Annotated in this window: 89 protein-coding genes and 1 tRNA gene (1 of these 90 running past the window's edge); 53 read left to right on the forward strand and 37 right to left on the reverse strand. The window is 64.4% G+C overall.

Annotation, left to right across the window (positions count from 1 at the left end; genetic code table 11):
• The 3 genes from B6V73_RS07515 to B6V73_RS07525 form a co-directional block, all read left to right on the forward strand.
• Positions 1-372, forward strand: the 3' portion of a protein-coding gene (locus B6V73_RS07515) for a YebC/PmpR family DNA-binding transcriptional regulator (RefSeq protein WP_075775549.1). 369 nt of this gene lie to the left of the window's left edge; only the last 372 of its 741 coding nucleotides appear in the window; the start codon falls outside the window, past its left edge; it ends in the stop codon at positions 370-372.
• A gap of 193 nt (positions 373-565) precedes the next feature.
• Positions 566-997: a peptidylprolyl isomerase gene (locus tag B6V73_RS07520; protein ID WP_075775548.1), complete on the forward strand. Its 432-nt coding sequence runs from the start codon at positions 566-568 to the stop codon at positions 995-997.
• 249 nt (positions 998-1,246) lie between these two features.
• On the forward strand, positions 1,247-2,020 hold the full coding sequence (locus tag B6V73_RS07525) for a transglutaminase family protein (protein WP_075775547.1): 774 nt from the start codon (positions 1,247-1,249) through the stop codon (positions 2,018-2,020).
• Between the two features lie 10 nt (positions 2,021-2,030).
• On the opposite strand, the gene B6V73_RS07530 is transcribed toward B6V73_RS07525, so the two are convergent.
• Both B6V73_RS07530 and B6V73_RS07535 read right to left on the reverse strand, forming a co-directional pair.
• Entirely contained in the window at positions 2,031-2,366 is a 336-nt protein-coding gene (locus tag B6V73_RS07530; RefSeq protein ID WP_088724917.1) for a cupin domain-containing protein, read from the reverse strand.
• Between the two features lie 135 nt (positions 2,367-2,501).
• Positions 2,502-3,356, reverse strand: a complete 855-nt coding sequence (locus B6V73_RS07535) for a LysR family transcriptional regulator ArgP (protein ID WP_088724918.1) — start codon at positions 3,354-3,356, stop codon at positions 2,502-2,504.
• Positions 3,357-3,451: 95 nt separating this feature from the next.
• On the opposite strand from B6V73_RS07535, the gene B6V73_RS07540 reads away from it, so the two are divergent.
• The gene (locus B6V73_RS07540; protein ID WP_088724919.1) at positions 3,452-4,063 is read left to right on the forward strand and encodes a LysE/ArgO family amino acid transporter; all 612 of its coding nucleotides are present in this window, start codon (positions 3,452-3,454) and stop codon (positions 4,061-4,063) included.
• Between the two features lie 53 nt (positions 4,064-4,116).
• On the forward strand, positions 4,117-5,022 hold the full coding sequence (locus tag B6V73_RS07545) for a DMT family transporter (protein WP_075775544.1): 906 nt from the start codon (positions 4,117-4,119) through the stop codon (positions 5,020-5,022).
• A 117-nt stretch (positions 5,023-5,139) separates the two neighbouring features.
• Here the strand turns inward: B6V73_RS07545 and choV are convergent, their stop codons facing one another.
• Genes choV through B6V73_RS07565 form a run of 4 tightly spaced genes read right to left on the reverse strand, consistent with a single transcriptional unit; the run spans position 5,140 to position 8,665 of the window.
• The gene (gene choV / locus B6V73_RS07550; RefSeq protein WP_075775543.1) at positions 5,140-6,192 is read right to left on the reverse strand and encodes a choline ABC transporter ATP-binding protein; all 1,053 of its coding nucleotides are present in this window, start codon (positions 6,190-6,192) and stop codon (positions 5,140-5,142) included.
• A complete protein-coding gene (gene choW / locus B6V73_RS07555) occupies positions 6,189-7,025 on the reverse strand; it encodes a choline ABC transporter permease subunit (protein WP_075775542.1) in 837 nt (278 codons plus the stop codon). The genes choV and choW overlap by 4 nt, the downstream gene beginning before the upstream one ends.
• An 18-nt stretch (positions 7,026-7,043) precedes the next feature.
• Positions 7,044-7,685 (reverse strand): hypothetical protein, encoded by a 642-nt coding sequence (locus tag B6V73_RS07560; protein WP_088724920.1) that lies wholly within the window; start codon positions 7,683-7,685, stop codon positions 7,044-7,046.
• Between the two features lie 35 nt (positions 7,686-7,720).
• Positions 7,721-8,665: a choline ABC transporter substrate-binding protein gene (locus B6V73_RS07565; protein ID WP_075775540.1), complete on the reverse strand. Its 945-nt coding sequence runs from the start codon at positions 8,663-8,665 to the stop codon at positions 7,721-7,723.
• Between the two features lie 117 nt (positions 8,666-8,782).
• Between B6V73_RS07565 and betI the strand changes: the two genes are divergently transcribed.
• From betI to betA, 3 genes are all read left to right on the forward strand, one after another.
• Positions 8,783-9,364, forward strand: coding sequence for a transcriptional regulator BetI (gene betI / locus B6V73_RS07570; protein ID WP_075775539.1), 582 nt, complete (start codon positions 8,783-8,785; stop codon positions 9,362-9,364).
• Positions 9,361-10,812, forward strand: a complete 1,452-nt coding sequence (betB, locus tag B6V73_RS07575; protein WP_088724921.1) for a betaine-aldehyde dehydrogenase — start codon at positions 9,361-9,363, stop codon at positions 10,810-10,812. The genes betI and betB overlap by 4 nt, the downstream gene beginning before the upstream one ends.
• A 103-nt stretch (positions 10,813-10,915) precedes the next feature.
• Entirely contained in the window at positions 10,916-12,571 is a 1,656-nt protein-coding gene (gene betA, locus B6V73_RS07580) for a choline dehydrogenase (protein ID WP_088723589.1), read from the forward strand.
• 1 nt (position 12,572) lies between these two features.
• Here betA and B6V73_RS07585 read toward each other — a convergent pair whose 3' ends face one another.
• Entirely contained in the window at positions 12,573-12,956 is a 384-nt protein-coding gene (locus tag B6V73_RS07585) for a DoxX family protein (RefSeq protein ID WP_088720260.1), read from the reverse strand.
• 80 nt (positions 12,957-13,036) lie between these two features.
• Here B6V73_RS07585 and B6V73_RS07590 point away from each other — a divergent pair, with 80 nt between their 5' ends.
• Together B6V73_RS07590 and B6V73_RS07595 are read left to right on the forward strand one after the other, a co-directional pair.
• The gene (locus B6V73_RS07590; RefSeq protein WP_088720261.1) at positions 13,037-13,675 is read left to right on the forward strand and encodes a thermonuclease family protein; all 639 of its coding nucleotides are present in this window, start codon (positions 13,037-13,039) and stop codon (positions 13,673-13,675) included.
• A gap of 71 nt (positions 13,676-13,746) precedes the next feature.
• Complete coding sequence (locus B6V73_RS07595; protein ID WP_088724922.1) at positions 13,747-13,992, forward strand: YdcH family protein; 246 nt, start codon at positions 13,747-13,749, stop codon at positions 13,990-13,992.
• A gap of 61 nt (positions 13,993-14,053) precedes the next feature.
• Here B6V73_RS07595 and B6V73_RS07600 read toward each other — a convergent pair whose 3' ends face one another.
• Positions 14,054-15,448 (reverse strand): helix-turn-helix transcriptional regulator, encoded by a 1,395-nt coding sequence (locus B6V73_RS07600; RefSeq protein ID WP_075775533.1) that lies wholly within the window; start codon positions 15,446-15,448, stop codon positions 14,054-14,056.
• Positions 15,449-15,684: 236 nt separating this feature from the next.
• Here B6V73_RS07600 and B6V73_RS07605 point away from each other — a divergent pair, with 236 nt between their 5' ends.
• From B6V73_RS07605 to B6V73_RS07630, 6 genes are all read left to right on the forward strand, one after another.
• Positions 15,685-17,217: an acyl-CoA carboxylase subunit beta gene (locus tag B6V73_RS07605; RefSeq protein ID WP_075775532.1), complete on the forward strand. Its 1,533-nt coding sequence runs from the start codon at positions 15,685-15,687 to the stop codon at positions 17,215-17,217.
• A gap of 8 nt (positions 17,218-17,225) precedes the next feature.
• Positions 17,226-17,747, forward strand: a complete 522-nt coding sequence (locus B6V73_RS07610; RefSeq protein WP_240496981.1) for a DUF6497 family protein — start codon at positions 17,226-17,228, stop codon at positions 17,745-17,747.
• A 484-nt stretch (positions 17,748-18,231) separates the two neighbouring features.
• Positions 18,232-18,597, forward strand: a complete 366-nt coding sequence (locus B6V73_RS20430; RefSeq protein WP_143597883.1) for a hypothetical protein — start codon at positions 18,232-18,234, stop codon at positions 18,595-18,597.
• Positions 18,598-18,660: 63 nt separating this feature from the next.
• On the forward strand, positions 18,661-19,053 hold the full coding sequence (locus B6V73_RS07620; protein WP_075775531.1) for a hypothetical protein: 393 nt from the start codon (positions 18,661-18,663) through the stop codon (positions 19,051-19,053).
• 349 nt (positions 19,054-19,402) lie between these two features.
• Complete coding sequence (locus B6V73_RS07625; RefSeq protein ID WP_075775530.1) at positions 19,403-19,609, forward strand: hypothetical protein; 207 nt, start codon at positions 19,403-19,405, stop codon at positions 19,607-19,609.
• 152 nt (positions 19,610-19,761) lie between these two features.
• Positions 19,762-21,765 (forward strand): acetyl/propionyl/methylcrotonyl-CoA carboxylase subunit alpha, encoded by a 2,004-nt coding sequence (locus B6V73_RS07630; RefSeq protein WP_088720265.1) that lies wholly within the window; start codon positions 19,762-19,764, stop codon positions 21,763-21,765.
• Positions 21,766-21,863: 98 nt separating this feature from the next.
• Here the strand turns inward: B6V73_RS07630 and B6V73_RS07635 are convergent, their stop codons facing one another.
• Positions 21,864-22,340, reverse strand: coding sequence for a DUF4174 domain-containing protein (locus tag B6V73_RS07635; RefSeq protein WP_075775528.1), 477 nt, complete (start codon positions 22,338-22,340; stop codon positions 21,864-21,866).
• Between the two features lie 378 nt (positions 22,341-22,718).
• Between B6V73_RS07635 and scpA the strand changes: the two genes are divergently transcribed.
• From scpA to B6V73_RS07655, 4 genes are all read left to right on the forward strand, one after another.
• Positions 22,719-24,848 (forward strand): methylmalonyl-CoA mutase, encoded by a 2,130-nt coding sequence (gene scpA, locus B6V73_RS07640; protein ID WP_075775527.1) that lies wholly within the window; start codon positions 22,719-22,721, stop codon positions 24,846-24,848.
• A gap of 208 nt (positions 24,849-25,056) precedes the next feature.
• A complete protein-coding gene (locus tag B6V73_RS07645) occupies positions 25,057-25,743 on the forward strand; it encodes a TerB family tellurite resistance protein (RefSeq protein ID WP_075775730.1) in 687 nt (228 codons plus the stop codon).
• Positions 25,743-26,750 carry an endonuclease/exonuclease/phosphatase family protein gene (locus B6V73_RS07650; RefSeq protein ID WP_088724924.1) on the forward strand — a complete coding sequence of 336 codons (1,008 nt, stop codon included), beginning with the start codon at positions 25,743-25,745 and terminating at the stop codon, positions 26,748-26,750. Before B6V73_RS07645 ends, B6V73_RS07650 begins: the two co-directional genes overlap by 1 nt.
• A 45-nt stretch (positions 26,751-26,795) precedes the next feature.
• A complete protein-coding gene (locus B6V73_RS07655; protein WP_206185570.1) occupies positions 26,796-27,224 on the forward strand; it encodes an AAA+ family ATPase in 429 nt (142 codons plus the stop codon).
• On the opposite strand, the gene B6V73_RS07660 is transcribed toward B6V73_RS07655, so the two are convergent.
• The 4 genes from B6V73_RS07660 to B6V73_RS07675 are packed head-to-tail and all read right to left on the reverse strand — an operon-like array spanning position 27,221 to position 32,846.
• Positions 27,221-28,771, reverse strand: coding sequence for a Ppx/GppA family phosphatase (locus B6V73_RS07660; protein WP_075775524.1), 1,551 nt, complete (start codon positions 28,769-28,771; stop codon positions 27,221-27,223). The genes B6V73_RS07655 and B6V73_RS07660 overlap by 4 nt on opposite strands.
• 39 nt (positions 28,772-28,810) lie before the next feature.
• Positions 28,811-30,976, reverse strand: a complete 2,166-nt coding sequence (locus B6V73_RS07665; RefSeq protein WP_075775523.1) for an RNA degradosome polyphosphate kinase — start codon at positions 30,974-30,976, stop codon at positions 28,811-28,813.
• Positions 30,977-31,026: 50 nt separating this feature from the next.
• Positions 31,027-31,701, reverse strand: a complete 675-nt coding sequence (locus B6V73_RS07670; protein WP_088724925.1) for a DnaA/Hda family protein — start codon at positions 31,699-31,701, stop codon at positions 31,027-31,029.
• A 2-nt stretch (positions 31,702-31,703) separates the two neighbouring features.
• Entirely contained in the window at positions 31,704-32,846 is a 1,143-nt protein-coding gene (locus B6V73_RS07675) for an AI-2E family transporter (RefSeq protein ID WP_077701263.1), read from the reverse strand.
• A gap of 313 nt (positions 32,847-33,159) precedes the next feature.
• Here B6V73_RS07675 and B6V73_RS20435 point away from each other — a divergent pair, with 313 nt between their 5' ends.
• From B6V73_RS20435 to B6V73_RS07700, 6 genes are all read left to right on the forward strand, one after another.
• Positions 33,160-33,636, forward strand: coding sequence for a hypothetical protein (locus B6V73_RS20435; RefSeq protein ID WP_143597884.1), 477 nt, complete (start codon positions 33,160-33,162; stop codon positions 33,634-33,636).
• Positions 33,637-33,708: 72 nt separating this feature from the next.
• Positions 33,709-35,046: a proline--tRNA ligase gene (proS, locus tag B6V73_RS07680; RefSeq protein WP_075775521.1), complete on the forward strand. Its 1,338-nt coding sequence runs from the start codon at positions 33,709-33,711 to the stop codon at positions 35,044-35,046.
• A complete protein-coding gene (locus B6V73_RS07685; protein ID WP_088724926.1) occupies positions 35,033-35,557 on the forward strand; it encodes a hypothetical protein in 525 nt (174 codons plus the stop codon). Before proS ends, B6V73_RS07685 begins: the two co-directional genes overlap by 14 nt.
• A 145-nt stretch (positions 35,558-35,702) precedes the next feature.
• Positions 35,703-36,995, forward strand: coding sequence for a lipoprotein-releasing ABC transporter permease subunit (locus B6V73_RS07690; protein WP_088720312.1), 1,293 nt, complete (start codon positions 35,703-35,705; stop codon positions 36,993-36,995).
• On the forward strand, positions 36,988-37,671 hold the full coding sequence (locus B6V73_RS07695) for an ABC transporter ATP-binding protein (RefSeq protein ID WP_088724927.1): 684 nt from the start codon (positions 36,988-36,990) through the stop codon (positions 37,669-37,671). Before B6V73_RS07690 ends, B6V73_RS07695 begins: the two co-directional genes overlap by 8 nt.
• On the forward strand, positions 37,668-37,991 hold the full coding sequence (locus B6V73_RS07700; RefSeq protein WP_088724928.1) for an ArsC/Spx/MgsR family protein: 324 nt from the start codon (positions 37,668-37,670) through the stop codon (positions 37,989-37,991). The genes B6V73_RS07695 and B6V73_RS07700 overlap by 4 nt, the downstream gene beginning before the upstream one ends.
• 92 nt (positions 37,992-38,083) lie before the next feature.
• Here B6V73_RS07700 and B6V73_RS07705 read toward each other — a convergent pair whose 3' ends face one another.
• The 5 genes from B6V73_RS07705 to phaC form a co-directional block, all read right to left on the reverse strand.
• Entirely contained in the window at positions 38,084-38,290 is a 207-nt protein-coding gene (locus B6V73_RS07705; RefSeq protein ID WP_075775516.1) for a cold-shock protein, read from the reverse strand.
• Positions 38,291-38,518: 228 nt separating this feature from the next.
• The gene (thrS, locus tag B6V73_RS07710) at positions 38,519-40,468 is read right to left on the reverse strand and encodes a threonine--tRNA ligase (protein WP_088724929.1); all 1,950 of its coding nucleotides are present in this window, start codon (positions 40,466-40,468) and stop codon (positions 38,519-38,521) included.
• Between the two features lie 291 nt (positions 40,469-40,759).
• Positions 40,760-41,308: a polyhydroxyalkanoate synthesis repressor PhaR gene (phaR, locus tag B6V73_RS07715; protein ID WP_088720270.1), complete on the reverse strand. Its 549-nt coding sequence runs from the start codon at positions 41,306-41,308 to the stop codon at positions 40,760-40,762.
• 150 nt (positions 41,309-41,458) lie between these two features.
• Complete coding sequence (locus B6V73_RS07720; RefSeq protein WP_075775513.1) at positions 41,459-41,908, reverse strand: phasin, PhaP; 450 nt, start codon at positions 41,906-41,908, stop codon at positions 41,459-41,461.
• Positions 41,909-42,051: 143 nt separating this feature from the next.
• Positions 42,052-43,845, reverse strand: coding sequence for a class I poly(R)-hydroxyalkanoic acid synthase (phaC, locus tag B6V73_RS07725; protein ID WP_075775512.1), 1,794 nt, complete (start codon positions 43,843-43,845; stop codon positions 42,052-42,054).
• A gap of 110 nt (positions 43,846-43,955) precedes the next feature.
• On the opposite strand from phaC, the gene phaZ reads away from it, so the two are divergent.
• Positions 43,956-45,266, forward strand: coding sequence for a polyhydroxyalkanoate depolymerase (gene phaZ, locus B6V73_RS07730; RefSeq protein ID WP_075775511.1), 1,311 nt, complete (start codon positions 43,956-43,958; stop codon positions 45,264-45,266).
• A gap of 129 nt (positions 45,267-45,395) precedes the next feature.
• Positions 45,396-46,172 carry an NERD domain-containing protein gene (locus B6V73_RS07735; protein ID WP_088724930.1) on the forward strand — a complete coding sequence of 259 codons (777 nt, stop codon included), beginning with the start codon at positions 45,396-45,398 and terminating at the stop codon, positions 46,170-46,172.
• On the opposite strand, the gene B6V73_RS07740 is transcribed toward B6V73_RS07735, so the two are convergent.
• From B6V73_RS07740 to pepN, 6 genes are all read right to left on the reverse strand, one after another.
• On the reverse strand, positions 46,164-46,874 hold the full coding sequence (locus B6V73_RS07740) for an alpha/beta hydrolase (RefSeq protein WP_075775509.1): 711 nt from the start codon (positions 46,872-46,874) through the stop codon (positions 46,164-46,166). The genes B6V73_RS07735 and B6V73_RS07740 overlap by 9 nt on opposite strands.
• A gap of 97 nt (positions 46,875-46,971) precedes the next feature.
• Positions 46,972-47,715, reverse strand: coding sequence for an alpha/beta hydrolase (locus B6V73_RS07745; RefSeq protein WP_088724931.1), 744 nt, complete (start codon positions 47,713-47,715; stop codon positions 46,972-46,974).
• A gap of 72 nt (positions 47,716-47,787) precedes the next feature.
• On the reverse strand, positions 47,788-48,759 hold the full coding sequence (locus B6V73_RS07750; RefSeq protein WP_088724932.1) for a DUF808 domain-containing protein: 972 nt from the start codon (positions 48,757-48,759) through the stop codon (positions 47,788-47,790).
• 143 nt (positions 48,760-48,902) lie between these two features.
• Entirely contained in the window at positions 48,903-50,420 is a 1,518-nt protein-coding gene (gatB, locus tag B6V73_RS07755; RefSeq protein WP_075775506.1) for an Asp-tRNA(Asn)/Glu-tRNA(Gln) amidotransferase subunit GatB, read from the reverse strand.
• Positions 50,421-50,506: 86 nt separating this feature from the next.
• The gene (locus B6V73_RS07760; protein ID WP_075775505.1) at positions 50,507-50,920 is read right to left on the reverse strand and encodes a hypothetical protein; all 414 of its coding nucleotides are present in this window, start codon (positions 50,918-50,920) and stop codon (positions 50,507-50,509) included.
• 141 nt (positions 50,921-51,061) lie between these two features.
• Entirely contained in the window at positions 51,062-53,632 is a 2,571-nt protein-coding gene (gene pepN, locus B6V73_RS07765; protein ID WP_088724933.1) for an aminopeptidase N, read from the reverse strand.
• Positions 53,633-53,950: 318 nt separating this feature from the next.
• Here pepN and B6V73_RS07770 point away from each other — a divergent pair, with 318 nt between their 5' ends.
• The 9 genes from B6V73_RS07770 (at position 53,951) to B6V73_RS07810 (ending at position 62,769) form a co-directional block, all read left to right on the forward strand.
• Positions 53,951-54,289 (forward strand): hypothetical protein, encoded by a 339-nt coding sequence (locus tag B6V73_RS07770; RefSeq protein ID WP_088724934.1) that lies wholly within the window; start codon positions 53,951-53,953, stop codon positions 54,287-54,289.
• Between the two features lie 208 nt (positions 54,290-54,497).
• Positions 54,498-56,663, forward strand: a complete 2,166-nt coding sequence (locus tag B6V73_RS07775) for a malate synthase G (protein ID WP_088724935.1) — start codon at positions 54,498-54,500, stop codon at positions 56,661-56,663.
• Positions 56,660-57,082 (forward strand): heme-binding protein, encoded by a 423-nt coding sequence (locus B6V73_RS07780; RefSeq protein WP_075775501.1) that lies wholly within the window; start codon positions 56,660-56,662, stop codon positions 57,080-57,082. The genes B6V73_RS07775 and B6V73_RS07780 overlap by 4 nt, the downstream gene beginning before the upstream one ends.
• A 134-nt stretch (positions 57,083-57,216) precedes the next feature.
• Positions 57,217-58,962 (forward strand): arginine--tRNA ligase, encoded by a 1,746-nt coding sequence (gene argS, locus B6V73_RS07785; RefSeq protein WP_088724936.1) that lies wholly within the window; start codon positions 57,217-57,219, stop codon positions 58,960-58,962.
• A 74-nt stretch (positions 58,963-59,036) separates the two neighbouring features.
• Positions 59,037-60,101, forward strand: coding sequence for an SPOR domain-containing protein (locus tag B6V73_RS07790; RefSeq protein ID WP_088724937.1), 1,065 nt, complete (start codon positions 59,037-59,039; stop codon positions 60,099-60,101).
• Positions 60,101-61,102 (forward strand): glycoside hydrolase family 3 N-terminal domain-containing protein, encoded by a 1,002-nt coding sequence (locus B6V73_RS07795; RefSeq protein ID WP_088724938.1) that lies wholly within the window; start codon positions 60,101-60,103, stop codon positions 61,100-61,102. Before B6V73_RS07790 ends, B6V73_RS07795 begins: the two co-directional genes overlap by 1 nt.
• Positions 61,095-61,877, forward strand: a complete 783-nt coding sequence (locus B6V73_RS07800; RefSeq protein WP_075775497.1) for a ScpA family protein — start codon at positions 61,095-61,097, stop codon at positions 61,875-61,877. Before B6V73_RS07795 ends, B6V73_RS07800 begins: the two co-directional genes overlap by 8 nt.
• A complete protein-coding gene (gene scpB / locus B6V73_RS07805; protein WP_075775496.1) occupies positions 61,874-62,539 on the forward strand; it encodes an SMC-Scp complex subunit ScpB in 666 nt (221 codons plus the stop codon). Before B6V73_RS07800 ends, scpB begins: the two co-directional genes overlap by 4 nt.
• Positions 62,540-62,553: 14 nt before the next feature.
• Positions 62,554-62,769, forward strand: a complete 216-nt coding sequence (locus B6V73_RS07810) for a hypothetical protein (RefSeq protein ID WP_075775495.1) — start codon at positions 62,554-62,556, stop codon at positions 62,767-62,769.
• A 68-nt stretch (positions 62,770-62,837) separates the two neighbouring features.
• Here the strand turns inward: B6V73_RS07810 and B6V73_RS07815 are convergent, their stop codons facing one another.
• The gene (locus tag B6V73_RS07815) at positions 62,838-63,839 is read right to left on the reverse strand and encodes an aldo/keto reductase (RefSeq protein WP_088724939.1); all 1,002 of its coding nucleotides are present in this window, start codon (positions 63,837-63,839) and stop codon (positions 62,838-62,840) included.
• Positions 63,840-63,900: 61 nt separating this feature from the next.
• Positions 63,901-64,743: a MoxR family ATPase gene (locus tag B6V73_RS07820; protein WP_088720281.1), complete on the reverse strand. Its 843-nt coding sequence runs from the start codon at positions 64,741-64,743 to the stop codon at positions 63,901-63,903.
• Between the two features lie 238 nt (positions 64,744-64,981).
• Here B6V73_RS07820 and dksA point away from each other — a divergent pair, with 238 nt between their 5' ends.
• Together dksA and B6V73_RS07830 are read left to right on the forward strand one after the other, a co-directional pair.
• Complete coding sequence (dksA, locus tag B6V73_RS07825; protein WP_075775492.1) at positions 64,982-65,404, forward strand: RNA polymerase-binding protein DksA; 423 nt, start codon at positions 64,982-64,984, stop codon at positions 65,402-65,404.
• Positions 65,405-65,527: 123 nt separating this feature from the next.
• On the forward strand, positions 65,528-66,700 hold the full coding sequence (locus B6V73_RS07830; RefSeq protein WP_088724940.1) for an FAD-dependent monooxygenase: 1,173 nt from the start codon (positions 65,528-65,530) through the stop codon (positions 66,698-66,700).
• A gap of 146 nt (positions 66,701-66,846) precedes the next feature.
• On the opposite strand, the gene B6V73_RS07835 is transcribed toward B6V73_RS07830, so the two are convergent.
• The 8 genes from B6V73_RS07835 to B6V73_RS07870 all read right to left on the reverse strand — a co-directional run bounded on the left by B6V73_RS07835 (position 66,847) and on the right by B6V73_RS07870 (position 72,790).
• Positions 66,847-67,929, reverse strand: a complete 1,083-nt coding sequence (locus tag B6V73_RS07835; protein ID WP_075775490.1) for a 2'-deoxycytidine 5'-triphosphate deaminase — start codon at positions 67,927-67,929, stop codon at positions 66,847-66,849.
• A 61-nt stretch (positions 67,930-67,990) separates the two neighbouring features.
• Positions 67,991-68,068 (reverse strand) — tRNA-Pro (locus B6V73_RS07840).
• Positions 68,069-68,155: 87 nt separating this feature from the next.
• A complete protein-coding gene (locus tag B6V73_RS07845) occupies positions 68,156-69,133 on the reverse strand; it encodes a MerR family transcriptional regulator (RefSeq protein ID WP_088724941.1) in 978 nt (325 codons plus the stop codon).
• A gap of 27 nt (positions 69,134-69,160) precedes the next feature.
• A complete protein-coding gene (gene ihfA / locus B6V73_RS07850) occupies positions 69,161-69,460 on the reverse strand; it encodes an integration host factor subunit alpha (RefSeq protein WP_075775489.1) in 300 nt (99 codons plus the stop codon).
• Between the two features lie 145 nt (positions 69,461-69,605).
• Positions 69,606-70,580 carry a beta-ketoacyl-ACP synthase III gene (locus B6V73_RS07855; protein ID WP_075775488.1) on the reverse strand — a complete coding sequence of 325 codons (975 nt, stop codon included), beginning with the start codon at positions 70,578-70,580 and terminating at the stop codon, positions 69,606-69,608.
• Positions 70,577-71,698, reverse strand: coding sequence for a phosphate acyltransferase PlsX (plsX, locus tag B6V73_RS07860; RefSeq protein ID WP_075775729.1), 1,122 nt, complete (start codon positions 71,696-71,698; stop codon positions 70,577-70,579). The genes B6V73_RS07855 and plsX overlap by 4 nt, the downstream gene beginning before the upstream one ends.
• 78 nt (positions 71,699-71,776) lie before the next feature.
• Positions 71,777-71,983: a 50S ribosomal protein L32 gene (rpmF, locus tag B6V73_RS07865; RefSeq protein WP_075775487.1), complete on the reverse strand. Its 207-nt coding sequence runs from the start codon at positions 71,981-71,983 to the stop codon at positions 71,777-71,779.
• A gap of 216 nt (positions 71,984-72,199) precedes the next feature.
• Complete coding sequence (locus B6V73_RS07870; RefSeq protein ID WP_075775486.1) at positions 72,200-72,790, reverse strand: DUF177 domain-containing protein; 591 nt, start codon at positions 72,788-72,790, stop codon at positions 72,200-72,202.
• Between the two features lie 170 nt (positions 72,791-72,960).
• On the opposite strand from B6V73_RS07870, the gene bamE reads away from it, so the two are divergent.
• The 9 genes from bamE to proB all read left to right on the forward strand — a co-directional run bounded on the left by bamE (position 72,961) and on the right by proB (position 81,635).
• Entirely contained in the window at positions 72,961-73,413 is a 453-nt protein-coding gene (bamE, locus tag B6V73_RS07875) for an outer membrane protein assembly factor BamE (protein WP_075775485.1), read from the forward strand.
• 49 nt (positions 73,414-73,462) lie between these two features.
• Entirely contained in the window at positions 73,463-74,179 is a 717-nt protein-coding gene (locus B6V73_RS07880; RefSeq protein WP_088724942.1) for a GNAT family N-acyltransferase, read from the forward strand.
• A 141-nt stretch (positions 74,180-74,320) separates the two neighbouring features.
• Entirely contained in the window at positions 74,321-76,150 is a 1,830-nt protein-coding gene (locus tag B6V73_RS07885; protein ID WP_088724943.1) for an ATP-binding cassette domain-containing protein, read from the forward strand.
• Positions 76,151-76,304: 154 nt separating this feature from the next.
• A complete protein-coding gene (locus tag B6V73_RS07890) occupies positions 76,305-77,423 on the forward strand; it encodes a CaiB/BaiF CoA-transferase family protein (protein WP_088724944.1) in 1,119 nt (372 codons plus the stop codon).
• A 192-nt stretch (positions 77,424-77,615) separates the two neighbouring features.
• On the forward strand, positions 77,616-78,248 hold the full coding sequence (locus B6V73_RS07895) for a 50S ribosomal protein L21 (RefSeq protein WP_075775481.1): 633 nt from the start codon (positions 77,616-77,618) through the stop codon (positions 78,246-78,248).
• A gap of 12 nt (positions 78,249-78,260) precedes the next feature.
• A complete protein-coding gene (gene rpmA, locus B6V73_RS07900; RefSeq protein ID WP_075775480.1) occupies positions 78,261-78,530 on the forward strand; it encodes a 50S ribosomal protein L27 in 270 nt (89 codons plus the stop codon).
• Between the two features lie 209 nt (positions 78,531-78,739).
• Complete coding sequence (locus B6V73_RS07905) at positions 78,740-79,276, forward strand: GNAT family N-acetyltransferase (protein ID WP_075775479.1); 537 nt, start codon at positions 78,740-78,742, stop codon at positions 79,274-79,276.
• Positions 79,277-79,500: 224 nt separating this feature from the next.
• Positions 79,501-80,529, forward strand: a complete 1,029-nt coding sequence (obgE, locus tag B6V73_RS07910; RefSeq protein ID WP_088720287.1) for a GTPase ObgE — start codon at positions 79,501-79,503, stop codon at positions 80,527-80,529.
• Positions 80,517-81,635, forward strand: coding sequence for a glutamate 5-kinase (gene proB / locus B6V73_RS07915; protein WP_075775477.1), 1,119 nt, complete (start codon positions 80,517-80,519; stop codon positions 81,633-81,635). The genes obgE and proB overlap by 13 nt, the downstream gene beginning before the upstream one ends.
• A 6-nt stretch (positions 81,636-81,641) precedes the next feature.
• Here the strand turns inward: proB and B6V73_RS07920 are convergent, their stop codons facing one another.
• Complete coding sequence (locus tag B6V73_RS07920; protein WP_075775476.1) at positions 81,642-82,430, reverse strand: enoyl-CoA hydratase; 789 nt, start codon at positions 82,428-82,430, stop codon at positions 81,642-81,644.
• Positions 82,431-82,493: 63 nt separating this feature from the next.
• Here B6V73_RS07920 and B6V73_RS07925 point away from each other — a divergent pair, with 63 nt between their 5' ends.
• From B6V73_RS07925 to rpsI, 3 genes are all read left to right on the forward strand, one after another.
• Positions 82,494-82,922 carry a PaaI family thioesterase gene (locus B6V73_RS07925; RefSeq protein ID WP_075775475.1) on the forward strand — a complete coding sequence of 143 codons (429 nt, stop codon included), beginning with the start codon at positions 82,494-82,496 and terminating at the stop codon, positions 82,920-82,922.
• 240 nt (positions 82,923-83,162) lie between these two features.
• Complete coding sequence (gene rplM, locus B6V73_RS07930) at positions 83,163-83,624, forward strand: 50S ribosomal protein L13 (RefSeq protein ID WP_075775474.1); 462 nt, start codon at positions 83,163-83,165, stop codon at positions 83,622-83,624.
• A 2-nt stretch (positions 83,625-83,626) separates the two neighbouring features.
• The gene (gene rpsI / locus B6V73_RS07935; protein ID WP_075775473.1) at positions 83,627-84,127 is read left to right on the forward strand and encodes a 30S ribosomal protein S9; all 501 of its coding nucleotides are present in this window, start codon (positions 83,627-83,629) and stop codon (positions 84,125-84,127) included.
• A gap of 155 nt (positions 84,128-84,282) precedes the next feature.
• On the opposite strand, the gene bfr is transcribed toward rpsI, so the two are convergent.
• Positions 84,283-84,768, reverse strand: coding sequence for a bacterioferritin (bfr, locus tag B6V73_RS07940; RefSeq protein ID WP_075775472.1), 486 nt, complete (start codon positions 84,766-84,768; stop codon positions 84,283-84,285).
• Complete coding sequence (locus tag B6V73_RS07945; RefSeq protein ID WP_088724945.1) at positions 84,752-85,009, reverse strand: (2Fe-2S)-binding protein; 258 nt, start codon at positions 85,007-85,009, stop codon at positions 84,752-84,754. The genes bfr and B6V73_RS07945 overlap by 17 nt, the downstream gene beginning before the upstream one ends.
• 178 nt (positions 85,010-85,187) lie before the next feature.
• Here B6V73_RS07945 and B6V73_RS07950 point away from each other — a divergent pair, with 178 nt between their 5' ends.
• Together B6V73_RS07950 and pssA are read left to right on the forward strand one after the other, a co-directional pair.
• Positions 85,188-85,886 carry a phosphatidylserine decarboxylase gene (locus B6V73_RS07950; RefSeq protein WP_088724946.1) on the forward strand — a complete coding sequence of 233 codons (699 nt, stop codon included), beginning with the start codon at positions 85,188-85,190 and terminating at the stop codon, positions 85,884-85,886.
• Between the two features lie 21 nt (positions 85,887-85,907).
• On the forward strand, positions 85,908-86,654 hold the full coding sequence (gene pssA / locus B6V73_RS07955) for a CDP-diacylglycerol--serine O-phosphatidyltransferase (RefSeq protein WP_075775469.1): 747 nt from the start codon (positions 85,908-85,910) through the stop codon (positions 86,652-86,654).
• The last annotated feature ends 552 nt before the right edge of the window (positions 86,655-87,206 follow it).

The following is an 87,206-nucleotide window of genomic DNA, read 5'->3' on the forward strand; positions in this document are numbered from 1 at the left end:
GGCACCACCGGTTCGGTGTCCTTCATGTTCGACCGTATGGGCGAGATCATCTATCCCGCGTCCGTGGGCGATGCCGAGACCGTGCTGATGGCCGCGATCGAGGCGGGCGCCGAAGACGTCGAGAGCGACGAGGAAGGCCACTGGATCTACTGCGCGATGGAAGACCTCTCGGATGTCTCCGACGCGCTGGAGAAGGAACTGGGCGAGGCCGAGGAGGCCAAGTTGATCTGGAAGCCCCAGAACCGCACCGAGGTCGATCTGGAGACCGCCCAGAAGCTGATGAAGCTGATCGACACGCTCGAAGACGATGACGACGTGCAATCCGTCACCGCCAATTTCGACGTGCCCGAAGATGTTGCAGCGCAGCTGTAACGCGTTTCGCCGGAAAAATAGGAAAAAGCGCCCTCCGGGGCGCTTTTTGCATGAAAAACGCGTGAAATTGCGCCTTTTCCCGTGCCCCGGTTTACATTCCGGGCCATAACCCCCACGTTGTCGCGTGACGCTCCGAGCACCCGCGAACCCCCGCGGCCTCGGCAAATTCATCTGCCCGCGAAAGGATATCACCATGACCCAGGCAAAGGCTGGCGACACCCTGCATCTGCATTACACCGGCAAGCTCGATGACGGCTCCGTCTTCGACAGCTCGCAAGGCCGCGAGCCGCTCTCCTTCACGCTCGGCTCGGGGCAGATCATTCCCGGCCTCGACAAGGGCGTGACCGGCATGGAAGAGGGCGAAAAGCGCACCGTGCGTGTCGAGCCCGAAGAAGCCTATGGCGAGCACCACCCCGAGCGCATGCAGGCCGTCGACCGCGCGAACATTCCCGACGACATCCCGACCGAGCCGGGCACTCAGCTTCAGGTTCAGACCCAGGACGGCCAGACCGTGAACGTGACCGTCGCCGAGGCGAACGAGAAGGAACTCGTCCTCGACGCGAACCACCCGCTCGCCGGCAAGGCGCTGACCTTCGACGTGGAACTCGTCAAGATCGACGCGTAAGTCGGCACGCACCTGGCGTGACTTCAACGGCGGCTGTGCCTTCCCGGCGCGGCCGCCGTTAATTTTATCCGGAGCAGGGCGGACGGTCGCTCCGGCCACGATATGTCCCTTGCGACAGGCAATTCGCTGCGGGCGCATCCTGCGCCGGAACCAAACACTCTCCGCCCCCCTTTTCCCATCGACGTGTCTCTGTTACGCGGCGCGCTCCATCCCAGTGACACCACCTGAAACCCGAGAGAAGGAGCCGCCATGCGCATTTCCGTCGACGTGCAGATGCAATACCAGTTCCCGCAGCCCAATACGGTCGCGCTGGTGCTCGAAGCGGCGCATGCTCCGGGGCAGGAGATCGTCAGCGCGTCGATGAATCTCGGCGATGCGACCGTCGACCGGATCGCGGGCGATTGCGGCGTGGGCGAGCGGATCTGGGCCCGGGTCGGCACACAGATGACGCTGCATTATCAGGCGCTGATCGACATCACGCGCCCGGCGATCGACCTCAGCCAGATGCGAGCCGCGCAGCTGCACGAACTGCCCGCCGAGGCCGCCCCCTATATCCGCCCCTCGCGCTACGTGCAGTCCGACAAGTTCGTCTCCTTCGTGGGCAAGCGCTTCGGCGATCTGCAGGGCGGCGCGAAAGTGGCCGCGATCCGCGACTGGATCGAGAAGAACCTCTCCTACGTGCCCGGCGCGTCGGACAGCGACACCAATGTGCTCGAGACTTTCGCGGGCCGGGCAGGGGTTTGCCGCGACTACGCGCATCTGTTCTGCGCGATGGTGCGTGCGGCGCAGATCCCGGCGCGGATGGCTTCGTCCTACGGGCCGGACGTGAGGCCGCAGGATTTCCACGCCGTGGCCGAGGTCTGGCTCGATGGCGCGTGGCATATGGTCGATGCGACCGGCATGTGCGGGGCCGAGAACATGGCGCTGGTCGCGGTGGGGCGCGACGCCTATGACGTGGCTTTCATGGAATCGCAGGCGCCCGCCACGCTGATCAACCAGAGCGTCTCCGTAATCCGGGTCTGAGCGCGTTCCTTCAGCGCTTCAACGGATAGCGATCGGCCTCTTCGAAGACGTCGATCACTTTCGTTCCGGCCTTGAGCCGCGCGGAATGTTCCGCGCCCGAAGGGATGCTGTAGGTCTCGCCGGGGCGATAGACCCGGGTCTCGCCTGCGATGGTCAGCTCCGCCTCGCCTTCGATCACGGTGCCCCACTGGCCCTTGTGGGAATGGGCCGGAAGGTCGAAATCGGTGAGGAAGTGCAGAAACACCACCAGCCCCGCCTCCGAGCGGACCGCGTGGCTGCGCACCTGATCTTCGGGAAACGGCAGATCGAGGGCGGGGAAGGCCTGAATGAAATCGGGTAGCTCCATGGGTGTCTCTCCTCCTGACGGGCCTGCGGGACATGCGTCACTATGCGCGCCGCGCAGCCTGCGGGCAATGCGCGCTCAGCCCGGGGAGCCGCTCAGACCGGAACAAGCCGTGCGCGACGCCCTGTTCCCGACCTCTTACAACAACACCACCTTCGCCGCCTTCCGCAACGCTTTGGTCAGCGGCGCGAGCGGGGCTTTCAGCCGCCTCGCGCTTTGCCAGTAGAGCGGCACGTCGATCGGCGCCGGGCCCAGCCGTTCCAGCGCGCCGCTTTCCAGATGCGCCTGCACCAGCGCCTCGGGGTTCAGCCCCCAGCCCATGCCGCGCAGACAGGCCTCTACGAAGCCTTCGGTCGAGCCGATACGATGCGCCCGCAACCCCATCGGCATGCCCGCGATCATCGAGGCCCAGCGATCCTGCAAGCGATCCTTCGCGTTGAACTGCAGGGCGGGGGCCGCGCGCAAGCTGTGCCGGTCGATCCGGTTCGGAAAATACCGCGCGACGAAGTCCGGACTCGCCGTCGCGATATAGCGCAGCCGCCCGAGGCTCACGCTGTCGCAGCCCGCGATCGGCCCCGCGTCGGCGGTGATCGCCCCCACGACCTCGCCCCGGCGCAACAGTCCCGCCGAATGGTCCTGATCGTCGATCACCAGATCGAAACGCACGCCCTCCACCTCGGCCAGCGCGGGCAGCACCCATGTCGCGAGACTGTCGGCATTGACGGCGATACGCAGAACCGGCGGGGTCCCGGAGGGCGCCAGCTCGGTTTCGAGAAGCGCCACCTCGCGCAGATGGGCGATCAGCCGCGCCCCATCCTCGGTCGCGCGGCAGGGCGTGGCGCGGATCACCAGAACGGCGCCCATGCGTTCCTCCAACTGGCGGACGCGTTGCGAGACGGCCGATTGCGACACCCCGAGCCGTGCGCTCGCGGCCTCGAAGCTTCCGGTCTCGATCACGGTGGCGAGCGCATCCAGCGCGGCATAGTCGAACATAAGTTTTACTTATACAGAGTTAGTTTAATTAAGTTGAACTTATACGCGCGCCCCGGCACTGAGAAGCGTCTCCGAGCAGACTGGGGGTGAGGCGGATGGAATTGGCGGCATTCTGGGCAGGGCTGAAACTGGGGCTCGGGCTGATCGTGGCGATCGGCGCGCAGAACGCGTTCGTGCTGCGTCAGGGGCTGCGGCGCGAGCATGTCTTCGCGGTGGCGCTGTTCTGCGCGCTTTCCGATGCGGTGCTGATCGCCATTGGCGTGTCGGGCTTCGCCGCCGCGTCCACCGCACTGCCATGGCTGGCCGAGGCGCTGCGCTGGGGCGGTGTCGCCTTTCTTAGCTGGTATGCGATCCGTTCCGCTTTGGCGGCGATCCGGGGCGGCGAGCATCTCGACCCGAGCGCGGGCAGCGCGCCGTCCTTGCGCGCAGTCCTCGTGACGGTGGCCGCTTTCACATGGGCGAACCCCCATGTCTGGCTCGATACGGTGGTGCTTCTGGGCGCGGTCTCGGCGCAGTTCGCAGGCGCGCGGATCGGCTTCGCCACCGGCGCGATCGTGGCCTCCTTCGTGTTCTTCTTCGCGCTGGCCTATGGCGCGCGGCTGCTGGCGCCGCTTTTCGCCAAGGAGAGCGCCTGGCGCGTGCTTGATGCGCTGATCGCGGTGCTGATGGGGTCGATCGCCTGGAAGCTCGCCGCGGGCGGATTATAACCGACACAAAACCGCCCCTTGCGCGCGGTGCCGATCCAGCGTCCAAGAGAGCCATGACCGCGCAAGACAAACCTAACAAACCGCTGATCGGCATCCTGTGGATGCTCGCCACCACCGCCTGTTTCGTCATGGTGAATATCATCGTCCACTGGCTGGGCGATCAGGTGCCCGCCGCGCAATCGGCCTTCGTGCGCTTCACCTGGGGGCTGATCTTCTTCGCCCCCGCACTGGCCCGCATCCTGCGCCAGAACTTCCCGCCGCAGGTCTGGGCGCTGTTCGGTGTGCGCGGGGCGTTGCATGCGGTGGCGGTGGGGCTGTGGTTCTTCGCGATGAGCAATATCCCGATCGCCGATGTCACCGCGATCAACTACCTCAACCCGATCGTGGTGACGGTGGGCGGTGCGCTCCTGTTGGGCGAGGGGCTGGCGTGGCGGCGCGTGACGGCAGTGATCGTTGCGCTGATCGGGGCGCTGATCATCCTGCGCCCGGGGATGCGCGCGATCGAGCCCGGCCATATCGCCCAGCTTGGCGCGGCGCTGTTCTTTGGCGGCGCCTATCTCGCGGCGAAGCGGCTGACCGATTACGTGCCCGCGGGCACGGTGGTGGCGATGATGACGCTGGTAGTGACCGTCGCGCTCGCTCCGGTGGCGATCTGGAAATGGGAGCCGATCACGCTGTCCGAGACGCTCTGGCTGGGCGCGGTGGCGGTGTTCGCCACCGGCGGGCATTACTGCATGACGCGGGCTTTCGCCGCGGCGCCCGTGACGGTGACGCAGCCGGTGATCTTCCTGCAACTGGTCTGGGCGGCGATTGCGGGCTGGACGATTTTCGGCGAGCGTCCGGACCCTTACGTGATCCTGGGCGGTGCGATCATCATCGGCGCGGTGAGCTACATGACCATCCGCGAGGCGCAGCTCAAACGCCGGGTGACGCCGCCTCCGCCGGCCACCAAGATCTGACAGCGCCGCACTTTTCTGCAAATGTCGGATGCCTCCGGCGGGGATATTTGAGCCAAGCCGAAGGGGCGCGCGCGCCTTGGTTTCGGCTTGGTCAAAATATCCTCCGCGAAGCGTCCCTCAGCTCGCCTCGGCGCTGCGCTGGGGGTCGATGAGCCGCGTGATGACGCCTTCGCGGGTCACGACGCGGCCATCGGTGAGCGGGACGGCGGGCTCGTGGCGCAGCCGCTCCATCACGTCGCGCACGGGGGCGTCGGCGGGCATCGGTTCACCCGTGGCATCGCCGGTCGGCGTGCCGACGGGATCGGCGATATCCTCGGCGGTCAGCACGCCGAGCGGGTTCATATGGGCCACGAAATCGGCCACATAGCCGTTCGCCGGTTTGGCGATGATGTCGCGTGCCGTGCCGCATTGCACGATCCGCCCGCCTTCCATCAGCGCGATCCGGTTGCCGATCTTGAACGCCTCGTCGAGGTCGTGGCTGACGAAGATGATCGTGCGCTTGAGCTTGGTCTGCAGCTCGAGCAACTCGTCCTGCAGCTTGGTGCGGATCAGCGGGTCGAGCGCCGAGAAGGGCTCGTCCATCAGCAGGATCGGCGCGTCGGTGGCGAACGCCCGGGCGAGGCCCACGCGCTGCTGCATGCCGCCCGAAAGCTCTGCCACCTGACGGTCGGCCCAGTCCGACAGACCCACCAGTTCCAACTGGGTGTCGACCTTCTTGCGGCGTTCCGCCTTGCTCATGCCGGCGAGTTCGAGGCCGAGGCCTACATTCTCGCGCACGGTCCGCCAGGGCAGCAGGCCGAATTGCTGGAAGACCATCGCGATCTTGTTGAGGCGCATTTTGCGTAAAGTCGCGGGATCGGCGTGGGTGACATCGACGAGACGCTCGCCGTCATGCACCTCGACCTGACCGCGCACGACGGGGTTGAGACCGTTCACCGCGCGCAACAGCGTCGATTTGCCGGAGCCCGAGAGGCCCATCAGCACGAGAATCTCGCCCTCGGGCACCTCGACCGAGCAGTCATGCACGCCAAGCACCTGATCGGTGCGCTCCTGGATCTCGGGGCGCGAGAGCCCTTCGTCCATCAGGGGCAGGGCTTCTTGCGGGCGGTCGCCGAAGACGATGGAGACATTGTCGAATTTGACGGCGGTTTTGGCTTTGGTCTGGGTCATTTCGAACCTCCGCGGCGCAGCATGCGGTCAAGGATGATGGCGACGACGACGATCACGAAGCCGGATTCGAAGCCGAGTGCCGTGTTCACGGTGTTCAGTGCGCGCACGACCGGCACGCCAAGCCCGTCAGCGCCGACGAGCGCGGCCACCACGACCATCGAGAGCGAGAGCATGATCGTCTGGTTCAGACCGGCCATGATCTGCGGCGTGGCGTAGGGCAGTTCGACCTTCCACAGAAGCTGGCTCTTGGTTGCGCCGAAGGATTGGGCGGCCTCGGTCAGCGTGTCCGGCGTTGAGGAAACGCCCAGATGGGTCAGGCGGATCGGGGCGGGCAGCACGAAGATCACGGTCGCGATCAGGCCGGGCACCATGCCGATGCCGAAAAAGACGATGGCCGGGATCAGGTAGACGAAGGCCGGCAGCGTCTGCATCAGGTCCAAGACCGGTTGCAGCACTGAATACAGCCGTGGGCGATGGGCGGCGGCGATGCCGATCGGCACCCCGATCCCCATGCAGACCACGCAGGCGGCGATCACGAGGGTGAGGCTCTCGGTCGTCTCTTCCCAGTAGTCCTGATTGAGGATGAACAGGAAGCCCACGATCACCAGCAGGGAAATCTTCCAGCTGCGCTGGAGCAGGTAGGCGATCACCGCGAAGGCGAGGATCACGAGAAGGGGCGGGGGGCCTTGCAGCACCCAGAGCGTTGCGTCGATCAGCGCTTTCAGCGCGACGGAGAGGGCGTCGAAGAGCGGCGCTGCATGGTCCTGCAGCCAGTCGATCACGATCTTGGCCGTCTTGCCCACGGGGATTTTGGTTTCGGTCAACCAGTTCATAACTGTCCTTGCGAGTTGTTATTTCTGGCGCGTTTCGATGCGGTCGAAGGCGACTTGCGATTGCGCCTTGCCGGTTTCGGGGTCGAGCTTGGTCACGCGCAGGACCAGCCCGGCCTTGGGGGAAAATTCCTTGAGGAAGGCGGTGCGCAGCTTGCCCATCGCGATCCGTTCGACGACCTGCCAGACATCGTAGCGGCACGCGCCGATCAGCACCGAGCCAGGGCCGCGATAGGCGTAGGAGATGGTGCCGCGATCCTTGGTCTCGCCGTCGACTTTCAGCGTCACCGGAGTGCGCCAGTTGCCGAGTTGCGGCAGTTGGTCGAGCCGCGCGGGGTCCTCGTCGTAGATGAGCGCGAAACTGCGCCCGTCCATTTCCTGCATGCTCACCGCCAGCGGATGGTCGTAGCGCTCGCGCTTGGGCGGGCGGCCGAGCTCGGGATCGTCGACCCGGTAGGAGGTCAGCCTGCCGTTTTCGTAGCGATAGGCCTGCGCCATTTTCGGGGCGTTGCGGGTGAGCGTGACGCCCGCCGCGTGCAGGGCCTCGGCCTCCGGGCAATCGGCGGCGCGCGCCGGGGTCACGGGCGCGGCTATCATCCCCGCGAAGAGAAGGGCCGCGCCGGTGAGGGCGCGGACCGAGGGGAAGCGGGGGCGGAGGGCCATGCCCTGCCGCCCGCGCGAATATTGCGCCCGAAGGCTCACGAGTTCAGCGCTTTCTCGACCGCTGCCTGCGCGTCGCCGCCGTCCTTCGTGGTCACACCGTCGAGCCAGGGCTTCCAGCTGTCCGGGTTGGCCTTGAGCCATTCCTTCGCGGCCGCCTTGGGATCCTCGCCATCGTCGAGGATCTTGCCCATGATCTCGTTTTCCATCGCGAGGGTGAACTTGAGGTTGGAGACGAACTTGCCCGGGTTCGGGCACTCGTCGACATAGCCCGCGCGGACGTTGGTCATGACCGTCGCACCGCCGTAATCGGGGCCGAAGAAGTCATCGCCGCCCGACAGGTAGGTGATGTCGAAGTTGGAGTTCATCGGGTGGGGTTCCCACGCGAGGAAGATGATCGGTTTGTCGGCTTTGTCGGCACGCGCGACCTGCGCGAGCATGCCCTGCTCGGAGCTTTCCTTCAGGTCGAAGTTCTTCAGGCCGAACGCGTCCTTGTCGATCATGTCGAGGATCAGCGCGTTGCCGTCATTGCCCGGCTCGATGCCGTAGATCTGGTTGTCCAGCTCGTCGGCGTGCTTGGCGATGTCGGAGAAGTCCTTAATGCCGAGCTTGGCGCCAGCGGGGTTGGTCGCCAGCGTGTATTTCGCGCCGGTCAGGTTGGTGCCGAGCGTCTCGACGGTGCCGTCCTTGGTGTAGGGATCGACGTTGGCGGCCATCGAGGGCATCCAGTTGCCCAGGAACACGTCGACGTCGCCTTTCGACAGCGCCTCGTAGGTCACCGGAACCGAGAGAACCTTGGTGTCGGTCTCGTAGCCGAGCGCTTCGAGGATGGTGGTCGCGACCGCGGTGGTCGAGGTGATGTCGGTCCAGCCAACATCGGAGAAGGTCACTTTCGAGCAATCGGCGGCCTGAGCGGGCGCGGTGCCTGCCAGTCCGAACGAGAGCGCGGCCCCCAGTGCGAGGAGCGTGGAACGAAGTTTCATGCTTTTTCTCCCTGTGCAGCGTTAAGAAAAACCGCGGGATGCGGTTGTTGATTGACGAGTCAATAAACATGTTCTAGCTCGACATGCAAGCAAGCCACCCGGAAGGAGGCCGATCACATGCCGAAGCTTGGAGCAGAGCCTATACGGCGCGCAGCCTTGGTCAAAGCGACTATTGAGACAGTGGGCGAGGCGGGGTCGCTCGACGTGACGGTCGCGCAGATCGCCCGGCGCGCGGGCATGTCCTCGGCGCTGGCGCACCATTATTTCGGGTCGAAAGACCGGATTTTCCTCGCCGCGATGCGCTCGATCCTTTCGATTTACGGGGCCGAAGTGCGCGGTGCGATGGCGATGGCGCATTCCCCGCACGAGCGTGTTCGCGCAGTTGTGATGGGCTCTTTCGCGGCGGGCTCGTTCCGTCACGAGGCGATCGCCGCGTGGCTGAACTTCTACGTTCTCGCGCAGTCGAGCGCCGAAGCGCGGCGCCTGCTGCATATCTATCAGCGCCGTCTGCGCTCCAACCTCATGCACGGGCTGCGGCCGCTGGTCGGCGACCGCGCGGGCTCCGTGGCCGAGGGTTTGGGCGCGATGATCGACGGCGTCTACATCCGCGCGGCGCTTGTCGCGGGCGAGCCCGACCGCGAGGCCGCCTGCGAACTGGTGCTGGCGCATCTGGAAAAGGAATTGGAGGTCCACCAATGAGGGCACAGCCGAAAGCAAGCCATTTCGTCAATGGCGACTGGATGGAAGATACGGACGGCGACGAGCTGATCGTCACCTATCCCGGCACCGGCGAGGTGATCGCCAAGCTGCATGCGGCGACCCCTGCGGTGATCGACGCCGCGATTTCGGGGGCGGTTGAGGCGCAGAAGGACTGGGCCGCGCTGCGCCCGGTCGAGCGGGGCCGTATCCTGACCCGTGCCGTCGCGATCATCCGCGAGCGCGGTGAGGAACTGGCGCTGCTGGAAACGCTCGACACCGGCAAGCCCATTCAGGAAACCCGCGAGGCCGACTGGCCCTCGGGCGCCGAGGCGCTGGAGTATTTCGCGGGTCTCGCGCCCACGCTGACCGGAGAGACGATGCCGCTGGGCGGCGATTTCGCCTATACGATCCGCGAGCCGCTGGGCGTCTGCGCAGGGATCGGCGCGTGGAACTATCCCAGCCAGATCGCCTGCTGGAAATCCGCGCCTGCGCTGTCGACCGGCAACGCGATGGTGTTCAAACCCTCCGAGATGACGCCGCTGGGCGCGCTGAAGCTCGCCGAGATCTTCATCGAAGCCGGGATGCCCGCGGGTATCTTCAACGTGGTGCAGGGCTTCGGCCCGGTAGGGGCGGCGCTCTCGACCGATCCGCGTATCGCGAAAGTCTCGCTGACCGGGTCGGTCCCGACGGGTCAGAAGGTCTATCAGGCGGCATCGGCGGGCATGAAGCACGTCACGATGGAGCTTGGCGGCAAATCCCCGATGATCGTTTTTGATGATGCCGATATCGAAAGCGCAATCGGCGCGGCGATGCTGGGGAATTTCTATTCCTCGGGTCAGATCTGCTCGAACGGGACGCGAGTCTTCGTGCAGAAGGGCGTCAAGGAGAAATTCCTCGCCCGTCTGAAAGAGCGCGCGGAAACCATTGTCGCGGGCGATCCGCTGGACGAGGCGACGCAATTCGGTCCGCTGATCTCGAAGGCGCAGTTCGACAAGGTCATGTCCTATGTCGAGAGCGCGAAATCCGAAGGCGCGCGACTGGTCTGCGGCGGCTCGGCAGGCAATGAGGGGCCGCTTTTCGTGCAGCCCACCGTTTTCGCCGATGTCACCGACGATATGACCATCGCGCGGGAAGAAATCTTCGGCCCGGTCATGTCCGTGCTGGATTTCGAGACCGAGGAAGAGGCGATCGCGCGGGCCAATGACACGCAGTTCGGCCTCGCCGCGGGTGTGTTCACCGGCGATCTGGCGCGCGGCCACCGTGTCGTGAGCCAGCTGCAGGCGGGTACGACCTGGATCAACGCCTACAACCTGACGCCGGTGGAAATGCCCTTCGGCGCGGTGAAGCAATCGGGCTTCGGGCGCGAGAATTCGCGCGCGGCGGTGGAGCACTATACGCAGCTCAAATCCGTCTATGTCGGCATGGGGCCGGTCGAGAGCCCGTACTGAATTTGAATTTGGGGAGGTTGGGGGCGCTGCCCGTCGCCGGTTGGTCCTCGGACCGATGGCGCACCAACCGGCGCCCCCCGGGATTTTCCGCCAAGGGGAAGATATGAGTGTTTCGGCAGAATATGTGATCGTAGGCGCAGGCTCGGGTGGCTCGGCGCTGGCTTACCGGCTCGTGGAAGCGGGACGCGACGTGGTCGTGATCGAGCACGGCGGGTCGGATGCCGGGCCGTTCATCCAGATGCCCGGCGCGTTGAGCTATCCGATGAATATGGGGATCTACGACTGGGGCTTTCAGTCGGAACCCGAAGAGCATCTGGGCGGACGCCGTCTGGCGACCCCGCGCGGCAAGGTGCTGGGCGGCTCGTCGAGCATTAACGGCATGGTCTATGTCCGGGGCCACGCGCGCGATTTCGACCATTGGGAAGAAAGCGGCGCGCGCGGCTGGGGCTACGCCGATGTGCTGCCCTATTACAAGCGGATGGAGCATTGGCACGGCGGCGAAGAGACCGAATGGCGTGGCCGCTCGGGGCCGCTGCATGTGACCCGCGGGCCGCGCTCCAACCCCCTGTTCGACGCCTTCGTCGCTGCGGGCGCGGCGGCGGGCTATCCGGTGACCGAGGATTACAACGGCCGGCAGCAGGAAGGCTTCGGGCCGATGGAGGCCACGATCTACAAAGGGCGTCGCTGGTCGGCGGCCAATGCCTATCTGCGCCCCGCGCTCAAGACCGGCAAGTTGCGGATCGTCCGTGGTCTGGCGCGGCGCGTCGTCTTCGAAGGCAAGAAGGCCGTCGGCGTCGAGATCAAGCGCAAGGGGCAGATCGAGGTGGTCCGCGCGACGTCCGAGGTCGTGCTGGCGGCAAGTTCGATCAATACGCCGAAGCTTCTGATGCTCTCGGGTGTCGGCCCGGCAGAGCATCTGCGCGAGCATGGCATCGAGGTGCTGGCGGATCGTCCCGGGGTGGGCGGCAACCTGCAGGATCACCTTGAGATCTATATGCAATTCGCCGCGAAACAGCCGGTCACGCTGTTCAAGTACTGGAACCTCTACGGCAAGGCCCGTGTGGGCGCGCAATGGCTTTTCACCAAAAGCGGGCTCGGCGCGTCGAACCAGTTCGAAAGCTGCGCCTTCATCCGGTCGGAGGCCGGGATCGACTACCCGGACATCCAGTATCACTTCCTGCCGATCGCGGTGCGCTATGACGGCAAGGCCGCCGCCGAGGGGCATGGCTTCCAGGCGCATGTCGGCCCGATGCGTTCGAAGTCGCGTGGCCATATCCGGCTGCGCTCGGGCGATCCCGAGGCCAAGCCCGAGATCAAGTTCAATTACATGAGCCATCCCGACGACTGGGCCGAATTCCGCAAATGCGTGCGGCTGACCCGGGAAATTTTTGCGCAAGCGCCGATGGCCGCCCATGTGAAGCACGAGATCCAGCCGGGGGCCGACGTGGAGACGGATGAGCAGATCGACGCCTTCATCCGCGAACATGCCGAGAGCGCCTATCATCCCTGTGGCACTGCGAAGATGGGGGCGGCGGACGATCCTAGCGCCGTCGTCGATCCGGAAGGCCGCGTGATCGGGGTCGAGGGGCTGCGGGTCGCCGACAGCTCTGTCTTCCCGCGCATTACCAACGGCAACCTGAACGCGCCCTCGATCATGGTGGGCGAGAAGATGGCCGATCACCTGCTGGGCCGGGCACCGCTCGCACGCGAGAACCTCGAGCCGTGGGTGGCGCCGAACTGGCAGGTGGCGCAGCGCTGAGTTAGCGGCCTTCGCGGCGCGGGAGGCTGAGGGCATAGCGCCCCGGCCCCTGCGCCGCGAGGATCAAGAGGCCGCCGGCGATCGCCCAGTTCTTCACGAAGATCGTCACCTGCCACGGGTCGGCGCGCAGCTGCCAGTGAAACCAGCTGGTGAAGATGCAATAGGCGGCGAGGATGAGTGCCCAGGCCCGCACCTTCGGGCCGAAGATCAGGCCAAGCGCCGCGATCAGGTTGAACAGCGCCGCGGGCCAGACCAGCCAGCCGGGCAGGCCAAGCCAGCCGATCATTTCCTGCACCATCCGCGGGTCGCTGACTTTCTGCGCCGCGCCGCCGAGGAACAGCAGCGCGATCAGGATGCGGCCGATCAGGTTGAGCGCGTCGGACATGCGGGGCTCCCAAGTTTCGCGTTTACCTTTCAGCTACGAAATCTGTTGCGTGCGAGATCAGTCCCACCGATATCTAGGGAATGTTAAGGCTTTGTTCACTTCTGGTTCTCATCGCCTCGCCCGTTTTCGCGGCGACGGTCACGGGCATTCCACGCGTCGTCGATGGCGATACGCTGGTGGTTGCGAATACGCGGGTGCGGCTGTTCGGCATCGACGCGCCGGAGGCGAAGCAAAGCTGCAAGACGACGCAAGGCGTGCGCTGGGCTTGTGGACAGGCCGCGACGGCGGAACTGCAGCGGCTCGCGGGGCGGGGAGTGCGGTGCTCGGGTCACGAGCAGGATCGCTACGGGCGGCTGATCGCTATTTGCCGCGCCGGCGGGCGCGATCTCAACGCCGAGATGGTGGCCCGCGGCGCAGCCTTCGCTTACCGAAGATACGCGCTCGATTATGTCGGGCAGGAGGAGCGCGCGCGCCGCGCGGGTCTCGGCATCTGGCAGGGCGAAGCAAGGCGCCCAGCAGCGGTCCGCGCCGCGACCAAGGTACAAACCCCGCCGGGTAATTGCGCGATCAAGGGCAATATTTCCAAGCGCGGGCGGCTCTATCATCTGCCGGGCACGGGCTCTTATGCCGCGACGCGGATCAATACCGCCAAGGGCGAGCGATGGTTTTGCACCGAGGCCGCGGCAAAAGCGGCCGGATGGCGTCGCGCAGGCGGCTGACTTGATGCGCATCAAGGTGGCGCGAGTCGCGGTGGCCTAATGTCGGTCCGACAGCAAGGAAAGGGAGCGACATGGCCAATACGCCGCACACGCTGCAAGACGAATTCCCGACGAAACTCGATCGGATCCACGAGTTGAAAATCTCCAACGCGCATTTTGCAAAGCTGTTGGACGATTACGACACGCTGAACGATCGCGTGCACCGGGCCGAGACGAATGTGGAGCCGATGGACAGCCTCGCCGAGACCGACCTGCGCAAGCAACGCGCCGCGGTGAAGGATGAGATCGCGCGGATGCTGGGTACCGCCAACGCCTGAGTTGTATGGTAACGAGTGATTTTGGTGGGACGCCTCGGGGCTTCGGCCCCGGGGCGTTTTTCTATGCGATGTCGTAGGGCAGAAGGCCGCGATGGTCGGGATCGACATGCAGGCGGCGTTCCAGCGGCGGAACCGAGCGCTGGTGGCAATCCTTACGCTCGCAGATTCGGCAGGAGATCCCGATCGGCTGGTAGGCCTTGGGATTGCCAAGCTCCATATCGTCGGCATAGACGAGCCCCTTCGCGTGGCTCACCTCGCAGCCCAGACAGATCGCGTAGCGGCGGACTGGCGCGGTAAAGCTGCCGCCCGATTTCGAGACGTCGCGCGCGAGGCAGAGATAGCGAACGCCATCGGGGGTCTCTGCGAGTTGTCGCAGGAACTTAGTCGGAGTTTCAAAGGCTTGGTGGACGTTCCAGAGCGGGCAGGCGCCACCGAATCGGGCGAATTGTAGTCGCGTGGCAGAGTGGCGCTTGGTGATGGTGCCGGCTTGATCGACGCGGACGAAGAAGAAGGGAATACCCTTCGCGCCGGGGCGCTGCAGGGTCGATAGACGGTGGGCGACCTGCTCGATCGAGGCGGTGAAGATGTCGCAGAGTCGCTCCAGATCGTGGCGGGTGTCCTGCGCCGCTTCGAGGAAGGGGCGGTAGGGCAGCAGCGCCGCGCCCGCGAAGTAGTTGGCGAGCCCGATCTTGGCGATCGCCCGGGCCGTGTCGGATTGGAAGCGCGCGAGGTCGAGCGTCGCATCCAGCAAGTCGTTCTGGGTCAGCAACGCCACTTGGTGCAGCAATTGGAAGGCCTGCGTCGGCCGGCCCGCATGGGCGTTGATCAGAAGCCGGTTGCCGTCGCGCTCGCGCAGTTGCGAAATGTCGGAGAACTGCACGTCGAGACCGCGTTTCGCGAGGGTATCGATCGCATGAGGAATGGGCTCCAACCGCTTGCCATCACGACAGGAAAATCGTTCGGCGGCACGATCGACGGCGTCGATGTAATTGTCGCAATAGTGAAAGAAGTCGCGGACCTCTTCCCAGGGGGAGACCACCGTCTGTGCGCCCTCGCGGCCCAGGGCTTCGTCGAGCGAGGCGAGGCGTTCATGGGTCTGGCGGTAGGCGCGGTGCAGTTCGAGGAAGGACCGGGCGAGTGCAGGGGCGTTGGAGGCCGCGAGCCGTAGATCGGCCAAGGGCGGTGCGCCGTCGGAGAAGATCGGGTCGGCCAGTGCCTCACGCATGTCCGAGACCAGCCGCTCCGCATCGCCCGCCGAGAGCTCGGTCACGTCGAGGCCGAATTCGCTCGCCAGCGCCAGCACGACCTGCGCCGAGACCGGGCGGTGGTTGTTCTCCATCTGGTTGAGATAGGGCAGCGACACGCCGAGCCGCTCGGCGAAGGCTTTCTGGGTCAGGCCGAGCCGCGTGCGGGTTTCGCGCAGTTTCACGCCGGCATAGAGTTTCTGAGTCGCCATCTGCCCCTCCTTTTTGCAAAGAAATTTTTAGCTTTGCAAAAACCCTGCGTCAAATTTTGCCGGTTCTGAGCCGGCGTCATTGGATCAATCGTGGATGGTCTGCGATCGGTAGCGGGCTTCGCAGTTATGCAATTCGCTATCGCATGCTTGCCAATAATTTGCAAATTTTCTCGAATCCCCTTTGTAAGATTGTTGCCTTCGGAATAGGGTGCCGAGAAATTATGCGGAGGACCCTCATGAGAGACATCCTGAAGGAGCTGGAGCATCGGCGCGACGAAGCCCGCCTTGGTGGCGGCGAGAAACGCATCGAGGCGCAGCACAAGAAGGGCAAGCTGACCGCGCGCGAGCGGATCGAATTGCTGCTCGACGAGGGCTCTTTCGAAGAGTTCGACATGTTCAAGACCCATCGCTGCACCGATTTCGGGATGGAAGAGAGCAAGCCCTATGGCGACGGCGTCGTCACCGGCTGGGGTACCGTGAACGGGCGCATGGTCTATGTGTTCAGCCAGGATTTCACCGTCTTCGGTGGCTCGCTGTCGGAAACTCACGCCGAGAAGATCTGCAAGATCATGGATATGGCGGTCCAGAACGGCGCGCCGGTGATCGGCATCAACGATTCGGGCGGGGCGCGGATTCAGGAAGGCGTGGCGTCGCTTGCAGGCTATGCGGACGTGTTCCAGCGCAACATCATGGCCTCGGGCGTCGTGCCGCAGATCAGCCTCATCATGGGGCCCTGCGCCGGCGGTGCGGTCTATTCGCCCGCGATGACGGACTTCATCTTCATGGTGAAGGATACGTCTTACATGTTCGTCACCGGCCCCGACGTGGTGAAGACGGTTACGAACGAGCAGGTGACGGCCGAGGAGCTTGGCGGGGCCGCGACCCACACCAAGAAAAGCTCGGTCGCCGATGGCGCCTACGAGAACGACGTCGAGGCGCTGTTCGAGACCCGACGCCTGATCGACTTCCTGCCGCTCTCGAACCGCGAGAAGGCGCCCGTGCGGCCCTTCTTCGACGAGGTGGACCGGATCGAGGCGTCGCTCGACACGCTGGTGCCCTCGAACGCGAACACCCCCTACGATATGAAGGAATTGATCCTGAAGATCGCCGACGAGGGCGATTTCTTCGAGATCCAAAAGGACTTCGCGGGCAACATCATCACCGGCTTCATCCGTCTGGAAGGTCAGACGGTCGGCGTTGTCGCGAACCAGCCGATGGTGCTGGCGGGCTGTCTGGATATCGATTCCAGCCGCAAGGCCGCGCGCTTCGTGCGCTTCTGCGACGCATTCGAGATCCCGATCCTGACGCTTGTCGACGTGCCGGGCTTCCTGCCGGGCACCAGCCAGGAATATAACGGCGTCATCAAGCACGGTGCGAAGCTGCTGTTCGCCTATGGCGAGGCGACCGTGCCGAAGGTCACCGTCATTACCCGCAAAGCCTATGGTGGCGCCTATGACGTCATGTCCTCCAAGCACCTGCGCGGCGATTTCAACTACGCCTGGCCGACTGCGGAAATCGCGGTGATGGGCGCGAAGGGTGCGGTCGAAATCCTCTATCGCTCGGAACTGGGTGACCAGGAGAAGATCGCCAAGCGCACCGCCGATTACGAGGACCGTTTCGCGAACCCGTTCGTGGCGGCCGAGAAGGGTTTCATCGACGAGGTGATCCAGCCGCGTTCGACGCGTCGCCGGGTGGCCCGCGCCTTCGCGGCGCTGCGCTCGAAGAAGCTGTCCAACCCGTGGAAGAAGCACGATAACATCCCGCTCTGAGGAGGCGCATGACGGGCAGGTCGAGGATCGCGACGCTCTTGCCCGGCGCTCTCGCCGGGCTGGCGCTGGCGTCTTCGGCGCCCGCCCAGGAGCTGCGGGAGGTGACGCCAGTGCCCGATTACGGTGCGGTCATGCATCCGGGCAACCTGGGGGAGGATCTGGGGCCCGGCGACGGGCCGGAGGGGACGAAGGGCGATGCGATCCCGGTACCGTCTGGGCAGAAGGTCTGGTGGGTCGACGTGATCCACAACGAGGCCGGACCGGACGGGCTGACCTATCGTTTCCGCTTCCTCGCGCCGCAGATCGGAGGGCCGAGCCCGATCTCCTCCGATATCGCGCTGAAGGATATCGAGGCGCTGTGCAACGGGTGGGTGGTGCCGCGCCTGCCGCAGCCCGGTCCGGAGCCCGCACAGGTGATGGTGAGCCTGTCGGACCAGATCGTGCCGTTCGGCGAAGCCGCCCCAGAGGTGGTGCAATATTTCGACAGCTTTTCCGTCGAGGATGGAAAATGCGTTTGGGAGTTTTTCTGATGGCCGTGGCCAGACCCGCAGATCACAGCTTGGAAGGCAGGATGCCGGAGCGCGCGTTTGTGCAGACGCTCACGGCAAGATCGCGCTTTCGTGAGCGGGATTTGCGGGCTAACCTGCCCTTGGGGAAAGCGATTTCGGTCCCCGCGTTGAAACGGGTCGTGCCGAACCTCGCCCAGATCGGGGCGCGCGCCCCCCTGGACAGGAGAACGACATGTCGAAAGCTCTCATCGCATTTGGCCTCGTGGCCTTCGTCGCAGCCTGCGCGCCCAAGCCCGAGCCGATGCCGGTGGCCGTCACCACCGAGCCGACCTATACCGGCAAGTACAAGTGATCTGCGTGCGGGGCAGGGCGGCAGCCACCGCCTTGCCCCCACGATCCCTGCCGAGAGGGCGGCGTTTTGCAATACGCCATACGGTTACCTAGCGGAAATTTCCCTTCGGGAGTACGCTCTTAGCCATTCGATAACAGAATGGGGGAGAGTGAAATGGTCCGAATTTCTCTGGGCGCCGTCGCCTGTGCGGCTCTGCTTGTGGGCTGTGCGCCCAAGCCGGAGCCTGCGCCTGTCACCGTGGAACCGGTCTATACCGGCAAATATGGCGGTCCCGTCGCAAGCGGCAGCAGTTGCCGACCGACCGGACGGCTCGTCGACTCGCAATACCCGGCTTCCGTGCCCGACTGTCCGCTGCAATGCGGACCGTTCGAGACGGCGGTGGCAGCGACAACGCAGCGACCGGCGCAATGCGTCCCCGAGCAGCGCGGTGGCTCGAGCGAGCGCCAGCCGACGACGCCTGGCACGCCACCTTCTTCGACCGACCCAACCGGCGGGAACCAGACCCGAACGGGTCAATAATGAAGGCGTAACGCAGAAACTCAGCGCGCGCCGTCCCAGCAACTTCAAAGCGGAGGGCGCGTCATGCTGAAGCATCGCGGTTTCCCGTCGCGGCTACCCTCGACGGATTATCAATTCACCATTCGCCGCGCCAACAAGAAGGGCGCGACGAAGATCATTCGGCGTGAACGCTACGCCGATCGCGGTCATGCCGATCGCAAGGCTGATGCGGGCTTCATGGCCGCGCTCTGGGCGCATTTCGGCGAAGAGCCGTTCGAGCGCGGCAATCTCGATGCGGGCCGGTTGAGCTGGCTCTTCGGGCGCGAAGTCGTGCCTGCCGAGGACCCGTTCGACCCCGAAAGCTACGAGGCGCTTCTCAAGATCGACGTGAAACGCGCGGAAGCCTCCTTCCCGGAGGTCTTCGCCGATCCCGACGCCTTCACCTTCGACGATGACGAGGATGAGGATTGGGCATGATTTCGCTGATGTCCTGCGCGAAATGGCGGCATGCCGCCGAATCTCGGAATTGCAGGGATTTCGCCTTTGCAATCCGCGATATGCGCAGTCACATTGAGGAGGCAAGCCGTACTGTCCCCAACACCCGCGGCTTGTGTAATATCCCTACCCCTTCCCTATTCCTGCGGCCTGATCTTATGGTCGGGCCGCAGTTTTTTCCTTCGGAAGGTCAAGGGGCTGCCTGCAGAGATGTGAAGGGCAGTGGCGATAGCTCGCCGATGGGGTCGGACCTCGCGTTTTCGCCGTTGGCTTTTCACGGGGCCGCGATAAACTCGCGTCCAATCATAACCGCTATTGGAGGCAGTTTCCCATGCGCAAAACCCCGATCCTTCTTCTCCTTGCCGGTCTCGCCCTCGCAGGCTGCATGCAAACCGACGGTCAGCGCGCCCTCGCCGGTGCGGCCGGCGGCGCGATCATCGCGGACGCGACCGACAACAACGCGCTCACCGGTGCGGCTCTCGGCGCGCTCGCGGGCACCTATTGCGACGACGCCGGCGTCTGCCAGCGCTCCTACTAAGCACATCCGCGCGGCTCTGACCGCGCCCGATCGCTATCCGACCGCCATCGGGGCTGCTCGCCCCGGTGGCGGTTTTTCTTTTGTCTCACATCATGAACACGACACGCGGGGCGGGGGGATGCCCCTCCCGCACCGGAAGGGAAGGGCCTGACATGTTCAAGAAAATCCTGATCGCCAACCGTGGCGAGATCGCCTGCCGCGTCATCAAGTCGGCGCAGAAGATGGGGATCAAGACGGTCGCCGTCTATTCCGATGCCGATGCGCAGGCGCTGCATGTCCAGATGGCCGACGAGGCGGTGCATATCGGTCCGCCGCCCGCGAACCAATCCTATATCGTGATCGACAAGATCATGGATGCGATCCGCCAGACCGGCGCCGAAGCGGTTCACCCGGGCTACGGCTTCCTGTCGGAGAACAAGAAATTCGCCGAGGCGCTGGAAAAAGAGGGCGTCGCCTTCATCGGCCCGCCCTCGGGCGCGATCGAGGCGATGGGCGACAAGATCACCTCGAAGAAGCTCGCGAAAGAGGCCGGCGTGTCGACCGTGCCCGGTTACATGGGGCTGATCGCGGATGCCGATGAAGCGGTGAAGATCTCCGACGAGATCGGCTACCCGGTGATGATCAAGGCCTCCGCTGGCGGCGGCGGTAAAGGCATGCGCATCGCGTGGAACGCCGAAGAAGCCCGCGAGGGCTTCCAGTCGTCGAAGAACGAGGCCGCGAACAGCTTCGGCGACGATCGCATCTTCATCGAGAAATTCGTTACCCAGCCGCGCCACATCGAGATTCAGGTGCTCGCCGACAAGCACGGCAACTGCGTTTATCTGAACGAGCGTGAATGCTCGATCCAGCGCCGCAACCAGAAAGTCATCGAAGAGGCGCCGTCGCCTTTTCTCGACCCCGAGACCCGCAAGGCGATGGGCGAGCAGGCCGTCGCCCTGTCGAAAGCGGTGGATTACTGCAGCGCGGGCACGGTGGAATTCATCGTCGATGGCGAGAAGAACTTCTACTTCCTCGAGATGAACACCCGTCTTCAGGTGGAACACCCGGTCACCGAACTGATCACCGGCATCGACCTCGTCGAGCAGATGATCCGCGTGGCCGACGGTGAGAAGCTTCCGATGAAGCAGGAAGATATCGGCATCAACGGCTGGGCGATCGAGAGCCGCCTCTATGCCGAAGATCCTTACCGCAACTTCCTGCCCTCGATCGGGCGTCTGACCCGCTACCGTCCGCCGGTGGAAGGCAAGACCGCGTCGGGCGGCATCGTGCGCAACGATACCGGCGTCTTCGAAGGCGGCGAGATTTCGATGTTCTACGACCCGATGATTGCCAAGCTCTGCACCTGGGGCGAGACCCGCGACGCGGCCATCGAAGAGATGCGCCTCGCGCTCGACAAGTTCGAGGTGGAAGGCATCGGTCACAACCTGCCGTTCTGCGCCGCGGTGATGGATCACGAGCGCTTCACCTCCGGCAACATCACCACCGCCTTCATCGAAGAGGAATATCCCGAGGGGTTCGCGGGCGTCACGCTCGACGAGGGGATGCTGCGCAAGGTCGCGGCGGCCACGGCGGCGATGGAGCGCGTGGCCGAGATTCGGCGCACGAAGATCTCCGGCACGCTCGGAAATCACGAGCGCAAGGTCGGCGTGGATTGGGCGGTCTCGCTGCAGGATGAGGATTTCAAGCTGAAGGTGAATGCGGATCGCAACGGCTCCACCATCGTCTTCGAGGATGGCGAAGAGATGCGCGTCGAGAGCGACTGGACCCCGGGCGACCCGCTGGCCGAACTGACCGTGAACGGTGCGCCGCTGGTCCTCAAGGTCGGCAAGATCCCGATGGGCTTCCGCATCCGGGTGCGTGGCGCCGATCTGAAGGTCCATGTCCGCACGCCGCGCCAGTTCGAGCTTGCGCAGCTGATGCCGGTGAAACTGCCGCCGGATACGTCGAAATTCCTGCTCTGCCCGATGCCGGGTCTCGTCGTGAAGATCTCGGTCGAGGAGGGCGCGGAAGTGCAGGAGGGTCAGCCGCTGGCCACTGTCGAGGCGATGAAGATGGAGAACATTCTGCGCGCCGAGAAGAAGGGCATCGTGAAGAAGATCAACGCCGAGGCGGGCGCGAGCCTTGCCGTCGACGACATCATCATGGAGTTCGAATAAGTGACGCCCGCGCCGTGGCATAGGGAGGCCGGGCGACCGGCTCACCCCGCCACGGCGGGGCACGATCTATTGGCGCGCGGTGGTGTGCGGGGATGTGGTCAGAAACCGCGCTCTTCGCGGATCTCGTCGCGCCGGATCGGCATCTTGTCGATCGAGCGGATGATCTCGCGCGCATCCCACGGGGCGGGCTTGCGCAGGTTCACCGTGCCGTCCTTCGCGATGATGACGAGGGAGAACCCGCGCGGGCGCAGCTTGCGCCGCACGTCGCTCGCCGGATCGGGCGTGGTGTCGGTGATGACGACGACGTCGCGTTGGGCCAGTTCCGACCAATGCTCTTCGAGGTACCGGATCTGTTCCTTGAAGGCCGGGTCGAGGGGGCTGTCGGCGAAGACCACGATGGGCCGCTTCTGCCAGACGAGTGCATCCAGATCCGCGTCCGCCCCATCGACCGGCGCGAAGGGGGGCGTGACCTCGGGCTCTGCCACGGCAAGATTGACGGTGCTGTCCTGGGCTGCGACCGCGAAGGGCGTCAGCGCAAGAAATGCAGCGAGTCCAAGGGATAATAGACGGGTCATGGGCTCCTCTCTCGTTCCAGATATATGCGCGGCGGACCTCTCGCACCATGGCGCGCGCTACGAATTTTCGCGAAATGCGGCCTTTAAGCGCGCCGCTAGGAACAGCGGTGCAGACTGGCGCCGGGGGGCGGGGCGTGCGGCGAGGTGCCGCTTGGGCCTGCTGTCGTGGGAAGCGGATATGCGAAACGCCGACGCACCGGAGGCGGGCGAGGCGCGCCGGATGCCTTTCGATAGGGTGCCGTGCGCGGATGGACACCCGCGATCTGGGACATATGACCGGGCTGCGCCACGCGCCGCCGGGACTGAATTTCGTGGAAATGACGGCCGAAGATGCGGGGAAGACACCCGCCGCGGCGACAGTGGAAGAAGGATTTGGCCATGACGGACAAGAAAGAGGACTGGCGCAAGCTCGCCGAGAAGGAACTGCGTGGCAGGCCGTTCGAGGACCTGACCTGGAACACGCTCGAAGGGATCGCGGTCAAGCCGCTTTACACCGAAGAGGACGTGGAGGGGCTCGACCATCTAGGCACCATGCCGGGCCTGTCGCCCTTCACGCGCGGGCCTCGTGCGACGATGTATGCGGGCCGTCCGTGGACGATCCGGCAATATGCGGGCTTCTCGACCGCCGAGGAGTCGAACGCCTTCTATCGCAAGGCGCTCGCTGCCGGGCAGCAGGGCGTGTCGGTGGCCTTCGACCTGGCGACCCACCGCGGCTATGACAGCGATCACCCGCGCGTCGAGGGCGATGTCGGCAAGGCGGGTGTCGCGATCGACAGCGTCGAGGACATGAAGATCCTGTTCGACGGCATCCCGCTCGATCAGATTTCGGTCTCGATGACGATGAACGGCGCGGTGATCCCGATCCTCGCCAACTTCATCGTCACCGGCGAAGAGCAGGGCCATGACCGCAGCGTTCTGTCGGGCACGATCCAGAACGACATCCTCAAGGAGTTCATGGTCCGCAACACCTACATCTATCCGCCCGAGCCCTCGATGCGGATCATCGCGGATATCATCGAATACACCTCGAACGAGATGCCGCGGTTCAACTCGATCTCGATCTCGGGCTACCACATGCAGGAGGCCGGCGCGAACCTCGTGCAGGAGCTGGCCTACACGCTGGCCGACGGGCGCGAATATGTTCGCACGGCGATCAAGGCGGGGATGGATGTCGACAAGTTCGCAGGCCGTCTGAGCTTCTTCTTCGCGATCGGGATGAACTTCTTCATGGAGGCCGCCAAGCTGCGCGCAGCACGCCTGCTGTGGAGCCGGATCATGGAAGAGTTCGAGCCGAAGAAGCCGCAAAGCTCGATGCTGCGTACGCACTGCCAGACTTCGGGCGTCTCGCTGGCCGAGCAGGATCCCTATAACAACGTGATCCGCACGGCGTACGAGGCGATGTCGGCAGCGCTGGGCGGCACGCAGTCGCTGCACACCAATGCGCTCGACGAGGCAATTGCGCTGCCTACCGAGTTCTCGGCCCGGATCGCGCGCAACACGCAGCTGATCCTGCAGGAAGAAACGGGGATCACCAATGTGGTCGATCCGCTGGCGGGCTCCTACTACGTCGAGAGCCTCACGGCGGAACTGGCCGAGAAGGCCTGGGAGCTGATCGAGGAAGTCGAGGAGATGGGCGGCATGACGAAGGCCGTGGCCTCGGGCATGCCCAAGCTGCGCATCGAGGAAACGGCCGCCCGGCGTCAGGCGCTGATCGACCGGGGCGAGGATGTCGTGGTCGGTGTGAACAAGTATCGCCGCGAGACCGAGGATGAGCTGGATATCCTCGACATCGACAACGCGAAAGTGCGCGACAACCAGATCGCGCGGCTCGAGAAGATGCGCGCAAGCCGCGACGAGGCAGCCTGCGAGGCGGCGCTGGCCGAGCTGACGCGCCGCGCCTCTGAAGGTGGCAACCTGCTCGAAGCGGCGGTGGAAGCTGCCCGCGCCCGGGCCTCTGTGGGAGAGATTTCAATGGCGATGGAAAAGGTGTTCGGACGTCACCGCGCCGAGGTGAAGACGCTCGCAGGTGTCTATGGCGCGGCCTATGACGGCGACGAGGGTTTCGCACAGATCCAGAAGGACGTTGAGGCCTTCGCCGAGGAAGAGGGCCGCCGCCCGCGGATGCTGGTAGTGAAGATGGGTCAGGACGGCCACGACCGCGGCGCCAAGGTGATCGCGACGGCCTTTGCCGATATCGGCTTCGACGTCGATGTGGGCCCACTGTTCCAGACGCCGGAAGAAGCCGCGCAGGATGCGATCGACAACGATGTCCACGTGGTCGGGATTTCGTCGCAGGCGGCGGGTCACAAGACCCTCGCGCCGAAGCTGATCGCGGCGCTGAAAGAGAAGGGCGCCGAGGATATCATCGTGATCTGCGGCGGCGTGATCCCGCAGCAGGATTACGACTTTCTCAAGAAGGCGGGCGTGAAGGCGATCTTCGGGCCGGGCACCAATATCCCGTTGGCCGCGCGCGAAATTCTCGACATCGTGCGGCAGGCGCGGGCCTGAGGGCGAGGGGGCTCTGCCCCCGCGCTGACGCGCCCCCCGGGATATTTGGTCAAGCCCGAACTTCGACCTTGATCGGTCTTAAGTGGCGCGCGGGGGAACTCTGCGCGCCGCCGTTCATTCAAAATATTACAACGATTTAATCACAGGCCGGATTTGCGCGGGTGCATTTCCGCCGCAGCGCGGCTAAACTTGAACCATGGACAGGCCCATTTCTCTCTGGTCGCGCATCGCGCAAGCACTCTCCGCTCTCGGGCGGGGCGAGGCGTTGTCGACCGTTTTCGACAATCTGCGCCAGCCGCCGGAGCGTTCTGTCGCCTTCACCATCGCGGTGATCGCACTCGGTGCGAAGATGGCAAAGGCGGATGGGCAGGTGACGCGCGACGAGGTCGCGGCGTTCCGGCGCATCTTCCAGATCCCGCCGGAAGAGGAAGCAAATGCCGCGCGCGTCTTCAACATGGCGCGCACCGATGTGGCGGGCTTCGACGCCTATGCCCGCAAGATCGCCAACATGTTTGGTCCCGGCGCGGACGTTCTGAAAGACGTGCTCGAAGGGCTGTTCTTCATCGCGCTGGCCGATGGCGATTACCACGAGGGCGAGGATGCCTTCCTGCTGGAAGTCGCGCGGATCTTCGGGCTGGAGGAATGCTGTTTCCGTGCGATGCGCTCCGCCTTCGTGGAGGATGCCGATCCCGATCCGTGGTCGGTGCTCGAGGTCGAACCGGGCACGCCGCTTCCCGAAGTGCGCAAGGTCTGGCGCAACAAGGTGCGCGAGGCCCATCCCGACCGGGCGATTGCGCGCGGCCTGCCGGAAGAGGCGGTGCAGCTGTCGCAGGCGCGGGTGATCGCGCTCAACAAGGCCTGGGAGGAAATCCGCGCCAGCCATGCGGACGCCTGATGCGGATCGCCACTTGGAATATCGAGTGGTTCAACAGTCTTTTCGACCGTAACGGGGCGCTACTCGACGATGATCAGTGGTCGGCGCGCTACAATGTGACGCGCAGCCAGCAGACCGGGGCGATCGCGATAGTGATGAGCGCGCTGGAGGCCGATGTGCTTCTGGTGGTCGAGGCGCCCGACGACAACCACCGCCACAAGACGGTCGATATGCTCGAAGCCTTTGCGGAGCGCTTCGGGCTGCGTCAGCGGCGCGCGCTTCTTGGCTTTTCCAACGACACGCAGCAGGAACTGGCGTTGCTCTACGACCCCGATGTCGTGACGGCGCGGCATGATCCGCAAAGCTCGGAGGCGTGGCCGCGTTTCGACGGCAGTCTCCGGATCGACCTCGATATCGATGCGCGGATGGATACGGTCACCTTTTCCAAGCCGCCCCTGGAAGTCGTTCTGGGGACGCGGTCCGGGGAGGTGATGCGGATGATCGGCGTGCATGTGAAGTCGAAAGCTCCGCATGGCGCGACGAGCCTGGAGACAGCGACCCGCATGGCGATCGAGAACCGGCGCAAGCAGCTGGCACAGTCGATCTGGATCCGGGGCCGCGTGGAGGAGCATCTGGCGGCGGGCCACAGCCTGATCGTGCTCGGCGATTTCAACGACGGTCCGGGGCTCGACGAGTACGAGAAGCTGTTCGGGCGCTCGGGCGTCGAGATCGTCGCGGGCGAGGGTGGGCCCGACGCGGTGCGCCTCCGCGACCCGCATGCGCGGCTGTCGAAAGCCCATCATACGGCCGCCGCGCCCAGTTCCGCGCGGTTCTATCTCGTGGATCAGAAGCAGTATTTCTCGGCCATGCTGGATTACGTGATGCTCTCACCCGATCTGGCGGCGCGGACGACGGCGTGGAGAATCTGGCACCCGTTCGACGATCCGCATATCTACCGCGTGCCCGAGCTGCGCGAGGCGCTGTTGCAGGCCTCCGATCATTTTCCCGTCTCGGTCGATATCGACTGAGCGAGGGGCGTGATTTTCGTCCCGCTTCCGCGTAGGATCGGAGCCATGAAACAGCCGCTCGTCATCGCTCTCTCGTTCGCCCTTCTGGCCACGCCCGTCTCCGCGCAGGATGAGGGGGGCGACGCTGGCGGCGATGTCGATCGCGGATTCTCCTTGTTGCAGGAAGGGGCGCAGACGCTGTTTCGCGGGCTGATGGGAGAGATGAAGCCGCAGCTCGACGAGATGCAGAAAGGATTGGGGGAGGCCGCGGCCCAGTTGGGGCCGAAGCTGCGCCAGTTCCTCGCGCTGGTCGACGATATGGCGAATTACGGCGCGCCCGAGCGCCTGCCCAATGGCGATATCATCATGCGGCGCGACCCGGATGCGCCGCCGCCGCCGCCCCTGATGACCGAGCCGCCGGAGGATGCGCCGCAAAGAGACGACCCGAAGCAAGGCGGGCCGATTGAAATCCCGGAGGGCGGGATCGAGCTCTAATCCGTGATAATCGGATCGGCCTTCAGCGCGCCCGCGAGCGAGCGGAAGCGCGACTCGGCGACCTCGCCCATCAGCGCCTTGCCGCGCTTGGTCAGCTTCAGCTCCAAAACGCCCTTCTTGGCGGAATATTTCAACTCGCCCGCATCGGCGGGGCTGTGGGTCGCGAACATCGCGCCGAAGCGCATCGCCTTGCCCAGAACTTCCGCCTCCTGGATCTGCTCTTCGGTCAGCAGCGGCAGGAACGGCTCCAGCCGCGAGCCGTTGCGCGAGTTCTTGTAGCGGTGCAGGAGCGCCACGCCGAGCCAGATCCGCTCGGGGTGGGACATGGCTGAATAGTTCGCTCGGGTGACGTTCTCGAAACAGGCCTCGGCGCGGTAATCGGGATGGGTGCGCCACGTCGTGTCATGCAGCAGGCAGGCCGCGCGCACGAGGCGGAATTTCTCTGGCGGGAGCGGCCCGAAGATCGGCTCGATGAAGGCGTGGAGCTTCTTGCCGAAGCCGGGCATCCGGCTCATCACGCGCTCGGTATGGCGCGCGGCCTCCACCAGCGGATCGCGGCGGCGCAGGCGTTCGGGCATCTGCTCGTAAAGCAGCCCTTCGCGGATCCCGTAGGCGGAGACGTCGATCTCCTTGGGCTGGAAGGTCGCGATCAACTCGCGCAGCACCTGGCTCGCGAGCGGGACCAGCTCCATCCGCGCGGCGGAGGTGCCGGTATTGGCGCGCAGCTTCTCGAGGTCGGACTTGCCGATCCAGTCGATCGTCTCGCCCAGCTCGTCGGGCTTCATCCGGTATTCGTGCATCACCAGCAGCGGATAGTCGCGCCGTTCCATGTCGAGACGCGCGATGGCGCGCCACGAGCCGCCGACGAGGTAGATGCGTTCATGCTCGGTCCCGACCTTCTCGGCCAACTCCTGCATCGTCGCCTGAATATGCGCGGTGATGGCCTTCTTGCCGCCCGCGATCTGCTGCAGGCGGAAGGGGCCGAGCTGCGAGGTGGCACGGCGCCAGACCTTGCCGCCGCGAATCTCGGCCAATTCCATCGAGTTGCCACCGATATCGCAGACGAGGCCTTCGGCCTCGGGCCAGCCAAGTAGCACCCCTTGCGCGGAAAGGCGCGCCTCTTCGAGCCCGTCGACGATATGGACCTTGAGGCCGGTCTCTTTCTCGATCTTGCGGTGAAACTCGGGGCCGTCCTCGGCGTCGCGCATTGCGGCGGTCGCGACGCAGGTGAGCGGGCCGATCTCCATCCCTTCGGCGAGCGCGGCAAAGCGTTTGAGCGCGATCAGGCCGCGCTCGCGCCCCTCGGGGTTCAGCTGGCCAGTCTCTGCGAGACCTTGACCGAGACCCGCCATGACCTTCTCATTGAAGAAATAGGCCGGGCTGCGCGCCGCGCCGTCGAACACCACCATCCGGATCGAGTTCGAGCCGATATCGACGACGCCGACGCGCGAGAGCGCGCGCACGGACGGATCGTCGAAGAGAGGTTGGCCGAACGGGTCCCAATCGTCGCTGTCATCGAGTGCCGGCGCCGCTTTGTCTTTGCTCATGTGCCCGTCCGTTCGAGTCGTTCGACCCCAAAGCTAGGGCTAGTCGAAGCTATGGGCAAGTTCGGGAACATCGCTTGCCCCAGCGGAACCGCGACCCGAGAGCGAGGGGTATTCCATGAAGAACCGGTGGCAGGAGAACAGGTCCTCGCGGTCGTCGGGCAGGTGGCGGATGAACTTGCCGTCGGGCTGCAAAATCCAGCTTTGCGCCTCGTCGGCCATGTTCGCCGCCATGATCTGGCTGACGATCTGCGCCTTCACCGTGGGGTTCTTGGCCTCGACCAGCGTCTCCACCCGGCGGTTGAGGTTGCGCCCCATCCAGTCGGCGGAGGAGAAGAACACGCGCGCGTCGTTCGACGGCAGGGCATGGCCATTACCGAAGCACACGATGCGCGAGTGTTCGAGGAACCGCCCGACGATGGATTTCACGCGGATATTCTCGGACAGGCCCTTGATGCCGGGGCGGATGCCGCAGATGCCGCGGATCACGAGCGAGATTTTCACCCCCGCCTGCGAGGCCTTGTAGAGCGCGTCGATCACGTCGGATTCGATCAGCGAATTCATCTTCGCCCAGATCGCGGCGGGTTTTCCCGCCTTGGCGTGTTCGATCTCGCGGTCGATCAACTGCAGCAGGCGCGGCTTCAGCGTGATAGGCGAGATCGCGATGTTTTCGAGACCCTCGGGCTGCACATAGCCCGAGAGGTAGTTGAAGACCTTGGTCGCATCGCGCCCGAGCGCGGCATCGCAGGTAAAGAAGCTCAGATCGGTGTAAATCTTCGCCGTGATCGGGTGGTAGTTGCCGGTGCCGTAATGCGTATAGGTCACGAGATGGTCGCCCTCGCGGCGCACGACGGTCGAGATCTTGGCGTGGGTCTTGTAGTTGATGAACCCGTAGACGACATGGGCGCCTGCGCGCTCCAGCCGCCGCGACTGGCGGATATTGGCGGCCTCGTCGAACCGGGCCTTCAACTCCACGAGCGCGGTCACGGATTTGCCATTCTCCGCCGCCTCGCAGAGCGACGACACGACGGGGCTGTCTTTCGACGTCCGATAGAGCGTCTGCTTGATCGCCAGCACGTTCGGGTCGTTCGCCGCCTGATCGATGAAGCGCACCACCAGATCGAAGGTCTCGTAGGGATGGTGCAGAAGGATATCCTTCTGCTTGATCGCGGCGAACATGTCGCCTTCGTGGTCCTGCACGCGTTCGGGCACGCGCGGCATGAAGGGCGGCCAGAGCAGATCGGGGCGCTCGCCGAGGATCAGTTCCTTCACATCGGCGATGCCCACGAGGCCCTTTTCCTCGACCACCTCTTCGGGATCGACATGCAACTCGCGCATTACCAGCGCCTGCAGGTCTTCCGGCGCGCCCGGCGAGACCGACATGCGGATGACCTGACCGCGGCGGCGGCGCTTCAGCGCGGTCTCGAACTCGCGCACGAGGTCTTCGGCCTCGTCCTCGACTTCCAGATCGCTGTCGCGCAGCACCCGGAACGAGCACGAGCCCACATCCTTGTAGCCCGGGAAGAGCGAGCTCAGATGCAGCATCAGAAGCTGCTCGAGCGGCAGGAACCGCGCCTCGCCCGGCAGGCGCACGAAGCGGTCGATCTGGGCCGGGATCGGCAGCAGCGCCTGCAACCGGCGCTGGTCGCTTTCGCGCTCCAGTTCCAGCGCGAGGCAGAAGCCGGTATTCGGGATGAAGGGGAAAGGGTGGGCCGGGTCGATCGCCAGCGGCGAGAGCACCGGGAAGACGTTGTTGAGGAAGTGATCCGACAGGAAGTCGAGATCGCGCTTGGTCAGACGCGAGCGGGTGACGACATGGATGCCCTCGTGATCCATCTCGCGCTTGAGCGCTGACCACGTCGCCTGCTGCGTGTCCATCAACCGCCGCGCGTTGGCGTTGATCTTCTCCAACTGCTCGGCGGGGGTGAGCCCGTCATCGGAGGGGTTCACGTTGCTCTCGCGCACAAGCTCCATCAGGCCCGCGACGCGCACGGTGTAGAATTCGTCGAGGTTGGTGGCCGAGATCGACAGGAAACGCACGCGCTCCAGCAGCGGCACGCGCGGGTTGCGCGCCTCTTCCAGAACCCGCCAGTTGAACGCCAGCCAGCTCAGTTCCCGGTTGAAGAAACGACCGGGGCCGCTGATCTCCGCCTCGGGCAGCGTGATCGGCGTGGGGAAGGGGGTCTTGAGGAAATCTGCTTGGGTCATGGCGCGCTTATCGTTGGATTTTGTAATGGCTCCATGACAGTTTGCGCGGCTCAATCGAGACTGTCCAGAACCTCGGCGGCTAGTCTTTGCGTGATCGCGCGGCGCTGTGCGAGTGCCTGCCGATCGAGCGCCGCGACCAGTTTGCGCGCGGTCGCGAGAGAGCGGTCCATCCGCGTCACCAGCCAGCCGATCAGGTTCGGCGGCACGGTCAGTTGCCGGTCGGAGAACAGCTTCACCAGAACGGCCGCCAGCAGCGCGTCATCGGGCGGCGTGATGCGCACCGTCGCCGTCGCTTCCATCCGGCTGATCAGGTCGGGCAGGCTCAATCCCCAGTCGCGGGGCGGTGTGCGCGCGGTCAGAAGAAGCCGCCCGCCTTCGGCCTGCATCAGGTTGTGCAGGTGAAAGAGCGCGCGTTGCCCCGCCTCGTCGGCGCCGAGCGTTTCGGCCCGCTCGATCACGGCGGCGCCCTTGGCGACCAGCGCGGGGGCCATATCTTCGGTGAGATTGCGGGCGGGCAGAATCTCCGCGCCTTGTTCGTCGGCCCAGATCGTCGCGAGATGCGTCTTGCCCGCGCCCTCCGGCCCGATCAGGATCATCCGGCCCAGCGGCCATGCTTCGGGCGCGTCGAGGGTCGTCACCGCCAGCGCATTGGCTGGGGAGATGAAGAAGTCTTCACGCCCCTGCGCGGAACGCAGGTGAAGCGGGAAGGTCAACTGCTCGGCCATTCTCAGTTCTCGTGTTCGGTCGTCTCGGTCGCGCCCGTCACTTCCCCGGTCTCCTCGTTGATCAGGGAGATCGGCGGATGGGCTGTTGGCTCGCGCTCCGTTTGCCCTCGGTAAAGCGCCCCTTGCAGATATTGGTCGATGAAGAAGCGCGCAACCACTCCGATCACCGCAGCGACGGGAACGGCGACCAACATGCCCACAAAACCGAACAAAGTGCCGAAAGCGGACAGCGCGAAGATCAGCCAGAGCGGATGCAGCCCGACCGAATCGCCCACGAGTTTGGGAGTGACGAAATTGCCTTCGAGAAACTGGCCGAGCACGAAGATGCCCGCCACGATGCCGATATTGAACCACTCGCCCCAGAACTGGAACAGCGCGAGGCCGATGGCGAGCGTTCCGCCGATGATCGCGCCGATATAGGGGATGAAGGTCAGCGCGCCGGCGACCGATCCCACCAGCAGCCCGAAATCGAGCCCCGCCGCCATCAGCGCGATCGCGTAGAAACCGCCGAGCACGAGGCAGACCGTGACCTGGCCGCGCACGAAGCCCGAAAGCACCCGGTCGATGTCGCGCGCGATGGTGCGGATCGTCTGGACGTGATCGCGCGGCAGCCAGCCATCGATCTTGGCCACCATCCGGTCCCAGTCGAGCAGCATGTAGAAGGCCACGACCGGCACCACGACGATGAAGACGACGACGTTGACCAGCGTCATCGCCGAACTCAGCAGAGTCGCCGCCAGCTCGCCGCCCCGCGCCTTGATTGCGCTGCCGAGGCTGTTGAGCGTGTCGTTCACGACCGAGTTCTGCAGGAGGTTGGGGAACCGCTCGTTCAGGAAGGCCTGCAACGACGACAGAAGATCGGGCGCCAGCGCAACCAGCTGCGCCAGCTGACGCGCCAGCATCGGCACCACGGCCAGTGCAAGGATCACGAAGATCAGCACCGTCACCAGCCCGATGATCGCGGTGGAGGCCGCGCGGCTCAGGCCAAGCTTCTCCAGCCGGTCGGCCAGCGGGTCGAGGAAATAAGCGATCGCGCCGCCCATGATGAACGGCAGGATGACATTTCCCAGCCACCACAGCGACAGGACCAGCACCAAGGCGGCGACGGACCAATAGGTGACTTGCTGGCGGGCAGGCAGGGCCATGCGTGGTCCTTCTCGGCGGTGCGTTCGTTCTAACGTGGCGAAATGCGGTGGGAAATCAAGGCTAGGATCGCGTCTTGAAAGACTTTCAACGGAAGCCTTCAGCGGCGAGCGCGTGAGGCGGGGCGCGGTGTCGATCCGCAGTGGCGGCGTGTTCGGGGCTTCGGGGAAAGGTTCTGCGCAGTCCGGGGCGGGCGGTCCCGCGCCGAGAATTGACGTGAGGGATGGCATTCTGCTTCGGGAGAAGACTTTTGAGCGCCCGGAAAGCGCGTTAGGCTCGCCATACTTCAGAGGTTGAAATATTTTGAAGGCATCGATGCACTGCCATTACAAAGACATTCTTTCTCGTATCGCCACGCCACCCGATTGGTTCGACGAAAATGCTGTGCCGCGTTGGGGGCGGTTCTTGCCGTTTTCGGTGGCGAATTTCTATGCAAAGGAGACGGCCTTGGCCGAGATCCGGTGCCAAGCTTGCCAGCGGATATTTCAGGTGGCCTTCTCTGAACTAAACATGCAACCGCCTCGGCTAAAAAAGGAACTGGGGGAAGAGCATGCGCGACTTGCCGAGGTCATTGAGGCGAAACTCCTGCATTACGGAGACCCACCCAATATAGACTGTTGCAGTTCCGGGCCGACAATGAATTCTGTGCCGCTGAGGGTGCTCGAATACTGGCATCGCCCGTCGACCCCTTACCATCTGCCGCGCGAGCAGTTCTCCCGCCATCAAGCAAACACTCTAGAGACGAAGGGTTGGGTACGGGATCCGCGCTACGAAGTCGCCCTGCGCGGTTAGTCATCTTGCCCAACGCCCCCGTTTCCTCTAGGCCAAACGCAACGTCTGACACCAACCCTCGAAGGACCGCTCATGCGCCTGTCCCGCTATTTTCTTCCCGTTCTCAAGGAAACCCCCGCCGAGGCGCAGATCGCCTCGCATCGGCTGATGCTGCGTGCGGGTATGATCAAGCAGCAGCAGGCCGGGATCTATTCCTGGCTGCCGATGGGCTTCAAGGTGCTGCGCCGGATCGAGCAGATCGTGCACGAAGAGCAGGCGCGCGCCGGCCACCTCGCAATCCAGATGCCGACGCTGCAATCGGCCGATCTGTGGCGCGAGTCGGGCCGTTATGACGGCTATGGCGAAGAGATGCTGCGGATCACCGACCGGCAGGGCCGCGATATGCTTTACTCGCCCACGGCCGAGGAGATGGTGACCGACATCTTCCGCGCCCATGTCTCTAGCTACAAGCAGCTGCCGCTGACGCTCTATCAGATCCAGTGGAAATTCCGTGACGAGATCCGCCCGCGCTTCGGCGTGATGCGCGGCCGCGAATTCCTGATGAAGGACGGCTACAACTTCGATCTGTCGAAGGAAGACGCGCTGCACGCCTATAACCGCCACCTCGTCAGCTACCTGCGCACCTATGAGCGCATGGGCCTGCAGGCGATCCCGATGCGCGCCGATAGCGGCCCGATCGGCGGCGATTACACCCATGAATTCCTCGTGCTGGCCGAAACGGGCGAGTCGGAGGTGTTCTACGACAGCGAGATCACCGATCTGACCTTCGGCGACCGCGAAATCGATTATGACGACGTGGCGCAGTGCCAGGGCGTGCTGGAGGAATTCACCTCACGCTATGCCCGCACCGACGAGACCCATGACGAGGCGGTCTTCAACGAGGTCCCCGAAGAGCGTCGCCGCGTCGCGCGCGGGATCGAGGTCGGCCAGATCTTCTATTTCGGCACGCAATATTCCGAGGCATTGGGTGCAACCGTTCAGACCCCGGATGGCGCGAAGGTGCCGGTCCATATGGGCTCGCACGGGATCGGCGTGAGCCGTCTCGTCGGCGCGCTGATCGAGGCGAACCACGACGACAAGGGCATCATCTGGCCCGAGGGCGTGACGCCGTTCCATGTTGGCATCGTCAACCTCAAGCAGGGCGATGTCAGCTGCGACAGCGCCTGCGAGGCGCTCTACCGCGCGTTCCTCGACCACGGGCTCGACCCGCTCTATGACGACCGCGAAGAGCGCGCGGGCGCGAAATTCGCCACCATGGACCTGATCGGCCTGCCGTGGCGCATAACCGTCGGTCCGCGCGGGATCGCGGCCAACAAGGTTGAACTGACCTGCCGCCGCACCGGCGAGAGCGAGGAGATGCCGGCTGAAGAGGCGGTCGAGAAGATCGTGGGCATCTATGAAGGGCTTTGATCTGATCCTTGCCGCCAGCGCGGTCGCGGCGGGCTTGCTCGCCGGGCCCGCTCTGGCCGAAGGCACGGGCCAGGGCGCCGGCCAAGGTCTCGTGCCGTGGTCGAGCGATGCGCTCGGTATTTCGGCCAGGGTGCCGAAGGGCTGGACGTCGGACGAGATGCCGGGCGGCGGCATCCTGTTCTCCGCGCCCGATATCGACCCGCACAAGACCGCCCATGTCGCGCTGCGTGCCCATGCCGATGCGGGCGCGAACCTTACGGCCGCGCATGAACAACTCCTGCACACGATCCTGCTCGATGGCGATACGGTGCTGTCGGACGAGATGGCCGAAGACGGGTTTGCGATCCGCTCCAAGGACGTGTTCGGCAAGGTGACGCTGCGCAAGACGCAGCGGCTCGAGTGCGCGGGCGAGGCGGTGCTTGCCTCGGTGCAGACCGATTACCCCGCCGATCTGGCCGAGGCGATGGCACCGCTTCTGGCGGATGTGCCCGGCACGCTGGGCTGCAAATAGGGGGCTCTGCCCCCGCCCGTTCCGGGCGCCCCCGGGATATTTCGACCAAGCCGAAGAGGCGCGCTCTCGCCGCTATGACCGGGCGCAGGCTTGACCTTTCGACCCCGCCGCGCCAGCTTGCGCCGAATTTTCGTGGATGGAGCCGATGGCCGCACGCACTGCCCCGTTTTCCCGTTTCGAGTTCATGATCGCATGGCGCTACCTGCGCGCGCGCCGCGCCGAAGGTGGCGTCTCGGTCATGACATGGATTTCCCTGATCGGCATCGCGCTTGGCGTGGCCGCCCTGATCGCGACCTTGGCCGTGCGCGCGGGCTTTCGCGCCGAGTTCGTCTCGACCATCGTCGGTTCGAATCCGCAGATCACCGTCTATTCCGCACCGATGGAAGTGGCGGAGGGCTCGGGCGTCTATTCCAAGCTGATCCGCGACTATGCCGAGCGCACCGATCGGATCAAGGCGATCCCGGGCGTGGTGAGCGCCGCGCCGGCGGTGCGTGGTCAGGCGATGGTCAGCTTCGGCGATCGTTCCAACGTGGCGGATGTCTACGGTCTGGCGCTTTCGGATCTGAAGAACATCCCCAATATCGCGCATTCCGAAGATGCGCAGGGCGATATCGACAATTACGGTGAAGGCATCGCGATCGGCATCGGCATGGCGCGCGATCTGGGCGTGACGGTGGGCGACACGGTCAAGGTGATTTCGCCCAATGGGGCGAAGACTCCGTCGGGCACAAGCCCGCGCGTGAACGCCTACAAGGTCTCCTATGTTTTCTCGGCCGGGCGTTACGACATCGACCAGACGCGGCTTTATATGCCCTTCAAGGAGGCGCAGAGCTTCTTCAACCGCGAGGGCGGGGTCGATGAGATCGACGTGGACGTGGCCGATCCCGAGCGCATCGCCGAATGGGAGCCCGCGATCATGGATGCGAGCGGCAAGGGCACGCTTTTGTGGACATGGAAGGACGCATCGTCGAGCTTCCTGCGCGCGCTGACGGTCGAAGACAACGTAATGTTCATCATCCTCTCGATCCTCGTGCTGATCGCGTCGATGAACATCACATCGGGACTGATCATGTTGGTGAAGAACAAGGGTCGCGACATCGGCATCCTGCGCACGATGGGGCTTAGCGAGGGTTCGATCCTGCGGGTCTTCTTCCTTTGCGGCGCGTTCACCGGGGTGATCGGGACGCTCGCGGGGCTGGCGATCGGGGTGCTGTTCTCGGTGAATATCGACCACGTCATGGGCTTCGTAAACTGGCTCAATGGCGGCGATGCATGGGATCCGTCGATCCGCGGCATCTACCATCTGCCCGCGAAATTGCAGCCCTGGGACGTGACCAAGGCGGTGACGCTGTCGCTGGCGCTGAGCTTCATCGTGACCATCTTCCCGGCGCGCCGTGCCGCGCGCATGAACCCGGTGGAGGCGCTGCGCTATGAATGACGTGCTGATCTGCGAACAGTTGGAAAAGTGCTACAACCGGGGCAAGCCGAACGAGATCACGGTGCTCAAAGGTCTGGATCTAACCATTCCGAAAGGGCAGGTCGTGGCGCTGGTCGCGCCTTCGGGGGCGGGCAAGTCGACGCTTCTGCATATCGCGGGGCTGCTGGACACGCCCGATTGCGGTCGGGTGGTGATCGATGGCGAGGATCTGACCGGCGCGCGCGACGGCAAACGCACGGCGGCGCGGCGCGAGAAGCTGGGCTTCGTCTACCAGTTTCACCACCTGCTTCCGGAGTTCTCGGCGGTGGAGAATATCGTGCTGCCGCAGCTGGCCAATGGCGTCAGCCGCAAGGCCGCGGAAGAGCGGGCGAAGGACCTCTTGAGCCGCGTCGGTATGGCGGGCCGGATGGATCACCGCCCCTCGGCGCTATCGGGTGGCGAGCAGCAACGTGTGGCGTTCTGCAGGGCGCTCGCGAACGGGCCGAGCCTGTTGCTGGCCGACGAGCCTACCGGCAACCTCGACCCGACCACCTCGGACACGGTGTTCGACGTGCTGATGGGGCTGGTGCGCGAGACGGGCCTGTCGGCGCTGATCGCGACGCATAACATGGAGCTCGCCGCCAAGATGGACCGCGTGTTGCACCTGGAGAACGGCGCGCTGGAGGAGGGGATATGATCGTTTATGGGATTTCGACCTGCGACACAGTGCGCAAGGCGCGCAAGGCCTTGGAAGCGGCCGGGCGCGACGTGGAGTTCCGCGATGTGCGGGCAGAGCCTTTGACGGCGGCTGAGGTCGCAGAATTCGAAAGCGCGTTCGGCGACAAGATCGTCAACCGTGCATCGACGACGTGGCGCAATCTGCCCGAGAGTGAGCGCGAAAAGCCTGTCGCCGTTCTGCTGGGCGAACATCCCGCGCTGATGAAGCGCCCGGTGATCCGCGAGGGCGACAAGCTGACGCTGGGCTGGGCGAAGGGCACGCAGGTCGAATGGCTCTGACTGCGCCCTTGCGCACTTAACGTTGACAAAAGAAAAACGGCGCGCATCCCGTGATGCGCGCCGTTCCAAATCCTTGCCGTCCGATCGCCTGATCAGAGCAGGACCAGATCCGATGCCGAGGAGCGGCCGTCGCGACCCGACTGCAGCTCATATTGGATCTTCTGATTGTCATCGAGCCCCTTGAGACCCGCACGTTCGACAGCAGAGATGTGCACGAACACGTCCTTGCCGCCTTCGTCAGGCGCGATGAAGCCATAACCCTTGGTGGAATTGAACCATTTCACGGTGCCAGTGGCCATTACCGTCTTCTCCTTCGTAGTCTCCCGGCGCGATATTGCGTCCGGGCCGTGCAGCCAGTCTCTTTCGGGTCTTCCGGCTGCCTTTTTCAGAAGCGAGGCGGTAGGAAAGTCTGTAACACACGCGTATTCAAGTCTCTCCGAGAATTGCGAAAATGCAATGACATTCCATGAGGGGCGTAAGCCCCTCACAGGTCTGTGAAAATTAGAGATAGGCCGTTGAATTGGCGATTATTCGCGCAAATCGGGCGGCGTCGATTCGGTGATCAGCTGTGCCACGATCTCGTCGATCGCCACCGTGGAGGTGCGGGTATCGCCGAGCTTGCGGACCGAAACCGTGCGCTCCTCGACCTCTTTCATCCCGATCGCGAAGATATAGGGAACCTTGCCGAGCGAGTGCTCGCGGACCTTGTAGTTGATCTTCTCGTTGCGGGTGTCGGCCTCGGCGCGGATACCGGCGGCGCGCAGCTTCGAGGTCACTTCCAGCACGTAATCGTCGGCGTCGGATACGATCGACGCGACGACCACCTGACGCGGCGCGAGCCAGAGCGGCATCTTGCCGGCGAAGTTCTCGATCAGCATGCCGATGAAACGCTCGAACGAGCCCAGCACCGCGCGGTGCAGCATCACGGGACGGTGGCGCTCGCCATCCGAGCCCACGAATTCCGCATCCAGCCGCTCGGGCAGGTTGGTGTCGACCTGCAGCGTGCCGCATTGCCAGTCGCGCCCGATCGCGTCGGTCAGCACGAATTCCAGTTTCGGACCGTAGAACGCGCCTTCGCCTTCGAAGATCTCGTAGTCGTAACCGGCGGCCTCACAGGCGTTGCCGAGCGCGGCTTCGGTGTAATCCCAGCTCTCATCGCTGCCGATGCGCTTCTCGGGGCGCGTCGACAGCTTGATGCGCCAGTCGGTGAAGCCGAGATCGTCGTAGATCCCCGAGAGGAACTTGATGAATTTCTCGGTTTCCGCCTCGATCTGATCTTCGGTGCAGAAAATATGTGCGTCATCCTGCGTGAAACCGCGCACGCGCATGATGCCGTGCAGCGCGCCGGACGGTTCGTAGCGCGCGCAGGAGCCGAATTCGGCCATGCGCAGCGGCAGGTCGCGATAGGATTTGACGCCCTGATTGAAAATCTGGACGTGGCACGGGCAGTTCATCGGCTTGAGCGCGTTGACCGTCTTTTCGCGTGCATGATCCTCGTCGACTTCGACGATGAACATGTTCTCCTGATAATTCTCCCAGTGGCCCGAGGCTTCCCAGAGCCTGCGGTTCACCACCTGCGGCGTGTTCACCTCGACATAGCCGTCATCGCGCTGCTTGCGGCGCATATAGTCCTGCAGCGCGGTGTAGATCGTCCAGCCGTTCGGGTGCCAGAAGATCTGGCCCGGTGCCTCTTCCTGCATGTGGAACAGGTCCATCTCGCGGCCGAGCTTGCGGTGGTCGCGCTTGGCGGCCTCCTCCATCATCGTGACCCAGGCGTTTAGGTCCTTCTTGGTCTTGAAGGCCACGCCGTAGATGCGCTGCAGCATCGGGCGGCTCGAGTCACCCAGCCAATAGGCGCCGGCCACATGGGTCAGCTTGAACGCATCCGCCGGGACCTGACCCGTATGCTGCAGGTGCGGACCACGGCAGAGATCCTGCCAGTTGCCGTGCCAATACATCCGGATGTCCTCGCCTTGCGGAATCCGGTTGATCAGTTCGACCTTGTAGGGCTCGTTCGTCGCCAGATAATGGTCGATCGCGTGTTTGCGGCTCCAGACCTCGGTCTTGATGGCGTCGCGCGCGTTGATGATCTCGCGCATCTTCTTTTCGATCGCGCCGAGGTCTTCGGGCGTGAAGGGCTCTTCGCGGTCGAAATCGTAGAACCAGCCATTGTCGCGGACCGGGCCGATCGTGACCTTCACACCGGGATAGAGCTCCTGCACGGCGCGGGCCATGATATGGGCGAGGTCGTGGCGGATCAGCTCCAGCGCGGGGCCGTCATCCTGCATCGTGTTGATGGCGATCTGCGCGTCTTCCTGGATCGGCCATTGCAGATCCCAATGCGCGCCATTGACCTGTGCGGAGATCGCTTTCTTCGCCAGCGAAGGTGCGATGGAGGCGGCCACTTCGGCCGGCGTCACGCCTGCGTCGTAGTCGCGCGAATTGCCATCGGGAAAGGTGAGGGAGATCTGGGACATGTCGTCCACCTCGTCGGTTTGGCGCCCACGGAACGCCCGGTTGCGGGATATATGGTTCCAGAGCCTTTTGCGCGGGCAGGGCGCGGCTGTCAATGGGGAGGGGGTGGGGGAGACGTCGCAGGGGGGCTGACCCCGCCCTGCGAGCCCCGGGGATATTGCAACCAAGGCGAGGACCAGAGGCGGCTGCCCCTTCGTGTTGGCGAAAATATCCCGGGGGTGAGGCGCGACGCGCCGAGGGGGCAGCGCCCCCTTGCGCCGGATAGGAAAAAGGCGCCTCTCGGGCGCCTCTCCTTACATCTTGTTGAGCTTGCTCTGCAGATCGGCGAGCTGTTTCTTGATCGCGTCCAGCTCGCCGCGATCGTCGCCATCGTCCGGCGCGGGGCCGGACGAGCCGGCGGTTCCCCAGCCCGCCATCATGTTCTGCAAGAAGGCCTGTTGCTGCGCCTGCAGCGCCTCGAAACCCGGCATCGAGCTCATCGGATTCGGCATCTTGTTCATGTTCTCGAGCATCTGCGAGTGCCCCTCGCGCAGCATCTCGAAAGACGCGGCGAGGAATTGCGGCACCACCGATTGCGCGGCGCCGGTATAGGAGCGCACCAGATCGGTCAGAACATCGACGGGCAGAACGTTCTCGCCGCGGCTCTCGTGCTCGGCCACGATCTGCAGCAGATATTGCCGTGTCAGGTCGTCGCCCGATTTCAGATCGACGATCTGCACCTCGCGCCCCTCGCGGATGAATTTCGCGATGTCTTCGAGCGTCACGTAATCGCTGGTCTCGGTATTATAGAGACGGCGGCTGGCGTAACGCTTGATCAGCAAGGGCTTTTCGTCTGCGGCCATGTGATGCGATCCTCCCCGGATTATGCGTGTGCAGCGATTGTGAGACGCCGCGCTGCCAAAATCAATAAAAGAAAAAGGGCGCGCCGCGAAGGCGCGCCCGAGATACGCAGGGCCGGCTGGGAGGAGGAGGCCGGTGCCCGCGTTGAGGTCTTATTTCGCAGCCGTTGCGGCTTTCTTCGACGCAGCGGTCATGTCGGCGGTCGCCTTCTTGACGGTGGCGGACGCTTCTTCCGACATGTCCTTGCCAGCGGCCATCATCAGCTCGACGGTGTCCATCTGAACCTTTTTCGCGATTTCAGCGAAGGCAGCCATGTTCTCGGCAGCCATCTCGGCGGAAGCCGACGCGAAGTCGCTCATCGCCTTGGCGTAATCGGCGGGCTCTTCCTTGGTCTTGGTCAGGTCGCCCATCTTGTCGAGGGTGCCCTTGGTCCATTTGGTCGAGATTTCGGTCGACTTGCCGGCAGCTTCAAGCGCCACTTTCGACATCTTCTCGCCGAGGGCAGCTTGCGATTTGAACGCATCCTGGAATTTCGAGGTGTCGACGGGGAAGGACGCCATCATGTCCTGCATGATCTTGGTGTAGTCTTGGGTCTTGGCCATGTGAGTGCTCCGTTGGGTTGGGGCCCGTGGTCTGGAACGTTGGCGGGGCCCTTTGGGTTACGCAACGTATATACATGCTGCGGCGCAGCATTTCAAGAGAAGAATTGCTGCGCCGCAGAAAATTCACAACCCAAGCGGGAAGGTTATATCTTTACCATCTCTTTGACGTAAGTGCCGGGCGCGTCTGCCAAAATCGGGTGATCGGCATCGCCGGGCTGGCGTGCGGGCACCATCGCACCGGATTTCTTGGCCAGCCATTCGCCCCAGCGCGGCCACCAGCTTCCCTCGTGAAACTCGGCTTGCGCTTTCCACTCGTTGGGATTCGCGACCGGCGCCTCGGAGGTGTAGTGGCCGTATTTCTTCTTGCTGGGCGGATTGACGATTCCGGCGATGTGGCCCGATTGCGACAGGATGAAGCTCTTGTCCTTCGAACCCATCTTCGCGACCCCGTTGAACGAGGCGACCCAGGGCGCGATATGATCGGTCTCGCAGGCGATCGCCATCAACGGCACATTGACGTCGGAGACCTTGACCGTCTCGCCCAGCACCTCGAAGCCTTCGCGCGCGAAGCGGTCCTTCTGGCAAAGGCCGCGTAGATATTCGACCGCCATCTTGCCCGGCAGGTTCGTCGAGTCGCCGTTCCAGAACAGCAGATCGAAAGCGGGCGGGGATTCCCCCATCATGTAGCTGCGGATCGCAGGCCGATAGATCAGGTCGTTCGAGCGCAGGTAGGAGAAGGTGCGCGACATGAAATAGCTGTCGAGCACGCCGTCGGCCTTGCACTGCCGCTCGATCCCGTCGACGAAATCGTCCTGCAGGAAGACCGCGAACTCGCCCTGATCCGAGAAATCGGTGAGCGTGGTGAAGAAGGTGGCCGAGTTGATCGACTTGTCCTTGCGCTTGTTCAGCAGGCCCAGCGTCAGCGACAGCGTGGTACCCGCGATGCAATAGCCGACCGCGTTGACTTTCTTCTCGCCGGTGATCTTCTTCACCTCGTCGATCGCGGTGAGGTAGCCCTCCTGCACGTAGTCGTCCATGCCGACATCTGCATAGCTCTTGTCGGGGTTCTTCCAGCTGACCACGAAGAGGGTGAAGCCCTGATCGACGATCCAGCGGATCAGCGAGTTCTGCGGCTTCAGGTCCATGATGTAGAAGCGGTTGATCCAGGGCGGGAAGATCAGAAGCGGCGTCTTGTGTACCTTCTCGGTGGTCGGCGTATACTGGATCAGCTCGAACAGACGGTTGCGGTAGATCACCGAACCCTCGGCGGTGCCGATATTCTCGCCCACGGTGAAGGCGTCCTTGTCGGCCAGCGTCACGAGCAGGTCGCCGCGGTTCGCCTCGATGTCGCGCACGAGGTTCTCGAGCCCTTTCACGAGGCTCTCGCCCTCGGTCTCGATCGCCTTTTCCAGCGCATCAGGGTTGGTCGCGAGGAAGTTGGTCGGCGCCATCAGGTCGATGATCTGGCGCGAGAAATACTGGAGCCGCTGACGGTCCACCGGATCCAGGTCTTCGAGCTTGTCGACCGTCTCGCGCACGCCCTGCGCCGCGATCTGATATTGCTGTTTGATATAGTTGAAATAGGGATGGCTATCCCAGAGCGGGTTGGCAAAACGCGGGTCGGAAGGACCCGTGTCCTCGGGTGGGCGGAACGCGCCCTTGGCGAGCGCCTCCTGCGCTTCGAGGTAATGCTTCATCGCCTGACCCCAGTAATTCACCTGGGCTTCGAGGATCTTTGACGGTTTCTCCAGCCATTCGTTCATCATGGCCGCGGAGGAGGAGAAATAGAGATCGGCGCCGGGGCCTTCGAGGGCGGGATTCACGGGGCGCTTCTGAGCGATCGCATCGACCATCCGCTCTGTCAGTTCCTCGATGCGGGCGAGGTTCTCCTGCATCTTCTGCGATGCAGCAATTTTGTCCGTCTCCTCGGTTGTCATGAACGATAATCCTCCCTATCCTCTGAACCAGCATAATATCGCCGCAGTCTTGGGGTAAAGCGGCGTTTCCGTTGCCGAGTGTGCGCGTGGCCGGCCCCGAGGAGTTGCATATGAAAACGATCATGTCCTACGACCTGATGGAAACCTTCAGGAACACGAACGAGTGGATGGGCGCCTCGGCGCGCGCCATGGCGTCCTACCCGGTCTGGGGCCTCGCCCCGCATCCGATGTTCAAGATCATGTCGGCTTGGGGCCGGGTGACGGAACGCTCTTTCGCGCGGATGGTGATCAAGCCCGATTGGGGCATCCATTCGATCGCCGCCGAGGACGGGCGCGATCACCTCGTCGAGGTCGAAACGGTGCTCAACAAGCCCTTCGGCAGCCTCGTGCATTTCAACGTCCACGGCCGCGAGCCGATGGAGCGGCGCATCCTTCTGGTGGCGCCGATGTCGGGCCATTACGCGACGCTGCTGCGCTCCACCGTGGCCTCGCTGCTGCCCGACGCCGATGTCTGGGTGACCGATTGGCATAATGCGCGCGATATCCCCGTCTCCGAAGGCAAGTTCGATATCGAGGACTATACACTCTACCTTGTCGATTTCATGAAAGAGATGGGTCCTGATACCAACGTGATCGCGGTGTGTCAGCCGGCGCCGCTCGCGCTGGCCGCGACCGCCTATCTCGCCGCCGAGGATCCGGCCGCGCAGCCGCGCACGCTGACCCTGATCGGCGGGCCGATCGATCCCGACGCCGCCGCCACCGAAGTGACCGATTTCGGCCGTCGCGTCACGATGGGCCAGCTCGAGCAGATGGTGATTCAGCGCGTGGGCTTCAAATACAAGGGCGCGGGGCGCCTGGTCTATCCGGGCCTGATGCAGCTCGCCTCCTTCATCTCGATGAACATGGACAAGCACGCGCAGGCCTTCCAGGACAAGATCTGGAAAGAGGCCTCTGGCGAAGGATCGGAGCACGACAAGCATTACCGCTTCTACGACGAATACCTCGCCGTGATGGACATGACTGCCGAGTTCTACCTCTCGACGGTCGAGCGTATCTTCAAGGGCCTCGAGATCGCCAAGAACCGCTTCGAGGTCGGCGGCAAGATGGTCGATATCTCGAAGATCACCAAAGTCGCGGTGAAGACCGTTGAGGGTGAGAAGGACGACATCTCTGCCCCCGGCCAATGCGTCGCCGCGCTCGGCCTTTGCTCCGGCGTGCCGGATTCGATGAAGCAACAGCACCTCGAGCCAGGCGCAGGCCATTACGGCATCTTCGCAGGCTCGCATTGGCGCAACAACATCCGCCCGCTCGTGCTCGATTTCATCGACGAGAACGCCGACAACCCGGCGCCCGGGAAGGGGAAGCCCGCGACGGTCACCCCGATCCGGAAAAAGAAGGTGAAGACGGCCGAGGCGGGGTGATCTCGCTCCATGCGAGAGTTTTGGAAAAGCGCTGCTTCGGCAGCGCTTTTTTATTCGCGGTATCGCCATCGTTTTGGCTGGTTTCGGCGCATGATCGGAAAATCACTTTGATATTTCGAGACCGAAATTATGGACGCATTGTTTTTCCCTGTTGTGCTTCTCCTCCTCCTCTTAGTCGCGATCGTAAAATCCCCACGCTTCAAGGGGTTCATCGGAGAGGTTTACGTGAGCAAAGGGCTCGAGAAGCTCGCTGAAGAAGGGGGCATGCATCTCTTCGATGATGTGACCCTGCCCGTGAAGGACGGGACAACACAAATCGATCATGTCCTCATATCGCGGAGCGGCGTGTTCGTTATTGAGACCAAGAACATGAGCGGGTGGATATTCGGTGCGGAGAGGCAATCCCATTGGACGCAGGTTCTTTATAAGAAAAAGACCAAGTTTCAGAATCCGCTGCGGCAAAACTACAAGCACATCAAAGCGATTGAAGACTGTCTTGGTGTAGACGGCAGCAAGGTTCACGGGGTTATCGTCTTCGTTGGTGGAGCGGTTCCGAAAACTGAGTTTCCTCCCAGCGTTCACTGGCGACGGAACTCGATGCTTAACTTTCTGAAGTCTCCCCGCCAAGTAGTACTCACGGAGAGTGAGGTTGAGGCGCTTTGTCAGGCGCTGGAAGGCCGACGGTTCGAGCGGGGTTTGCGGACCACGCAGCAGCACATCAAGAACGTCAGAGCGGCTCGAATTGTATCGCAGGCTTCGACGGATGGGTGCCCGCGATGCGGATCCGCGATGGTCGAGCGCCGTAGCAAGAAGACCGGTGACGTGTTTCTTGGCTGCACGAATTTCCCGAAATGCCGTGGGACCCGGAAAGTCGAAACGCCGAAGGTCGTTGCGTTTTCACGCTAACAATAACGGCGCCTCCAGCCAGTCGCGCAGGTTCTGGGTGATCTTCTCGGGTTGTTCCAGCGGGCTCAGGTGGCCCGCGCCGAGGATCAGGCGGAACTCGGCGTGCGGCATCAGCTCGGCGAGGAATTCGTGCCGGCGGGGCGGGCAGATCTTGTCGTATTCGCCGCACATCAGCAGCGCGCGGGTTTTCGTGGCGCGCAGCGTGCGTTGCAGGTCGGGGCGGCGCATCAGGGCGCGGGACTGCGCCTCGAACGTGTTGGCGCCCAAGCCTGCCGCCATCTCCAGCAGCATCGCCTGAATTTCAGCGCGGCCAGGATCGGGGGCGAGGCTGTCGGCGGGGATTTCTTCCAGCATCATCTCGTCGAGCCGCCCGGTGAGCGCCTTCACGATCCGGGTTTCGCGCGCGGCGGCGATCTGCGGCATCTCGGGCAGGGGGGAGACGTCGAGTAATGCGACCTGGGTCACCCGGTCGGGCGCGCGGCGCAGGATCTCGATCGCGACGACCGCGCCCAGCCAATGCCCGACCAGCGCGAATTGCGGCGGCGCCTCGTCCAAAACCGCCTGTGCCATCTCCTCGATCGTCGTGCCGCGCAGCCGCGCCACCATCACCGAACGCTCGGAAGACAGCTCTTGCAGCGGGTGCCAGAACAGCCGCGCGTCGCACATGAAACCGGGAAGAAAGACCAGCGGGTCGCTTGGCATCGCTCGAAACCTCAATCGCGGCGCGTTTTCGCGCTTCTCGCGTCGAGTGTGCCGCAAGGGCTGAGGTCAAGCAAATCGAAATGCCGCAAGCAGCGGATCACAGCCGGGCCAGCACCTCCGCCAGCGCGGTCTCGATCAGCGCGAGGCAATCGGGGTCCGAGAAGCGGTGATCGGCGCCTTTGACCAGGGTCAGGCGCATGTCCGCGCCCTCGGCATGCTCCAGCAGCCGGATCGCGGTCTCGGTGCTCACGGCCTCGTCGGCGGTGCCTTGCAGGAAGCGCGTGGGGAAGGGCAGCGCCAGCGGGCTGCGCAGCACCAATCGCTCGCGACCCTCGTTGATGAGGCGGCGGGTGATGACATAGGGCTCGCCGTAATCCGACGGGACCGCGATGGAGCCTTCGCTTTCCAGCTTGTGCCGGGTTTCCTTGTCGAAGCTCGCCCAATAGCCGTCTTCGGTGAAATCGGGGGCCGCGGCGATGGTAACGAGGCCCGCGACTTTCTCGGGGTGTTCGCGCGACATCAGGAGCGAGATCCAGCCGCCCATCGAGGAGCCCACGAGGATCTGCGGGCCTTCGGTCTTGGCCATGATCACGTCGCGCGCATCCTCAAACCAGTCGCCGATCGCGCCGTCCTCGAATGCGCCGTCCGAGACGCCGTGGCCGGAATAGTCGAAGCGCAGGAAGGCGCGGCCCTCGCGCTTTGCCCAGTCTTCCAGCGCCAGCGCCTTCGTGCCTTCCATGTCGGATTTGAACCCGCCGAGGAACACCACGCCCGGCCCTTTGCCCTGCGTCAGGTTATAGGCGATGCGGCGGCCTTCTTGGGTCTCGAGATACTCGGTCATCTGCGGTTCCTGCGATCTGTTCGCGCCCAGCCTATAGGGCGGCGCGGATGGCCTCAACCTGTCCGCTTGCGCTCAGTGTGCGGGTTTTTCCTTGCCGGTCACGGCGCGGTAGATCGGCTGGATGATCCGGGTGACGACCGGGATCAGGACCAGCCCGTAGATCAGTCCGAAGACACCGTCGAAGAACGCGGTGACCACCCAGCTGACGACGCCTTCCGCCGTGCCTGCCGCATGGGCGGCGGCTTCGGCCTGATGGTGAATCCAGTCGTAAGGCGCGTGCCAGCCAAGCTCTGCCAGACCGTGCAGCACGATATTGCCGCCGACCCAGATCATCGCGGCGGTGCCGACGATCATCAGCAACTGCATCAATCTGGGCATCACATGCACGATGCCGCGCCCGAACGAACGCGTCGGCCCGAGCTTGCCGTTCTCGGCCAGCCATAGCCCCGCGTCGTCGGCTTTCACGATCAATGCGACGGAGCCATAGACCACCACCGTCACGCCGATCCCGATGATGGCGAGCGCGATAGCCTCCATCCAGATCGGCTGGCCCGAGGGCAGGGCGGCGAGGCCGATGGTCATGATCTCGGCGGAGAGGATGAAATCGGTCTTCACCGCGGATTTGACGCGCTTTTCCTCGAGATGGTCGGCGGTCTCCGCCGCGACATGGCCCTCGGCATCGGGCTCATGCGGTTTGAACAGGTGATAGACCTTCTCCGCGCCTTCGAAACACAGGTACGACCCGCCGAGCATCAGCAAGGGCGTGATCAGCCACGGCGCGAAGGCAGAGAGCAGCAGTGCCGCAGGCAGCAGGAATATCAGCTTGTTCTTGATCGAGCCGAGCGCGATTTTCCCCACGATCGGCAATTCGCGGGCGGGCTTGAAGCCGTGGACATATTTCGGGGTCACCGCCGCATCGTCGATCAGCGCGCCAGCCGCCTTGGAGCCCGCCTTGGCCGCCTGACCTGCCGCATCGTCGATCGAGGTCGCCGCCACCTTGGCGATCCCCGCCACGTCATCGAGAAGCGCCAGCAAGCCACTCATCGCAAACCCTTTCCTCTTCACGCCCACGTGAGCCTAGGGCGCGTCTCCTCAAGCCACAAGCGCGAAGACTTGTTCCCGAATTCTTTCCGGGCGGGCATGAAAAAGGCGCCCGAAGGCGCCTTGATCGCACTATTTCGCTTGGCTTAAAGACCCAGCTTCTGCGCCACGATCTGGTTCACCGCCTTCGGGTTGGCCTTGCCGCCCGAAGCCTTGATCACCTGACCGACGAACCAGCCCGCCAGCTTCGGGTTGGCCTTCGCCTTCTCGACCTGCTCAGGGTTCGCGGCGATCACTTCATCCACGGCGGCCTCGATGGCGCCGGTATCGGTGACCTGGATCATGCCGCGCTCTTCCACGATCTTCTCGGGGTCGCCGCCTTCGGTGTAGACGATCTCGAAGAGGTCCTTCGCGATCTTGCCCGAAATCTTGTCGGACTTGATCAGCCGGATGATCGCGCCAAGCTGCGCGGCATCGACCGGGCTCGAGGTGATGTCGTGGTCTTCCTTCTTCAGGCGACCGAACAGCTCGTTGATGACCCAGTTCGCGGCAAGCTTGCCGTCACCGGCCTCGGCCACCACGGCCTCGAAGTAATCCGCGTTCTCGACCTCTGCGGTCAGCACCGAGGCATCGTATTCCGACAGTCCCAGCTCCTTGACGAAACGCGCTTTCTTCGCGTCCGGCAGTTCGGGCATCGAAGCGCCGATATCGTCGACCCAGGCCTGCTCGATTTCCAGCGGCAGCAGGTCGGGGCAGGGGAAGTAGCGGTAATCATGCGCTTCTTCCTTCGACCGCATCGAGCGCGTCTCGCCCTTGTCGGGATCGTAAAGGCGGGTTTCCTGCACCACTTCGCCGCCGTCTTCGACGATGGCGATCTGGCGACGGGCCTCGTATTCGATGGCCTGCTGAATGAAGCGCATCGAGTTCATGTTCTTGATCTCGCAGCGCGTGCCGAGATGGCTGAAATCCTGCGTTTCCTGATATTTCTCGTAAGCGCCCGGCTTGCAGATCGAGACGTTGACGTCGGCGCGCAGGTTGCCGTTCTGCATGTTGCCGTCGCAGGTGCCCAAGTAGCGCAGGATCTGACGCAGCTTGCCGACATAGGCCGCAGCCTCTTCCGGGCCGCGGATGTCGGGGCGCGAGACGATCTCCATCAGCGCGACGCCGGTACGGTTGAGGTCCACGAAGGACATATGCGGGTCCATGTCGTGGATCGACTTGCCCGCATCCTGCTCGAGGTGGATACGCTCGATCCGGACCTTGCGCGCGACGCCCGGACCCATATCGACGATGATTTCGCCCTCGCCCACGATGGGGTGGTAGAGCTGCGAAATCTGGTAGCCCTGCGGCAGGTCCGGGTAGAAATAGTTCTTCCGGTCGAAGGCCGAGCGCAGGTTGATATCTGCCTTGAGGCCGAGGCCCGTGCGCACCGCCTGCGCCACGCAGAACTCGTTGATCACCGGCAGCATGCCGGGCATCGCCGCATCGACGAAGGCCACGTTAGAGTTCGGCTCTGCGCCGAACTTGGTCGAGGCGCCCGAGAACAGCTTGGCTTTCGAGGCCACCTGCGCGTGGACTTCAAGCCCGATAACCAGCTCCCAATCCGATTTGGCACCGGCAATGACCTTGGGTTCGGGGGCTTGGAATTCGAGATGGTCGAGCATGTCCACATCCTGTCAGTAAAGGCTTGGGCAAGCTTCTAGGACAGGGCAGGGGCGGGGGCAAGAGGGCGACCGCCCCGCAGCGGACGTCAGACCAGCGGCACCCCGTAGGATTCGAAAATCGCGCTGAGCCGGTCGAGCGGCGGCGTCGCCTCGCGCGGCAGGTAGGCGCGACGCCCGTCGCGCAGCGTGACCATGCATTCGTCGCCCGCAAGCTTGCGCCGCCGCAGCCGCGCCGAGTCGATCTGTGCGAGGGGGAACGTGCCCAATTGCCGCCCGTTGCGGTAGACTTCCATTCGCGCAGGCGTGATCCGCAGCAGCCCCGAGCGGTTGCGCATCAGCTTGTACAAAGTGAGGGCGAGATAGATCCACGCGGCGACATGAATCCATGTCGTTGCGGTCAGTTTCATTGCGCCGTAGAGCAGCGCCATTCCGAAGGCGAGCGCAAGATACCCTCCCGCCCGGCGGGCCTGGTGTCGGTATTCAAATTCATTGTCGTCCATGGTCGAGCCTGTCCGCGAAACTGCCCAACGCCCGCAAGTCGCGAGCGTCCGCCTTTCGTAGCGCGAGAACCCGGCACGGATGGGCCGAGAATGCGGCCAATCCGTGGTCTTCCGGGATCGCGCGCAGGCGCCGCGCGGAAATCAGCCCAGTAGACGCTGCGTCATCTCGGACAGGTCGCGGCTGAGGCCCGGCTGGGCGGCGATCCGTTCCAACTCGCTGCGCATCTTCTCGCGCCGGCCTTCGTCATAGCGCGTCCATGTCTCGAAGGCGGTGGACATGCGGGCGGCGACCTGCGGGTTGACCGGATCGAGCTTGAGCAGCCAATCGGCATAGAAGCGATAGCTCGCCCCGTCCGCGCGGTGGAAGCCCGCGTGATTGCCCGACAGCCCCGCCATCAGCGCCCGGAAGCGGTTCGGCGTCTTCCATGTGAAGAGCGGATCGCCGGTCAGCGCCTCGGCGCGCTCCAGCGCCATCTCTGGCGGGCAATTGGCCAGCTGGACGAGGAACCACTTGTCCATCACCAGCCGGTCGCCCTGCCAGCGGTCGCGGAATTCGGCCATGGCGCTCGCATCCTGTCCGGTCTGCACCAGTGCCGCGAGCGCGCCGAAGCTTTCGGTCATGTTCTCGGCCGAGGCGAACAGGGCACCCGCGCGGGCTCCGCCGTCGATGCGGTTCAAAAGCCGCAGAACGGCAAGGCGCAGCGCCCGCGGGCCAGCCTGCTCCGGGTCGGAGCTGTAGGGCGCCGTCGCTTCGGTTTTGGTGAAAATCTCGGCCAGAAGCGTCTTATGCGCAGTCGCAAGATCGCGGGCGAGCGCTTCGCGCGCCTCATGGATCGCCGCAGGATCGGGCGTCTCGCCCTGATCGTAGAGCGCCTGCGCGATGCTGTCCTCGGAGGGCAGGTTCAGACACAGCGCGCGGAAGGCCGGATCGGCGGATTCGTCGCGCAACAGCGCACCCATCGCATCGGAGAAGGACCGGTCACCCTCTTGTCCCAGAACGCGCCCGATCAGCATCTTCTGGGCCAGCGCACGCCCCGCTTCCCATCGGTTGAACGGGTCGCGGTCATGGGTCAGCAGGAAGGCAAGCTCGGACGTGTCGGCGTCGCGCTCCAGCCGCACGGGGGCGGAGAAATCGCGCAGGATCGAGGGCACCGGGCGCGTCGCGAGCCCGTCGAAGGTGAAGCTCTGCCTCGCCTCTGTCATCTCAAGAACGGTGGATGGCACGACCTCGTCGCCATTCTCGTTGAGCAGCCCGACTTCGATCGGGATGTGGCGCAACGGCTTTTCTTTCTGACCGGGCGTGGGGCGCGTTTCCTGTTCGAATTCAAGCGTGTATACGCCGTCCTTGAAGCTGTCGCGCACCCGTAGCGTCGGCGTGCCCGCATCGGTATACCAGCGCTTGAACTGGCTCAGATCGCGGCCCGAGCTGTCCTCGAACACCTTCAGCCAGTCCTCGATCGTGCAGGCCTGCCCGTCATGGCGCTCGAAATAGAGGTCGAGCGCGGCGCGATAGCCGTCGGGCCCCAGCAGGCGGTGCAGCATGCCCACGATCTCGGCGCCTTTCTCGTAGACGGTCGCGGTGTAGAAGTTGTTGATCTCGCGGTAATGATCGGGGCGCGGCGGGTGCGACAGCGGACCGCGATCCTCGCGGAACTGCCGCCCGCGCAGCGCCAGAACGTCGTCGATCCGCTTCGTCGCGTGTCCGCGCATGTCGCCGGTGAACTGCTGGTCGCGATAGACCGTCAGCCCCTCTTTCAGGCACAGCTGGAACCAGTCGCGGCAGGTGATGCGGTTGCCGGTCCAGTTGTGGAAATATTCGTGCGCGATGATGCCCTCGATACGCTCGTAATCGGCATCGGTCGCGGTCTCGGGCGAGGCGAGAACCCATTTGGAGTTGAAAATGTTCAACCCCTTGTTCTCCATCGCGCCCATATTGAAGTCGTCGACGGCGACGATGTTGAAGATGTCCAGGTCGTATTCGCGGCCGTAAACCTCTTCGTCCCAGCGCATCGACCGATGCAGCGCCTGCAGCGCGAAGTCGCAACGGTCTTCGTCGCCCGGACGGACCCAGATATTCGTGGCGACCTCTCGGCCCGACATCGTGGTGAATGTGCCCGAATGCGCGCGAAGGTCACCCGCGACCAGTGCGAAGAGATAGGCGGGCTTGGGCCACGGATCGACCCATTCGGCATAGCCGTCGCGGTTCGCGACCAGATCGCCATTCGACAACAGAACCGGCTGATCGCCGGTAATCGTGACGTGGAAGCGCGCCATAACGTCGGGGCGGTCCGGATAGAAGGTAATCTTGCGGAATCCCTCGGCCTCGCATTGTGTGCAATACATGCCGTTCGACATGTAAAGCCCCTCCAGCGCGGTGTTTTTCGACGGTGCGATCCGCGTCACGGTCTCCAGCGTGAAGTCTCGTGCCGGCAGAATATCCGCCGGGAGCGTAAGGCCGGTCTTGCTGAGTTGGTATTCGCCGGAGGCCAGCTCGCGCCCGTCCAGCGCAATCGAGACAAGCTCCAGCTCCTCCCCATCGAGATGCAGCGCCGCCACCGCTTCCCGCGGAGAGAAGGCTAGGCGCGCGCGTACTTCTGTCGCGTCCGGATCGAGCGTGAAATCGAGCCCCACGCTCTCGAGCGTGAAAGGATACGGGCGGTAGTCGATCAGGCGCTTGGGAAGGGCTTGGGTAGCCGTCGTGTCGGCGGGCATTCTTGCGATATTCCTCGTTATTCTCGGCTTGTGTGACGTGGAGCGTTTCGGCGCGAAGGCAAGCGCGCCTTCTGGGTATCGCCTCCTGTTTCGGGCGGGCGCGATCCGGTTTCGCCTCAGTCACGCAGTTCAGTGCCAAGAGTATCCGTCCCGCGCGCCGTTTTCAAAGCGGTTTCGCCGGCAGGGCCGGGCGGTTCGCTGCCGACGGGCTGAACCCGAACCGGGACGACCGCGTTACCCGAAGTGAAGGGGGCCGGATCGATGCGCTCTGCGCCACGGCCCCGACAGGACACTATCGAAGATGGAAGGAGCAATCCGATGTCCGCACCGAATACGAATACAAATGGCGAGAAGAAGAGGCATGCCCCCGCCCTGATCGGCATGGCCATGGTCGTGATACTGGGCGTGGCGGTGATCCTCGTATGGATCGCGATGGCCGCAAATTCCCCGCAACCGACCGGGGCGGGTGCAGACCAGACAGAGGCGCCCGCCGCGACGCAGAACGCCCCGAAAACCGAAGGCGTCGTGCGCTCGGAGCCGCCATCGGCGCCGCTTGACGGGCTTGGCACCTCGACCACCCAGGCGCCCGCGACGACCGGGGTCGGCGAAGGCGGGGTCAATGGTGAGGCAACGCCGGGCGATACGATACAGCAGTAACTCCGGGGCGACGACTGTCGCGCCACAAAAGTGATATCAGCGCCGATGCCTCGGCGGGCGGGGTTCGAAAAGCCCCGCCTGCCGAGGCATGCGCGGTTCTCCTGACCGCTTTTCCGGCTTCGCGCCTTCCCGCGTGCTTTCCGTAATCCGCTGGACATTCGCGCCCAGCGGTTTCATCTAATACGCGTCTGAGAAAACGGGAGGCATCATGGCACAGCGGGTCGCGCGAAACGAACTGCAGGTGGCGGTCGAACTGGCCGCTTTCATCGAGGATCAAGCTTTGCCAGGGACCGGCGTCGCGCCGGAGCGCTTCTGGGAAGGGCTCTCGGAACTGTTGCATACGCTGGGGCCGAAGAACCGTGCGCTGCTCGAGACGCGCGAGTCGATCCAGTCCAAGCTCGACGATTGGCATTCGCATCGCCGCGCCGAAGGCTTTGATTTCGAAGACTATAAATCCTTCCTGCGCGAGATCGGTTATCTCCTGCCCGAAGGCGACGATTTCAAGATCGAGACCCCCGAGACCGATCCCGAATTCGCCACCGTCTGCGGTCCGCAGCTCGTCGTTCCGATCACCAATGCCCGCTACGCACTCAACGCCGCGAACGCCCGCTGGGGCAGCCTCTATGATGCGCTTTACGGCACCGATGCGCTTGGCGATCTGCCGCAGGGCAAGGGCTACGATCCCAAGCGCGGCGCCCGCGTGATCGAGCGTGCCAAGGCGTTTCTCGACGAAGCCGTGCCGCTTGCGGGCGGAAGCTGGACCGACGTGACCGCGCTGCGCGTGGAGAACGGCGTGTTCTTCGTGGAGAACGCGGTGGGCGAGACGGGGCTGGCCGATCCGGCGCAGTTCCTCGGGTTCAACATCTCCGACGAGGGCGCGCTGTCCGAAGTTCTTTTGGAAAACAACGGGCTGCATCTCGTGATCGAGATCGACCCGACCACCGAAGTCGGTCAGGCCGATCCTGCCGATATCGCCGATGTCATCCTGGAGGCCGCGGTCAGCACGATCATGGATTGCGAGGACTCGGTGGCTTGTGTCGATGCCGAGGACAAGGTTCTCGCCTATGGCAACTGGCTGGGCCTGATGAAGGGCGATCTGCGCGAGAACGTCGTGAAGAACGGCGAGAAGACCGTGCGGCGGCTCGAGGGCGATTACCAGTTCACCGGCGGCGGTGGCGAGGTGATCACGTTGAAGGGCCGCTCGCTGATGCTGGTGCGCAATGTCGGCCACCTGATGACCACCCCCGCGATTCTGACCCGCGACGGCGAAGAAGCCTATGAGGGGCTGATGGATGCGATGGTCACCACGCTCTGCGCGATGCATGACCTCAAGAAGACCGAAGGGCCGCGCAACTCTGTCACGGGCTCGGTCTATGTGGTGAAGCCGAAGATGCACGGCCCCGAAGAGGTCGCCTTCGCGACCGAGATTTTCGACAAGGTCGAAGAGGTTCTGGGCCTGCCGCGCTACACGGTGAAGCTTGGCATCATGGACGAGGAGCGCCGTACCTCGGTCAACCTCAAGGAATGCATCCGCGCCGCGAAGAACCGTGTGGCCTTCATCAATACCGGTTTCCTCGACCGCACCGGCGACGAGATCCACACCTCGATGCAGGCCGGTCCGATGCTGAGCAAGGGCGAGATGAAGTCTCAGCCCTGGATCGAAGCCTACGAGGATCGCAACGTCGATATCGGTCTGGCCTGCGGGCTCGCCGGCAAGGCGCAGATCGGCAAGGGCATGTGGGCGATGCCCGACAAGATGGCCGATATGCTCGAGGCCAAGGTGAACCATCCGCTCGCGGGCGCGAACTGCGCCTGGGTGCCGTCGCCGACGGCGGCCACGCTGCACGCCACCCATTACCACAAGATCGACGTGAAGCGCCGCCAGCAGGAAATCGCCGCGATGAACCGTCCGGCGCGGCTCGACGATTTGCTGACGATCCCGCTCGCGCGTGGGAAGAACTACTCGGAGGAGGAAATCCGCACCGAGATCGAGAACAACGCGCAAGGCATCCTCGGCTATGTCGTGCGCTGGGTCGATCAGGGGGTGGGCTGCTCCAAGGTGCCCGACATCCATGACGTCGGCCTGATGGAAGACCGTGCGACCTGCCGGATTTCCAGCCAGGCGATCGCGAACTGGCTCGAGCATGGGCTGGTGAGCGAAGGCCAGGTGATGGAGGCGCTGCGCAAGATGGCCAAGGTCGTCGACCGTCAGAACGAGGGCGATCCCAACTACCGCCCCATGGCGCCCGGCTATGACGGCTTCGCGTTCCAGGCAGCGTGCGACCTGTGCTTCCTCGGCACGGTCCAACCCTCGGGATATACGGAACCGGTGCTGCATCAGCGCCGCCTGCAAGAGAAGGAGGAACGCGCATGATCACGCTCGAACAGGCGCAGAAGATGATCGAGACCGCGCTGGCGCAAGGCGCGGAAGACGGGCTGAAACCGCTCTCGGCGATCGTGCTGGATGCGGGCGGCCACCCGCTGGCCTTCGCGCGCGCCGATGGCGCGGCGCCGGGCCGCTTCGATATTGCGCAAGCCAAGGCTTACGGCGCGGTGATGCTGGGGATGGGCGGCAAGGCGCAGATGGCGCGGGCCGAGGCGCAGGCCTATTTCATGGCCGCGGTGAACGGCATCTATGACGGCAAGACCTGCCCGGTGCCCGGCGGCGTTCTGATCCGCGACGAGAGCGGCGCGGTGATCGGTGCGATGGGCGTCACCGGCGATACCTCGGACAATGACGCCAAGGTGGCCGTGGCCGGGATCGAAGCCGCGGGCTTCACCGCCGAGGACTGATCACCCTGCCAAGGTTTGATTTCGGGCGGTCCGGCAGGCGATGCCGGGCCGCCCGCGCCGTCTCTGCCCTCGCTCGGGCCATTGACGCGACCTGCGCGCTCTGGCAGGGGAGAGCGCAAATAAGGACAATGAGAATGCACCTGTTTTCCGACATCCGCGCCGCGGTAATTGCGGCACTCGATCAGATGGTTTCCGAAGGCGCGCTGCCCGAGGGGCTGGACTACGCAAACGTCGCGGTGGAGCCGCCGCGCGATCCGCTGCATGGCGACATGGCGACCAACGCCGCGATGGTGCTGGCCAAGCCCGCCAAGTCGAAACCGCGTGACATCGCCGAGGCGCTGGCGTCCAAGCTGGCCGCAGATGACCGGATCGTCAGCGCCGATGTCGCCGGTCCCGGTTTTATCAACCTGCGCCTCGATCCGAAGGTCTGGGCTGATGTGACCCACGCCGTTCTGAAAGAGGGCGCGGATTACGGGCGCTCCGATCTGGGCCGCGGCGTGAAGGTGAACGTGGAATATGTCTCCGCGAACCCGACCGGCCCGATGCATGTCGGCCATACCCGCGGCGCCGTCTTCGGCGATGCGCTGGCAAGCCTGCTGGATTTCGCGGGCTATGACGTCACGCGGGAATATTACATCAACGATGGCGGCGCGCAGGTCGATGTGCTCGCCCGCTCCGCCTATGAGCGCTATCGCGAAGCCTGTGGCCTCGAGCCGGAAATTCGCGAGGGGCTCTATCCCGGCGATTACCTGATCCCGGTCGGTGAGGCGATCAAGGCCAAGTATGGCGAGAGCCTGCTCGACAAACCCGAGGAAGACTGGCTCGAAGATATCCGCGAATTCGCGACCGAGCAGATGATGGAGATGATCCGCGAGGACCTCGCCTGTCTCGGCGTGAAAATGGATGTCTTCTCCTCCGAGAAATCGCTCTACGGCACCGGCCAGATCGAGGCGGCGCTGAAGCGGCTCGAGGATCTGGGCCTGATCTACGAGGGTGTGCTCGACCCGCCGAAGGGCAAACTGCCCGAGGATTGGGAGGAGCGCGAGCAGACCCTGTTCCGCTCGACCGAATATGGCGATGACGTAGACCGCCCGGTGAAGAAGTCGGACGGCTCGTGGACCTATTTCGCCCCCGATATCGCCTATCACTGGACCAAGATCGCTCGTGGCTACGATCTGCTGATCGACGTCTTCGGTGCCGACCATGGCGGCTATGTGAAGCGGATGAAGGCAGCCGTGGCTGCGCTGTCGGATCGCAAGGTGACGCTTGATATCAAGCTGATCCAGCTGGTGAAGCTGTTCAAGAACGGCGAGCCCTTCAAGATGTCGAAGCGCGCGGGCACTTTCGTGACGCTGCGCGACGTGGTGGAGCAGGCGGGCGCGGATGTGACCCGCTTCCACATGCTCACCCGCAAGAACGACGCGCCGCTGGATTTCGACTTCGACAAGGTGCTCGAGCAGTCCAAGGACAACCCGGTCTTCTACGTGCAATATGCCCATGCCCGGGTCTGCTCGGTGCTGCGCAAGGCGGCGGAAGCGGGCTGGGACATGTCCGATGCGCGTCTCGCCGAGGTCGATCTGTCCGGCGAGTGGCATCCGTCCGAGCTGGAACTGGTCAAGAAGATCGCCGAATGGCCGCGTCTTCTGGAGATCGCGGCGCGCGCGAACGAGCCGCACCGGGTGGCTTTCTACCTCTACGATCTCGCCTCGGATCTGCACAGCCTGTGGAACCGTGGCAATGACGAGCCGTCCCTGCGCTTCCTGCAGGAGGGCGACGAGGCCGCATCGGCGGCGAAAATCGCCCTCGCACGAGCCTGTGCCGTTGTCATTTCCGCCGGTCTTGGTATTCTTGGCGTGACCCCGGCTGAAGAGATGCGCTGAACGCACGCCGCCGGGAACAGGCAAATTCCGGGTCAACCGGGCAAGGCCGGGCAACCGGCGGCGAGGCGACGAGCATGACGACCTACGACTACCGCGAGAGTGGGGGTTACGGGCATGAACACCCGCAGCCCCATTACGCGCATCCCGAAGATCCCGTTCCAGAGCGTGCGCCGCGTGTCGTGTCGCGCTGGGTCAACGTGGCCGGGGCACTGACTTCGGTCGCGATGATCGCGGGTCTGGTGGTCTGGGGGTACAAGCTGGCGATGCGCGATCTGAACGGCGTACCGGTGATCCGCGCGATGGACGGGCCCGCCCGGATCGCGCCCGAAGACCCGGGCGGAGAGCTTGCGCGCCATACCGGTCTGGCTGTCAACGACGTGGCCGGCACGGGGCAGGCGGCACCTGCACCTGAGAAAGTGACTCTCGCGCCGAGCCCGGAAGGGTTCACCGACGAAGATAAGCCGATGGGCGAGCTGGCGGCGGAAACGCAGGTGGCGAGCGATGCGTCTAGCGCGGGTGACGGATCCAACCCAGCTTCCAACCCTGCCGTGGAGGCGGCGATTGCGGCGCTCGAGCCTGCCGCGCTCAATGCCGATCCGTCGCAGGTGAAGGATGCGCCCGACATTCCCGTCGAGCCTGCATTGATGAGCCCGGCCATGCCCGAGACGCGCCCCGATGCGGTCGCGCAGGACGCAGCCCCCGAGAGCGACGCAGTCAGCGGTGTGATTCCGGCCTCAGTGCCGGGCGTCTCGCGCTCGCCGCGCCCGCAGTCCAAACCGATGCGCGATCAGCTGCTGGCGGCGGCGCTGGAGCAGGCGGTGACGAAGCAGATGTCGGCCGGGCAAGCGGAGGCTGGCGTCGTCGATCTCGACCCGTCCGAACTGTCGGCGGGCACGCGCCTCGTGCAGGTCGGCGCCTTCGATACGGCAGCGGCGGCGAAGGGCGAATGGGACCGGATCGCCAAGCGCTTCGACGCGCTGATGACCGACAAGAAGCGCGTGATCCAGAAGGCGAGCTCCGGCGGGCGCGATTTCTATCGCCTCCGCGTCGCGGGCTTCGACGACGTGACCGAAGCGCGCCAGTTCTGCGCGGCCCTCGTGGCCGAGCGGCAGAACTGCATCCCGACGCAGGCACGCTGATGGGCGTCGCGGCGATCTTCGGCTGCGAAGGGACCGAGCTCTCCGCGCGCGAGCGGGATTTCTTCCGCGAGGCCGATCCGTGGGGCTTCATCCTGTTCTCGCGCAATATCGATACGCCCGAGCAGGTCACGCGTCTGACCGACGCTCTGCGCGGGGCGGTGGGGCGCGATGCGCCGGTTCTGATCGATCAGGAAGGCGGGCGGGTGCAGCGGCTGCGCGGGCCCCAGTGGCGCGAATGGCTGCCGCCGCTGGAGCAGGCGAAGCAGGCAGGGGCGCAGGCACCGCGCTCCTTCTGGCTGCGCTCGCGGATCATGGGCGAGGAGCTGCGCGCGGTCGGCATCGACGTGAACTGCGCGCCCACCTGCGATATCGCGGGGCTTCTGACCCATCCCTTCCTGCAAAACCGTTGTCTGGGCAAGGATGCGGCGACGGTGATCGCCAATGCCCGCGCCACGGCCGAGGGGCTGCTGGCGGGCGGCGTGCTCCCGGTGATCAAGCATATTCCGGGCCACGGTCGGGCGATTTCGGACAGCCACAAGGATTTGCCGGTGGTCGAGGCCTCGAAGGCCGATCTGATCGCGACTGATTTCGCGCCGTTCAAGGCGCTTTCCGATCTGCCACTGGGCATGACGGCGCATATCCGCTTCACCGCGCTCGACGCGGCTCCCGCGACGCAGAGCGCGAAGATCATCAAGATGATCCGTGAGGAGATCGGCTTCGGCGGGCTCCTGATGAGCGACGATATCGGGATGGAGGCGCTGGCGGGCGGCTTCGGGACGCGCACGGCTGCCGCGCTGGCGGCGGGCTGCGATCTGGTGCTCCATTGCAAGGGCGACATGCCCGCGATGGAAGAGGTGGCGATGGCCGCCCCGGCGATGAGCGAGGCCGCACAGGCCCGCGCCGAGGCCGCGCTGGACCGGCGCTTGCCGCCCGAGACAGTTGACATGGCCGCGCTCGATGCCGAACTTGAGGCACTCTTGAGCGGCGGCATGGATGAGTGACACCGAAAATCTGTTCGACTCGCAAACGGTCGCGGATCGGCTTCAGGCCGAGGCGCTGATCGTCGATGTCGACGGGTTCGAAGGCCCGCTCGACCTGCTGCTGACGCTCTCGCGCAGCCAGAAAGTCGATCTGCGCAAGATCTCCGTGCTGCAACTGGCAGAGCAATATCTGGCCTTCGTCGAACGCGCCAAGGCGCTGCGCATCGAGCTGGCCGCCGATTACCTCGTGATGGCGGCCTGGCTCGCCTTCCTGAAATCGCGGCTTCTGCTGCCGCCTGACCCCGAGGCCGAAGGCCCCTCGGCGGAGGATCTGGCCGAGCACCTCGCCTTCCAGCTGGAACGCCTGCAGGCGATGCGCGAGGCGGCGGCGCAGCTGATGGCGCGCGACCGGCTGGGGCGCGACACCTTCGCGCGCGGCATTTCGGAAGAGGTCGAGCGCGTCCGCAAGGTCACCTATTCGGCCTCGCTGATGGACCTGATGCAGGCCTATGCGCGCATCCGCACGCGCGATGAATTCCGCCCCTATGCGTTCGATCGGACTAATGTCTTCACGATGGAGGAGGCGCTGGACCGGATGCGCAGTCTGATCGGTTTCGCCGGTGGCTGGTCGGAGCTGACCACCTTCCTGCCCGACGGGTGGACCGCCGACCCCAAACGCCGACGCTCGGCCACCGCCGCGACTTTCGCGGCCTCGCTGGAGATGGCCAAGCAAGGCCAGATCGAGCTGCGCCAGAGCGATACGTTCCAACCCATTTCGATCCGGAAGAAGACATGAACGACGAGCCGGAACAGACCGAAGAAAAAGAAGAAACCCTCTTTGCCGCGCCGCCCATTGCCGAGCAGGAGCGGATGGTCGAAGCGATCCTCTTCGCCTCTGCCGAACCCGTCCGCATCCGCGAGATGGAAGAACGGATGCCGCATGGTTGCGACCCCGCCGAGGCGCTGGTGCACCTGCGCAAGCGCTACGAGGGGCGCGGCGTGCGGGTGGTGAAGGTCGGCGACGCCTGGGCGGTGCGCACCGCGCCCGATCTCGCCTTCCTGATGCAGAAAGAGACGGTTGAGGAGCGCAAGCTTTCCCGCGCCGCGGTCGAGACGCTGGCGATCATCGCCTATCACCAGCCGGTCACCCGCGCCGAGATCGAGGAGATCCGCGGCGTCGCCGTTTCGCGCGGCACGATCGACCAGTTGCTGGAAATGGAATGGATCCGCTTCGGTCGGCGCCGCATGACGCCGGGCCGCCCCGTCACCTTCGTCGTGACGCAGGAATTCCTCGACCAGTTCAGCCTCGAGAGCGCCCGCGACCTGCCGGGTCTCAAGGAGCTGCGCGCCGCAGGCCTGCTGGACTCGCGCCCCCTTCCGGGTGCAGGCTCGGACGACGACGAGGAGGGCGAGGAGGACGAGGTCCAGACCGGCCAGTCCGAATTGTTCGAGGATTGACAGGGGGATATCCGATGAACTTCAACCAGATCATCAACATGGTCATCCGGATGTTCCTGCGCCGGGGGATCAACTGGGGGATCAACAAGGGCATCGGCATGGCTTCGAAGCGCGGCGGCAAGGGCAAGAGCGCGAGCCCGATGACGGCGCAGGAGCGCAAGCAGGCCCAAACCGCACGCGAGGCGGTCAAACGCGCGCGCAAAGCGGCGCGGATCACGCGGCGCATGTGATCTCATGGAAAAGGGCGCCGCCGGATCAACCCGCGACGCCCTTCTTCGTGCTTTCCCCTATTCACGCCTTAGCCGGGCACCGGCGCATCCTTGTGGATCAGCCCGGCCCCGCGCAGGTCCTGCCAGAACTCCGCCGGGATTGGCATGTTCATCGCCGCCGCGTCGTCGATCGCCTCGTCGGGACGTCCAAGCCCCACCACCACCGTCTGCACCACATCCGGCGCTTTCGCGAATTGCAACGCGGCCGCGAGCAGATTCACCCCATGATCGAAGGCCACCTCTCTCAGGCGATCGCGCTTCTCCATCCGCTCTTTCGCGATGACACTGTTCTTGTCGCCATAATGGTAACGGTGCAGCCCCGCGAGGAAGCCCGCATTCAGCGCCGAGCCGATGACGAAGCTGTTGCCGTGCTTGCGCGCCGCCGGGAAGACCGTCTCGACCGCGTGGTCATGCTCTACCAGCGAATACTGGCTCGCCATCAGGTGCAGATCCGGATCGCTGTCTTCCATCGATTTCAGGATCGGCTCGGGTCGGTTCACGCCCATGCCCCATGCCTTGATGACCCCTTGGTCACGCAGCTCGCTCAGCGTCGCGAAACAGCCCTCGACCGCCTCGGGCCACAGCTCCAGCCAGTCCTTCGGCAGCGCGCCGTTATCGGGCGAGAGGTCGTGCACGAAGACCACATCGAGACTGTCGAGCCCGGTGCGCTGCAACGTGTCCTCGATCGAGCGGAGCGTGCCCTCGCGGCTGTAGTCGTAGACCTCGATATTGGGCGAGGGGGAGTAGGGCATGAGCTGCTGATTGCGATGCTCGGGCCCCGCTTTCAGGAGCCGCCCGACTTTCGAGCTGAGCACGAAGCTTTCGCGCGGCTTGTGATGCAGGAACTGCCCGTAGCGGCGTTCGGCCAAGCCGACGCCGTAATGCGGCGCCACGTCGAAATAGCGGATGCCCGCTTCCCACGCGGCCTCGAGCGTGTCCGCCGCCTGCCGGTCTGTCGTGACGCGGAACTCGTTGCCAAGCGCAACGCCCCCCATGCCGATCGGGTGCGGGAGTTCGTATCTGTCGGTCATGGGGTCTCCTTTCTGGTGAGCAGGTGGGGCAACGTGAGCGGGGTGATCGGGTTCCGGGGCGCTAGCGCCCCTGCCGCCGCGCCATGAAAGCCAGTCGCTCGAACAGGTGTACGTCCTGCTCGTTCTTCAGAAGCGCCCCGTGCAGCTTCGGCAGCAGGCTCGCGCCTTCGCGTTTGAGGTCTTCGGGGTTCAGGTCCTCGGCGAGCAGAAGTTTCAGCCAGTCGAGCACCTCGGAGGTCGAGGGCTTCTTCTTCAGGCCCGGTGTTTCGCGGATCTCGTAGAACTGGCTCAGCGCCTCGGTCAGCAGCCGGTCCTTGATGTCGGGGAAATGGACGGCGACGATTTCGCGCATGACCGCGGGTTCCGGGAACCGGATGTAGTGGAAGAAGCAGCGGCGCAGGAAGGCGTCGGGCAGTTCCTTCTCGTTGTTCGAGGTGATGATGACGACGGGGCGGTGCTTCGCGCGGATCGTCTCGCCGGTTTCGTAGACGTGGAACTCCATTTTATCGAGTTCCTGCAGCAGGTCGTTCGGGAACTCGATATCGGCCTTGTCGACCTCGTCGATCAGTAGCACGACCTTCCGGTCCGCCTCGAAGGCCTGCCAGAGCTTGCCCTTGCGGATGTAGTTCTTAACGTCGTTGACGCGTTCGTCGCCCAGCTGGCTGTCGCGCAGCCGGCTCACCGCGTCGTATTCGTAAAGGCCCTGCTGCGCCTTGGTGGTGGATTTGATGTTCCACTCGACCATCTCCATCCCGAGGCTCTGTGCCACCTGCCGCGCGAGTTCCGTCTTGCCGGTGCCCGGCTCGCCCTTCACCAGAAGGGGGCGCTCCAGCGCCACTGCGGCATTGACCGCGACGGTGAGATCGGGCGGGGCGACATAGCTGTCGGTCGATTGGAATTGCACGGGGGATACGCTCCGGTTTCGAGATCGCTACGCAATGATCTTGCGCAAATCGTTTGCAACCTATCTGCGCCAAAATGCTGCCGCAACCCAGGCGTAAGAATTGATGAGGAAACGCGCAGTGATGGTGAATGCGGACGTGACAACCCTGTGTTCTTGGGGTATTGGAGCGCCCGAGGAGAGTTGGCCGATGGCGAATGACGATCATGGTGGCGCCCCCGGCCCGGAAGAGAGGGCAGGTATGAGAGCAGAAGTTTTCCTTCCGGATGATTATCGTCCGGCCGAGAATGAACCCTTCATGAATGACCGGCAGCTGGAATATTTCCGCAGAAAGCTTCTGGCGTGGAAGGCCGAACTTCTCGAACAATCCGCTGAAACGCTGGAAGGTCTCGCGGAATCGGCGCGCAACGTGCCCGATATTGCCGACCGCGCCTCCGAGGAAACCGATCGTGCGCTGGAACTGCGCACCCGCGACCGTCAGCGCAAGTTGGTCAGCAAGATCGACTCGGCGCTGCGCCGTATCGAGAATGGCGAATACGGTTATTGCGAAAAGACCGGGGAGCCGATCTCGCTCAAGCGTCTCGATGCGCGTCCGATCGCGACGATGACGCTGGAAGCGCAGGAGAAGCACGAGCGCCGCGAGCGGGTGCATCGCGACGATTGATCCCACGCGCGGATTGCGCGTGTCGGAGAACGAAACGCGCGTTGCCTTCGGGCGGGAAGGCGCGCAAAACATTTCGACACCGGCACCGCCAAGGTGCCGGTGTTCGCTTTTCAAGGAGGTCCCATGCTGATCGGGCGCAAGGTTACGGTTCTGGGTGCGGGGATCGCGGGGCTGACAGTGGCGCGGGCCTTGGCGATGCGCGGCGCGGATGTCGAGGTGCTCGAACAGGCCGAGGCGATCCGCGAGGTCGGCGCCGGGCTGCAGGTTTCGCCCAACGGGGCGGCTGTGCTGCGCGCGCTGGGGCTGGGCGAGGCGCTGGAGACGGCGGGGCCGCGCGCCGAGGCGGTGCGGCTCGTCGATGGCGAGACCGGGAGCCAGGTGGCCAAGCTCGACATGGCGCGGTTGCGGCCCGATGCCGATTACCATTTCGTTCACCGCGCCCGGCTGATCGAACTGCTGGCCGAAGGCGCGCGTGAGGCCGGTGTGAAGATCCGTCTTCTGCAACAGATCGAGCGGGTGGACCTGTCGGGGCCGCATCCGGTCTTGCACACCAAGCAGGGTGCACAGATCGAAACCGATCTGCTGATCGGCGCGGACGGGCTGAATTCCAAGGCGCGCGAGGCGCTCAACGGGCGGGTGGCGCCCTTCTTCACCCATCAGGTGGCGTGGCGCGCGCTGGTGCCGTGCGACGATGCCGAGCCGAAGATCGCGCAGGTCTTCATGGGCGCAGGCAAGCACCTTGTGAGCTATCCGCTGGGCCGGGGGCTGCGCAATATCGTGGCGGTCGAGGAGCGGCATCGCTGGGTCGAGGAGAGCTGGGCGCTCGAGGATGATCCGATCAATCTGCGCACCGCCTTCGAGGATTTCTGCCCGACCGTGCGCGGCTGGCTCGATCAGGCCGAGAAAGTTAACCTATGGGGCCTGTTCCGTCACCCTGTGGCCGAGCGCTGGTTCGCGCCCGGTATCGCGATTCTGGGCGACGCCGCGCATCCCACTCTGCCTTTCCTTGCGCAGGGTGCGGTGATGGCGATGGAGGATGCCTGGGTTCTGGCCGAGGCGCTTGCCAATCACGAGACCGACGAGGTGGCTTTCGCGGCCTATCAGAATGCGCGCTGGGATCGCTGCGACCGGATCGTGGCCGCGGCGAACAAGAACGCGCGGAATTATCACCTGTCAGGAGCTCCGCGCACCTTGGGTCATCTCGCTTTGCGCGCCGCCTCCCGGTTCACTCCGGAGCGGCTGGTCGGTCGTTTCGACTGGATTTATGGCCACGACGTGACGCAGCAGGCCGGGTAGGGCGGTGGTGCCTGTCTGAGGGCGCGGGGCGACCAGCCCCGGGCCGCGCCCGACCCTCAGTCGACACAGAGACGCTGCCCCGGCCCTTCGCTTGCGCTTCGGGCGTTCGCCGGGCGTCCTTCCACTGGAAGGCCGCTTTTCCCGGCTCACCCCATCCGGAAATGCTTGGCGAGCTTCAGGCCCTGACCCTGGTAGTTCGAGGCGATGTCCTTGCCGTAAAGCTGGCGCGGCTCCTCGGCCATGCGCTCATAGACGAGACGGCCCACGACTTGCCCGTGCTCGAGCGCGAAGGGGGCCTCGTGGCAGCGCACCTCCAGCACCCCGCGCGACCCGGTGCCGCCCGCAGCCCCATGCCCGAAGCCGGGATCGAAGAAGCCCGCGTAATGGACGCGGAACTCGCCGACCATCGCCAGATAGGGCGCCATTTCGGCGGCGTGGTCGGGCGGGATCGTCACCGCCTCGCGGCTGACGAGGATGTAGAACGCGCCGGGGTCGAGGATGATGCGGCCATCGGAGGCGCGCACCTCTTCCCAGAAGTCGCGGGCCGGGTAATGGCCGATCTTGTCGATGTCGATCACCCCGGTGTGGGGCTTGGCGCGGTAGCCCACCAGATCGCCCTCAGAGGGCTTCAGATCGACCGAGAAGCCCAGACCCTCGTCGATCACGGCGGGGCCATCCACGAGCGGCTCCTGCTGGTGCAGGATCTTCAACTCGGCATCGCTGAGCACCGCCTGACCTGCACGGAATCGGATCTGGTTGAGGCGCATGCCGGGCCGTACCAGAACCGAGAAGCTGCGCGGGCAGATCTCGGCATAAAGCGGGCCGCTATAGCCTTGGGGGATTCGGTCGAACTCGGTGCCGTCATCGGTGATTAGCCGCGTCAGCAGATCGAGCCGTCCGGTGGAGCTTTTGGCATTGGCGACCGCTGTGACGCCCTCAGGCAGCGCGAGGCTCTCCATCAGCGGCACGAGATAGACGCAGCCCTTTTCCAGCACCACGCCGTCATCGGTCAGCGCCATGCGGTGCATCTCGAAGTCATGCAGGCGATGCGAGACCTTCTGGCCTTTGCCCGCAAGGAACGAGGCGCGCAGCCGGTAGGCCACGGTGCCAAGCCGCAGGTCGAGGCTCGCAGGTTGGATCTGTTCGGGGATGATGGCCGGATCCGCAGCGATCTCTCCGCGCGTGATCATCTCTTGCAGCATCGTGTCGGGCAGCACGCCGATGGTCATCCGATCCCTCCTCCGGATACACGAACGCCCACCCCGATGAAGAGGTGGGCGTTTGTCGAATTGGTCGGGCTGGCGAGATTCGAACTCACGACCTTCCGTCCCCCAGACGGACGCGCTAACCAGGCTGCGCCACAGCCCGACGAGGGGGATATAGTGCGAACCGGGCGGCGGGTGCAAGCAGTTAGTGAGAGAAATTTCACGCCAATTCGTCCGGGGTTGCGATCACTCATTCCGCGCGCGTGGAGCCATGCTGCGCGAGCCTCAGCTGAAGGGCCTGCGCACGCAGACGCAACATGCGCAGATCGCCTCGATCGGCAGGGCTGAGCCGCGCCGGATCGAGGGTGCGCAGCCCGTGCAACAGCTTGGCCAGATCGGCCCGCGGGGCGCTTTTCGCGGCGCGGTCCTGCCCCCCGCGATCGATCGTCATCGCCACGACAGGAGCCAACGGTTCCGGCTCGGGTTCGACATCGAGCGCCATCGGGGCCTCTGCGTCATCCTCCGACTCGTCCAGTTCGGGAGATTCGCGGGAAGCGGTTTCCGACTCGTCGAAGAACGAGGGCTGCGAGGCGCCGGGGAAGGGGGTGACTGAGCCACTCTCACGGGCCTCGATCGGGGCCTCCACGGAGGCGTTCAGGTCGAGCAGTTCCTCGGGACGCTCGGGCAGCGCTTCGCTTGGCGCGCGGTTCTCGGTGGCGTCTTCAGCCGCCGCCTGCACGACGTCCTCGTGGGCCGCCGCCTCTCGCGGGGCGTCCTCCTGCGGAGAAGCGTCTGTCGCGGCCGCGTCGACCGTCTCGGGCGCAGGTTCCTGCGGCGCGGGTTCTTGCGTCTGGGTGTCCTCTTCAGGCGCCGGGCTGGGCTGGGGCGCGGAAACGGGGGCGATTGACTCCGGAGTGCTCTGCGTGGCCTCACCGGTCTCGCGCTCATCCTCGAGGCTGACTTCCGCCCGCGCGGCCACCTCGCGGATACCTTCCTCGCGCAGCAATTTCTGCACGCCGCGGATGGTCATACCCTCGTCATGCAGCAGACGCTTGATGCCGCCCAGAAGTGCGACGTCAGCGGGCCGGTAATACCGCCGCCCGCCCGCGCGCTTCACCGGCTTCACTTGGGTGAACTTGCTCTCCCAGAACCGCAGAACATGGGTCGGCGTGTCGAGAAGGTCTGAAACCTCAGAGATCGTCCGAAACGCGTCGGCGGATTTACCCATCGGTAGGACCTGTCACTTGTTGTCGGGTTACTTCGAATTGCCCGCCGCCACGCGGTCCTTCATCAGATGCGAGGGACGGAAGGACAGCACGCGACGCGGCGAGATCGGAACCTCTTCGCCGGTCTTGGGATTGCGGCCCATGCGCTTGGCTTTCTCGCGCACCGAGAAGGTACCGAAAGAGCTTATCTTGACCGTTTCTCCCTCCACGAGGGCGTCGGACATATGCTGCAGCACGCTTTCGACGAGCTGCGCCGATTCATTGCGCGACAATCCAACCTCGCGGAACACCGCTTCGCTGAGATCCATGCGCGTCAGGGTCTTCGACATCCTATCCCCCCGGATAAAGAATTTCGCTAACAGTGACCGACCGTAATTCCCGAGTCAATATCAAGCACTTGGCGGACGGGCTTGATGCGCGGGCTCACGCGCGTTTGCGCGGGCGACGCTTAAAACGAATGCAGAGAGGCCGCGCTTACCAGCGCAGAACCACCGAGCCCCATGCCAGACCGCCGCCGATCGCCTCGGTGACCAGAACCTGGCCTTCCTTGATCTGGCCGCGTTGCTTGCCGACCGAGAGGGCCAGCGGGATCGAGGCCGCGGAGGTGTTGCCGTGGTCCTGAACCGTGACGATCACGCGGTCCATCGGCAGCTGCATCCGCTCGGCCGTGGCTGCGATGATGCGCAGGTTCGCCTGATGCGGCACGATCCAGTCGACGTTCTCGCCGGTGAGCCCGGCCTTATCGAGGGCTTTGTGCGCAGTCTCGGCGAGCTTGGTGACCGCATGTTTGAAGACCGCGTTGCCCTGCATGCGCAGATGGCCCGCCGTGCCGGTGGTCGACACCCCGCCGTCGACATAGAGCAGGTCCTTGTAGCGCCCATCGGAATGCAGGTCCGACGACAGGATTCCGCGATCGGTCGACGTGCCCGTGCCCTCGGCGGCTTCGAGGATCAGCGCGCCCGCGCCATCCCCGAACAGCACGCAGGTGCCCCGGTCGGTCCAGTCCATGATCCGCGAGAAGGTCTCGGCGCCGATTACCAGCACGCGCTCGGCCTGACCCGAGAGGATCAGCCCATTCGCATTGGTCAGCGCGAAGATGAAGCCTGCGCAGACCGCCTGCACGTCATAGGCAAAGCCCGTGGTCGAGCCCAGCCCCGCCTGAACCATCGTGGCGACGGAAGGGAAAGTGCTGTCGGGCGTCGAGGTCGCGACGACGATCGCGTCGATCTGGTCGACGCTCATATTCGCGTCTTCAAGCGCGGCTTTCGCGGCCTTGATCGCGAGATCCGAAGTGTATTCCCCCTCGGCGGCGATGTGGCGGCGTTCGATCCCGGTGCGGCCGCGAATCCATTCATCCGTGGTATCGAGCGTTTTCTCGAACTCGGCGTTCTCGACAACGCGCTCGGGCAGGTAATGGCCCACGCCGCGCACCACGGATCTGATCGTCATTGGCTGCTCTCGCTTTTCTCGGCGGCAGATGGCGCGCCGGATTTGGCCTCATCCTGCCCCGAGGGAAGGGCAGTGGCAACCCGTGCGGCAAGCTTCGCGCCGAAGCCCGAGCGTGCCAGTCGGGCGGCCAGTTCGATCGCGGCGGCGAAGCTGGTGGCATCCGCCGAGCCGTGCGATTTCACGACCGTGCCGTTGAGGCCGAGGAAGACGCCGCCATTGGCGCGGCGCGGATCGGTCTTGTGCCGCAGGCGCTTGAGCGCGCCCATCGCCAGGAGTGCGCCCAGCTTCGACATGACGGAAGAGGTCAGCGCCTCGCGCAGCAGTTCGGCCACGAATTTTGCCGTGCCCTCGCCGGTTTTCAGCGCGACATTGCCGGTGAAGCCGTCGGTCACGATGACGTCAGCACGGGCGCCGGCAAGCTCGTTGCCCTCGACGAAACCCGCGAAGTCGAACTGCCCCGCCTCTTGGGCGTTGCTGATCAGCTCATGGGCTTCTCGCAGCTCGGGGCGGCCCTTGTGCTCTTCGGTGCCGATATTCAACAGACCTACGCGCGGACGCTCCAGCCCCAGCGCGTTGCGCGCATAGGACGTGCCCATCAGGGCGTAGGTCAGCAGATCCTCCGCATCGGCTTTCACGTCGGCGCCCATATCGAGCATGACATTCCAGCCAGCAGGCCCACGCGACGGCCAGAAGGAGGCGATGGCCGGACGGTTCACGCCCGGCACCTTGCGCAGCCGCATCATCGAGATCAGCATCAGCGCCCCGGTATTCCCGCAGGAGACCGCGACATCGGCCTCCTTGTCGCGCACCGATTCGATGGCCGACCACATGGAGGTATCCTGCCCGCTGCGCAGAACCTGCGCGGGCTTATCCTCCATCGTGACGGTCCGTTCGGCGTGGCGCAGGTCGATGCATTCGCCAAGATCATGCTTGGCGATCAGCGGTTCGAGCTGCGCGCGCGGGCCGTGAATGATGAAATGCAGATCGGGTTGGGCGTGGTGCGCCTTCGCGACACCGGCGATCGTGGCCTCGGGGCCAAGATCGCCGCCCATAGCGTCGATGGACAGAACGACAGCGCCGGCATTCGCCGGCGCTTTGCCCTTCTGGGCGGCCTGCATCTCTGCGGCCTTCATCTGCGATCCCGTCTGCGGCTGGTCTTGCGAGTCTTGCATGACGTGCGGCGCGGGTCGACGGGCTTACGCCGCGTCGTCGTCCAAGTCGACCTCTTCGGTCAGAGCGACGACCTCACGGTCGGCGTAGTGACCGCAGGACGGGCAGACGTGGTGCGGGCGCTTGAGTTCGCCGCAGCTGGGGCATTCCGCCGGGTTTGCAGCGGTAAGCGAGTCGTGGGCGCGGCGCATGTTACGGCGCGAACGCGTGACTTTATTCTGAGGGACAGCCATGTCTCAACCTCGGGGTTTCGGGGGCCAGTAGCCCGTGTTTGCGGCGTTACAGCCCTGATTTTCCTTGTGGTTTCGTCACTTGGCCGAAAGCGTCTCTCGGGGTGCGAAGCCAAACGTCGAATGAGGCCGGGAACATACTCGGATTCTTTTTCCGTGCAAGCCTTTTTTCCGGCCTTTTTTCAAGCGGTTTCGGGCGGTGCGAAACCGCGTCTTCCACTAGGCGTCGCCCTTACCGCTTTCGCCCTTGGCAAGCAAGTCGCGCAGATTGGCAAAAGGCTTCATCTGCTCGTCGCTGAGCGGCTCCGCGCCGGGCTCGGTAACCTGCGCGCCTTCCAGCTCCGCGCCTTCCGCGCGCGGATAGAGCGGCAGGGCCAGCTCCATCGCCTCGAGCGCGACGACGCCGAGATTCACCGTCGCGGGCAGCGGTTCGGCGGTGTCATCCTCGGGCATCTCGACTTCTTCGGAGGTCGGCATCTCCATATCGGCGAGATAACGCCGCACCACTTCTTCGCGGATATCGGTCGTGACCGGGGCGAGGGTGATCACACAATCCTGAACCACGCGGGCCTCGAGGGTCGCGCGCAGCTCCCAGTCCGAGCGGCCCTTCGGCGCGAGCTCGCCTTTAAGCCGCAGCGCCTCGACGCCGCGAATATCCGCCCAGTCAGCAATCGCTTGCAGCCGCTCTCCCTTGGCCTCGATGTCGAAGCGCGTCGGCTTTCGGCTGGGCAGATCGGCCAGCCGCATCGGCTCGCTCCAGATCGTTTCGGGGGCGGCGGGCAGGTCGGGATCGACGGGGGTCTGTGTCATGTCCGGCTCCTTGTATTGGGTCGCGCGGTGCTGTCTGGCGACCCTTTGCATGCGCCCGAGTGCCCTGTCGGCGCGCTCTAGCGCTTGAGGGCGGCGCAGTCATGATGTAAGCGTCACTAAAAGCCCGAAGTGTCAGAGGCAATAGGGGGTTGCAGGTGGGGATCGGTTCAATGATGCGCAAGGCCATGCTGTTAATCGCGTTCGGCGTGGTGCTTATCGCGGGGGCCTGTTCTCCGATCTACCGCAACCACGGGTATGTGCCGATTGACGAAGACCTCGCCCAGATCGAGGTCGGCAAGAGCACACGCGACGATGTCGCTGCCGCGATCGGGCGGCCGAGCTCCACCGGGCTGCTGGAAGGCTCGGGCTGGTATTACGTCGGTTCGCGCTGGAAAACCGTGACCTGGCACGCTCCGCAGGAAATCAGCCGCGAAGTCGTCGCCGTGTCCTTCAATGACAATGGCGTCGTCTCGAATGTCGAACGCTTCGGCCTCGAGAAGGGTCAGGTCGTGACGCTGTCGCGCCGCGTGACCGAGAGCAAGGTCAAGGGCATCGGCTTCTTGCGTCAGCTGATGGGTTCGATCGGTCGCGTCAATGCGGGTCAGGTTCTCGGAAATAACTGATCGCAGCAGGGCGGCCCGAGGCGGGTGCCGTCATGATCTGCGAGGTCGCATGTCCCTGAGTTTCGCAAAAGGCACCTATCAGGTCCGCGAGGCGGAGACCCCTGCGGATCGAGAGGCCGCGCTTGCACTGCGCGCGGCGGCCTTCCGGAGTGGCGCCTCGGATGCCGATCGCTTCGACCCGCTTTGCCGCCACATCCTGATTTGCGACGATCACGGCCCCGCCGCCGCCGCGCGGCTTTTGCTGCTGGAGGGCGGGGCGGCGCTGCCTGAGGGCTATTGCGCGCAGTTCTACGATCTCGCGCCGCTCGCCGCATGGTCCGGGCCGATTCTCGAACTGGGACGGTTCTGCACGCGTCCGGGCCTTCGCGATCCCGATGTGCTGCGTCTGGGCTGGGCTGCGATTACACGGATTGCCGAAGAGACCGGGGCAGAGCTTCTGATTGGCTGCTCTTCCTTCACGGGAAGCGACTGGCGGACGCATCGCTCAGGGCTCGCGCATCTCGCGGCTCGTGCGCTTGGCCCAGAGGCGTTGCGTCCGCGCCCCAAAGCGTCCGTGCGTGTGGATTACCCTGCTGCCCTGGCGGGGGAGGTTGGTAACGTCAGTGCCTTGCCGCCGCTGCTGCGATCCTATCTCGGGATGGGCGGATGGGTATCGGATCACGCCGTGATCGATCGCGACCTCGACACCTGTCACGTCTTCACCGCACTGGAGATCGCCGCGATCCCCGAGGCGCGGCAGCGCAGCTTGCGGGCGCTGGCCGGGTAACACGGACGTTTCGGAGGGCTGAGAAGGCAGGAGCCTCCGGCGGGGATATTTGTCCCAAGGGGAAGAAGACGCCTGCGCTCATAGGGGCGGCGTCGCGCATGGCCCATTGACCTTTCGCTAAGGCCCGCTTAGCTCGCGAGCATGGCACGCGCACCGCTTTTACAGCTTTCCGACATTTCGCTCACCTTCGGCGGCAATCCCGTTTTCGAAGGGCTCTCGCTCACCGTCCAGCAAGGCGACCGCGTCGCATTGGTGGGCCGCAACGGCTCGGGCAAATCCACCCTGATGAAGGTGATGGCGGGGCTGGTCGAGCCGGATTCGGGGACGCGGGTCGTGCCGCCGGGCATCTCGGTGGGTTACATGGAGCAGGAGCCGGATCTCTCGGGCTTCGCGACCTTGGGCGATTTCGCCGCCTCCGAGCTGGATCCGGCCGAGGCTTATCGCGTCGAGATGGTCGCCGAAGGGCTGAAGTTCGAACCCGAGACTCCGGTGGAGACCGCCTCGGGTGGCGAGCGGCGGCGGGCGGCGCTGGCGAAGCTTCTGGCCGAGGGGCCGGAGCTGATGCTGCTCGACGAGCCGACGAACCATCTCGATATCGAGGCGATCGCCTGGCTGGAAAACCAGCTGAAGGAGACCCGCAAGGCGTTCGTGCTGATCTCGCACGACCGCGCTTTCTTGCGCGCGCTGACGCGGGCCACGCTCTGGATCGACCGGGGCGAGGTGCGACGCAACGAGCAGGGTTTCGAGACGTTCGAGGATTGGCGCGAGAAAGCCTGGGCCGAGGAAGACGAGGCCCGCCACAAGCTCAATCGCAAGATCAAGGCCGAGGCGCGTTGGGCGGTCGAAGGTATTTCGGCGCGGCGCAAGCGTAATCAGGGCCGGGTGCGTGCGTTGCAGGCGCTGCGCGCCGAGCGCGCCAGCCAGATCAAGCGGCAGGGCGTCGCGGCGATGGAACTCGACTCGGGCCAGCAATCGGGCAAGCGGGTGATCGAGGCCACGGGCCTGTCCAAACGTTTCGGCGACAAGCAGATCGTGAAGGATTTCGATCTGCGCGTGCTGCGCGGGGATCGCGTGGCCTTCGTCGGCCCCAATGGCGTCGGCAAGACGACGCTTCTGAAGATGCTGACCGGCGAGGTCGAGCCCGATGAGGGCGCGGTCAAGCTGGGCACTAATCTCGAGATCGCCGTCTTCGATCAGGCGCGCGCAACGCTCAATCCCGAGCAGACTCTGTGGGACGGGCTGGTGAACGACCCGGACATGGCGGTGAAGGGGCGCTCCGATCAGGTGATGGTGCGCGGCACCCCGAAACATGTCGTGGGCTATCTGAAGGACTTCCTCTTCGACGAGCAACAGGCGCGCGGCCCGATCCGGGCGCTCTCGGGTGGCGAACGCGCTCGGCTTCTGCTGGCGCGGATCATGGCGAAACCGTCGAACCTGTTGATTCTCGACGAACCGACCAACGATCTCGACGTGGAAACGCTCGACTTGCTGCAGGATTTGCTGGGCGAATATGACGGCACGGTGCTGCTGGTCAGCCACGACCGCGATTTCATCGACCGAGTCGCCAGCACGACCATCGCGATGGAAGGCGACGGCCGCGCCACCGTCTATGCGGGCGGCTGGTCGGATTATCAGGCGCAGAAGGCCGAGGCCGCGCCCGAGGCCAAGCCTGCGCCGAAGAAGGACGCACCCAAAGCCGAGTCGAAACCCGCGGCAGCCCAGAAAGCTGCGCCGAAGAAAACCGGTCTCAGCTTTACCGAGAAACACCGGTTGGAAGAGCTGCCCGGCGTGATCGAGAAGCTCGAACATGAGATCTCCAAGATCAACGAGTTACTCGCCGATCCCGATCTCTTTACCCGCGAGCCGGTGAAATTCGCGAAGGCCACCGAGATGCTGAGCGACCGCCAGACCGCGCTCGACGCGGCCGAGGTCGAATGGCTCGAACTCGAAGAGAAGGCGCAAGAGGCCTGACCTTGGCGCTCGCCGTGAAGTCGGATGCCTCCGGCGGAGATATTTGATCCAAGCCAAAGGGGAGGGCATTCTCTTTCGGATTGGTGAAAATATCCCGGGGGCTGGCGGAGCCAGCGGGGCAGAGCCCCTCTGACGGGGCGATCAGGAGGGGCGTATGATCAAGCGAACCGGGGCCAAGGGCGCGGGGCCGCTCAGCGGGCTGCGCATTGTCGAGATTTCCGGGTTGGGGCCGACGCCGTTCGCGGCAATGTGTCTGGCCGATTTCGGGGCCGAGGTGATCCGCATCGCGCGGCCCGGCTCGGGCGGGGCGAAGAATCACGTTCTGGGGCTGGAGGTCGATGTGCTCGATCGGGGCCGCGACGTGGTGGAGGTGGATCTGAAATCCGACGCCGGGCGTGAGGCGGTGCGCACGCTGATCGCTTGCGCCGATGGGGTGATCGAAGGCATGCGCCCGGGCGTGATGGAGCGGCTGGGGCTGGGGCCGGACGATTTCCCCGATCATCCGGCGTTGGTCTATGGCCGGATGACCGGCTGGGGGCAGGAGGGGCCGCTCTCGCAGACCGCCGGGCATGACATCAATTACCTGTCTCTGACCGGCGCACTGCATGCGATGGGCGGAGAGGCGCCCGCGATCCCGCTCAACCTTCTGGGCGATTTCGGCGGCGGCGGAATTTATCTGGCCTTCGGGATGCTGGCGGCACTGTGGCGCGCACGGGAGACCGGGCAGGGTCAGGTCGTCGATTGTGCGATCACTGACGGGGTGGCACATCTGATGGCGATGATCACCGGGATGGCCGGGCAGGGGGCGTGGACGGATCGGCGGCAGGCGAATCTGCTCGACGGGGCAGCGCCGTTCTACACGGTCTATGAATGTGCCTGCGGCGGCCATATGGCGGTCGGCGCGCTCGAGCCGCAATTCTACACGGTGCTGATCGCGGGGCTGGGATTCGCGCCCGAGGCCTTGCCTGCGCGCGAGGCCCGTGCGAATTGGCCGGCCTTGCGGGATGCCTTCGCGGACCGTTTCGCGACTCGCAGCCGCGATGACTGGGCGGAGGTCTTCGCAGGCAGCGATGCCTGCGCAACGCCGGTGCTGTCGATCGCCGAGGCCATTGCGCATCCGCAGAACGCCGAACGCGGCGCCTATGTCGATCTCGACGGCCTTGCCCAGCCAGCCCCCGCGCCGCGGCTCTCGGCCACGCCGGGGCAGGCATGCGCGCAGGGACGGCGGATCTCCGCGGCCGAGGCGCTCGCCCGCTGGAGCGATTGCGTATAAAACCTCGATTTTCCTTGACAGACGGGGGCTGATCCCCGATATCGGCCCGACCCGGCGGAGAGTCCTCTTTCCGCCGGGCCTCGTTTTTGCAACTTCGCTCCCGTGAGGAGCGCGCAGTCCGACGGCGGGCCAACAGGTCCAACGAACTCCGATGAGGGGCCACAGGGCGCGGATGAAGAAAAGGAAAGACCCATGTTTGCGGTCCTCAAGACCGGCGGCAAGCAATACAAGGTTCAGGCGGGCGATCTGCTCCGCGTGGAACTGCTCGCAGCCGAAGCTGGCGACAAAGTCCAGTTCAACGAGATTCTGATGGTCGGCGGCGACAAGCCCCAGTTCGGCACCCCCTTCGTCGAAGGTGCGGCCGTGCAGGCGGAAGTCATCGACAACATCAAGGCCGACAAGGTCATCACCTACCACAAGCGTCGTCGTAAGCACTCGTCGCAGCGTACCCGTGGTCACCGTCAGCAGCTGACCCTGCTGCGCGTCACCGACGTCCTCGCCACCGGCGGCGACAAGTCGGGCGTGAAGGAAGCCGTGGGCACCGCGATCGCGCGTCGTGCAGCGCATGGTGGCAAAGGCGAAGCCGCTCCGGCCAAGCCCGCCAAGGCCGCTGCTGCTCCGAAAGCCGCGCCGAAGGCTGACGCCGCCGTCGCGGAAGCGGACGATCTGAAGGTCATCACCGGTCTCGGCCCGGCGGCCGAGAAGAAGCTGAACGAAGCTGGTATCACCACCTACGCCCAGCTCGCTTCGGTCGATCCCGAAACCTTTGAAGCTACCAAGGTCAAGCCCGACTGGGTCGAGCAGGCCAAAGAGCTCGCGAAATAAGGAGAGACACCCATGGCACACAAGAAAGCAGGCGGTTCATCCCGTAACGGCCGCGACTCTGCGGGTCGTCGTCTTGGCGTGAAACTGTTCGGCGGTCAGGCAGCGATCCCGGGCAACATCATCGTGCGTCAGCGCGGCACCAAGTGGTGGCCGGGTGAGGGCGTCGGCCTCGGCAAGGATCACACCATCTTTGCAACGGCTGAAGGCCGCGTCACCTTCCATAAAGGCCTCAAGGGCCGCACCTTCGTATCGGTCCTCCCGGCTGCGGAGGCCGCCGAGTAACCCGACCGACGAAAGTGTCACAAAATCGGGGGATCGGCTGAAAGGCCGGTCCCCTTTCTCGTTGCAGTGCGGCGCAAAGGTGTTTGCATTTGCAGCGAGGAAATTTACCGGGTCAGGGGATGTATCGTCATCTTGCTGTCCTATTTATTTACTAGGACCATGCGGCAGGAGGAGCCGCCGGTTCGTCCGCGTTTCGAGGAGGAGCGCCCATGTACCAGGAGACGATTTCCACCCAACCCGTGATCGAAACGGAGCGTTTCGTGCTGCGCCCGCTGCGCCGTTCGGATGCCGGTCTGATCGAGATGTATTCCGGCGACAAACGCGTCGCCGAAGGCACCCGTGCGATCCCGCATCCGCTACCGCCCGGCACAGCCGAGAATTTCATCACGCGCGCACAGGCCGACGACCGCGTCGAAGACGTCTGGGCGATCGATGGATCGCGCCATGGCATGGGCGAACTTCTGGGTGTCGTCTCGCTGACACGTCTCGACGACGATCAGTCCGAGATCGGCTATTGGGTGGGCCCGGGCTTCTGGAATACGGGTCTCGCCTCCGAGGCGGTCGCCGCCATCATCGAGGCCAATCCCCACAAATCCCGCACCCTCTTCGCCGAGGTCTTTCAGGACAATCCGGGCTCGGCCCGTGTCCTGACCAATAGCGGTTTCGAATATCTGGGCGATGCGGAAAGCTGGTCGCTCGCGCGCGGGCGCCACGTTCCGACCTGGACCTATCTGCGCAAGATGTAAGCGCGCGGCCCGAGCCGCGGACGGGAGGGCGCAGCCCTCCCGGACCCTCGCGGGATATTTGGATCAGGAAGAAGAGGCAGCCGGGACAAATTCCGCCTTCCTCGACCTATTCACCGTAATCTCTATGGAAATAACTCAGGTGTGTGCGGGGCGGCGCCCCACGCGGCGCTTGATCCTGCGCGCGCAGGCGTCTATTGCGGCGCCTTGATGAAAGGGGCCAAGCCATGAAATTTCTCGATCTCGCCAAGGTCTATATCCGCTCCGGCGGCGGCGGCGCGGGCTGCGTCTCGTTCCGGCGCGAGAAATATATCGAATTCGGCGGCCCCGATGGCGGCGACGGCGGCAAGGGCGGCTCGGTCTGGATCGAGGCGGTCGAAGGGCTCAACACGCTCATCGATTTCCGCTACCAGCAGCATTTCTTCGCCAAATCCGGCCAGCACGGCATGGGCAGCCAATGCACGGGCAAGGATGGCGACGACGTCGTGCTGAAAGTGCCGGTCGGCACCGAGATTCTCGACGAGGATCAGGAGACACTGATCGCCGACATGACCGAGGTGGGGCAGCGCGTGCTGCTCGCCAAGGGCGGCAATGGCGGCTGGGGCAACCTGCATTTCAAATCCTCCACCAACCGCGCGCCGCAACGGGCGAATCCCGGTCAGGAAGGCGTCGAGCGCACGATCTGGCTGCGCCTCAAGCTGATCGCGGATGCGGGCCTTCTGGGCCTGCCCAATGCGGGCAAGTCGACCTTCCTGGCTGCGACCTCGAACGCGCGTCCCAAGATTGCGGATTATCCGTTCACGACGCTGGTTCCGAATCTCGGCGTCGTCGGCATCGACGGGCGCGAATTCGTCGTGGCCGACATTCCGGGGCTGATCGAGGGCGCCTCTGAAGGGCGGGGTCTGGGCGATCAGTTCCTGGGCCATGTCGAGCGCTGCTCGGTGCTGCTGCATCTGGTGGATGGCACGGCGGAGGACCCGGTCGAGGATTGGCGCACGATCATCGGCGAGTTGGAGGCCTATTCGGAAATCCTCGCGCAGAAGCCACGCGTCACCGTACTCAACAAGATCGACGCGATTGACGAAGAGACGTTGGCTGAGCGTAAGGCGGAGCTGGAAGAGGCGTCGGGTGGGCCTGTCATGCTGATGTCGGGCGTGTCGAAAAAAGGCGTGCCGGATGTGCTGCGCGCGCTCTGGGCGGAAATCGCCAAGGACAAGCCTAAGCCGGAGGATGAGGGCGGAGCATGGCATCCGTGAGCGCGCCCGCTCTGGCGCAGGCGAAGCGCCTGGTGATCAAGATCGGATCGGCGCTTCTCGTCGATCAGGGCGGCTTGCGCGCGGATTGGCTGCGCTCGCTGGCTGCGGACGTGGCGGCTTTGCGCGCACGCGGCACCGGCGTCGTGATCGTGTCCTCCGGGTCCATCGCCTTGGGGCGGCGGGTGCTCGGTCTTGCGGGCGGTACGCTGCCGCTGGAGCAGAGCCAGGCCGCGGCGGCGGTGGGACAGATCCGCCTCGCGCGGGCCTATGAGGAAGTTCTGGGCCCGCATGACGTCAGCACCGCGCAGGTCCTGGTCACGCTGGAAGATACCGCGGATCGGCGACGCTATCTCAATTCGCGTGCCACGCTGGAGACGCTGCTGGGCCTCGGCGTCGTGCCCATCGTGAACGAAAACGACACGGTCGCGACCGACGAGATTCGTTTCGGCGACAATGACCGGCTGGCTGCCCAGATCGCAGTGACGATCGGGGCGGATCAGTTGCTGCTGCTGTCCGATGTCGACGGGCTCTATACGGCGAATCCGAAGACCGACCCGAGCGCCGAGCATCTGCCGGTAATCGAACACATCACCCCCGAGATCGAGGCGATGGCGGGCGATCCCGTGTCTGGCCTCTCGAAGGGCGGAATGAAAACGAAGCTGCTGGCGGCGAAAGTGGCGGTGGCGGGCGGCTGTGCGATGGCGATCGCGGAAGGCTTTGCCGATCACCCGGTCGGCGCACTGGAGCAAGGCGGGCGCTGCAGCTGGTTCCTCCCCGAGGGCGACCCGCAGGCCGCGCGCAAACGCTGGATCGCGGCGATGAAGCCGCGTGGCGAGCTGTTCGTCGACGAGGGCGCGGCGAACGCGCTGCGCTCGGGCAAGTCGCTGCTGCCGGCGGGCGTCACCAAGATCGTCGGCCGTTTCGGGCGCGGCGATCCCGTTACCATCGCGGGGCCGGACCGCGCTGTTCTCGGCAAGGGACTCGTGCGCTATACCGGCGACGAGGCGCGGCTGATCGCGGGGCACCGCTCGGGCGAGATCGAGGAGATCCTGGGCTATCCCGGCCGCGCGGCGCTGATCCATCGCGACGATATGGTGGTTGGCTGAGCCCGGTTACTCCGCCCAGTCCGGCTTGCGCTTCTCGATGAAGGCCTGCACGCCTTCCTCGGTGTCGCGCCAGAGCATATTCTCGACCATCACCGCCGCAGTGTGATCATAGGCTTTCGCGAGGTCCATGTTGGCCTGTTCGTAGAAGGCGCGCTTGCCGATCTTCACCGCGGCGCCGAGCTTGCCCGCGATCGTCTGTGCCAGCTTTTCGGTCTCGGCGCCGAGTTCGTCATGCGGCGCGACGCGATTCACCAGCCCGACCTCACGGGCGCGGGTGGCATCGATGAACTCGCCCGTGGTCAGCATCTCGAAGGCGACCTTGCGCGGCACGTTGCGCGACAGTGCCACCATCGGGGTCGAGCAGAACAGACCGATATTCACCCCGTTCACCCCGAAGCGCGTGCCCTCGGCGGCGACCGCCAGATCGCAGGAGGCGACGAGCTGACACCCGGCGGCCGTGGCGATGCCATGCGCCTCGGCGATCACCGGCTGCGGCAGGGCCGGGATCATCTGCATCATCTCGGCGCAGCGGAAGAAAAGATCGGCGAAATAGGCGCGGCCCTTGTCCTCGGCCTCGCGCCCGCGCTGCATTTCCTTGAGGTCATGGCCCGCGCAGAACGCCTTGCCCGCGCCGCGCAGCACGACGACCTTGATGCTCGTATCCTCGGTCAGCTCCGAAAACCGGGCCTTGAGCGCCGCGAGCATCGCATCCGACAGCGCGTTCAGGCTGCCGGGGCTGTTCATCGTCAGATGCGCCACCGCGCCTTTATCCTCGCGGATCACCAGATCTGTCATTGAAACTCCTCCTCTTTGTCGAAACTCTAGGGGCGAGAGAGGGACAAGGGAAGGGGAGGGCGCATGGCGCTGGTAATGGATCGCGACGAACTCGCGGAATTTCTCGACGAGGCGTTTCCGCAGGTGAAAGGCGACTTCGCGATCGACGCGCTCGACGAGGACGAGTTGGTGGTGCGGCTGAAAGTGGAAGAGCGTCATTTACGACCCGGCGGCACTGTCTCGGGGCCGAATATGTTCGCGTTGGCCGATGTCGGGATCTACATCGCAATCCTCGCCCGGATCGGGCGCGTGGCCTTGGCGGTGACCACCAATGCGAGCATGGATTTCATGCGCAAGCCAGCGGCCGGAGCCGACCTGATCGCGAAGATCCGGGTGCTGAAACTGGGCCGCGTCCTCGCCGTTGGGGATGCGCTGATCTACTCCGAGGGCGACGACCGGCCTGTCGCGCGTGCGAGCATGACCTATTCGATCCCGCCGAGGGCGATGGGGTAGGGCGGGGCTCTCGATGCGCCTTCGGCTTGGGCCAAATATCCCGGGGGAGGCGCGGATGCGCCGGGGGCAGAGCCCCCTCCGGGTCGGAAAACCGCACGCAGTGATGGGGTATTTTGATACCTAATTTTTATCGCATTGTTTTCGCTGATAAAATTAAGAAGCGCGCCACTTGAAAACGCTTCCGGAATCGCGCAAAAGCCCGCATCAGAATTCGAAATACCCCACAAGGGCAGATCACAGATGAAAACCTATACCGCAAAACCCGCGGAGATCGAGAAGAAATGGGTCATCATCGACGCTGAAGGCGTCGTGCTGGGCCGTCTCGCTTCGATCGTCGCAATGCGTCTGCGTGGCAAGCACAAGGCCACCTTCACGCCGCACATGGACATGGGCGACAACGTCATCGTCATCAACGCCGACAAGGTGCAGATGACCGGCAAGAAGCGTGACGACAAGACCTACTTCTGGCACACCAATCACCCCGGCGGGATCAAGTCGCGCACCGCGCGCCAGATCCTCGAGGGCGCGCATCCCGAGCGCGTGGTCATCAAGGCGGTCGAGCGCATGATCTCGCGCAACCGTCTGGGTCGTGCGCAAATGGCGAACCTGCGTGTCTACGCCGGTGCCGAGCATCCGCACGAAGCGCAACAGCCTGAAGTTCTCGACGTCAAGTCGATGAACAAGAAGAACACCCGGAGCTGATCATGGCCGACGATATCAAGACCCTCGACGATCTGAAATCGGTCGTGACCGGCTCGGACAACGCTGGCGCCACCGAAACCGAAACCTCCACGCCCCGTGAGCCCGTGCGCGACGCGCAAGGCCGCTCCTATGCCACCGGCAAGCGTAAAGACGCGGTCGCCCGCGTCTGGGTCAAGCCGGGCACCGGCAAGATCGAAGTGAACGGCAAGGCGATGGACAAGTACTTCGCGCGTCCCGTGCTTCAGCTGATCGTGAACCAGCCCTTCGGCGTGGCGAACGTGGACGGCCAGTTCGACGTTTACGCGACCGTCGCAGGCGGCGGCCTCTCGGGCCAGGCCGGTGCAGTCAAGCACGGCATCTCGAAAGCGCTGCAGCTCTACGATCCCTCGCTGCGTCCGGCTCTGAAAGCCGCTGGCTTCCTGACCCGCGACTCGCGCGTTGTGGAACGTAAGAAATACGGCCGCGCGAAAGCCCGTCGTAGCTTCCAGTTCTCGAAGCGCTAAACTTCGCGAGATACGATTTGGAAAGCGGCTCCCATACGGGGGCCGCTTTTCGTTTGGGACTTCGCCCCCTGGCCCCCGAATTCCGACCGGTGCAAACGATGAAGGCGCCCCGTTCGGAGCGCCTTCGAGCCTGTCTGCCCTGAGAAAGGCGGGGATTATTCCGCCTCGTTCATCTTTGCGGCGTTGAGCAGGGCGTAATTCTGTGCGCCTACGCGGTCGTAGAGGTCGAGCTGGGTCTCGAGGAAATCGACGTGACCTTCCTCGTCGGCGATCAACTCTTCGAACAGATCCTTCGAGACGTAATCGCGCACGCTTTCGCAATGGTCGCGGGCCTCGCGGTAGAGGGTCAGCGCGTCATGCTCTCCCGCGAGGTCGCATTCGAGCGTCTCGCGCGGGCCCTCGCCGATACGCAGCGGGTCGAGCTTCTGGAGGTTCGGATGGCCTTCGAGGAACAGGATGCGCGCGATCAATTTGTCGGCGTGATGCATCTCTTCTATCGACTCCTCACGCGATTTCTTTGCCATCGCGGCAAGGCCCCAATCTTCCTGCATCCGGAAGTGCAGCCAGTATTGCGAAACGGCCGTCAATTCGCTGCGCAGAGCCGCGTTTAGATATTCGATGACCTTAGCGTCGCCCTTCATGTCGTCTTCCTTCCGTTGGTGCCTGTCTCAGCCCGGTCAGTTCGACCGGCACTTTCAAATTGGTATTCTTGCGCATCGTGGAAAGAAAGAGCGGCATGCATCCGCCGCAATCGGCGCGTTTGCCGAGCGCGTGATAAATCTTGCCCGGCGTGATGATCGTGCTCGGGTCCGATTTTCGCATCCAGTCGATCGCCGCATGGATGTCGCGATCGGTAATGGTTTGGCAATGGCAAATGATCATGGTTGCGCGCCCTGATTCCGGGGGAGGTGGGTATCTGCCCCTATAGGTGAGTAGTTTTGTCAGAAAAGTCAATCCGACGGAAAGAGTCGGATATCGGGTCGCGCGGTGCCATGTCCCGCCCCCGTTTCCATCGCCGTGCAACTGGGGTAAGCACGGGCAAACAGTTCAAGAGGCCCGTATGTCCGTCTCCATGCTCTCCACCTTCGTGAAACCGATGCATCCCGAAGGGCGCAAATTCGTCGCCATCTTCGCGGGGATCGCCTTCATCCTGTTCCTGATCTGGGAGCCGCTCGGCTGGATCGGGGTCGGGCTGACGGTCTGGTGCTATTACTTCTTCCGCGACCCGCCGCGGGTGACGCCTACCCGCGAGGGGTTGATGGTATCGCCCGCCGACGGGATCGTCTCGTTGCTGGAACCGGCGGTGCCTCCGGCGGAGCTGGGGCTCGGCGACAAGCCGATGATGCGGATCTCGGTTTTCATGTCGGTCTTCAATTGCCATGTGAACCGGCTTCCCTGTGCAGGGCGTATCTCGAAGGTCGCCTACCGGCCTGGCAAATTCCTCAACGCTTCGCTCGACAAGGGCAGTTCGGACAATGAGCGCAACGGCCTTGCCGTGACCCTGCCCGATGGCCGCCAATACGGGGTGGTGCAGATCGCAGGGCTCGTCGCGCGCCGCATCATGTGCTGGTCGAAAGAGGGCCAGTCCTTGCTGACCGGCGAGCGCTTCGGTCTGATCCGGTTCGGCTCGCGCCTCGACATCTACCTGCCCGAGGGAGTGAACCCGCTGGTCTGCATCGGCCAGAACATGGTCGCGGGCGAAACCGTGATCGCCGATCTCGAGAGCACGGAACAAGCGCGCTCCGGCGGCATTCGGTAAGAGAGGCTCGGGGAGGGCGCGATGAAAGACCACGAAATCGATCCGCACGAGAAGGACCGGCTGCCCTTTCTGCAGCTGGTACCGAACCTCGTCACGATCGCCGGGATGGGGCTGGGGCTGACCTCGATCCGTTTCGCGATGGATGACCGGTTCGAATCCGCGGTGGTGCTGATCCTGCTCGCGGCGCTGATCGACGGGATGGACGGGTTGCTCGCAAGGCGGCTCAACGCGTCCTCGGATTTCGGGGCAGAGCTCGACAGCCTGTCCGACTTCCTCTGTTTCGGGGTGGCACCCGGGCTTTTGCTGTATCGCTTCGCGCTGGGAGAGACTCATGCGTTCGGCTGGGTCTTCGTGCTGGTCTACACCGGCGCGGCCTGCCTGCGTCTCGCGCGGTTCAACGTGATGCGCGCCGAGCCCGACTCGATGCGCCATTTCACCGGGGTTCCCGCCCCGGCCGGGGCAGGGCTCGCGCTCCTGCCGATGTTCATCAGCTTCGCCGAACTGGGCGACGCGCGCGCGGTGCCGGTGGTCGTGGCCTTCTGGCTGGGCTTCGTCGGTCTGTTGATGATTTCGCGGATCAAGACCTTCTCGCCGAAAGCGATGCGCATTCCGCGTCGCGCCGTCGGTGTTCTCCTGATCGGGACGGTGATCGCGGTCGGCATGGTGTTCACGCGGATCTGGCTGCTGATGGTGATCCTTGCCGCGATCTACGCGGTGATGCTGATCCCGGCGATCTGGAAGGCACGGGGCCGGATCCTGCGCGCGTGACCCCGCAGCTTGATTGAGACGACCGAACGCCGCCCCTCCCCGGGGCGGCGTTTGCGTTTCAGAAGCGCTATTCAGCGGGGACGCGAGGGCAGGGGAGCGATTCATCAGGCAGAGATGCGATTCACCCGGGCGATCGGCGTGAATTCGGGTGATTTACGCGAAACGGAATCGGGTGCCCCAAGGGCAGGCGAAGGCGATTCCACCTGCCTCTCTCGGGGGCCATCCCCTCGACTTCGCTTTTTGCCGGTTTTTTGACCAACAAAATAAGGGTATCGAGAAAAAAGTGACGATCAGATGAAAAAAGCTGTTGCGGATCCCGGCGCCTATGCGTAGAACCCCCCTCACCGAAGCGGAACAAACGGAACGCAACGGGGCGCCGGAAGGGCCAGCGACGCTGACACGGAAGGCAACGAAAACTACTGAGGTTTGAGAGCGGGCTGCGCTTAAGATAAGCGCTTCCGGTTCTTTTTGGCCTCGCGCTCTTTGACATTGATAGATATCTGAAGAGATATGCGGGCGGTTTGGTCGATGATCGATGCGGACCGGAGCATA

The sequence above is a fragment of the Thioclava sp. JM3 genome, assembly GCF_002213185.1.
GTDB lineage: Bacteria > Pseudomonadota > Alphaproteobacteria > Rhodobacterales > Rhodobacteraceae > Thioclava > Thioclava nitratireducens.

Excerpts from the sequence above, each read along its gene's own strand:
- B6V73_RS07745 (WP_088724931.1), bottom strand. The coding sequence starts at position 47,715 with ATGACCGAGTATCTCGAGACCCAAGAAGGCCGCCGCATCGCCTATAAC.
- B6V73_RS07560 (WP_088724920.1), bottom strand. The coding sequence starts at position 7,685 with ATGGCCCTCCGCCCCCGCTTCCCCTCGGTCCGCGCCCTCACCGGCGCG.
- bamE (WP_075775485.1), top strand. The coding sequence starts at position 72,961 with ATGATGCGCAAGGCCATGCTGTTAATCGCGTTCGGCGTGGTGCTTATC.
- B6V73_RS07670 (WP_088724925.1), bottom strand. The coding sequence starts at position 31,701 with ATGGCCGAGCAGTTGACCTTCCCGCTTCACCTGCGTTCCGCGCAGGGG.
- B6V73_RS07855 (WP_075775488.1), bottom strand. The coding sequence starts at position 70,580 with ATGACGATCAGATCCGTGGTGCGCGGCGTGGGCCATTACCTGCCCGAG.
- B6V73_RS07920 (WP_075775476.1), bottom strand. The coding sequence starts at position 82,430 with ATGACAGATCTGGTGATCCGCGAGGATAAAGGCGCGGTGGCGCATCTG.
- B6V73_RS07795 (WP_088724938.1), top strand. The coding sequence starts at position 60,101 with ATGGGCGTCGCGGCGATCTTCGGCTGCGAAGGGACCGAGCTCTCCGCG.
- B6V73_RS07890 (WP_088724944.1), top strand. The coding sequence starts at position 76,305 with ATGATCAAGCGAACCGGGGCCAAGGGCGCGGGGCCGCTCAGCGGGCTG.
- phaC (WP_075775512.1), bottom strand. The coding sequence starts at position 43,845 with ATGACAACCGAGGAGACGGACAAAATTGCTGCATCGCAGAAGATGCAG.
- obgE (WP_088720287.1), top strand. The coding sequence starts at position 79,501 with ATGAAATTTCTCGATCTCGCCAAGGTCTATATCCGCTCCGGCGGCGGC.
- B6V73_RS07675 (WP_077701263.1), bottom strand. The coding sequence starts at position 32,846 with ATGGCCCTGCCTGCCCGCCAGCAAGTCACCTATTGGTCCGTCGCCGCC.
- B6V73_RS07590 (WP_088720261.1), top strand. The coding sequence starts at position 13,037 with ATGTTAAGGCTTTGTTCACTTCTGGTTCTCATCGCCTCGCCCGTTTTC.
- B6V73_RS07660 (WP_075775524.1), bottom strand. The coding sequence starts at position 28,771 with ATGAGCAAAGACAAAGCGGCGCCGGCACTCGATGACAGCGACGATTGG.
- B6V73_RS07885 (WP_088724943.1), top strand. The coding sequence starts at position 74,321 with ATGGCACGCGCACCGCTTTTACAGCTTTCCGACATTTCGCTCACCTTC.
- B6V73_RS07530 (WP_088724917.1), bottom strand. The coding sequence starts at position 2,366 with ATGGAGCTACCCGATTTCATTCAGGCCTTCCCCGCCCTCGATCTGCCG.
- plsX (WP_075775729.1), bottom strand. The coding sequence starts at position 71,698 with ATGCAGGCCGCCCAGAAGGGCAAAGCGCCGGCGAATGCCGGCGCTGTC.
- B6V73_RS07565 (WP_075775540.1), bottom strand. The coding sequence starts at position 8,665 with ATGAAACTTCGTTCCACGCTCCTCGCACTGGGGGCCGCGCTCTCGTTC.
- B6V73_RS07695 (WP_088724927.1), top strand. The coding sequence starts at position 36,988 with ATGAATGACGTGCTGATCTGCGAACAGTTGGAAAAGTGCTACAACCGG.
- B6V73_RS07635 (WP_075775528.1), bottom strand. The coding sequence starts at position 22,340 with ATGACCCGTCTATTATCCCTTGGACTCGCTGCATTTCTTGCGCTGACG.
- B6V73_RS07800 (WP_075775497.1), top strand. The coding sequence starts at position 61,095 with ATGAGTGACACCGAAAATCTGTTCGACTCGCAAACGGTCGCGGATCGG.
- B6V73_RS07605 (WP_075775532.1), top strand. The coding sequence starts at position 15,685 with ATGAGAGACATCCTGAAGGAGCTGGAGCATCGGCGCGACGAAGCCCGC.
- B6V73_RS07770 (WP_088724934.1), top strand. The coding sequence starts at position 53,951 with ATGTCCGCACCGAATACGAATACAAATGGCGAGAAGAAGAGGCATGCC.
- B6V73_RS07665 (WP_075775523.1), bottom strand. The coding sequence starts at position 30,976 with ATGACCCAAGCAGATTTCCTCAAGACCCCCTTCCCCACGCCGATCACG.
- B6V73_RS07760 (WP_075775505.1), bottom strand. The coding sequence starts at position 50,920 with ATGGACGACAATGAATTTGAATACCGACACCAGGCCCGCCGGGCGGGA.
- betB (WP_088724921.1), top strand. The coding sequence starts at position 9,361 with ATGAGGGCACAGCCGAAAGCAAGCCATTTCGTCAATGGCGACTGGATG.
- pssA (WP_075775469.1), top strand. The coding sequence starts at position 85,908 with ATGAAAGACCACGAAATCGATCCGCACGAGAAGGACCGGCTGCCCTTT.
- rplM (WP_075775474.1), top strand. The coding sequence starts at position 83,163 with ATGAAAACCTATACCGCAAAACCCGCGGAGATCGAGAAGAAATGGGTC.
- B6V73_RS07705 (WP_075775516.1), bottom strand. The coding sequence starts at position 38,290 with ATGGCCACTGGCACCGTGAAATGGTTCAATTCCACCAAGGGTTATGGC.
- B6V73_RS07740 (WP_075775509.1), bottom strand. The coding sequence starts at position 46,874 with ATGCCAAGCGACCCGCTGGTCTTTCTTCCCGGTTTCATGTGCGACGCG.
- B6V73_RS07810 (WP_075775495.1), top strand. The coding sequence starts at position 62,554 with ATGAACTTCAACCAGATCATCAACATGGTCATCCGGATGTTCCTGCGC.
- betI (WP_075775539.1), top strand. The coding sequence starts at position 8,783 with ATGCCGAAGCTTGGAGCAGAGCCTATACGGCGCGCAGCCTTGGTCAAA.
- bfr (WP_075775472.1), bottom strand. The coding sequence starts at position 84,768 with ATGAAGGGCGACGCTAAGGTCATCGAATATCTAAACGCGGCTCTGCGC.
- argS (WP_088724936.1), top strand. The coding sequence starts at position 57,217 with ATGCACCTGTTTTCCGACATCCGCGCCGCGGTAATTGCGGCACTCGAT.
- B6V73_RS07685 (WP_088724926.1), top strand. The coding sequence starts at position 35,033 with ATGAAGGGCTTTGATCTGATCCTTGCCGCCAGCGCGGTCGCGGCGGGC.
- phaR (WP_088720270.1), bottom strand. The coding sequence starts at position 41,308 with ATGGCCGCAGACGAAAAGCCCTTGCTGATCAAGCGTTACGCCAGCCGC.
- B6V73_RS07700 (WP_088724928.1), top strand. The coding sequence starts at position 37,668 with ATGATCGTTTATGGGATTTCGACCTGCGACACAGTGCGCAAGGCGCGC.
- B6V73_RS07690 (WP_088720312.1), top strand. The coding sequence starts at position 35,703 with ATGGCCGCACGCACTGCCCCGTTTTCCCGTTTCGAGTTCATGATCGCA.
- rpmF (WP_075775487.1), bottom strand. The coding sequence starts at position 71,983 with ATGGCTGTCCCTCAGAATAAAGTCACGCGTTCGCGCCGTAACATGCGC.
- ihfA (WP_075775489.1), bottom strand. The coding sequence starts at position 69,460 with ATGTCGAAGACCCTGACGCGCATGGATCTCAGCGAAGCGGTGTTCCGC.
- B6V73_RS07835 (WP_075775490.1), bottom strand. The coding sequence starts at position 67,929 with ATGACCATCGGCGTGCTGCCCGACACGATGCTGCAAGAGATGATCACG.
- B6V73_RS07540 (WP_088724919.1), top strand. The coding sequence starts at position 3,452 with ATGGAATTGGCGGCATTCTGGGCAGGGCTGAAACTGGGGCTCGGGCTG.
- B6V73_RS07950 (WP_088724946.1), top strand. The coding sequence starts at position 85,188 with ATGTCCGTCTCCATGCTCTCCACCTTCGTGAAACCGATGCATCCCGAA.
- B6V73_RS07775 (WP_088724935.1), top strand. The coding sequence starts at position 54,498 with ATGGCACAGCGGGTCGCGCGAAACGAACTGCAGGTGGCGGTCGAACTG.
- B6V73_RS07845 (WP_088724941.1), bottom strand. The coding sequence starts at position 69,133 with ATGGGTAAATCCGCCGACGCGTTTCGGACGATCTCTGAGGTTTCAGAC.
- thrS (WP_088724929.1), bottom strand. The coding sequence starts at position 40,468 with ATGTCCCAGATCTCCCTCACCTTTCCCGATGGCAATTCGCGCGACTAC.
- proB (WP_075775477.1), top strand. The coding sequence starts at position 80,517 with ATGGCATCCGTGAGCGCGCCCGCTCTGGCGCAGGCGAAGCGCCTGGTG.
- B6V73_RS07595 (WP_088724922.1), top strand. The coding sequence starts at position 13,747 with ATGGCCAATACGCCGCACACGCTGCAAGACGAATTCCCGACGAAACTC.
- phaZ (WP_075775511.1), top strand. The coding sequence starts at position 43,956 with ATGAAAACGATCATGTCCTACGACCTGATGGAAACCTTCAGGAACACG.
- B6V73_RS07630 (WP_088720265.1), top strand. The coding sequence starts at position 19,762 with ATGTTCAAGAAAATCCTGATCGCCAACCGTGGCGAGATCGCCTGCCGC.
- proS (WP_075775521.1), top strand. The coding sequence starts at position 33,709 with ATGCGCCTGTCCCGCTATTTTCTTCCCGTTCTCAAGGAAACCCCCGCC.
- dksA (WP_075775492.1), top strand. The coding sequence starts at position 64,982 with ATGAGAGCAGAAGTTTTCCTTCCGGATGATTATCGTCCGGCCGAGAAT.
- rpmA (WP_075775480.1), top strand. The coding sequence starts at position 78,261 with ATGGCACACAAGAAAGCAGGCGGTTCATCCCGTAACGGCCGCGACTCT.
- B6V73_RS07585 (WP_088720260.1), bottom strand. The coding sequence starts at position 12,956 with ATGTCCGACGCGCTCAACCTGATCGGCCGCATCCTGATCGCGCTGCTG.
- B6V73_RS07925 (WP_075775475.1), top strand. The coding sequence starts at position 82,494 with ATGGCGCTGGTAATGGATCGCGACGAACTCGCGGAATTTCTCGACGAG.
- B6V73_RS07650 (WP_088724924.1), top strand. The coding sequence starts at position 25,743 with ATGCGGATCGCCACTTGGAATATCGAGTGGTTCAACAGTCTTTTCGAC.
- B6V73_RS07520 (WP_075775548.1), top strand. The coding sequence starts at position 566 with ATGACCCAGGCAAAGGCTGGCGACACCCTGCATCTGCATTACACCGGC.
- choV (WP_075775543.1), bottom strand. The coding sequence starts at position 6,192 with ATGACCCAGACCAAAGCCAAAACCGCCGTCAAATTCGACAATGTCTCC.
- B6V73_RS07780 (WP_075775501.1), top strand. The coding sequence starts at position 56,660 with ATGATCACGCTCGAACAGGCGCAGAAGATGATCGAGACCGCGCTGGCG.
- B6V73_RS07655 (WP_206185570.1), top strand. The coding sequence starts at position 26,796 with ATGAAACAGCCGCTCGTCATCGCTCTCTCGTTCGCCCTTCTGGCCACG.
- B6V73_RS07720 (WP_075775513.1), bottom strand. The coding sequence starts at position 41,908 with ATGGCCAAGACCCAAGACTACACCAAGATCATGCAGGACATGATGGCG.
- B6V73_RS07815 (WP_088724939.1), bottom strand. The coding sequence starts at position 63,839 with ATGACCGACAGATACGAACTCCCGCACCCGATCGGCATGGGGGGCGTT.
- B6V73_RS07620 (WP_075775531.1), top strand. The coding sequence starts at position 18,661 with ATGCTGAAGCATCGCGGTTTCCCGTCGCGGCTACCCTCGACGGATTAT.
- B6V73_RS07525 (WP_075775547.1), top strand. The coding sequence starts at position 1,247 with ATGCGCATTTCCGTCGACGTGCAGATGCAATACCAGTTCCCGCAGCCC.
- B6V73_RS07905 (WP_075775479.1), top strand. The coding sequence starts at position 78,740 with ATGTACCAGGAGACGATTTCCACCCAACCCGTGATCGAAACGGAGCGT.
- B6V73_RS07790 (WP_088724937.1), top strand. The coding sequence starts at position 59,037 with ATGACGACCTACGACTACCGCGAGAGTGGGGGTTACGGGCATGAACAC.
- scpB (WP_075775496.1), top strand. The coding sequence starts at position 61,874 with ATGAACGACGAGCCGGAACAGACCGAAGAAAAAGAAGAAACCCTCTTT.
- B6V73_RS07600 (WP_075775533.1), bottom strand. The coding sequence starts at position 15,448 with ATGGCGACTCAGAAACTCTATGCCGGCGTGAAACTGCGCGAAACCCGC.
- B6V73_RS07735 (WP_088724930.1), top strand. The coding sequence starts at position 45,396 with ATGGACGCATTGTTTTTCCCTGTTGTGCTTCTCCTCCTCCTCTTAGTC.
- B6V73_RS07830 (WP_088724940.1), top strand. The coding sequence starts at position 65,528 with ATGCTGATCGGGCGCAAGGTTACGGTTCTGGGTGCGGGGATCGCGGGG.
- scpA (WP_075775527.1), top strand. The coding sequence starts at position 22,719 with ATGACGGACAAGAAAGAGGACTGGCGCAAGCTCGCCGAGAAGGAACTG.
- rpsI (WP_075775473.1), top strand. The coding sequence starts at position 83,627 with ATGGCCGACGATATCAAGACCCTCGACGATCTGAAATCGGTCGTGACC.
- choW (WP_075775542.1), bottom strand. The coding sequence starts at position 7,025 with ATGAACTGGTTGACCGAAACCAAAATCCCCGTGGGCAAGACGGCCAAG.
- B6V73_RS20430 (WP_143597883.1), top strand. The coding sequence starts at position 18,232 with ATGGTCCGAATTTCTCTGGGCGCCGTCGCCTGTGCGGCTCTGCTTGTG.
- B6V73_RS07895 (WP_075775481.1), top strand. The coding sequence starts at position 77,616 with ATGTTTGCGGTCCTCAAGACCGGCGGCAAGCAATACAAGGTTCAGGCG.
- pepN (WP_088724933.1), bottom strand. The coding sequence starts at position 53,632 with ATGCCCGCCGACACGACGGCTACCCAAGCCCTTCCCAAGCGCCTGATC.
- B6V73_RS07870 (WP_075775486.1), bottom strand. The coding sequence starts at position 72,790 with ATGACACAGACCCCCGTCGATCCCGACCTGCCCGCCGCCCCCGAAACG.
- B6V73_RS07880 (WP_088724942.1), top strand. The coding sequence starts at position 73,463 with ATGTCCCTGAGTTTCGCAAAAGGCACCTATCAGGTCCGCGAGGCGGAG.
- gatB (WP_075775506.1), bottom strand. The coding sequence starts at position 50,420 with ATGCTCGACCATCTCGAATTCCAAGCCCCCGAACCCAAGGTCATTGCC.
- B6V73_RS20435 (WP_143597884.1), top strand. The coding sequence starts at position 33,160 with ATGCACTGCCATTACAAAGACATTCTTTCTCGTATCGCCACGCCACCC.
- betA (WP_088723589.1), top strand. The coding sequence starts at position 10,916 with ATGAGTGTTTCGGCAGAATATGTGATCGTAGGCGCAGGCTCGGGTGGC.
- B6V73_RS07945 (WP_088724945.1), bottom strand. The coding sequence starts at position 85,009 with ATGATCATTTGCCATTGCCAAACCATTACCGATCGCGACATCCATGCG.
- B6V73_RS07625 (WP_075775530.1), top strand. The coding sequence starts at position 19,403 with ATGCGCAAAACCCCGATCCTTCTTCTCCTTGCCGGTCTCGCCCTCGCA.
- B6V73_RS07610 (WP_240496981.1), top strand. The coding sequence starts at position 17,226 with ATGACGGGCAGGTCGAGGATCGCGACGCTCTTGCCCGGCGCTCTCGCC.
- B6V73_RS07535 (WP_088724918.1), bottom strand. The coding sequence starts at position 3,356 with ATGTTCGACTATGCCGCGCTGGATGCGCTCGCCACCGTGATCGAGACC.
- B6V73_RS07750 (WP_088724932.1), bottom strand. The coding sequence starts at position 48,759 with ATGAGTGGCTTGCTGGCGCTTCTCGATGACGTGGCGGGGATCGCCAAG.
- B6V73_RS07545 (WP_075775544.1), top strand. The coding sequence starts at position 4,117 with ATGACCGCGCAAGACAAACCTAACAAACCGCTGATCGGCATCCTGTGG.